At 40.3% G+C, this 115,343-nt stretch carries 83 protein-coding genes, 1 tRNA gene and 15 pseudogenes (1 of these 99 cut by a window edge); 53 read left to right on the top strand and 46 right to left on the bottom strand.

Annotation, left to right across the window (positions count from 1 at the left end):
* Positions 1-530 carry the 5' portion of a hypothetical protein gene (locus WKK05_RS15975; RefSeq protein ID WP_341530590.1) on the bottom strand. Its footprint begins 166 nt before the window's first position, so only the first 530 of its 696 coding nucleotides appear in the window; its start codon is at positions 528-530; the stop codon falls past the left edge of the window.
* Positions 531-1,415: 885 nt separating this feature from the next.
* On the opposite strand from WKK05_RS15975, the gene WKK05_RS15970 reads away from it, so the two are divergent.
* Positions 1,416-3,641 carry an FdhF/YdeP family oxidoreductase gene (locus WKK05_RS15970; RefSeq protein WP_341530589.1) on the top strand — a complete coding sequence of 742 codons (2,226 nt, stop codon included), beginning with the start codon at positions 1,416-1,418 and terminating at the stop codon, positions 3,639-3,641.
* Positions 3,642-3,692: 51 nt separating this feature from the next.
* Positions 3,693-4,361 (top strand): Uma2 family endonuclease, encoded by a 669-nt coding sequence (locus tag WKK05_RS15965; RefSeq protein WP_341530588.1) that lies wholly within the window; start codon positions 3,693-3,695, stop codon positions 4,359-4,361.
* Positions 4,362-4,423: 62 nt separating this feature from the next.
* Here WKK05_RS15965 and WKK05_RS15960 read toward each other — a convergent pair whose 3' ends face one another.
* Positions 4,424-5,524, bottom strand: a complete 1,101-nt coding sequence (locus tag WKK05_RS15960) for a serine hydrolase domain-containing protein (RefSeq protein ID WP_341530587.1) — start codon at positions 5,522-5,524, stop codon at positions 4,424-4,426.
* A gap of 184 nt (positions 5,525-5,708) precedes the next feature.
* Here WKK05_RS15960 and fdhD point away from each other — a divergent pair, with 184 nt between their 5' ends.
* From fdhD to ylqF, 3 genes are read left to right on the top strand one after another with little or no spacing between them, the layout of a single operon-like run.
* Complete coding sequence (fdhD, locus tag WKK05_RS15955) at positions 5,709-6,548, top strand: formate dehydrogenase accessory sulfurtransferase FdhD (protein ID WP_341530586.1); 840 nt, start codon at positions 5,709-5,711, stop codon at positions 6,546-6,548.
* Positions 6,549-6,550: 2 nt separating this feature from the next.
* Positions 6,551-6,934, top strand: coding sequence for a VOC family protein (locus WKK05_RS15950; RefSeq protein WP_341530585.1), 384 nt, complete (start codon positions 6,551-6,553; stop codon positions 6,932-6,934).
* 30 nt (positions 6,935-6,964) lie between these two features.
* Positions 6,965-7,846 carry a ribosome biogenesis GTPase YlqF gene (gene ylqF, locus WKK05_RS15945; protein WP_341530584.1) on the top strand — a complete coding sequence of 294 codons (882 nt, stop codon included), beginning with the start codon at positions 6,965-6,967 and terminating at the stop codon, positions 7,844-7,846.
* A gap of 27 nt (positions 7,847-7,873) precedes the next feature.
* Here the strand turns inward: ylqF and WKK05_RS15940 are convergent, their stop codons facing one another.
* Positions 7,874-9,358 carry a VanZ family protein gene (locus WKK05_RS15940; protein ID WP_341530583.1) on the bottom strand — a complete coding sequence of 495 codons (1,485 nt, stop codon included), beginning with the start codon at positions 9,356-9,358 and terminating at the stop codon, positions 7,874-7,876.
* A gap of 557 nt (positions 9,359-9,915) precedes the next feature.
* Between WKK05_RS15940 and WKK05_RS15935 the strand changes: the two genes are divergently transcribed.
* The 10 genes from WKK05_RS15935 to WKK05_RS15890 all read left to right on the top strand — a co-directional run bounded on the left by WKK05_RS15935 (position 9,916) and on the right by WKK05_RS15890 (position 26,194).
* On the top strand, positions 9,916-11,556 hold the full coding sequence (locus WKK05_RS15935; RefSeq protein ID WP_341530582.1) for an adenylate/guanylate cyclase domain-containing protein: 1,641 nt from the start codon (positions 9,916-9,918) through the stop codon (positions 11,554-11,556).
* A 552-nt stretch (positions 11,557-12,108) separates the two neighbouring features.
* A complete protein-coding gene (locus WKK05_RS15930; RefSeq protein ID WP_341530581.1) occupies positions 12,109-12,336 on the top strand; it encodes a bacteriocin in 228 nt (75 codons plus the stop codon).
* Positions 12,337-12,754: 418 nt separating this feature from the next.
* Complete coding sequence (locus WKK05_RS15925) at positions 12,755-14,053, top strand: HlyD family efflux transporter periplasmic adaptor subunit (protein ID WP_341530580.1); 1,299 nt, start codon at positions 12,755-12,757, stop codon at positions 14,051-14,053.
* The gene (locus WKK05_RS15920; protein WP_341530579.1) at positions 13,998-15,803 is read left to right on the top strand and encodes a glycosyltransferase family 2 protein; all 1,806 of its coding nucleotides are present in this window, start codon (positions 13,998-14,000) and stop codon (positions 15,801-15,803) included. The genes WKK05_RS15925 and WKK05_RS15920 overlap by 56 nt, the downstream gene beginning before the upstream one ends.
* Positions 15,804-15,850: 47 nt before the next feature.
* Entirely contained in the window at positions 15,851-16,582 is a 732-nt protein-coding gene (locus WKK05_RS15915) for a hypothetical protein (protein ID WP_341530578.1), read from the top strand.
* A gap of 253 nt (positions 16,583-16,835) precedes the next feature.
* The gene (locus tag WKK05_RS15910) at positions 16,836-18,203 is read left to right on the top strand and encodes an NAD-dependent succinate-semialdehyde dehydrogenase (protein ID WP_341530577.1); all 1,368 of its coding nucleotides are present in this window, start codon (positions 16,836-16,838) and stop codon (positions 18,201-18,203) included.
* Between the two features lie 197 nt (positions 18,204-18,400).
* Positions 18,401-20,044, top strand: a complete 1,644-nt coding sequence (locus tag WKK05_RS15905; protein ID WP_341530576.1) for an acetolactate synthase large subunit — start codon at positions 18,401-18,403, stop codon at positions 20,042-20,044.
* A gap of 458 nt (positions 20,045-20,502) precedes the next feature.
* Entirely contained in the window at positions 20,503-21,762 is a 1,260-nt protein-coding gene (locus tag WKK05_RS15900; protein ID WP_341530575.1) for an FAD-dependent hydroxylase, read from the top strand.
* Positions 21,763-22,781: 1,019 nt separating this feature from the next.
* Positions 22,782-23,669 carry a 2OG-Fe(II) oxygenase gene (locus WKK05_RS15895; protein ID WP_341530574.1) on the top strand — a complete coding sequence of 296 codons (888 nt, stop codon included), beginning with the start codon at positions 22,782-22,784 and terminating at the stop codon, positions 23,667-23,669.
* A gap of 329 nt (positions 23,670-23,998) precedes the next feature.
* On the top strand, positions 23,999-26,194 hold the full coding sequence (locus WKK05_RS15890) for a transglycosylase SLT domain-containing protein (protein WP_341530573.1): 2,196 nt from the start codon (positions 23,999-24,001) through the stop codon (positions 26,192-26,194).
* Between the two features lie 662 nt (positions 26,195-26,856).
* Here WKK05_RS15890 and WKK05_RS15885 read toward each other — a convergent pair.
* The 7 genes from WKK05_RS15885 to WKK05_RS15855 all read right to left on the bottom strand — a co-directional run bounded on the left by WKK05_RS15885 (position 26,857) and on the right by WKK05_RS15855 (position 39,132).
* The gene (locus tag WKK05_RS15885) at positions 26,857-27,129 is read right to left on the bottom strand and encodes a hypothetical protein (protein WP_341530572.1); all 273 of its coding nucleotides are present in this window, start codon (positions 27,127-27,129) and stop codon (positions 26,857-26,859) included.
* Positions 27,130-27,201: 72 nt separating this feature from the next.
* Positions 27,202-27,579, bottom strand: a complete 378-nt coding sequence (locus WKK05_RS15880) for a response regulator (protein WP_341530571.1) — start codon at positions 27,577-27,579, stop codon at positions 27,202-27,204.
* The gene (locus tag WKK05_RS15875; protein WP_341530570.1) at positions 27,576-34,874 is read right to left on the bottom strand and encodes a PAS domain S-box protein; all 7,299 of its coding nucleotides are present in this window, start codon (positions 34,872-34,874) and stop codon (positions 27,576-27,578) included. Before WKK05_RS15875 ends, WKK05_RS15880 begins: the two co-directional genes overlap by 4 nt.
* 80 nt (positions 34,875-34,954) lie before the next feature.
* Positions 34,955-36,850, bottom strand: a complete 1,896-nt coding sequence (locus WKK05_RS15870) for a response regulator (protein WP_341530569.1) — start codon at positions 36,848-36,850, stop codon at positions 34,955-34,957.
* Positions 36,851-37,814: 964 nt separating this feature from the next.
* Positions 37,815-38,117, bottom strand: coding sequence for a TMEM165/GDT1 family protein (locus WKK05_RS15865; RefSeq protein WP_341530568.1), 303 nt, complete (start codon positions 38,115-38,117; stop codon positions 37,815-37,817).
* 111 nt (positions 38,118-38,228) lie between these two features.
* Complete coding sequence (locus WKK05_RS15860) at positions 38,229-38,660, bottom strand: TMEM165/GDT1 family protein (protein WP_341530567.1); 432 nt, start codon at positions 38,658-38,660, stop codon at positions 38,229-38,231.
* A 121-nt stretch (positions 38,661-38,781) separates the two neighbouring features.
* Entirely contained in the window at positions 38,782-39,132 is a 351-nt protein-coding gene (locus WKK05_RS15855) for a YkgJ family cysteine cluster protein (RefSeq protein WP_341530566.1), read from the bottom strand.
* Here WKK05_RS15855 and WKK05_RS15850 point away from each other — a divergent pair.
* Both WKK05_RS15850 and WKK05_RS15845 read left to right on the top strand, forming a co-directional pair.
* The gene (locus tag WKK05_RS15850; protein ID WP_341530565.1) at positions 39,126-39,284 is read left to right on the top strand and encodes a hypothetical protein; all 159 of its coding nucleotides are present in this window, start codon (positions 39,126-39,128) and stop codon (positions 39,282-39,284) included. The genes WKK05_RS15855 and WKK05_RS15850 overlap by 7 nt on opposite strands.
* A gap of 152 nt (positions 39,285-39,436) precedes the next feature.
* The gene (locus WKK05_RS15845) at positions 39,437-39,571 is read left to right on the top strand and encodes a photosystem II reaction center protein Ycf12 (protein ID WP_341530564.1); all 135 of its coding nucleotides are present in this window, start codon (positions 39,437-39,439) and stop codon (positions 39,569-39,571) included.
* Between the two features lie 82 nt (positions 39,572-39,653).
* Here the strand turns inward: WKK05_RS15845 and WKK05_RS15840 are convergent, their stop codons facing one another.
* The 4 genes from WKK05_RS15840 to WKK05_RS15825 form a co-directional block, all read right to left on the bottom strand.
* Positions 39,654-41,810 (bottom strand): DHH family phosphoesterase, encoded by a 2,157-nt coding sequence (locus WKK05_RS15840; RefSeq protein ID WP_341530563.1) that lies wholly within the window; start codon positions 41,808-41,810, stop codon positions 39,654-39,656.
* An 86-nt stretch (positions 41,811-41,896) separates the two neighbouring features.
* On the bottom strand, positions 41,897-42,202 hold the full coding sequence (locus WKK05_RS15835) for an antibiotic biosynthesis monooxygenase (protein WP_341530562.1): 306 nt from the start codon (positions 42,200-42,202) through the stop codon (positions 41,897-41,899).
* A gap of 10 nt (positions 42,203-42,212) precedes the next feature.
* Positions 42,213-42,638: a hypothetical protein gene (locus WKK05_RS15830; RefSeq protein ID WP_341530561.1), complete on the bottom strand. Its 426-nt coding sequence runs from the start codon at positions 42,636-42,638 to the stop codon at positions 42,213-42,215.
* A gap of 322 nt (positions 42,639-42,960) precedes the next feature.
* Positions 42,961-43,461 (bottom strand): hypothetical protein, encoded by a 501-nt coding sequence (locus WKK05_RS15825; RefSeq protein ID WP_341530560.1) that lies wholly within the window; start codon positions 43,459-43,461, stop codon positions 42,961-42,963.
* Between the two features lie 558 nt (positions 43,462-44,019).
* Here WKK05_RS15825 and WKK05_RS15820 point away from each other — a divergent pair.
* The 4 genes from WKK05_RS15820 (at position 44,020) to WKK05_RS15805 (ending at position 46,330) form a co-directional block, all read left to right on the top strand.
* A complete protein-coding gene (locus WKK05_RS15820; protein ID WP_341530559.1) occupies positions 44,020-44,397 on the top strand; it encodes a hypothetical protein in 378 nt (125 codons plus the stop codon).
* Between the two features lie 196 nt (positions 44,398-44,593).
* Entirely contained in the window at positions 44,594-45,100 is a 507-nt protein-coding gene (locus tag WKK05_RS15815) for a hypothetical protein (RefSeq protein ID WP_341530558.1), read from the top strand.
* 255 nt (positions 45,101-45,355) lie between these two features.
* Positions 45,356-45,478, top strand: coding sequence for a hypothetical protein (locus WKK05_RS15810; protein WP_341530557.1), 123 nt, complete (start codon positions 45,356-45,358; stop codon positions 45,476-45,478).
* 72 nt (positions 45,479-45,550) lie between these two features.
* Positions 45,551-46,330, top strand: coding sequence for a photosystem II S4 domain protein (locus WKK05_RS15805; RefSeq protein ID WP_341530556.1), 780 nt, complete (start codon positions 45,551-45,553; stop codon positions 46,328-46,330).
* A gap of 122 nt (positions 46,331-46,452) precedes the next feature.
* Here WKK05_RS15805 and WKK05_RS15800 read toward each other — a convergent pair whose 3' ends face one another.
* Positions 46,453-47,229 carry an SDR family oxidoreductase gene (locus WKK05_RS15800; protein ID WP_341530555.1) on the bottom strand — a complete coding sequence of 259 codons (777 nt, stop codon included), beginning with the start codon at positions 47,227-47,229 and terminating at the stop codon, positions 46,453-46,455.
* Between the two features lie 293 nt (positions 47,230-47,522).
* Here WKK05_RS15800 and WKK05_RS15795 point away from each other — a divergent pair.
* Positions 47,523-47,596: transfer RNA gene (locus tag WKK05_RS15795), tRNA-Val, on the top strand.
* Positions 47,597-48,007: 411 nt separating this feature from the next.
* Here the strand turns inward: WKK05_RS15795 and cas12k are convergent.
* A pseudogene (gene cas12k, locus WKK05_RS15790) lies at positions 48,008-48,481 on the bottom strand (type V CRISPR-associated protein Cas12k); the annotation flags it as partial.
* 69 nt (positions 48,482-48,550) lie between these two features.
* Here cas12k and WKK05_RS15785 point away from each other — a divergent pair.
* Both WKK05_RS15785 and WKK05_RS15780 read left to right on the top strand, forming a co-directional pair.
* Positions 48,551-49,351 carry an isopentenyl phosphate kinase gene (locus tag WKK05_RS15785; protein WP_341530554.1) on the top strand — a complete coding sequence of 267 codons (801 nt, stop codon included), beginning with the start codon at positions 48,551-48,553 and terminating at the stop codon, positions 49,349-49,351.
* A gap of 257 nt (positions 49,352-49,608) precedes the next feature.
* A complete protein-coding gene (locus WKK05_RS15780; protein ID WP_341530553.1) occupies positions 49,609-50,058 on the top strand; it encodes a hypothetical protein in 450 nt (149 codons plus the stop codon).
* A 260-nt stretch (positions 50,059-50,318) separates the two neighbouring features.
* On the opposite strand, the gene WKK05_RS15775 is transcribed toward WKK05_RS15780, so the two are convergent.
* A protein-coding gene (locus WKK05_RS15775; RefSeq protein WP_341525019.1) for an IS630 family transposase occupies positions 50,319-51,373 on the bottom strand; the annotation gives its coding sequence in 2 pieces (ribosomal slippage) (positions 50,319-50,978 and positions 50,981-51,373; 1,053 coding nt in all).
* A gap of 355 nt (positions 51,374-51,728) precedes the next feature.
* Positions 51,729-52,304, bottom strand: a complete 576-nt coding sequence (locus WKK05_RS15770) for a TMEM175 family protein (protein WP_341530552.1) — start codon at positions 52,302-52,304, stop codon at positions 51,729-51,731.
* Positions 52,305-52,790: 486 nt separating this feature from the next.
* On the opposite strand from WKK05_RS15770, the gene WKK05_RS15765 reads away from it, so the two are divergent.
* The 4 genes and pseudogenes from WKK05_RS15765 to WKK05_RS15750 all read left to right on the top strand — a co-directional run bounded on the left by WKK05_RS15765 (position 52,791) and on the right by WKK05_RS15750 (position 56,479).
* On the top strand, positions 52,791-53,081 hold the full coding sequence (locus WKK05_RS15765) for a macro domain-containing protein (protein WP_341530551.1): 291 nt from the start codon (positions 52,791-52,793) through the stop codon (positions 53,079-53,081).
* Positions 53,082-53,337: 256 nt separating this feature from the next.
* A complete protein-coding gene (locus WKK05_RS15760) occupies positions 53,338-53,751 on the top strand; it encodes a hypothetical protein (RefSeq protein WP_341530550.1) in 414 nt (137 codons plus the stop codon).
* 40 nt (positions 53,752-53,791) lie between these two features.
* Positions 53,792-54,592: pseudogene (locus WKK05_RS15755) on the top strand (GAF domain-containing protein); the annotation flags it as partial.
* Positions 54,593-54,625: 33 nt separating this feature from the next.
* The gene (locus WKK05_RS15750; RefSeq protein WP_341531096.1) at positions 54,626-56,479 is read left to right on the top strand and encodes an ATP-binding protein; all 1,854 of its coding nucleotides are present in this window, start codon (positions 54,626-54,628) and stop codon (positions 56,477-56,479) included.
* Positions 56,480-56,586: 107 nt separating this feature from the next.
* Here WKK05_RS15750 and WKK05_RS15745 read toward each other — a convergent pair whose 3' ends face one another.
* The gene (locus tag WKK05_RS15745) at positions 56,587-58,815 is read right to left on the bottom strand and encodes an EAL domain-containing protein (protein WP_341530549.1); all 2,229 of its coding nucleotides are present in this window, start codon (positions 58,813-58,815) and stop codon (positions 56,587-56,589) included.
* A gap of 698 nt (positions 58,816-59,513) precedes the next feature.
* Here WKK05_RS15745 and WKK05_RS15740 point away from each other — a divergent pair.
* Entirely contained in the window at positions 59,514-60,575 is a 1,062-nt protein-coding gene (locus WKK05_RS15740; RefSeq protein ID WP_341530548.1) for an HMA2 domain-containing protein, read from the top strand.
* A 357-nt stretch (positions 60,576-60,932) separates the two neighbouring features.
* On the opposite strand, the gene WKK05_RS15735 is transcribed toward WKK05_RS15740, so the two are convergent.
* Entirely contained in the window at positions 60,933-61,226 is a 294-nt protein-coding gene (locus WKK05_RS15735; protein ID WP_341530547.1) for a hypothetical protein, read from the bottom strand.
* Between the two features lie 809 nt (positions 61,227-62,035).
* Between WKK05_RS15735 and WKK05_RS15730 the strand changes: the two are divergent.
* Together WKK05_RS15730 and WKK05_RS15725 are read left to right on the top strand one after the other, a co-directional pair.
* Positions 62,036-62,290 (top strand): annotated as a pseudogene (locus tag WKK05_RS15730) (oxidoreductase); the annotation flags it as partial.
* Complete coding sequence (locus WKK05_RS15725) at positions 62,286-62,462, top strand: hypothetical protein (RefSeq protein ID WP_341530546.1); 177 nt, start codon at positions 62,286-62,288, stop codon at positions 62,460-62,462. The pseudogene WKK05_RS15730 and the gene WKK05_RS15725, both read left to right, overlap by 5 nt.
* A gap of 75 nt (positions 62,463-62,537) precedes the next feature.
* On the opposite strand, the gene WKK05_RS15720 is transcribed toward WKK05_RS15725, so the two are convergent.
* Positions 62,538-63,506, bottom strand: coding sequence for a TauD/TfdA family dioxygenase (locus WKK05_RS15720; protein ID WP_341530545.1), 969 nt, complete (start codon positions 63,504-63,506; stop codon positions 62,538-62,540).
* A 1,093-nt stretch (positions 63,507-64,599) separates the two neighbouring features.
* Here WKK05_RS15720 and WKK05_RS15715 point away from each other — a divergent pair.
* The 3 genes and pseudogenes from WKK05_RS15715 to WKK05_RS15705 all read left to right on the top strand — a co-directional run bounded on the left by WKK05_RS15715 (position 64,600) and on the right by WKK05_RS15705 (position 67,851).
* The gene (locus WKK05_RS15715) at positions 64,600-65,307 is read left to right on the top strand and encodes a hypothetical protein (RefSeq protein ID WP_341530544.1); all 708 of its coding nucleotides are present in this window, start codon (positions 64,600-64,602) and stop codon (positions 65,305-65,307) included.
* A 257-nt stretch (positions 65,308-65,564) separates the two neighbouring features.
* Positions 65,565-66,860, top strand: a pseudogene (locus WKK05_RS15710) (IS4 family transposase); the annotation flags it as partial.
* A gap of 223 nt (positions 66,861-67,083) precedes the next feature.
* Positions 67,084-67,851: a hypothetical protein gene (locus WKK05_RS15705; protein ID WP_341530543.1), complete on the top strand. Its 768-nt coding sequence runs from the start codon at positions 67,084-67,086 to the stop codon at positions 67,849-67,851.
* A gap of 85 nt (positions 67,852-67,936) precedes the next feature.
* On the opposite strand, the gene WKK05_RS15700 is transcribed toward WKK05_RS15705, so the two are convergent.
* Positions 67,937-69,565: a peroxidase family protein gene (locus tag WKK05_RS15700; protein WP_341530542.1), complete on the bottom strand. Its 1,629-nt coding sequence runs from the start codon at positions 69,563-69,565 to the stop codon at positions 67,937-67,939.
* A 159-nt stretch (positions 69,566-69,724) separates the two neighbouring features.
* On the opposite strand from WKK05_RS15700, the gene WKK05_RS15695 reads away from it, so the two are divergent.
* The 3 genes and pseudogenes from WKK05_RS15695 (at position 69,725) to WKK05_RS15685 (ending at position 72,785) form a co-directional block, all read left to right on the top strand.
* Entirely contained in the window at positions 69,725-69,925 is a 201-nt protein-coding gene (locus WKK05_RS15695; protein WP_341530541.1) for a hypothetical protein, read from the top strand.
* A 225-nt stretch (positions 69,926-70,150) separates the two neighbouring features.
* Positions 70,151-71,301 (top strand): annotated as a pseudogene (locus WKK05_RS15690) (IS630 family transposase).
* Between the two features lie 146 nt (positions 71,302-71,447).
* A pseudogene (locus tag WKK05_RS15685) lies at positions 71,448-72,785 on the top strand (IS4 family transposase).
* A 131-nt stretch (positions 72,786-72,916) separates the two neighbouring features.
* On the opposite strand, the gene WKK05_RS15680 reads toward WKK05_RS15685, so the two are convergent.
* A complete protein-coding gene (locus WKK05_RS15680; RefSeq protein WP_341530540.1) occupies positions 72,917-74,740 on the bottom strand; it encodes an ABC transporter ATP-binding protein in 1,824 nt (607 codons plus the stop codon).
* A gap of 684 nt (positions 74,741-75,424) precedes the next feature.
* Here WKK05_RS15680 and WKK05_RS15675 point away from each other — a divergent pair.
* The 7 genes and pseudogenes from WKK05_RS15675 to WKK05_RS15645 all read left to right on the top strand — a co-directional run bounded on the left by WKK05_RS15675 (position 75,425) and on the right by WKK05_RS15645 (position 80,351).
* Positions 75,425-75,817, top strand: a complete 393-nt coding sequence (locus WKK05_RS15675) for a hypothetical protein (RefSeq protein WP_341530539.1) — start codon at positions 75,425-75,427, stop codon at positions 75,815-75,817.
* A gap of 240 nt (positions 75,818-76,057) precedes the next feature.
* Positions 76,058-77,179 (top strand): TOMM precursor leader peptide-binding protein, encoded by a 1,122-nt coding sequence (locus tag WKK05_RS15670; protein ID WP_341530538.1) that lies wholly within the window; start codon positions 76,058-76,060, stop codon positions 77,177-77,179.
* Positions 77,176-78,507: a YcaO-like family protein gene (locus WKK05_RS15665; RefSeq protein ID WP_341530537.1), complete on the top strand. Its 1,332-nt coding sequence runs from the start codon at positions 77,176-77,178 to the stop codon at positions 78,505-78,507. Before WKK05_RS15670 ends, WKK05_RS15665 begins: the two co-directional genes overlap by 4 nt.
* Before the next feature lie 84 nt (positions 78,508-78,591).
* Entirely contained in the window at positions 78,592-79,323 is a 732-nt protein-coding gene (locus WKK05_RS15660; RefSeq protein WP_341530536.1) for a SagB/ThcOx family dehydrogenase, read from the top strand.
* 37 nt (positions 79,324-79,360) lie between these two features.
* Positions 79,361-79,909 (top strand): hypothetical protein, encoded by a 549-nt coding sequence (locus tag WKK05_RS15655; RefSeq protein ID WP_341530535.1) that lies wholly within the window; start codon positions 79,361-79,363, stop codon positions 79,907-79,909.
* 97 nt (positions 79,910-80,006) lie between these two features.
* Positions 80,007-80,211, top strand: a pseudogene (locus WKK05_RS15650) (transposase); the annotation flags it as partial.
* Entirely contained in the window at positions 80,160-80,351 is a 192-nt protein-coding gene (locus tag WKK05_RS15645) for a hypothetical protein (RefSeq protein WP_341531306.1), read from the top strand. The pseudogene WKK05_RS15650 and the gene WKK05_RS15645, both read left to right, overlap by 52 nt.
* Positions 80,352-81,087: 736 nt before the next feature.
* Here WKK05_RS15645 and WKK05_RS15640 read toward each other — a convergent pair.
* The 5 genes and pseudogenes from WKK05_RS15640 to WKK05_RS15620 form a co-directional block, all read right to left on the bottom strand.
* Positions 81,088-82,137 carry an alpha/beta fold hydrolase gene (locus tag WKK05_RS15640; RefSeq protein WP_341530534.1) on the bottom strand — a complete coding sequence of 350 codons (1,050 nt, stop codon included), beginning with the start codon at positions 82,135-82,137 and terminating at the stop codon, positions 81,088-81,090.
* Between the two features lie 870 nt (positions 82,138-83,007).
* Positions 83,008-86,457 carry a GAF domain-containing protein gene (locus WKK05_RS15635; RefSeq protein ID WP_341530533.1) on the bottom strand — a complete coding sequence of 1,150 codons (3,450 nt, stop codon included), beginning with the start codon at positions 86,455-86,457 and terminating at the stop codon, positions 83,008-83,010.
* Positions 86,458-86,647: 190 nt separating this feature from the next.
* A pseudogene (locus WKK05_RS15630) lies at positions 86,648-87,173 on the bottom strand (ATP-binding protein).
* Positions 87,174-87,360: 187 nt separating this feature from the next.
* On the bottom strand, positions 87,361-88,383 hold the full coding sequence (locus WKK05_RS15625) for a PleD family two-component system response regulator (RefSeq protein WP_341530532.1): 1,023 nt from the start codon (positions 88,381-88,383) through the stop codon (positions 87,361-87,363).
* A 233-nt stretch (positions 88,384-88,616) separates the two neighbouring features.
* A complete protein-coding gene (locus WKK05_RS15620) occupies positions 88,617-88,865 on the bottom strand; it encodes a helix-turn-helix transcriptional regulator (RefSeq protein WP_341530531.1) in 249 nt (82 codons plus the stop codon).
* 254 nt (positions 88,866-89,119) lie between these two features.
* On the opposite strand from WKK05_RS15620, the gene WKK05_RS15615 reads away from it, so the two are divergent.
* Entirely contained in the window at positions 89,120-89,389 is a 270-nt protein-coding gene (locus WKK05_RS15615; RefSeq protein ID WP_341530530.1) for a hypothetical protein, read from the top strand.
* A 39-nt stretch (positions 89,390-89,428) separates the two neighbouring features.
* On the opposite strand, the gene WKK05_RS15610 is transcribed toward WKK05_RS15615, so the two are convergent.
* The 4 genes and pseudogenes from WKK05_RS15610 to WKK05_RS15595 form a co-directional block, all read right to left on the bottom strand.
* Positions 89,429-89,644, bottom strand: a complete 216-nt coding sequence (locus WKK05_RS15610; RefSeq protein ID WP_341530529.1) for a hypothetical protein — start codon at positions 89,642-89,644, stop codon at positions 89,429-89,431.
* 3 nt (positions 89,645-89,647) lie between these two features.
* A pseudogene (locus WKK05_RS15605) lies at positions 89,648-89,731 on the bottom strand (hypothetical protein); the annotation flags it as partial.
* 51 nt (positions 89,732-89,782) lie between these two features.
* Positions 89,783-89,944: a hypothetical protein gene (locus WKK05_RS15600; protein ID WP_341530528.1), complete on the bottom strand. Its 162-nt coding sequence runs from the start codon at positions 89,942-89,944 to the stop codon at positions 89,783-89,785.
* Between the two features lie 122 nt (positions 89,945-90,066).
* Positions 90,067-90,795: pseudogene (locus WKK05_RS15595) on the bottom strand (IS1 family transposase).
* Between the two features lie 71 nt (positions 90,796-90,866).
* Here WKK05_RS15595 and WKK05_RS15590 point away from each other — a divergent pair.
* A pseudogene (locus WKK05_RS15590) lies at positions 90,867-91,160 on the top strand (site-specific integrase); the annotation flags it as partial.
* Positions 91,161-91,668: 508 nt separating this feature from the next.
* Here the strand turns inward: WKK05_RS15590 and WKK05_RS15585 are convergent.
* The 4 genes from WKK05_RS15585 to WKK05_RS15570 form a co-directional block, all read right to left on the bottom strand.
* Positions 91,669-92,385, bottom strand: coding sequence for a transposase family protein (locus WKK05_RS15585; RefSeq protein ID WP_341530527.1), 717 nt, complete (start codon positions 92,383-92,385; stop codon positions 91,669-91,671).
* Positions 92,386-92,673: 288 nt separating this feature from the next.
* Positions 92,674-94,752: an ATP-binding protein gene (locus WKK05_RS15580; protein ID WP_341530526.1), complete on the bottom strand. Its 2,079-nt coding sequence runs from the start codon at positions 94,750-94,752 to the stop codon at positions 92,674-92,676.
* A 191-nt stretch (positions 94,753-94,943) separates the two neighbouring features.
* The gene (locus WKK05_RS15575) at positions 94,944-95,201 is read right to left on the bottom strand and encodes a hypothetical protein (protein ID WP_341530525.1); all 258 of its coding nucleotides are present in this window, start codon (positions 95,199-95,201) and stop codon (positions 94,944-94,946) included.
* 89 nt (positions 95,202-95,290) lie between these two features.
* The gene (locus tag WKK05_RS15570; protein WP_341530524.1) at positions 95,291-95,464 is read right to left on the bottom strand and encodes a hypothetical protein; all 174 of its coding nucleotides are present in this window, start codon (positions 95,462-95,464) and stop codon (positions 95,291-95,293) included.
* A gap of 500 nt (positions 95,465-95,964) precedes the next feature.
* On the opposite strand from WKK05_RS15570, the gene WKK05_RS15565 reads away from it, so the two are divergent.
* A complete protein-coding gene (locus WKK05_RS15565) occupies positions 95,965-96,138 on the top strand; it encodes a CopG family transcriptional regulator (RefSeq protein WP_341530523.1) in 174 nt (57 codons plus the stop codon).
* A gap of 284 nt (positions 96,139-96,422) precedes the next feature.
* Positions 96,423-96,677: a hypothetical protein gene (locus tag WKK05_RS15560; protein WP_341530522.1), complete on the top strand. Its 255-nt coding sequence runs from the start codon at positions 96,423-96,425 to the stop codon at positions 96,675-96,677.
* Between the two features lie 154 nt (positions 96,678-96,831).
* On the opposite strand, the pseudogene WKK05_RS15555 reads toward WKK05_RS15560, so the two are convergent.
* From WKK05_RS15555 to WKK05_RS15545, 3 genes and pseudogenes are all read right to left on the bottom strand, one after another.
* Positions 96,832-97,254, bottom strand: a pseudogene (locus WKK05_RS15555) (winged helix-turn-helix domain-containing protein); the annotation flags it as partial.
* Positions 97,255-97,401: 147 nt separating this feature from the next.
* The gene (locus WKK05_RS15550) at positions 97,402-98,562 is read right to left on the bottom strand and encodes a transposase (protein WP_341530521.1); all 1,161 of its coding nucleotides are present in this window, start codon (positions 98,560-98,562) and stop codon (positions 97,402-97,404) included.
* Positions 98,563-98,812: 250 nt separating this feature from the next.
* Positions 98,813-99,131 (bottom strand): annotated as a pseudogene (locus WKK05_RS15545) (response regulator); the annotation flags it as partial.
* Positions 99,132-99,310: 179 nt separating this feature from the next.
* On the opposite strand from WKK05_RS15545, the gene WKK05_RS15540 reads away from it, so the two are divergent.
* The gene (locus WKK05_RS15540; protein WP_341530520.1) at positions 99,311-99,568 is read left to right on the top strand and encodes a hypothetical protein; all 258 of its coding nucleotides are present in this window, start codon (positions 99,311-99,313) and stop codon (positions 99,566-99,568) included.
* 687 nt (positions 99,569-100,255) lie between these two features.
* Here the strand turns inward: WKK05_RS15540 and WKK05_RS15535 are convergent.
* The 3 genes from WKK05_RS15535 to WKK05_RS15525 all read right to left on the bottom strand — a co-directional run bounded on the left by WKK05_RS15535 (position 100,256) and on the right by WKK05_RS15525 (position 104,523).
* A complete protein-coding gene (locus WKK05_RS15535; protein WP_341530519.1) occupies positions 100,256-100,456 on the bottom strand; it encodes a hypothetical protein in 201 nt (66 codons plus the stop codon).
* Positions 100,457-100,532: 76 nt separating this feature from the next.
* Positions 100,533-102,827, bottom strand: a complete 2,295-nt coding sequence (locus WKK05_RS15530; RefSeq protein WP_341530518.1) for a carotenoid oxygenase family protein — start codon at positions 102,825-102,827, stop codon at positions 100,533-100,535.
* A gap of 259 nt (positions 102,828-103,086) precedes the next feature.
* On the bottom strand, positions 103,087-104,523 hold the full coding sequence (locus tag WKK05_RS15525) for a carotenoid oxygenase family protein (RefSeq protein WP_341530517.1): 1,437 nt from the start codon (positions 104,521-104,523) through the stop codon (positions 103,087-103,089).
* Positions 104,524-105,389: 866 nt separating this feature from the next.
* Here WKK05_RS15525 and WKK05_RS15520 point away from each other — a divergent pair.
* A complete protein-coding gene (locus tag WKK05_RS15520) occupies positions 105,390-109,307 on the top strand; it encodes a PAS domain S-box protein (RefSeq protein ID WP_341530516.1) in 3,918 nt (1,305 codons plus the stop codon).
* 365 nt (positions 109,308-109,672) lie between these two features.
* On the opposite strand, the gene WKK05_RS15515 is transcribed toward WKK05_RS15520, so the two are convergent.
* A complete protein-coding gene (locus tag WKK05_RS15515; protein WP_341530515.1) occupies positions 109,673-109,942 on the bottom strand; it encodes a hypothetical protein in 270 nt (89 codons plus the stop codon).
* 288 nt (positions 109,943-110,230) lie between these two features.
* Between WKK05_RS15515 and WKK05_RS15510 the strand changes: the two are divergent.
* Together WKK05_RS15510 and WKK05_RS15505 are read left to right on the top strand one after the other, a co-directional pair.
* Positions 110,231-110,344: pseudogene (locus WKK05_RS15510) on the top strand (IS5/IS1182 family transposase); the annotation flags it as partial.
* Positions 110,345-110,365: 21 nt separating this feature from the next.
* Positions 110,366-110,584: pseudogene (locus WKK05_RS15505) on the top strand (transposase); the annotation flags it as partial.
* Positions 110,585-111,198: 614 nt separating this feature from the next.
* Here WKK05_RS15505 and WKK05_RS15500 read toward each other — a convergent pair.
* Both WKK05_RS15500 and WKK05_RS15495 read right to left on the bottom strand, forming a co-directional pair.
* Positions 111,199-112,125: a tetratricopeptide repeat protein gene (locus WKK05_RS15500; protein WP_341530514.1), complete on the bottom strand. Its 927-nt coding sequence runs from the start codon at positions 112,123-112,125 to the stop codon at positions 111,199-111,201.
* A 332-nt stretch (positions 112,126-112,457) separates the two neighbouring features.
* A complete protein-coding gene (locus WKK05_RS15495) occupies positions 112,458-113,786 on the bottom strand; it encodes a hypothetical protein (RefSeq protein WP_341530513.1) in 1,329 nt (442 codons plus the stop codon).
* 597 nt (positions 113,787-114,383) lie between these two features.
* On the opposite strand from WKK05_RS15495, the gene WKK05_RS15490 reads away from it, so the two are divergent.
* On the top strand, positions 114,384-114,674 hold the full coding sequence (locus WKK05_RS15490) for a hypothetical protein (RefSeq protein ID WP_341530512.1): 291 nt from the start codon (positions 114,384-114,386) through the stop codon (positions 114,672-114,674).
* Between the two features lie 303 nt (positions 114,675-114,977).
* Here WKK05_RS15490 and WKK05_RS15485 read toward each other — a convergent pair whose 3' ends face one another.
* Positions 114,978-115,250: a hypothetical protein gene (locus WKK05_RS15485; protein ID WP_341530511.1), complete on the bottom strand. Its 273-nt coding sequence runs from the start codon at positions 115,248-115,250 to the stop codon at positions 114,978-114,980.
* Positions 115,251-115,343: the final 93 nt, after the last annotated feature.

The raw sequence follows: 115,343 nt of genomic DNA, 5'->3' as shown, positions 1-115,343 counted from the left end.
GTTTGAGGTTGTGAAGGCGCTTGTTGCTTCGTCAGCGGTACTGGCGCAGGATTAGGAATAGAAATATTAATGTCTTGTTGTGGTACAGGCGTGGATGGTTGAGGTGCAGGAACTTGCTGCTGTGGAACTGGAACAGCAACTTCTTTAGTTCTTTCAATAATAGTGGTTTGTTTTTGAGGAGCTTGCTGCGCCTCTGATTTTTGCGGAACTACTATTGCAGGTGCAACTGGAGTTGGTGTATCGTTGCGTTGGTTGAGGAAGAAGATAACACCACCAACTAAGCCTAATAAGGAGGCGAACAGCAAGCCCATTAATAACCCGCTGGCGCTATTGTTATTATCGCGAGTTACTAAATCTTCTTGAGCATCAACATAACCATTCCTGTAAGAATTAGATTTAGGCTCAACAAAGCTGTTATTAACCGTTTCTTCTGTTTGTTTCACGTTAGTTTTTATTTGTCCGTTTGGGTCTATGTAAGACTCTTCTCGAACTTCGCGGTTATAGTTTGGGTAATCGTTTTTGTTAGTCATGGGTGTTAATAAAGTAAGGTAAAAATTGAAAGCTTTTAAAATTTGTAGCTTTCATAGAACAAAAATTCTTAGCTATGTTGTAGTCTTATTTTTGCTACTTGTTGCTTGAATTTCTTTTAGAATAACTCCAACACTCTTGTGAACGGCTCTTTCTCAAGAATGGATTATTACATCTCTCAAGAGATAGAATATAGAGGAGTATCTTTACTGAAAATTTACTGTTAAATGTTAAAATTTACTGAATATTTATAAGCAAAATCATAAATAAAGTATATGAGTATCATCTAATAGATATAAATAAAAAGAAGTAGTATCTCTAAAATGTTTATTAGTTTTTGTCAGTTTATTTTAGTCTCGAAGAAATGAGATTAAAAACACAAACCGATATTAATGGGTAAATTTGGTTGAGGAAAGGGACTCAAGCAACCACTCTTTTGAACTACTAAGATGTATTTTCGTTGGTGAATTTGAGAAATTTATTTAATTCGCTATTTATTAGTCAAAAAAATACACAGTTTCTGATTGAGCGATCGCACCAAGCCATATTATGTGAGAATAAATTAGCATTGCTGAATTTGAGTATGAAAGTCAAAAATTCAATCTCTCAATCTCTCAAACTCATATTCTCTGTACCTCTGCGCGACGCTACTTGCTACAACGCGGCGGCACTTCCTTCAAGCCGGCAAAGCCGTCCAACGGAGTGTCTTGGAAACCCGCGCAACGCAGTGGCTCCTCTGCGTGATACAAATTCATACCTTTACTCAGCAATGTCAATAAATTAGTTTTCACAGTTTTATCTGCTCTGTGTGGATTTTTAACAGCCTGCTACTCAAATCCTACTCAAAACGGTAGCCTTGAAGAATTCAGTAACCCACACACTGCGCCATGTTACCTAAACCCAAAAAGCACTGGACACCTCAGCATTGGGCAAGTTGGAAGCCCTTTGGCATTGGTGAACAGTACCCCAACAACTATTGGGAAGTATTTCGCGCTATCTGGCTGTCTCGTGACAAGCTGCCCTATGCATGGAATATCCTCAACAAGGGTGTCTGTGATGGTTGCGCCCTCGGAACAACCGGGATGAAAGATTGGACACTAGATGGCATCCATCTCTGCAATGTCCGGTTGCGGCTGTTGCAGATGAATACCATGTCAGCTTTTGACCCTATGCTGCTAGCAGATGTTTCGCAGTTACAAAAGCAAAAAAGTTCCCAATTACGCGACTTGGGAAGGCTTCCCTATCCAATGCTGCGTCAACGAGGAGAAAAAGGTTTTCATCGTGTAACCTGGGATGAAGCTTTAGAGGTAATTGCTCACCGCATCCGCGCTACTACACCAGACCGTCTTAGCTTCTACGTTACCAGTCGCGGCACTGTTAACGAAACGTACTACGCAACTCAAAAAGCTGTGCGGGCGATGGGAAGTAATAATATTGATAACGCTGCGCGTATCTGCCATTCTCCCAGTACAGCAGGACTAAAGGCTGCTCTCGGCGCAGGGGCCACCACTTGTTCTTATAAAGACTGGATTGGTACGGATTTATTAGTGTTCATTGGCTCTAACGTTGCCAACAATCAGCCTGTTACCGTCAAATATCTCCATTACGCAAAGAAAGCTGGCACTAAGATTGTAGTAATTAATACTTACCGCGAACCTGGAATGGAACGCTACTGGGTTCCCTCAATTGTGGAAAGTGCCATTTTTGGAACTAAGTTTGCCGAAGATTTCTTCTTGGTCAACATGAATGGAGATATCGCATTTTTGAATGGCACAATTAAACATATAATTGCCAACAACTGGGTAGATGAGTCATTTATTGACCGTTATACTGCTGGCTTTGCAGAACTAAAAGCCTCACTAGAAAATCAGTCTTGGGAAGAGTTAGAAAGACTTTCTGGTGCTTCTCGCGAGGAAATGTACGCCTTTGCCAAAATGGTTGGGGAAGCCAACAAAGCTGTATTTGTTTGGAGTATGGGCATTACTCAGCATGAGTGTGGCGAAGATAATGTCCGGAGTATCATTAACCTAGCTCTTACAAAAGGGTTTGTTGGTCGGGAAGGCTGCGGTTTAATGCCAATTCGCGGTCACTCCGGGGTGCAAGGTGGTGCTGAGATGGGATGTTACGCCACAGTATTTCCTGGTGGTAAGCCTATTACATCAGAGCATGCTGCTCAATTAAGCCAGCATTGGGGTTTTGAAGTACCTGCAAGTAAAGGTTTAATTGCTCCCGAAATGATTGATGCGGCACATCAAGGACAATTAGATGTGTTGTTCTCCGTAGGTGGAAATTTCCTAGAAGTGCTGCCAGAACCAGATTATGTGGAAGGTGCGCTGAAGCAGATACCGTTGCGGGTACATATGGATATTGTCTTGTCTAGCCAAATGTTAGTAGAACCAGCTGACACTGTAGTGCTTTTACCTGCTACTACTCGCTATGAAATACCAGGAGGAGTCACAGAAACTAACACTGAACGCCGGGTAATTTTTAGCCCCGAAATTCCCGGCCCTCGCATTGGGGAAGCGCGTCCAGAATGGGAAGTGTTTTTGGAATTGGCAAAACGTGTACGACCAGATTTAGCAGACAAGCTAGCTTTTGCTAATACTGCTGCGATGCGTCAAGAAATTGCCCAAGTTGTCCCACAATACGCTGGTATTCAACATTTGCAGCAAGCTGGTGATCAGTTTCAGTATGGTGGGTCACATTTATGCTTTGGCTGGAACTTTGCAACAGCGGATGGTAAGGCACACTTTGGGGTATTATTGCCACCACAGATAGAGTTACCAGAAGGCTGTTTTTTACTAGCAACCCGCCGCGGTAAACAGTTTAATAGTATGGTGCAGGAACGCAAGGATGCAATTACTGGGGCAGTACGAGAAGCGGTGCTAATGAATCTTTCTGATGCAGCAAAGTTAGGATTAAAAGATGGCGATAAGGTAATTCTTAAAAATCAATTGGGTGAGTTACAAGGGCTAGTTTATATCGCACCCATTCAATCAGGTAACTTACAAGTACATTGGCCAGAAGGTAATGTGCTATTAGATAAAAGTAAGCGATCGCTTGAAGGTGTCCCAGACTATAACGCAATAGTCCGTCTGGAAAAACAAACCTAGATATTCAAACAACTGCTACCGTAAATTTATATCAATTCAAAACTTGCAGCCATGTCCGCCGCTAAAGATTTTGACTTCCCAGATGATGTAATATTTCCTCCAGGGGATTTATATAGTGACGAACCGCCTTTGGAAAGTGAATTACATCTACGCCAAATAATTCTGCTATTACAATCTTTAGAATTGTGGTGGCGAAACCGCAACGACTTTTACGCTGCGGGTAATCTGACTATTTTCTACAGTCCACACCAGCGGAGGTCAGAAGAATTCCGAGGCCCAGATTTTTTTGTCGTGCTGGGATGTGAACGCAAAGTTCGCAAAAGTTGGGTTGTTTGGGAAGAAGATGGAAAATATCCCAACATAATTGTAGAGCTGCTCTCGAATTCTACAGCATCAACTGACAAAGGCTTAAAAAAACAAATTTTTCAAGATATCTTTCGCACACCAGAATATTTCTGGTTTGATCCAAATAATTTAGAATTTGCTGGGTTTATCTTAATAGGTGGGACTTATCAACCTATAGAACCTAATCCTCAAGGATTATTGTGGAGTCAGCAACTAAGTTTGTATTTGGGTGTTCATGAAAATAAATTGCGCTATTTTACTGCCGAAGCACAGTTAATTCCTACACCTGAAGAATTCGCTGAACAAGAAACACAACGTGCTGAACGTTTAGCAGCAAAATTGCGAGAATTGAATATTGATCCAGAAAATTTATAAGAATAAGGTGGCATTATAATGTCTACTATACAAGCTGTAAGCAAGTTACTTACGCATTAATATCATTTTTGATAAGCAACTTCTAAACCTGCTATAGCTATTGATTTAATATCAGCATTCTGAGCATTTAGCAGCACTACTATGATAGTGTCTTGATTGGGTAAATATGTCAGCAATGTTGTAAAGCCATAGGCTATACCACTATGGCCAAATGATTTTGCCAAAGGCGATGCAAAACGTTCCACACCCAACCCATAGCTATAGCCTTCGCCATTATTTGTAAATTTCAGCATTTCTCTCATCATCTTCGGGGAGAGTAAAGTTCTTTTAGCAAATAAAGCTGTGGCGAACTTGGTTAAATCCTCTGCCGTTGAAACTAATCCACCATCTCCTAAACCATTGCCATCATTGACCTTGGCGTAACTATGTAGATTACCATTTTTGTGGCGATCGCCATAACCTGTAGCCACTTCTCCAATTACTGGTTCGCGCAATTCAGTAAAGGTATGGTTCAAACCTAATGGTTCTAAAATTTGACTGCGGATACCTTGTGCAAGACTTCCTCTGGTGATATTCTCTACAATCAGTTCCAAGAGAATGTAGTTGCTATCAGTATAAATAAATTTGTCACCTGGACTTGCTTGCGGTTCTTCATCATACATATACTGAATTGCCTCTCTTGCTGTCCAAGGCTGTGAACGACTTCTTTTAGCTGTAGCCTGGATGAACTCCGGTGTTGCCAAGTATTCAGCAACACCACTGGTATTATTGAGTAGTTGACGAACTGTAATTTTATCGCTGTTAATAATATGAGGACTGATATCTCTTGGTAAGTAAGTAGCGATCGCTTGATCTAATTCTATTTTCCCCTGTTCCACTAATTTCAGCACAACCACCGCCACAAAGGTTTTGCTCATACTGGCAATAGAAAAACCATCTGTAGGTTTCATAGGTGTTTTGGTCGCTAAATTATTGACACCAGATGCAGCCAGCCAATGGCCTTTAGGCGTAGAAATGTACATTACTGCACCAGGGATTTTCTGTTCTGCGACTACCTCATCTAAAAGTGACTGGAGTTGAGAACTTTTTTTTGCGATCGAGGTTAATATTACTTGCTTAGCAATAGATTTTCCTATTACTTTTTGACTAATTCTATTGCTCACCCAGTATCCTATAAAACCAAGAGACATTACAAAGATTATTACGAATAAAACTTTGCTTAAAGTCAAAAACTTTAGGTTCATTTTACTTCCCCAACGTCAACCTAACTTTATGTCTAAACTGCACAAAGTAGTTATTCTGTTTCCAGATTAGTATCAAATTTTCAACTCACCAACCCTGACAACTATGACAATACCAACTGCAAGTAAAACCAAAGCCACTGTCTGGGTGGTGGAAACAGGTAAAATACGTCCTCGTTTAGACCAAATTACTACTGAAGAACCCCTAGAAATTCGCCTCCTTCCTCACCAAAAGACGGTAGCTGTCACCATGCGGACACCAGGAGCAGATTTTCAACTAGCTGCTGGTTTCCTTTACAGTGAAGGAGTTATTAGCTGTAGGGAAGATATCCGACGTATCAGCTACTGTATGGATGAGTCAGTGGATGGTGAGCAACGCTACAACATTGTGAATGTAGAACTCAGAGAGGGATTGATTCCAGATTTACAGCCTTTGGAGCGTCACTTTTATACTAGTAGCGCCTGTGGAGTTTGTGGCAAAGCGAGCCTTGAGGATTTACATCTACGTGGTTGCACCGTAATTACCCCAGGTATATTAGTAACGCCTGAGACTATTTATAGCTTACCAGATCAGCTCCGAGCCGCTCAAGGTATTTTCACAGCTACGGGAGGTTTGCACGCTGCGGCTGTCTTCGATGTTAAAGGACAGCTGTTAAATTTGTGGGAAGATGTAGGGCGTCACAATGCTTTGGATAAATTAATTGGTTCAGCTTTGCTCAGTGACGAATTGCCTTTAAGTAATCATATTGTCATGGTCAGTGGACGTTCTAGTTTTGAAATTTTGCAAAAGTCTACAACTGCTGGAGTTCCCGTTGTCTGTTCTGTTTCTGCTCCCAGCAGTTTGGCGGTGTCTGTAGCCAAGGAATTCGGTATTACCTTAATAGGATTTCTGCGCGGACAACGGTTTAATGTCTACACTGGTGTGGAGAGAATCAGTGTTGCTTAAATATGGTTTTGCAATATACAGAGGCGATCGCTACTATAGCATCAATTAATTTTGATAATTTAGTAAATTTCTATACCAAGCTATTGGGTGAAAAACCAGCTAATTTCATTCCGAATGTCTATGCTGAGTTTCATTTAACTGGATTGCGCTTAGGTATTTTTCAACCCAAAAAAGCACACGAATTTGAATTTGAAACAAGTGCTAAAAGTAGGATAAGTTTGTGTTTAGAGGTGAGTAAATTAGAAAATGCGATCGCTCACCTAACATCTTTAGGCTACGCACCACCGGGAGAGATTTCCATCGCTTCCCACGGCAGAGAAATTTACGCCTATGATCCCGATGGCAATCGCCTGATTTTACATCAAGCTATTATACGAAGTCATTAGTAATGACAAATAACAAAGGAAAAATCACAAATGACAATAACACAAAACTATAAATTAAACCAGATTCAATGGTATCCCGGTCACATTGCCAAAGCTGAAAAAAATCTCAAAGAACAGCTCAAGCGCGTAGATGTGGTGTTAGAAGTCCGAGACGGACGGATTCCTTTGACAACACACCATCCACAAATAAAAGAGTGGGTGGGAAGTAAAGAGCGAGTCTTGGTAATTAACCGAATAGATATGATGACGCCGCAAATGCGATCGCTATGGCAAGATTGGTTTAAAAGCCAAGGAGAAGTACCCTATTTTACCAATGCTCAACATGGTAAAGGTATAGCAGCAGTAGCACAGGCAGCGCAAGCCGCTGGAGTAGCCCTAAATCAAAGAAGACGCGATCGGGGTATGTTACCTCGTCCAGTCCGTGCCGTGGTGATTGGTTTTCCGAATGTTGGTAAATCAGCTTTAATAAATCGTCTTTTAGGAAAACGAGTCGTGGAAAGTGCAGCGCGTGCGGGGGTAACTCGCCAATTGCGTTGGGTGCGAATTTCTGAACAGTTGCAATTGCTAGATGCTCCTGGTGTCATTCCTACAAGGTTAGAGGATCAAGAAGCAGCGTTAAAGTTAGCCATTTGTGATGATATTGGCGAAGCATCTTATGATAATCAACTTGTAGCAGCGGCTTTAGTAGATTTATTGAACTATCTCGAAGCTGTAGCTCCTGATTTATTACCCAAGAAACCATTAGTAAATCGCTACGAACTCGATGCCATATCTGACAGCGGAGATGCATATTTACAGGCTTTAGCAGAGCATCGTTATAAAGGTGATGTAGAACGAGCAGCAAGGCAACTTCTAACAGATTTTCGCAAAGGTTTATTAGGCGAAATTACTTTAGATTTACCACCAAATTGAGAACCCATAATAGAAAAGAAAAAATAATTAAATTGACCTTTTAAATTGAGCAGCGCGTACTCTCAAAATCAAGAGAGTTCCTGCTGTAAATCCTATTCCTATTAACAGGTTTTTCACACTGAGATGCTTGCCGCTATCACTTATTAAAATACCTTCAAGTATCAAAGAAGGTATTAAAATTCCGCCAAAAACTAATAACTTAGAAAATTGCAATCTTCTTTCTGCTAAAAGAGTTAGTATAGCCAGGGCTGTTCCTAGCGGTATAAAAGTTAGTGCATAGTAAAATAACTTCTGCTTTTTTGGTATTAATTCTAGTAAATTAAAAGAGTAATAATTTTGTAATTTGTCTACATAGATAAGAATAGTCGCTCTAGAATAAGTAATGACTATGTGATGGGGATTAGTGTCGATAAAAATATTCGGTATATTCAGTTTTAACTCTGTACCGTTTTCTCCAGTAATTGGCGTTCGTAAGCGAAAATCTAAGCCATTGCCTTGTTGACTCAACGTCCAATTACGACGCTGAGAATCGCCAGAAACTGAGAGAATACGAGCAGGGCCAATCTGATTTATATTGGCAGTTGCAATGATAGTGCTGAGCGTGAATTCAGATGTTTTACTGATTCTTTCGCTGAGAGAAGTAACAGGAGTAGCTGTTTGTAGCCAATGACTAGAATCCAAAAAAACACCTTTATCTTCTGTTCTATCTGACGGCTTTCCTTGCCACAACAGTTCTGAAAGTTTTCCAGTTTTATCTTGATAACAACATTTACCTTTAAATTGATAATTAGCTAGCAGAGAATCACCAAGCTTATTCAAGTAACTTGAGTCTGTTAATCCTTGTGCTACTTCATTTATCGATATAGCGCGATCAGCAATATAAACCTCAGACACATATCCTTCCCACGGTCTATTTCCTGTCCGCTCATTACCAATTATTAGTGGGTAATTTACGTCCCAATTGCTCAAATTTGTCGTACTTTGCCAGAATAAAGAAATCAGAACTGTTAGAAATATGTAAACCAGAAAAAATACTGTTATTTGTTTAATTGGACGTCTAGACTTACTAAAGCCTAGACAATTTATGGTATTATTCAAAGATTGAATATTCCATAGATAAAAGCAAACAAACCCGAAAAAGCCACCAACACTATTGTTCATAATATCTGCTGGAGTTGGCATTCTAGAAGGTAGGAATATTTGTAAGAATTCGACTGTCAATGATAAGCCAGCACCTACCAAGATAACCAAGAGAATTTGGAGTAATAGTTTTATCCTAAATCTTTGTAAAAGACTGGTAAAACTAAAACCTAAAGGTATAAACAGTAAAACATTATTTACTTGGTCTTGAAAATAACTGGTGTTGTTGAAACTAGCAAAAAGCTCTGGTAGGAAAAACTCATTTGGTACTGAAAAATTAAATGGATAAAGCGTAGCTAATAACACTACTAAAATGCTAAAAATGAAGCTCAGTAAATTAAATACTTGAAGAGAAATATTGTATCGATTCATGCTTGCATCCGTAAACTTTATAACAGGTAATATCTATAACTCATTGCGTAAAAAGTTATTTATATTACTTGAAAATAATTAGCTGATTTTCAATTATTAATTACCGATAATAGATGCTAAAACTCAATCTTGAACTAAACGCAATATCAATGCTTTTTTATATTATTTATTTCGAGAGAATTATGATCATTCAGTCATGAAGAATTTATAAAGTTCTTATGAAGAACAGGTAATATACTTTTTACATACTGGAAGAATTATTCTTCAGATTAGGTTAGGAAAAGCACTGCATAACCTAAGATTGAGTTTTGCTGTTTTAGCATCTATGCTAGCTGTTTACCCAAAATAGAGCGTAGATTGTCATAGTTACCTACCTTTCTTTACCCTGGTATTGCTTGTTGAATATCTATCTACAGATTGTAAGTAATATTTACTACATACAGTTGTCGGAATGCAGTTAACAGTGTCATAAAGAAAAGGTGAAGGGGTAACCTTTGGCGTACACCTTACTTTAAACTTGCTTGCGCCCCAGCTTCCAGGATGGATATATCACACTCATGACTGAACTCACGCTACAGCTACAAGAGGGAGATACGGAGAAAACGATCGCAGTGAAACAAGATATATTCACAATAGGTCGTTTGCCGGAATGTGACTTATATTTACCTTTTCCGGGAGTTTCCCGCCACCATGCCCGTCTTGTGAAAACGGCTGATGAAGTATGGATTATTGAGGATTTGGGTAGTAAAAACGGGACGCAAGTAAATCAACAGCTTATAAACTGTCCTCACAATTTAGATCATGGCGATGTAATTTGGTTAGGTAATGTTGGGCTAGTAGTGCTGCTGGCAACTCCTGCTGTACAGTTAAAGTCTACGTATGTCCCAATTACAGAAAATACTGAACAAAAAACAATTCTTCGCAACGTCGAACAATTACAACAGCAATGGATTGAAGCTGATAGTAAGAATGGCAACATCAGTAGTAAAGACAAAACTATTGCTCGTCTTAAAGACTTAGTGGATATAGCCAAAAATCTTTGTGCTGCGGCATCCATACAAGAGATTTTCTCACAAGTGCAACAAGTTGTTTTTCGTTACCTTGATAGCATTGACCGTTTAGCATTATTAATTGATGTTACTGGTTCCGGCAACCTGGAATTAGTGAATGCTGCTACGAGAAATATTTCCCAACAGAAAAACCTTTCAGCTGATGGTAGTTGGATTAGTCGCAGTATCTGTCAAAAAGTATTTGAGGAAAAAGTTGTCATTCAAACAGCAGACACTTTAAAGGATGAACGATTTTCAGGAGAACACAGTATTTTGGCCAAAGGCATTCGCAGTGCAATGGCAGTTCCTTTATGGGATGAAAATAAAGTCGTGGGCGTTCTTTATGCTGATGCTAATCTTTCTTCTTACCATTGGGCAAATGAAGGCGAAGAAGAACTTAGCTTTTTTTCGGCCTTAGCAAACCTTGTAGCTTCTAGTGTGCAACGTTGGCTACTGGTAGAGAAACTCAAAACTGAAGAGGTAATTCGTCATCGACTAGAACGCTATCATTCTCCAGCTGTTGTACAGCAGTTGATAGCAGTAGGCGGGTTACCAGATGGTCGTTTAGCTCCCATCGAGACTGAAATTAGCATTTTGTTCGCGGATTTGGTTGGCTTTACAGCAATTTCTGAACAATTAACGCCAACTGCGATCGCTCTATTATTAAATAATTTATTTGAAGAGATGCTACAAGAAGTGTTCGCCTATGGCGGCACTTTAGATAAGTATATTGGCGATTGTATTATGGCATTTTTTGGCGCTCCAGAACCCCAACCAGATCACGCTGATCGCGCCGTCAATGCTGCTAAGGGAATGTTAGCTCGTCTGCAACGTCTCAATGCCAATGGTTTTTGGCAGGAACCTCTACAATTACGTATTGCGATTAACAGTGGTAAAGCCGTAGTGGGAGATGTTGGTAGTTCCCAAAGGGTAGACTATACGGCATTAGGCGCTACGATTAATCTTGCTGCTCGAATGGAAGCGGTTTGTCCTCCTAGCGAATGCGTGATTAGCGAAGTCACTTATAAAATGCTTTCACAACCCATTGACTTCGAGGAAATGGGGGAGCATCGCTTTAAAGGTATTGACCGCTTAGTGAAGATTTATCAGACGCAATTGCAGCAAGAGACAGTATTTATTAATTATTAGGCATTTGTTATAGGTCATTTATAAAGTAAATAGGATTTATGCAAGTGTCATATTTTTTCAGCCAAAGCCGTCCAGAGCGAAACCAGAGACACTCCACCTCTGGTCAAGAGTAAAATGTCCAAAAAACCTTAACTGTTGACTCTTAAACGCCACTTGCTATAGCGTGTTAAACCCATCCACTTATTTAATCAGGTCTTAAAAAACAATAATTTTAAGGTTTATAATTTGGAAATTTTTCTAATTTCCAATACATGATAACTATTTACTTACTCTCCTATTATTCAAAGTACTAAAACCTTTGAATAAGTGGGAAACTGCGCTTACCTATATTATTGCCATTTATGTAAAAATATTGATTTCAAAGAAAAAAGTGGGAAAAGTGGGAAAAGTAGGATGTTTGGTATAAGGTATTGAATACATTGTTATTAGGTTGTAACTTGATGTATGGTTGTATAGTAAATGAGCAAACAAAGACTTTAGTTCGACAACTTAAATATTCAACTGATTTCATTCCAAACAAATCATTCTTCATTCACATCTAAACGAGGACTTATGGCAGAAAACAAAGTTGTTAATTTGCAATATCCTAATGCTGATTTCGAGGAATTATCTGATGACGAGATGGAATCCATTGTTGGAGGAACTGATATCGTACCTATTATAAATGCTGCATCTCAGGCAATCCAAGGTACATCAAATACTTTATTACCTGCTGGATTGCCAGGTACAGTAGCTACTTTATTCCCTGGTGGAGTGCCAGGTACATTAGGTACTGTATAACCTTAATAGTTAGTTACAACGCTTGAACATATTTTGAAGCAGTGTATCGTAAATATTATTTATTTGGGTAAATAATATTTACGATACACTTGCACTTCAGTCGTACACTTGATGATGCGTCCTCACCTATATTAGGTATTGACTGCTTTCGCCTTCATAGTGATAAGTTCAACACTTGGTGTTCCAAGAGTAAGGCAGTTGATTCAACTGAAGTTTAGAATCATTATTCATAACAATACCACAGGCGGTTATCTTGAACGCCTGTGTTTTAGTCTTTAAATTCCTAGATCACTACACACCAAAAACGCCGCTTCACGACAATAACAATAATTTAAAGCCCATTTGGCTAAATTTGTAGATGCACTGTGACTACTGTCTAGTAAAAATGCAGTCTAATTATGGGCAGAGGATGAGGAGAATGGAAATAAAAAATAAGTTTAAAGTAAAGTTTTTTGAAAATATTTTAGCTATTTTTTTATTTGTAGCTTTGATTAGCTTAGGTTTAGCTATGTTAGCGCCATACATCCTTTTTATCCAAAGTACGAAAGCTAATATTAATGGAAAATTAATTTATATTCGCGCTCCTATACCAGGAGAACTTATTTTAAATGATTATCAATCAGGACAATCAGTAAGCAGAAAAGAAAGAATAGGTAGTATTAATAATCCGAGAACAGATTCTTTAATACTCAAGCGTGAAGAAGTTGAGAGTCAATTATCAAAATCTCAAAGAGAATTAGAGAGTTTAAGAGAACAGCTAAAAAACTATCAAAACCTGATAGAACAAATTGATATTCAGACTGCTATTCTAAAGCGAAAACTGAGTCAGCAACAGAGGTTAGACAATAAGAAAACCGATTTTGAGATTAAACGATTAAAACGAAGAGTTAATCAAGCTGATGCTGAATTTAAAATAAAACTCGAGGGAAAGATAAGCGCCCAGAAAGAGGCTCAACGATTTGAAAAGCTAGCAGAACAAGGAGCAATAGCATTTAATAATTATGAGAAACTTCAGTCAATAGCTAACCAGAGTAAAAAAGAAGCTGATAAAGCTTATGAAGAGTATCAACAAACAGTTGTAGAACTTGATGCTAGTAAATACAGATTATCGTCAGAGCAAATCAATTATCTAGCAAGAATCGAAGATACTGAAGGGCAACAGCAACAATTGATTATCCATAAGCAACAGGTGCTAACTCAAAAAATCAACTTTGAGCAGCAGATATCTAGTATAGAGGCTGAAATTCAATCACTCAAGAATGAACTTATACAAATCAAAAAGCAAATACAAGTCAGTGCCTTTGCAAGTATACAATCTCCTATAGATGGAGCTATATGGTCTGTTATTGCCCAACCTCATGAATATATGGAAGTAAACAGTCCAATATTAGCAATTGTTGATTGTAAAAAGCGCTGGGTCGAAGCACTTTTTTCAGAAGATAATGTTGCTCAGATTCATCCTAAATCCCCTGTAAAAATCAAGCTTTTAGATTCTAATAAAAAAATATTGCAAGGACGAATTGAAGCAATTCGAGCAGGTATTGGACGGATATCTCCAGGCGAAGATGTAGCTATTAACAAAAAAGAATTACCTAAGCGTCAAGTTGCTTTACAAATCTCTGTAGAATGGCCACAAGATAGCAATTACCAAGAATATTGCTATGTCGGACGAAGTGTTGAAGTTATTATTCCTCGTTTCTCCAATGGAAAAATATAAAGATAGAGATATTTTCTGCTGTATTACAGCCTGCAATGAAAGTGAGGAAGAAGTTGCACTTTCTCTGAACACATTTAAAAGATCCAGTATGCCATCTCTAAGTTTAAGAAAGCGAATACATATATTTATCTTACTCGATAGGCAAAGAGATAACGCACCAGACACTCCCACCTTAAAAGCCTATAAAAAACTCCTAAAAATTCCAATTCAAGATCAAGGTAGTAATTTCAATTGTGTTAAAGAAGATGGTTGTCGGATTTTTCATGGATTTATAGAAGATATTCCTTACTCGCTTTACATTAAAGGAGATAATTTAATCAGTGGTAAACGGTATAGCATTCTGTTGTTTAACATGATTGTGGAAAAAGTTAGCCTATTAACTAATAAATTTCCACGTTATCTTCTTTTTATAGACTGTGATACAACAAGCCGTGGTAAATATATCCAACGCCTGATTAACACTTTAGACATCGATGGTAATTGTGCAGGCGCTACTGGATATCTACAAATTGAAAACCTCTATTTAAATAACATTATTATTCTCATTCAACAATATTATATTTATTTCTATGGACATATTGTTGAAAAACAATTCGATAACTTTTTTGCTAAATGTACTTGCCTTCCTGGAGCTTTTTCATTAATTAAATATTCTGCATTTAGAGAGTGTTTAGTTGCATTTTCTCAAATACCCAAAAATGACGATATTAAGGCAATTAACTGTCTTGAGCTTGGAGAAGATCGTTACTTAACTACACTTTTACTTAGTAGAGGATACAATATAAGATATGTTCCAGATGCGAATGCTAAAACATTTATTCCAGATAAAGTTAGTTCTTATATTATACAACAGAAACGATGGTTTCAGTCAACATTCTACAATCAAATAGAATTACTTTTTTTTCATAAACATTCTCTTGCTAAACCATTAAATTGGGGATTAATTCAGTGGATAATTACATTTTTTCAATTTGTTTATTGTTTTCTAAGTATTGGTACAATCTCTGTAATTGTATCACAAGGACAGTTTTTTAATAATTTCTTTCCGCCGATTTGCATTGCTATCGGAGTTTGGTTATATTCAGTAATTTTCAGTTTTTCAGTTATGAATAGCTCACTAAAACGAACTTATTTGTGGATAATGTTTAATTTTTTAGTTTTGACTTTTGCTTTATACTATGGGATGCTTGGCGGAATTATAAAATTTATGGAAGAAGATATTGATAAAAACTTAATTAATTATATGATATTGTTTTTAATTATTTTTAGGCTTATTTTTGAAGTGTATATTATATTCAAGTTTTCTCGCCCAAAGGATTGGTTGAAACTATTTTCAGGATTGATTCTCTATCGATTCTTTTGTGGACTTTCTCCATTAATTACTTTGTATACCTTCGCAAATATAGATAATCGTTCTTGGGGAACTCGTGGAATTAGTAATGAAAATCAAGGTATAAATCAAAAAGATCCATCTCTTTGGCAAGACTCACCTTTTTTTAAAGAAAATTCTAAATGGAAAGCGGCTCAAACATCAGTTTTAATAACTGGTTTTTCTAAAAAGTTAATATTTATGTTCGTATTATTTTTTGTTAATTTAGTTTTTATTCTTTTCCTGTTAAATCCTGAAACGCAAGAGATTGCCTTTTTTATTTGTAGTTTAATTCTTTCACTTGTTTTACTACCTCAGTGTTTTCTGTCTTCTCTTTCTCATGCTGGTCTTTGCTTTGTTCCTTTACCAAATAGGAAGTAACGACAAAATACAAATAGTTGAAAATCTCTCCAGACTAACTTCATATTATGATTTCTCCACTTAATATTTTAGTTCTATTACTAGAAATCAAATTATTCATAAAAACAACTAGTAAACATTTTGTAATTTTAGTAATACTAGGTTTGTTTTTAGATACGTTCTTTTTATCACATGAATACAGCTACGCTGCTAGCACCTTGCAAAACAGTGATTATGTTTTAAAAATAAATCAAAATCCTCAGTTACAGGGAAGTTACAAAGATTTTCTTTTAGCACTTGCTCAAAGAGAAACAGGACAACAAAATCCACCTAATAATATTGAGAACCAATTAGGTTTTATAGGTAAATACCAATTTGGAGAAGCTTTACTCAAAGACCTTGGTTATTACGATACTCCTAATCTTTATATTGGTGGAGAAAATGGTGTAGATAAGAATTATTGGCGCGGTACATGGGAAGGAAAAAATATGATTAATAGTAAGCAAGATTTTCTAAATAATAAAAACAATGTCCAAGAAAAGGCTATTCAAGAGGCTTTTCAATATAAGTGGGGACTGATTAAAAATCAACTAAATGGACGCTCTATTAAAGAATTCATAGGACAACGACGAGGAAATGTAGTCATCACGACATCTGGAATTCTTGCAGCTGCACATCTGTGTGGTGAAGGAGGAGTTGCTAAGTTGCTGCTTAATAACCAAGTTTCTCAAGATGAAAATGGCACTTCTATTCTTGCTTACTTGAAAGAATTTGGCGGATTTCAGACACCTTTCGACTAGATAAATACATCAGAAATCTACTCAAATATGGAAGTAGCGTAAACGGCATTTTAACACAAAAGGACAAAAGACTAATTTTTAAGTATAAATACTCGATTAAAATGTATATATTAATTCAACTTTAATTGCAAAAATGTAATAGTAAGCAGCTAATTTTTGGCTAAAAGACTAAAATGTAGGTGGTGGCTTCCGCAAGAGATATGTGTAACACTAAGAAGCCTACCCAAGCTATTTTTAAACGGGAGGTCAGGCAATGGCTATCGCCACCATTAATCCTGCCACTGGGGAAACGCTCAAAACTTTTGAGCCACTGAATGATGCAGAAATTTTCGCTAAACTCGACTTGGCTGCTCAGACTTTTGAGCAGTACCGTAGAACTAGTTTCTCGGAGCGATCGCACTGGCTACAAAAAGCTGCGGATATTTTAGAGCAAGACAAAGCAGAATTTGCCAAGTTAATGACTCTAGAAATGGGCAAGCCTTTGAAAGCAGCGATCGCAGAAGTAGAAAAATGTGCCGCCGTCTGTCGCTACTATGCCGAAAATGCAGCCGATTTCTTGGCTGATGCCCATGTAAAAACCGATGGTAGTGATAGTTTTGTTAGATACCAGCCATTGGGCGCAATTCTCGCAGTCATGCCGTGGAATTTTCCTTTCTGGCAAGTATTTCGATTTGCTGCACCTGCACTGATGGCGGGAAATGTCGGCTTACTCAAACACGCTTCTAATGTGCCGCAGTGTGCTTTGGTAATTGAAGAAATTATCCAAAGAGCAGGTTTTCCCAAAGGTGTGTTTCAAACTTTGTTGATTGGTGCTGCTAAAGTTGCCGATGTCATCAACGATGACCGAGTAAAAGCTGCCACCTTGACAGGAAGTGAACCAGCAGGCGCATCCCTTGCCGCTGCTGCGGGAAAACAACTTAAAAAAACCGTTTTGGAATTAGGAGGAAGTGACCCGTTTATTGTGTTACCAAGTGCTGATTTAGAGGCAGCAGTTGTCACAGCTACTACAGCACGAATGTTAAATAACGGGCAATCTTGTATTGCAGCGAAACGTTTTATTGTAGCAGAAGCGATCGCTGACAAATTTGAAAAACTGTTTTTAGAAAAATTCGAGGCACTAAAAATTGGCGATCCCATGCAACCAGACACCGATTTAGGGCCATTGGCAACCCCCGACATTCTCCAGGATTTAGACCAACAAGTGCAAACTGCTACAAAAAGTGGTGGAAAAGTCCTCACGGGTGGACATCCTTTATCAGATCGTCCTGGGAACTTTTATTCGCCAACTATTATCATAGATATTCCGCCTGACACAGCAATTGCCAAAGAAGAATTCTTCGGCCCGGTGGCATTATTATTCCGTGTTCCCGATATCGATGCTGCCATTAAACTGGCTAACGCCACACCCTTTGGTTTGGGTGCAAGTGCTTGGACAACTAATGGCCAAGAACGCGATCGCTTGGTTGAAGAAATTGAAGCAGGTGCGGTATTTATCAACGGTATGGTCAAATCCGACCCCCGCTTACCTTTTGGAGGCATCAAGCGTTCTGGGTATGGCAGAGAACTAAGTATCCAAGGAATACATGAGTTCGTCAATGTTAAAACTGTGTGGGTAAAGTGATCGGGTACTGGGTACTGGGGATTGGGTACTAGGTACTAGGAATTAAGAGTTGGGTATCGGAGGTTAGGTATTGGGTATTAAAAACGGGATATTAAAAATGGACTATTGAGAATGGGGTCTTAGGAAGAATTCAGTTCCCAGTCCCCAATCCCCAGTCCCCAATCCCCAACCTTGTTTATTACTAGCTAGGAAATCAAATGAATACGGCAGAACTGTTAGTACAGTGTTTGGAAAATGAAGGGGTGCAATACGTTTTTGGACTCCCTGGCGAAGAAAACTTGCACGTTTTGGAAGCGTTAAAACATTCTTCCATTAAATTTATTACCACTCGTCATGAACAGGGTGCAGCATTCATGGCGGATGTCTACGGACGCCTCACAGGAAAAGCGGGAGTATGTCTTTCTACATTGGGGCCTGGGGCAACAAACTTGATGACTGGGGTAGCAGATGCTAACCTTGATGGTGCGCCTTTAGTGGCGATTACCGGTCAAGTGGGAACCGATAGAATGCACATTGAATCCCATCAATATTTAGATTTGGTGGCCATGTTTGCACCTGTGACCAAGTGGAATAAACAGATTGTGCGACCAAGTATTACACCAGAAGTTGTCCGGAAAGCATTTAAGCGATCGCAAAGCGAAAAACCTGGTGCAGTTCACATCGATTTACCTGAAAATATTGCTGCCATGCCCGTAGAAGGCAAACCCTTGCATAAGCATAATATCGAAAAAACCTATGCTTCTTTTGCGAGTATTCGAGCAGCATCAGCGGCAATTTCCCAGGCAGTGAACCCATTAATCTTAGTAGGAAATGGGGCAATTCGCGCTCAAGCCAGTGATGCTGTCACGCAATTTGCCACTAACATGAATATTCCTGTTGCCAATACTTTCATGGGTAAAGGCATAATTCCCTACACTCATCAATTAGCTTTATGGGCAGTGGGATTACAGCAAAAAGATTTCATTACCTGCGGCTTTGACAACACAGATTTAGTAATTGCTATTGGCTATGATTTGATAGAATTTTCACCGAAGAAATGGAATCCTGACGGCAAAATTCCGATTGTGCATATTGGGCTAAGTCCAGCAGAAATTGATAGTAGTTATATTCCCTACGCAGAAGTAGTAGGAGATATTTCTGATTCTCTCTACGAAATATTAAAATTAGCAGACCGCCACGCTAAACCTCAACCTTATTCCATCAGCTTACGAGAAAATATTCGTGCTGATTACGAAGAACACGCTCATGATGACGGGTTTCCTATCAAACCACAAAAGTTAATTTATGACTTGCGGCAAGTGATGGGCCCAGATGATATCGTCATTTCTGATGTTGGCGCACATAAAATGTGGATTGCCCGTCATTATCATTGCCATAGTCCTAATACTTGCATTATTTCTAATGGCTTTGCAGCAATGGGTATTGCTATTCCTGGTGCTTTAGCAGCAAAACTTGTTTATCCCGACCGCAAAGTCGTTGCTGCAACTGGCGATGGCGGCTTTATGATGAATTGCCAAGAATTAGAAACCGCCTTGCGAGTAGGAACTCCTTTTGTCACCTTAATTTTTAATGATGGTGGCTACGGATTAATTGAGTGGAAGCAAGAAAATCAGTTTGGCAAAGGCAACTCATCTTTTGTACATTTTGGCAATCCTGATTTTGTCAAATTAGCCGAAAGCATGGGTTTAAAAGGCTACCGAGTCGAATCTGCCGTTGATTTGATTCCCGTACTCAAAGAAGCACTCGCTCAAGATGTGCCTGCGGTGATAGATTGTCCCGTAGATTATCGAGAGAATCACCGCTTTACACAAAAATCTGGCGACTTGAGTTGTGCGCTGTAAACAGTGCTGAGTTATGAGTCAGGAGTTATGAGTTATGTACTTGTAACTCCTTATTTATTAGTACTCCCCATAATTCGGACAAGTCTTTTGGCTCTCAAGAGTTTGTAGCAACTATGCAACAAAATTTCTACTTTATTTAGCTGTGAAGTACAGCAGATTTCAAGTTGATGAAGTACACAATATGGATCTCAAAGTTAGGTAAGTAGACATAATTAAACTGAAGATGCTTTGTAGTTTGTAGTTGCGCTTTAGCGCTAAAGCGCAACTACAAGCTTTAATTTATTTGTGTATACCTAGAAAGCCTGTTTTCCTTCTGAATTCTGATGTAAGTAAAGCTTTGAACCTCGCTGTCCTCCCAATTTCCCAGTGAGGTTTTTCAACGTTTGCTGCCACCAACTTGCTTAAAAAGGCGCGATCGCGTAAGAATAATAGTTAAGATGCCGTAATTTATCTTAACAATGACGCTAACGCAGTTTAATCAAACATTTTCCCCGCAACAGACACCGCAAGAGGTGCAGGGATATAAATATGATTTGGTAATTGTCGGCGGTGGAATTATTGGGTTAACCCTAGCCGCGGCTTTAAAAGATTCTGGCTTGAGTGTACTGCTGATTGAGGCAAAAGTGGCATCAACCGCAGTAGCAAAAGGGCAAGCTTATGCAATTCATATGCTTTCGGCGCTAATTTATCAGGGAATTGGTGTTTGGGACAAAATATTACCGCAAATCGCTAAATATTGCCGTATTCGTCTTTCTGATGCTAATTATCCCGATGTGGTGGAATTTGAAACAGCAGATTTAGGTACACCAGAGTTGGGCTATGTGGCAGAACACCAAGCGCTTTTACTACCTTTGCAGGAATTTGTCCAAGATTGTGCCAATGTGACTTATCTCTGTCCGGCTGAGGTAGTAAAGACGGAGTACCAAGAGGACATAGTAGCAATAGAGATTAAAATTGCTGACCAGATACAAACAGTTCACAGTAAATTACTTGTAGCAGCAGATGGGGCGCGATCGCCAATTCGTCAAGCTGCTGGTATCAAAACTCAAGGCTGGAAATATTGGCAATCTTGCATTGTTGCATTTGTTAAACCAGAGAAATCGCACAACAATACTGCTTACGAAAGATTTTGGCAAAGTGGGCCGTTTGCGATTTTACCTCTACCGGAGAACCGTTGCCGTATTGTCTGGACAGCACCGCATGATGAAGCAAAAGCTTTATGTGCTTTAGATGACGAGCAATTTTTACAAGAATTAACTCGTCGGTATGGTAATCAAATGGGTAAGTTGGAATTGTTAGGCGATCGCTTTATTTTCCAGGTGCAGTTGATGCAAAGCGATCGCTATGTACTCCCCAGACTAGCGTTAATTGGGGACGCAGCACACAATTGCCATCCTGTTGGTGGACAAGGTTTAAATCTGGGTATTCGGGATGCAGCTGCTTTGGCGCAAGTACTACAAGCAGCACACACAGCAGGTAAAGATATAGGCAATATTCAGATTCTTAAAGGCTATGAACGCTGGCGTAAGCTAGAAAACCTAACGATTTTAGGTTTCACCGATTTATTAGATCGGATGTTTTCTAATAATTTCTTCCCTGCGGTAGTCGTGCGTCGCTTAGGTTTATGGTTCTTGAAGAGAGTACCTGTATTAAAGGTGTTTATGCTCAAATTAATGATTGGTTTGAAGGGACGTACTCCAGAATTAGCAAAACGTTAAAAGTAATACCAATTTAAAAAAAATGAGACATACATACAGCGTTTTGTATCTAAATGGAGTACATCCTTTACCCCCTTTAATACCCCCGATGTATTGGGGGAAAATTGCCAATCTAGTTCCCTCCCCTTGGAAAGGGGAGCAAGTGGCGTGAGGGTTAGGGAGGGGTATTTTTGTACTTCACTAACTTGCAATCTGCTGTAGTAGGTGTAGGTGGAGATGTACATCTCTACATTAACTTCATTATGTTGCAAAGATTTTAAAATGACATATTATTAAAAATCAGCCATAGAAAAAAGGTTTGATTCATTTTTAGTTTAAGTGGGTTATTTAATATTTTTCAAACAAACAAGAACTCGCCTTATCTCTCTTTTGTCACTTTGGGAGAAGCCAACCGCTGAAAGCTTTTCGGAGCTTTAATTTTCAGATTTTAGCTACAAACTCTAGTTACTGTTAGAAAATAAAAGCTTAAAGCGTTATCAAATCAAAGTTTTAGAATTAAGCTTCGATTATTGTTTTCCGAGAGTGACAAAAGAGGGATTACTAGATAATAATATTACCGTTGAAATATATATAGACTAATTGCTTATTACAATCTGTTTTTATGCAGATTTTATAATTTAGAGTAACCCATTATAAAGTTTTTATAAAAATTATGGTTCTTTATTTCAAACCTATAAAGACAAATGAATATCCATAAATTATATAGGACTCATATTTTATTTTTGAAAAAATTCAGTACAGTTTTATTCCTTTTTACCTGTTCTCTGTCTCTACAAGTGTTTCAGGAATAGAATCAGATTCCTATATGTACTTATCTATATACTCCACAGCAACTAAGTATACATATAAACTTGCAAATTAGTTTTAGGAAATTAATCCTTTTGAAATATCTAATTAATTGCTTTCAAAAAAAAGGTATTAAACTCCTAAAGATATATCATATCTAATTATGAAAATAATAAATCAAAAATAATATAATCAAAATATGGATTTATATACTGAAGTCTCTTATAGAGAAAATGAATAAAATTATTACAAAGGTTCGTAATCGAATCTTAGAAAATCTCTATCGACTCCCATTATTAAGTAAGACATCTGACCTTGCTTATCAAGCAGCAATCGATCAACATATTGATCATCTACCTATTATCTCGAAAAATGACTTAAAGTTAATTGAAGCTTTACAAAATCAAGGAATTGTCATAACTTCATTAGCAGCGCTTTCAATTCCTTCTACACCACAAATGTACCAAGAAGCTAAAATTTTAATGCCAGAAATTTCCCAGATAATTTCCGTAAATAAAAATGAATTTATTATTCATGCTACATCTGAGCAAATGATGGAGCATATAGAAATTTTCCTCTGGGGACTGCAACAAAATTTACTAAATATTATAGAAAATTACATTGGTTTACCGATAGCCTATCATGGTTCTTATTATCGGCGAGATATTGTCAATCAAGTTCAACGAAAATCAAGGTTATGGCATTTAGATAAGGAAGATAGAAAAGTACTAAAAGTTATTGTTTATTTAAATAATGTAAATGAGCAGAATGGCCCCTTTCAATATATTCCTAAATATTTTTCTTCAAAGATATTTAACTCTTTAAAATATAACTATGAATATATTCAAGACAAAGCTATGCAAACAGTTATATCACCCTTAAATTGGAAGTCTTGTATAGGAGCTTCTGGTACAGTAATCATTGCTGATACTGCTAACATCTTCCATCGGGGAAAAATACCAATAGATTCAGACAGATTTACAATATTTTTTGATTACACTTCTAGGCGACCAAAACATCCCTTTTATTGCCAAACTTCTTTGAGTAATGACAATTTACTAAAAATTGCTACAAAAATTTCTGAAACTCAAAGACAATGCATTTTTTGGCAAAAAACCTAGAGATTGAGCGTAGCAAAAATATTAACCTGTGAACGTCGTCTTCGAAGTCCTGAGCGGAGACTTCCTCCACTTAGGCTTTTTATTTTTATGTGCATCTTATTACATAAAGTGTTTTAATAAATATCTGCAATAGAAAATTTTTTATTTTATACCCAGGATAGATGTAATTGAATAAAGGATGTGCTATAAGCTTTGCACTGGCAACAGTGGGATTGAAAATTAGATTTTTTCTACATAGAATTAAAAATCTAAAATTAAAAATCTACAACACTGATGGCTAGGAATGCTAGAGTTTCAGGAAATTCATCCGAAATTTTCAGCGAGTATTCATGCTGAAGAAACTACAAAAAAAACAAATTTCTTTAATTGCTGGTGCAGCACTGTTTGCCTTTTTAGCTGGGGCAATGGTTTCAGCACCTGAGATTGGAAAAACCTTGGGGCAATGGCTCACACTAGGGAAGAATCAGACTGACCAGAAATCTGAGGTAAACAAAGCTGGCTCAGCTGTGTTTCCACTGATATCACAATCCCTGCCAGAGCGGGCGGCAAAACTAGCAGCGATCGCCCAAGGATCACGTTCGCCAGATCGGGCGCGGGCCCGTTATCTTTTGGCGAGTGATTACATTGAAAGAACCCAAGCCAAAAAAGCCCTGGTTTTACTAGAAGGACTAGAGAAAGATTATCCTGTGCTTGCGCCCTACATTTTGCTCAAACAAGCGCAAGCACAAGATATCCAGGGCGAGGATGGGAAAGCGTCGGATTTAAGGCAAAAAGTGCTGAAACTTTATCCCAAAGAAGCAGCAGCAGTTAAAGCCCTTTATCTAATTGCACAACCAAAGCAACAAGACATCGCGATCGCTCAATTTCCCTCCAATCCGCTAACGTGGGAAATTATCCGCAAACGGTTGCAAGAGAATCCCAATCAGCCAAATTTACAGTTAGTTTTGGCAAAGTATGCCTATGACCAACCAGGAATCGTAGGCGTGTTAGATCAGCTAGTTAAACAGCCTAACCTCAAACCAGCAGACTGGGAACTCATTGGTACAGCTTACTGGGAAAACAATCAATTTCGCAAAGCTGCGCCTGCTTATGCCAAAGCACCTAAAACACCCCGCAACCTCTACCGCACTGCACGGGGGTTACAAGTAGGGGGTAAAGACCGGGATCTGGCGATCGGCAGCTATAAACTACTAGTGCAGCAATTTCCAACTGCTAAAGAAACTGGAACTGCCTTACTGCGGTTGGCAGAAATGGCGAAAACAAGTAAAGACGCTTTACCTTATCTCGACCAAGCGATCGCTAAATTTCCTGATCAAGCTGGTGCTGCACTGGCACAAAAAGCCAAAATTCTCCAATCTCTCAAGGATCAAAAGTCAGCTACCGACACTTGGCAATTACTTATAACCAAGTATGGCAAGTCTGATGAAGCCGCAGAGTATCGCTGGCAAATTGCCCAAGATAAAGCCAAAGCCAAAGATTACATCGGTGCATGGCAATGGGCAGAACCAATTGTTACCAGTAATCCTAACAGTATTTTGGCTCCTAGAGCAGGCTTTTGGGTAGGTAAATGGGCAACCGCACTCGGCAAACAACAAGAGGCTAAAACTGCTTATGAGTATGTGATTAGCCAATTTCCTTACTCATACTATGCATGGCGAGCCGCGTCCATATTGGGGCTAAACGTTGGTAACTTTAATGACGTTCGCCAACTCAAACCGGAAATAGTTGCACCCCAGCGTCCCGTTCCTCCTGCGGGTTCTGATACTTTCAAAGAGTTATATTTGCTAGGGCAAGATCGTGATGCTTGGTTGCAATGGCAGACAGAGTTTCAGAATAAATTACAGCCAACAGTCACAGAGCAATTTACCGAAGGCTTGATGCAACTGGCAAGGGGAGAAAATATCTCAGGAATTGATGACATTTCCAAATTGGAAGACCGGGAAACACCAGCTGAACTTGCCCAATATCAGGCTTTGAGTAAACAGATCACTTACTGGCAAGCCCGTTATCCATTTCCCTATATCCAAGAGATTGAAAAGTGGTCTACAGAACGTCAACTCAATCCTTTATTAGTCACTGCCTTGATACGTCAAGAGTCGCGGTTTGAGACCAAAATCAAATCTGTTGCCAATGCGACTGGCTTAATGCAGGTATTACCAAGTACAGCTAAATGGATTGCCCCACAAATCAAGGTGGACTTTAAAACAGTTAACCTAGAAAATCCCAACGACAACATTATGTTGGGTACTTGGTATTTGGATCATACCCATCAGCAATATAACAATAATTCCTTGTTAGCGATCGCCAGTTACAATGCAGGCCCCGGCAACGTTTCTAAATGGTTGCAAACGCTGACTAAAGAAGATCCAGATGAATTTGTTGAAGAAATTCCCTTTGATGAAACTAAAAATTACGTCCGGCAAGTATTTGGTAACTACTGGAATTATCTGAGACTTTACAACCCAGAAATTTCTGGCATAGTAGCAAAATACTCGGCTGCACACCCACAATTACCGAAGCAGTGATGTGGGTCATGGGGCATGGGGCATTGGTAGAGACGCGATTAATCGCGTCTCTACAAGATTATTATTTCCCCTCATCCCCCTCATCTCCCTCTGTCTCGTTTGCTTCCAGCAATTCCCAAATGAGGAACGCAAATTCTTTTCCAATATAAGCTTACAGGTTTAGAACAGGCAGAGGAACTTAAGCGATCGCTTTGCCGAGTAATAGTAGCAGTTGCCAAGCATATTCTTGAAAGACCTACTTATAAGTTAATCACCATCGTTTTCCCTGCTATACTTCATCTTGCTGAAGTAGCTAAGAATCTTCTTCAATACGTTAGCGATGAAGATTTAACTTGGGTATTCGTTGGTAATGCTACTTTCTATAGAGATCAGGGGCTATACGACGAAGCTTGATCTTGGTGTAAACAGTGTTTAGAAGTAACTAAAGCGCAGCGTCTCGTAGAGAAGCTTACCGCAGGTAGTATCGCATAAACTTCAAATTCCGAGTTCTGATCTCGAAGTTCCGAGTTCTAATCTCGAAGTTCTGAGTTCTAATCTCGAAGTTTCATGTTCTGAACTCAAAGTTTCGTGTTCCGATCTCGAAGTTCCATGTTCCGATCTCAAAATTCCGTGTTCCGATCTCGAAGTTCCGTGTTCCAATCTTGAAGTTTCATGTTCTGAACTCAAAGTTTCATGTTCCGATCTCGAAGTTTTGAGTTCTGAGCTTGAATAATGGTGTTGTAAAGATAAAAGATATAAGCCTTTAACCACCTTTGTACTGTCGCGCTTCCTTTTCCCAACATCACAGCCAAATCTTGTATTGTCTTTACCTGCCCTATTTTCAATAAGTACAATGCTTGAATCCATTTTTTACCTAATGCTGTTTTTTGTTTTCTTAGCAGCTCATGCAATTCCTCGGCTGACTCTTCTATTTTTACTTTGGTGACTCCAGCCATGAACGTCTGTCCATATTTCTTCCTTAACTGCTTAGCAGCAGTTAAAATTAAAAGCCCCAGTGTAGCTCAGCACTAATCACTCCAAGCAAGTATTTGGGCTATTTGTTCGCAAATCAGGGTAGGATCAAAGGGTTTTGTAATGATTCCGGCTACATTCATTTGAGCAAAGCGCTTGCGATCATCTGGTAACACTTTTGCAGTTAATAAAATGACCGGAATCATTTGAGTTGTTGAGTTGGCTTTGAGCTGGTCGTAAAATTGAAAACCATTCATGTCAGGCATTGATACATCCAGGAGAATCGCATCAAAAGAATACTCCTGAGCTTTTAGCAGTCCTTCATGACCCGATTTGGCAGCGATCGCTTCCCACCTTCCCAAATCCTCTAAACAAGTGCAGGCAAGCTCTCGTAGCGATTCTTCATCATCAATTACAAGAATGCGTTTAGTCATGATTCACCTGGGGAAATTGGCAACGAAAAATAAAACGTGCTGCCTTCACCAAGTCTACTCTCTGCCCAAATACTACCATCATGCTGTTGGATGATACGTCGACAAATCGCCAAACCAAGGCCTGTTCCTCCTTTGGCGCGAGCATCAGAGATATCAACCTGTTGAAAACGTTCAAATATTGTTTCTAGTTTGTCGGCAGGAATACCTCTACCTTGGTCTTTGACTTGAAACAGAACTGAGTCGGACTGAAGCTTAGCAGATAAAGTAATAACTGAGTGAGGAGGAGAGAACTTGATAGCATTGCTTAACAAGTTGGTCAGGGTTTGGATAATTAAGTCGCTAGAAGCCCATACGCAAGCGGTGGTGGGAGTCATGGAAAGTGTAATCGCGGCTCCAAGAGCAATTGACTGTACCCCTTCAACCGCTCGTTGCATTAAATCTTCTGCATTGCAGATTTCCCTAACAAGCTGTACTCGTCCCGAAGACAAGCGTTCTAAGTCCAAGATGTCATTAACCAGACGCACAAGGCGATCGCTATTTGTTAAAGCTTGCTGGAGCATCCGTTTGGCTTTTTCGGGTTTGTTGTCGTAGATACCTGTATTAAGCAGTCCTAAAAATCCTCGGATAGCTGTCAGCGGGGTGCGAAGTTCATGGCTGACGATGGAAACGAATTCATTTTTCAGTTGCTCAATAGCGTGCTGTTCGGTGATGTCTTGGATCTGGACGACGTAGTACAAAGGCTGATTGTGGAAATCTCGTACCAGCGATAGGCTCGTTAGTCCCCAAGCAATGCGTCCTCCGTTGCACAAGTAACGTAACTCAATTTGAGCATTACGATTTTCATTGGTGAAAACTTGCTCAATGCAGTGGTGAAATTGATTAACATCTTCTGGGTGAACTAGCTGTGATGCGCTTAGGGTTAGTAATTTAGATTCAGAGTAGGCAAGCATTTCACCTAGCACCGGATTGATTTGCAGCCAGCGATTGTCTAATCCCAGTAGCGCCATGCCAATGGGGGCATCATGAAACGCATGACGAAACCGCTCTTCACTCTCGCGTAGAGCGACCTCGGCTTGTTTGAGATCAGTAATATCTAGTAGCACTCCATACCAAGCAATCTCACCATTCTGGCGACGTTCTGGGCGGGAATTAGCGCGTACCCATTTCATCTTGCCAGAGGGAGTGATAATCCGCCATTCGTGAGCAAAGGGTTCTAGCGTTCTGAGACTTTGGGTAGTTATTTGATTGTAAAGCGCGCGGTCATCAGGATGCACTTGGTTATAAGTAAGTAGGGCATCCGTTGAGACTTTTTCCGGTTCTAATTCTTGAATCTCTCGAACTCCTGAACTGATATATTCATATTGCATTTCACCTGTATCTGGGTAATAAGCCAGGATGTAAATTTGTGCAGGTGAAGCTGCTGCGATTTTTTGGAAGCGAGCTTCGCTTTGCCGCAGAGCTTCTTCTATGTATTTGCGCTCAGTAATATCTGTTATCCGCACTAGGTCGAAGGGTTGATTCGCGATCGCAACGCGTTTAGCAGCTAAGTTGCCCCAGAAAAGATTTCCTTTTCGGGTAACATATTCAATTTCCTGACTCCAGAAGCCTTTTTGCTGTATTTGAGCAGTGATTTCGCTTAGTTCCTCCAAGCTAAACGACCGAACTTGAAGCCTCTGACCCTGGATACCAAGCAGTTCGGCTTTACTGTTCGCTTCAAATAGTTCTACTGCTCGATGGTTGCAGTCAGAGATCAGCAATGTTTCAGGATCGACTAAAAACAGGGCATCAGCAGATTCGTTGTAAATAGTCTCGCGCAAGTCTTTTTGCTCTTGCAGTTCTAATTCTGCAAGTTTGCGCTCCGTAATATCAAGTATTGTTCCGAAGAATTTAATTATCTGCCCTTGCTCGTTGACGACAGCCTCGCATCTTCGAGAAACATATCGAACTTCCCCATTCGGGCGTATAATCCGAAAATCTAATTCCTCGCTTCTGCCAGTCTTGATTGTTTGCGCGTAGCTCTCTTGCACTGATGCTCGGTCATCTGGATGAATCTGTTGGATGTGTTGTTCATAAGTTGGTTCGCTTTGAGTTGAGTCAAGACCAAAAATGCGAAATTGTTCTTCCGACCAAGTAATTTTCTGTGTAATGACATCAAATTCCCAACTGCCAACATGGGCAACTCGTTGAGCTGCTTTTAAACTAGCTTCACTCTCTTGTAAAGCAGCTGTCCTTTCGGCAACTTGCTTTTCTAAAGTACGATTGTAGTTAGTTAAAATCTGCTGGGCTTGTTTGCGTTCTGTGATGTCTTGAATTGTCGTAATCGCATAAGCAACATTACCCTTTTCGTCAAAGACGGGTGTTCCTCGACCTTCGACGGGAATAATCCTATCTCCTTGGTGGATTTCTATATCATCTGCGATCGCCTGCTCACCCCGCAACGCTCGCACGATTGGTAGTTGTTCGCTGGGGTATTTTTGAGATGTTCCCGCGACGTAAACTTGATATACTTCTCCTAATTGTTCGGCTGTAGCTGACGGCTCGACTTCTTTACCCAACAACTCCACAGCTGTTCTGTTGGCATAGTATGGTCTACCTTGAGCATCCAGCACTCCGATGCCTATGGGTATCGCCTCCAGAAATTGAGCCAATCTCCTCTCACTTTCACGCACTTCGGTATAAAGCTTGGCATTTTCAATCGAAATTGCGGCTTGTGACGATAACAGTTCCAAAACTTCTAATCTATCTGGGGTAAAAGCCCCAGTTGTAAGATTATTTTCCAGGTACAAAATACCTACCAGTTTGCCTTGATTGAGCAGAGGCGTACACAAAATTGATTTGGGTTGCTGTTTAACAATGTAAGGAGTACGAGTGAAAGTGCCTTCACCATAAGCATCATTCAATACAACTCTTTCTTGAGTACGGATAACGTAATTAGCGATCGCATCGCACAGAATAGGACTATCACTGCTACCACCAACTGTTTCAATTGGAATTGATGGTAAAATTTTAAACTCATTATTATCAACTGTTCCTGATGCCTCAATTACCCATTGCCCATTTTGATTTTCTGGCTCAAGCTGTGATTTCAAAATGAGATAACCTTTCTGTGCGCCTGCATTCTCTAAGACAATTTTCATCATCTTTTCTAACAAGGTAGTTAGCACAATTTCACCCGACAGGATTTGTGAGGCTTTGAGAACACTACTCAAATCGAGTTCATTAGATGTTTTTGAGTCGGTGATGAAAATTGCATTGGAGGTGTAAGGTTTAATGCCTTGGCTTAAAGCCGTTTTGGTAAAAAATTGGGGATAGCATTGTTCTAAATTCTTGACCTTTGCTATTGCTCCCCAGCGTATGTAAGTGTAATGAGCTTCTTGCATATAAGTTTGGGCAAACTTTAACCTGCCACGCGCTAAATAAAACTTGGCAGCCAACTCATAAGCTAAAGCTTCTTCCTGAATATATTCGTTTTCTCTGGCTCCTTGTATTGCTTGTTCGTAAAACTCCTCGGCTTCAAAAAATTTACCTAAAACTCGTGCTTTTTCTGCCTCGACTAAATAAAACTTATGCAGATAATTCATTGGGGCATGATACGCCCATTTTTGCATTTTTTCTTGATTTGCATTCACCCAATTGAGCCAAGTTTCTTTTTCTGAGTCTGAAGCCTCAAAAAACGCGCTCAAATGTGCCAAAGAATCATAGAAATGCAGTAAGCCATTAACTAGCATTGTCGCTAATCCTTCTAGATAGGGTTTAGCGAGTACTGCATTTTGAACTGCTTGCTGAGTATCACCAAATAAATAGCATAATATTAGTTTATTTAAGTAAAAAAATAATAGTTCTATTCTGTTATTGGTTTTAATAGCAAATGACAGGTTTTGCTCTTCGTTGTAAGCATCACCAAATAAACGGATAGGATTTTCAGCTTTACCCAATAAATTGAGAACTGCCTGTTGAAAGATTGCCGTCCAATTAAAAGATGCTTCTTGTTTAATGCGAGCGATCGCTTTACTATAAGATGCTATCTGTTGTTCTAGCTGCGTAAGTTCCTGACCGATAAAATACAAATGTTCACATACATAACAAGCGCAATAGCCAGCATATTCAAAATCGCCGATTTCAACTCCGCTTTGATAGCCCTCAATCAAAACTGATATTGTTTCCTTGAAATGCTCTTTCCAGTGCATTGTGTGAGCGCCAAAACCCAAGCCTATTTTAGCTTTGACTTTCTGAGCATTTAATCGTTCTCCCAAACTTAAAGATAGTTTGCCAAACTTATAAGCTGACTCAATGTCTTGGAGTATTCCACACAGAACTACTGTGTATTGACTATAAGCAAATGCAGATAATTCTGTATTACCATATTTGATAGATAAATTAATTTTTGATAATGCAATTAGCAAGAAAAGATTAGGAGTAGTTATAAACGAAGCCGATGCTATACTCGATAGAACAAGCATTGCTGCTAGCTTTTCCGGTTCAGACATCTTTGGCAGGTCAATTAAACCCTCGATTTCTTGCTCAGCTAAAAGCGAAGCCGTTTCCTCCAGCCCTTTTTTAACATCTAACTGGCTGGGTTCTTCTGGTAATATCACCCCTAACAGATTCAACACTTGCAGCCCAATCTTAACTGCTTCTTTCAAGTTGCTCTGTGACACAGAGGCTTGAATTTTAACATCATAAACTTTGACTTTGTGTAGTACTGTTTTGGCATTGTTTAACACGACTAGAGCCAATTGCTCCATCGTGATAAAATCCCCATTGAGGTATGTCGCTTCTGCTGCTTCTTCGTACAAAGCTAAGGTAAGGTCATACTCACTCTGCCAACTATCTGCACTTAAGAGTTTTAGCCCTATATTCAAATACTCAACTGCTGCGCTATAAGCCGTTGCTGCTTTGGCTTTCTTACCCGCTATTAGATTGAGTTTGGCTATTTCATTTTGTTCTTGTTGATGAGTTACTAATTCAACCCCAAGATTGAGATGATCAACAATTTCAAATACTTCATTGGACAAGACATCAAATGAGATGTTTTGTAATAGTAGACGACCGATTTCTAGATGTATGATTGGTTTTTGCTCATCATCTATTAAAGCATAAGCTGCTTGTTGTACTCGGTCATGCAGAAATTTATAATTTTGAACTAATAGATTTTCATCTAATTCAGATATAGATAAAATTAACCCAGGCTGAACTGCCATCACTAGAGAAGAAAAAACTTCATTAGGAGATTTTTTACAAATGATAGAGACAGTTTTTAAGTCAAACTCTGCACCAACACAAGCTGCTAAACGTAAAATATATTGTGTAGATTCTGGCAATTTTTTTAGTTGATGAATCATCAACTCCACCACATTATCAGTGATATTCATTGCCTGAATCTGAGCTAAGTTCCATTGCCAAGCATTGAATTCAAAATTAAAGGTAAGGAGATTGTCGGTATGCAGTGTTCTCAAAAATTGATTAACAAAGAAAGGATTGCCCTCAGTTTTACGCACCACAAGCTCTGCCAAGTGGCTAACTGAGGCCATGTCTGCGTGTAATGTAGCAGCAATTAACTGATTGATAGACTCACCTTGTAAAGGAGCTAAGGTAATAAAATTGACAGTTACTTTAAAATTAAGCAATCTATCAAGAGTCATCATTAATGGATGAGTGGAGCTGACTTCATTATCTCGATAGGCTCCAATTAGAAACAGATATTGTGTTTCTGCATCTGTCATCATTAGCTCTATCAACTTGAGGCTGGCGGAGTCTGCCCACTGCAAATCATCCAAAAAGATGACTAAAGGATGCTCTTTTAGACAAAATGTCCGGATAAAGTTTTGGAAAACGAGATGAAAGCGATTTTGCGACTCAGCAGCGCCTAACTCAGGTATAGGTGGCTGTTTGCCAACAATCAGTTCTACTTCCGGAATCACATCAATAATTAGTTGAGCATTAGAACCCAAAGCACATCGAAGTTTTTCTCGCCATTGCTCAAGTTGCGCTTCAGTTTCAGTCAATAATTGCTGTACCAATCCGCCGAAGGCGCTCACAATGGCAGAATAAGGAATATTGCGCTTAAACTGGTCAAATTTACCAGTTAGGAAATAACCGCGTTTTTCAGTCAGGGGCTTATAAATCTCTTGTACTAGGGCTGATTTTCCGACGCCAGAATAACCCCTCACCAACATCATCTCGATTTGAGATTTGGGGACTGATAATTGCAGGTTTTCCTCTCCTTTTCCCCCTGCTACTCGCTCAAAGGCTGCCAGTAAAGTTTTAACTTCTGCTTCACGTCCATAGAGTTTTTGAGGAATTTGAAACTTGTCGGAAATATCAGTAGAACCGAGGGGAAACGGTTCAATGTTCCCAGTTGTCTGTAATTGGTAAAGGCACTCTTCTAAATCAGCTTTTAATCCCCAAGCGCTTTGGTATCGTTCTTCTGCTGTTTTCTCCATCAATTTCATCACAATATCTGAAATTGCCTTGGGAATGCTTGTAACGTCTTCCGCCTCTACAAGTTGATGGGGTGAAATAGGGCGTTGGGCGATATGACAATGCACTAACTCTAGGGCATCGTTCGTTTCAAAGGGTAGTTTTCCCGTTAGCAGTTCATAGAAGGTAACACCGAGAGAGTAAAAGTCCGTGCGGTAATCAAGACTTCGGTTCATTCGTCCCGTCTGCTCCGGTGATATATAGGCTAAAGTGCCTTCTAAAACATTAGGATTTTTCAGAGTTGGATTAGAGCGGGTAATGAGAGTGGAAATGCCAAAGTCAATGATTTTTAGTTGTCCTGTTACTGGGTTCAGGACGATATTGGAGGGATTAATATCTTTATGGATGACATTTGCAGTGTGAATCGCAGCCAAAATCTCAGCTATCTTGATGGCTAGCTGGAGAAATTCTGGTAATGAAAAAATTGGGTAGATGCCAAAACTACCTCCTGCTTCACCTCGACTACGCTCGGCTACGCTCGGCGACCGCCGAGCGCAGTCGAGGTGCGACCACCTGCCTCCTCCTGTCTTCTTCAATAGATTTAACGATGTTGCACCAAAATCCTCAAGGATGATTGCTAGAGTTCTCTCTATAGGTTCTAACCCATAAGCTTTAACCACTCCATCTATATTTAGATTGCGAGTGATTTCATATTCTTGCTTATATCGAGTCAATTCAGAAGGTGTAGGATAGTCCTCTTTGAGAACTTTGAGAATAACGGGTTGATTACCTGACTCTCGGATACCTCGATACACTAAAGAATTAGCACTTTCGTAGATTGGGGTAAGAAATTGGTAGCCTGGGATGGTAATCATAATCAAGTAGCGTGGAGATGAAGGTGTTGTGCTAAGAGGAAGGCGATCGCTTCATCCATCAGCTGAATAAATATAGGAAATCAGCTGCCAATCCTCCGCCCCAGAGTTTTTAGTTCCTGCTGTAAGCGGGAGCGATCTATGCGGCTGATCACACGGGTTACTAACTCTGGCCCCACTACGGGCTTGCCGATAAAATCATCAGCTCCTGCCGCAAATACCTGCTGAATCGATTCTAAATCTGTATGAGCAGTCACTACCAGAATTGGCAAATTTCCCCATTTGGGATCTTGACGTACCACGTGGCACAAATCGATACCACTGTATGTTGGCATTTCCAAATCTATTACCAGTAGGTCAGGCTTTGTAACAACTAGCATTTCCCAAAATTTTTGAGAATCTTGCAAGGTTTTTACCCTCAGTCCCCAAGGACGCAGCAGATTGCTCAATAGCTCCAGTGCTACCGGATCATCGTCTAATACCATTACTTTGGCTTGGGGGACTTGAGATTGAGGCAGGACTTGAGTTAGAGCCTCAAATACTTCAGTAATAGCGACTGGCTTATGCAGATATCGCTGCACTCCCAAACGAGCAGCAGCAACCCGCTCTCTAAGATTGTCTTGCTCAGCTATCACTAAAATGGGAGCGTTGGGAAGCTGCTCCTTGAGTTTTTGCACCAAGGTTAAGCCGTTTTCAATCGGTTCTTGCCCATTGAAATTGAGCAAAACAGCTTGAGGAGATTGAGAAATTTTTTGTTGAGCGATCGCCCAATTGGCAGCTACTTCAATTTGTACTCCCCAACTCGCTGCTTCCGCTTTCAGTTGATTGCTAAAAGATTCATCATTGATCACCAGCACGAGAGGAATATGATTGAGCTTCTCCAGTTGTCCAGTAGTTACTGGCGTAGTAGGTTTGCTGAGTGTCTCTTTGAGTTGGGTGACGAGTTTTGAGAGTTGGGAGCCTTCCTTTGACCCTAAAGGCTTGTCGCCCATTAAGAGATGTTCAATCGCTTGTGCTAACTGCGATCCTGTTTCGTAGCCAAAAGATCCTAACGTCCCTGCTAGCTTGTGTGCTTCATCGTTAGCACGTTGCCGGAGTTCGGGCTGCAATTCCCCTAACTGCAAAGCTTGTTCTACTTGCTCAAATAAAATCACCCGCTGGGCAAAGGTATCTTTGTAGCGTTCTATTACTTTGTTGACTGAAGCAAGAGCTGTTTGACGTTTTTCTTTCTCCACTTCTGCAAGTTTGTGTCTCTCCCCGCGCTGTTCACCAGACAACACAGTTTTTGTTTCGGTAGTTTTAGGTGGAGTCTTAAGTCGATAGCCTAAGCCATAGACTGTCTCCAGTAGATCAGCGGACATTCCCGCCGCCTTTAATTTTTGCCGCAGGTCTTTAATTAAATTGGTGACAGTTCCTTCGCTAGGTGTAGTATCAATTGACCAAAGGCGATCAATGATTTCACTGCGGCTAAAGACACGCCGCGGATGACGTAGGAACAGTCCCAATAGTCCATATTCCTTGGGCGTTAAAGATATAAGTTTTCCTTCGTAAGTTACTTGAGCCGATACAGGATTGACGCAAAGATTCTCCCACATCAATACAGCAGGTGCTAACTCAGTCTGTCCTCGACGCAGTAATGCTCGAATCCGTGCTAGCAACTCAGATATATCGTAGGGTTTGGTAACATAGTCGTCTGCACCGGCATCTAATCCCTTGACTACATCAGCACTCTGATCTTTGGCAGTGAGTAAAAGAATCGGTTTTTGGACTCCCTGAGCGCGAAGTTGACGGCAAAGGTTAATCCCGTCAAGCTTGGGAATCAGCAAATCCAACAAGATTAAGTCAAAGTTGCATGATGTTGCTAATGCCAATCCATTTTGACCATCTGCTGCTAGCTCAACCGTGTAATACTGAGCCGTGAGAACTTCATAAAGCATTGCTGCCGTTGGAGTATCGTCCTCTATCAGCAGAATTTTCACAACATTTACAAACCTACATATCAGTTTTGTACATTGATAGTAACAGTTTCAGCAAATTTATCATAGTCTGCAAAGCAGAGTAAAGTTACAAGATGCTATGCAACCATCTAACACATAAGGGACTTACAAAAAATAAATTATCCAAAATTATTTGTACATTTGTAGGGACGCAAGGCCTTGCGCCCCTACGTTCGCGGAGCGTCCCGCAGGGATGGGATGTTTTCTAAACAGGAAGTCCCTAAGCAGTAAGCTAAGTTCTTCGGATACGCACTCGCGTTCGCGCAATCACTTCTCTCAAATTGATGGAAAAGCTATTGCAAATTCAATCCCGACGTGTTTGGGAGTACTTGCTAGAACAGCAGCCGGAGAACGGTAGAGGTGAAGTATAAGGTTTAGTTGTAGATATTTATGGATTTAATCGGTGATTCGTTTGTGCTAGCTGACCTATTATTTTTAAGGATGATATCAAGGATAGACGGAGGCGGAAATTATAATAATCAACGGTAAGAATCGTACTTATACCAATTTGCTATGATGAAGCACTTAATATTTTTAAACGTAGACGCGCAGCGGTGAAACAGTCCTGTAGGCGGGTTTCCCGCCGTAGGGAACTGTTGTTAGCGGAGCTTTCGCAGAAAGCGTCACCCGGAGGGCTTGCCACAGGCTACCGCATTCGCGTTAGCGTCTCCCCTTCTCCCAAAGGGAGAGGCTAGCGCCTGCCGTAGGATGCCCGTTCGCCTTGGTCTCCTTTAGGAGAAGGGCTGTAGGGAGAAGGGCGCATACTCCTACGGAGAAGCAAGCTACGCCTTGGTCTGTCTGCGACACGCTGCGCGAACGCAGAGAAGGACACAAAGGAAGAAGGAGTAATTATTTAAGTGCAAGCTTATAGAGAATTGATATTAACGCGCTGATTTAGCTGTTGGATTCCAGTTCTAGATTAGGTTAACGTCCAATTATTTGTAGTTTATAGTGTTTCTTCAGAATCTGGCGAGGTTTCATTATTAAATAACAACAGGCGTGCAGCGAGAATGGCAAATCCTACAGCAGCGATCGCTTTCAATAAGCGTGTAGGTAATAATTCTGCTACTGCACCTCCTGCTAATGCTCCCAAAAAACTTGTCAACAATAGTGCGCCTGCTGCACCAAAGAATACAGCACGAGGAGACAGAGAACGCCCTGAAAGTGCGATCGCCGCTAGCTGACTTTTGTCGCCCAATTCGGATAGAAAAACTGTAATAAAGCTCAGTCCTAAAAGATGCCAGTCCATGATTAATTAACCTGATGTGGTGAACTTGAGGGGAGAGTGGTGGAGTGGGGAACAAGGGGGACAAGGAGAAGAAATATTAATTCCTCCTGCCCACTGTCAACTGCCCACTGCCTACCCATGAAATACATCCCAAAACATCATCAGGGAAATTAACAACAACATTACGCCTGCTGATTTTTCTACTGTTTTTGGACTAAAGCGGTTGGCTATCCAACTACCTAAAAGTACACCTAATAAACTAGTGGTTATCAGTGCAGCCGCAGATCCTATAAATACTACCCACGGTGAATGAGATTCTGCACTCATTAATAAAGTGGATAACTGAGTCTTGTCTCCAATTTCTGCTAAGAATATGGTTATAAAAGTTGTACCAAAAACTACCGCCGGTGATTGCTGGTTTTTTTGACTATCGGCAACTACAGGCTGAACTGCCTCTATAAGTGTCGCAGTAGTCAAGTTAGAGTTTGTGCTGTCTTCCATTTCTAGGTCTATCTCTGTGTGAGATATGCCAGAAATGCCTAAAGGTGCAGAGTCAGTTTTCACAGGCAGTAGTTTCTTGCTAGGTTGTTCTCATATTCTTTTCATTTTCTCAGATTTTTGTAATAAATTGCAACCCCAGTGAGTAAAACTATAGAAATTAAAGAGGGAGCGATGAACAACCGGCTTACAGCCCAACAGCTTTGTCAAACCGTAACATTTCCAGACTGCGATCGCCATATACTCCCTCTATTTGCTCACGACAGCAGTCAATGGCAAACTCATTAACTTCTTCTGACTCAACTCCATACATATCTTGAAATATTTCTGGTTCTACACGGCAGAAGCGGGGGCGATTTGCGTAAATGCGGCATTCTCGCGTTGTATGGTCGAAATTCACACACCAGCCTCCTTCACCTACCATACTGAGATACAGTTCCAGTTCTGCTGCGGTGAGATACTCATCTAAATCTGGACGCTCTGCTGGATCAAGATTACAGCAGGCTCCACATTGCTTTACACATTGCCAAGTTGCCATTTAGTTTTGGGGATTGGGGACTGGGGACTGGGGGCTGGGGACTGGGGGCTGGGGACTGGGGACTGGGAAAAACTCTTTCTCAGTTCCTAATTATTGATTCAGGATTTGGTACTGAATACGGGGAAAACTTCTTCCCAGTACCTAATCCCTAATCCCCAGTCCCCAATCACTATCATTTTATGTTTTTTCTTATAGTTTTGTTAACTAAATTAAATTCGATAGTCAATCCCCGGATATGATCAATTGCGGGTTTCGCAATTGAGTTATTGGTTTTTATAAAACAATTTGGGAGGAAGAAGGGAAAATGCTTGACGCTTTGTTTAACACCTTTACCAGCATCAACTGGGAAGTTATTTTCCAACTACTGTTTGTGGGACTAATCGTGATTGCTGGCCCAGCAGTAATCTTTGTGCTAGCATTTCGCAACGGCAACCTATAAGAGCGCTGAGTGCTGAGTGCTGAGTGAAAGAAAATGGTTGAATTTAGAGCTTCATAACTCATAACAAAAGATTCAGAACTTATCACTCGGTACTCAGCACTGATAAAGCCTGAAACGCAGCTTGAATAATACAGTCATATTGTGGTTGAGAGATATCAACTTCTTTAGCGTTTTGACGGTTAGTTCCCAGCAAACCGATTATATGTCCTGGCTGCATAACTAGAACTTTGCCTTCAGAATTTTTAATTCTTAATTCCGAGCCAGCACCATTTTGATAGACACCACAAGTATACCGACGTTGCTGGTATTCAAAGGTAGTACTAGATGGGGTACGTGGATAGGCAAAAATTTGCTGAGATTCAATTGGTAATCTGACACCGAGTAACTCTAACTCGATAGTAGTGTTGCCGTTAAAATGATTTTCTCGGAGTTTGTAAGCGATATCTAGTCGCGGTGGTAGGGGGAAATAGTCGCCCCAACGCCAAGCGATCGCTTTGATTTTATACTGTTGATTATCGATAGTTTGAGCAAGGGTCATTTTAATATGACCCTTGCCAATAATTTGTTGCTCAACCACTTGGACATTAGGTGTCCAAAACATCGGATCGGGGTTGTCGATACCGCAAGGGTGGAGAGCATTCAGCTGTTGATAAAGTTGCTGATTGATTTGACTGAGGTCGACTTCAGCATCAATCTCGAGTAGAGGTTTGAGATGTTGAGGTTCAAGACATTGATTAGCGAACTCACTTAAGCGCGATCGCAACGTCTGCAAATTCTGCACTGGGAAAGAAAATCCCCCAGCTGCTTTGTGTCCACCAAATTTGCCTAGCAAGTCGTGACAATATTCCAAAGCTGCAAACACGTCAAACTCAGGAATTCCTCGCGCTGAACCGCGGATGTGTTCTCCATCCTCGTAAGTACCAATGAATACGGGGACGCCGTAGCGTTCCACCAAGCGGGAAGCGACAATACCAATAACGCCATGATGCCAATTAGGTTCCACAACAACTAATACACGGTCATCCTGTAGAGATGTTGCATACAACGTCTCTACAATTGCGATCGCCTCTTGTTCTATTTGCTCACACATTTGCTGACGACTGGTGTTTGTCTGTTCGCACTGCATTGCTCTCTCCAGCGCTATTCCCATATCATCTGTAGTCAGCAATTCAATCACAGTCAGGGGATCACCTATTCGACCAATAGCATTAATTCTCGGCCCAAGACGAAACCCAATATCCTCCGGCTTCAACGTTTTAGGATTTTGGACTTTCGATTGATAATTGGTAATTGGTAATTGATAATTGCTCTCCTGCCCCCTTGCTCCCCTGCCCCCTTGCTCCCCTGCCCCTCTGCTCCCCTGCTCCCCTGTACCCTTCGCCTGCACACCTGCGACTTGAATTAAAGCCTGTATTCCTGGCAAATCGGATTTGGGTAAATGCTGTAAGCCGCGTTTTACCCAACGACGATTTACACCAGTTAAGGGAGCTAAATCTGCGATCGTTCCCAATGTAAACAGTGCTAGCATTGGCTTAATTAAGCCCTTAGTTTCCCCTAACTGTTGTGCTAAAGAAACTGCTAGGATGTAGGCGACACCTACACCAGCAACACCTCTATAAGGTGAAGATTCTGCTATCAGTTTGGGATTGAGAATAGCATCAGCTGGCGGCAATTTCTGGGGGATGTCATGGTGGTCAGTAATAATTACTTTTAGACCTAATTCTTTAGCTCTAGCAACTGGTTCATATGCAGAGATACCATTATCTACAGTCAGAATCAGCCATACACCTTCGCTGTGAAATTCTTCTACTATGCGTTTATTGATACCGTAGCCTTCGTGCATCCGGCTAGGAATAGCATAATCGACTTGTGCGCCTAGAGTACGGAGACTACGCAATAGTAAAGCAGTGCTTGTCATTCCATCAGCATCGTAGTCACCGCAAATAGCGATTTTTTTTTGAGAGGCGATCGCTTCTTGCAATAACTCTAAACTAATTGCCAAATCAGGGAATTCTTCTAGTGGCGAAGGCAAAATTAAAGATTCTGGCTCTAAAAATGCTTGTGCTTGTTTTGGCGTTTCAATACCGCGATTAATCAACAGCTGGCTGATAACGGGTGAGAGATTTATCACACTCGCCAGCTTTTGAGCTAATTCGGTTTGCTGTGGGTAAATGTGCCAGCGCTGGTTAGGTAAGCGCTTACGGTGTTTTGGTTGTTGGAGTGTAGGTCTGTCTGACATTTAGCTATTAGCTTTAAATCAAAAGGGTGAATTTTAAAGTATCTTCACCCTTTTAATTAGTTATATTTAAAGGTCAAAACATTCTATCAATTTTTTGCTTGATTTAAGATGGGTACAAAATGCTCAACTGTCGGAAATGGCTCATAAAAATGGTGTAGAAGTTGCTTCCATTCCTGATATTCAGCAGAGCCTCTAAATCCGACTGTATGTGCTTCTAAAGTTTCCCACCTTACTAGCAATAAATATTTACCTCTGATTTGCAGACATTTATGCAGTTCATGGGATATGTAACCATTCATCGACGCAATTATATTTGAGGCTTGTTTGAAAGCGCTTTCAAAATCTTGCTCTGTGCTGGTTTTGACATTGAGCATTACTGCTTCCAGAATCATAATTTAGCTTCTAGAATATGTTTACACGACCGTCGTTGAGAATATAAAGAGAGCGATCGCCTGGGTTACGGTTTCCACGACGGAGTTCTACACGCAATGTACCAAAGTTTGGTTTAGAAACAATTGCTTGTAGTGGTAATCCTCTTTCATTCCAGAAAACAAGAGATACATTTTGTTGTGTAGCGTCTTCCTGCTCGAATTGTAATTTCTGTCCTGGTTGCAGAGAAATTAGTTCACTTGCTTTTACTTTTTCTAGTTTCACTAAGTTAGATGTGATGTTAATCACTTCCAAGCGGATGTGTTGACCTGGGATAAACTGAATTGGAGCTTGACCACACTGAGAAGCACAGGTTCCAGCCAGTGTAGCAGTAGGGTTATCAATTGAGCTAAGCGCAAGGACTGTGGCTAACATGGCTACTGATGCTAATTTAGACATTAAATTACAACTTTCTGTATGTAGATTTTAATACCTAAAATTAACACTCTATAACTTGATTTGGGTAGTAATTACGTAATTTTTATTACCCAATACCATTTCCAAAAATCTTTGCAACCCGTAAATTCTACACTTGTACGTCTCTACTGAGTATCTTAAAATCCTAACTAAATATCTAATCAAAAAGACGCAAAGTATATCTTTGCGTCTTTGCACAGCATTTACTTGAAGTTAGGTAATCCATTCACAGTGTGGATTTTCCAACACGCTGGCTGATGTTTGCGTGAAAATTAAAAATCAATATTCTCGCGGCTACAATTCGTTATCTTAACTCAGCTTGCTGCTGCCAGCACCAGTTTAAAAGTGTTGCACCAGCCACTAATTTGACAATTTCTAGTAACCAGTAACCACCATGCAGTAAATTCATTGTTGTTGGAATTGCAGTTGCTGCATCAAATAGGTTGAGCTGAATTCCAGTCGCGCACATTTGCGGAGTTAAAAAATACGTATCAAGCAGAGCTACAGTTAACAGTAGTGCCGATAAAACAATCGCCCCAATCTGCCGATGATATCGAGTTTTGCTTACAGCCAGCGCTCCAGTTAATACTACAGCAGCAGCTAATAATTCCATGCGATTAAAATTCCAAAAAATCGTGTAGCCTGCTGTTGTAAAACCAGCTTGGCTCATCATTCCAGAAAGATAAAGACTAGGCATAATTACCCAATCTAAAACTAAGCTAGCACTGAGCCAAAAGCCTAAAGTCAACATCATAGCGATTTGCCAAATTGGTCGCTTATATTCAATGTTAGAAATAGCAGTCATAAAAATAATTGCGTGTGTTGTATTCCTAGTGTCTTACCTCATGGCTTGTTTTGACAACAAATATCAATTATCCTTTACAAACCCGTTGGCATTTCATCAGGCGATCGCTATTATTTTTGACTTACTACTGAAAATTTTTAACTTTGGTTGAAGAATATTAATTTTAGGGAAACAATAATTAAAATATGTTTCGTTTATTATCAGAATGTAGATGTAAAGTTCAAAATTGTTATTCGATCACGTTGATCTATGGGTCGATATATCAAACATCGACTTATAAAGAGACACCGGGAGCTAGATTAGGGCGAAGTCCAGGCAGATCAAACATAGCACTAGATAAAAATTTTACTACTTACTATCTGCAACATCTGATTTTTGAAATTAAGTATAACTACTAAAATACGATAATTTATGTTGCATATTACACAACTTATTGGTATATAATATAACACTAACTCAAGAAATAAATGAAAGCAATTATCACATTAAAATAGTATCAATAAGCCACAATTGGAATAACATAACTAAGTGTTTCATTGCTCGCCTTGTCAAAAATTCATGACTACAGTAACATCGAAAGAGATTGCACAGTTTCGTTCTCAATTAGCAGAAGACTCCGTAGCGTTAGAAGTCTTGGATTTGATTGAAGACTGTGATGGAGATTTAGAAGATGCTGCGATGACGCTAGCAATTCGGGCAGGACAACAGCCAGAAAGAGCTAATTCAGAGTGGTTAGATGCTTTGGCAAGAAAATGGCGTGCAGTCATTTGTGAACAACAATATCGGGAAGACTTACTCAACGGCTCACTTCACGGGATGATGGAACACTTGAAAACAATGCCAACATTTCCTAAGATTTTGGCAACCCCAGTTTTGATATATGTCCTCAAGCAAGGTGTAAATAATTTTTGTGAACCACTTGATTCCCTAAAGTGATATGTTATCTGAGGCGATGACAAGATGGAGTGAAGTTAAAAGATACACAGCGATTTTCCATAAGGTGAGTCAGATTACAATCATTAAAACTTCGGAAAATATGCAAAATAAATTTTATATTTTATCTTTGCACAGTAATTCCTCTTGTCGCTGTTAATTAAAGCAAAATTTCTATTAGACAACTATTTTTAAATCAATGAATTACCTTGTTGCTGTATTGTCAGACCGTATTCAAGCCGAAGGTGCTTACTTAGCTCTAGAAGAAAAAGGCATAAAAAGTACTATCCTGGGCAGGGGATATAAAAGTGCTGATGAGTTTGGGTTTATTGATCCTAAAGACCAAGCTAAAAAGCAAGCACGGCTGATGACAACTTGGCTAATACCATTTGGCTTTTTTGCTGGTTTTACCTTCAGCCTCATCACTGGTTTGGATACTTTTGCTTGGGCAGGTGAAATTGGCAATCACATAGTTGGGGGATTGCTGGGTGCTGCGAGTGGCGCGATGGGTGGCGTGGTAGTCGGTGGCGGAGGGGGCTTACTCTTTGGTAGTGGGGATGCTTTACCCTACCGCAATCGTTTAGATGCAGGTAAATATTTAATCGTAGTTCAAGGTTCGGAAATGCTCACTCGGCAGTCAACCAAGATATTACGTCAGTTTGACCCGGAAAATATTCAAGGTTATGCTGACCCAAGTACTGTGTAGAGAATGAAGCACATTTTACATATTACAACACAGCGGCTTCATAGGGGCTGGGGGTTAGGGACTAGGAAGAAGTTTTGCCCCTACCCAGTCGTCACAAGTCCCCAATTATTTTGAATTGGCAAACCCAATGAGCAAGTAACTATAAAAATGGGTTATAAAATGCTTTCTTTGGGCATATTGCCAACAGTGGTTTGCCTTTGAAGCAGTTCAAGCACTGGCCAATTTTGCCTTTACTCATACCATTTCATTTTAATAATGAAATGGTATCAGCAAGAACTCAAAAGAATTATCGCTCATTCGCTTGATAATCATGCTGGCTCAATTCGCATTCTCGAAAAACTAGGGTGTAACAAATTGGGAGAGATGAAAGCCTCCTGAAATGGGAATTAAAGTTAGAATCAATACAGTTTTAGCAGATTAATTCTCAACTGATATCTAAAAATTTTAAGAATGTTACCAAGAGAAGAACTTTTAAAAGGTGTTGAAAATCGAGATAGTGTAGCTCGTGTAATAGATCAAGCAGAACAAGCTATAAAAACTTGGGAAGTTGTTTTGACAGATTTTCTGTCTCCCCCAGAATTGGCAGAAATTCAACGAGTGTTTAGTCGGTTAACAGAAGTGCAAATAGTAGCGTGGGGTGGATATCCGCAAGCCGAACGCCAAAGAATAGCGATCGCCCGCTCAGAAATCCCCCTAGATCAATCTCAAGTCGCCCTTGTTGCATTAGAAATTGCCGGTAATTTTTTATTTGATACTGCCACTCATCGCGACTTTTTAGGCGCAATGCTCGGAACAGGAATTGTCCGCGAAAAGACAGGGGATATTATTGTTTTAGGAGAACGGGGAGCGCAGACAATTGTAGCACCAGAATTGACAGAATTTTTAGAAATGAGTCTCAAGCAGGTGCGATCAGTTTCGGTGAAAACCCAACCAATTGATATCAACGAATTAAAGGTTAGGGAACCCAAGAAAAAAGAATTAACCACCGTTGAAGCTTCCTTGCGACTAGATGCGATCGCATCTGCTGGTTTTGGGATGTCCCGCAGCAAAATGGTTGATTTAATTGATGCGGGTGATGTGCGCGTCAATTGGAAGGAAATTACTCAAGCAAGTTCCCAAGTTAAATCAGGCGACTTAATCGCCATTCGTAGTAAAGGGCGTTTAGAAGTTGGCGAAATCGCCGTCACTAAAAAAGACCGTTACCGAGTTCAATTAACAAGGTATATGTAGAAAGTAAAGAGGGACAGATCAGGAAGAAATAACTTTTAACTCCTGCACAGACACGTAGACGCTCGAAGAGCGGCTTCTCGTAAGAGTATAATCGTGTCTGTACTTCTAACTTCTGCCTATACTTAGGTTTTAAAATGTTTTGCCAACATACTAAGTAGAATTTTCCGTGGTATGAGGCGAGATAATTTACTTCTGAGACTAGTAGTAATATCAGAAGTTATAACAGTTGGTAGTCCATTTTCTAAAGCTTGTAGTGTTTCACAAACCACTTTTTTAGCAGAATACATTTTATCTGTGCTTCTTGCCAGTGCGGTAGGAAAATTAGCTTCTGCAAAAAAGTTTGTTTCTATTGGGCCTGGACAAGTGACTAAAACTCGGACACCGTAAGGAAAATTTTCTGCCCAGAGTGCTTCACTAAAACTAAGAATAAAAGCTTTACTGGCAGCATAAACAGAAAGATATGGTATTGGTTGAAATCCGGTAATAGAAGATACGTTAATAATGCCGCCTGCACCACGTTGGCGCATTAGAGGTAGAAATTTATGTGTTAAATCGACTAATGCCAAAATGTTTAATTGTACAATTTTGACTTGCTTTTCTCCGTCACCTTCAGCAAAGTCTCCATATTCACCAAAACCAGCATTGTTAATTAATAAATCAATTGTCAATCCTTTGGTTTTGATAACATCAAAAACAGCAGCCGCCGCATTAGCTTCTGTGAGGTCTTTAACTATAACGTCTACTTTAATTTTGTATTGGTCTTGTAGTTGTTTAGCTAGTTGATTGAGTTTCTCTTCAGAACGGGCAAGCAGAACAAGATTTGTCTGGCGTGCAGCTAGTTCATCAGCAAAGGCTTTACCAATACCACTAGATGCACCAGTAATTAAAGCAGTTGGCATTCTACCTAATTAAAATCATTTTTATTCACCTTATAAATATTAACGAAACTGGTTACCAATTTTAAACTATCCAGAGTTATATACCAACAAGGGTAAAAGCATCACTCAGTAGTCTATGTGGTTTTATAGCTTTCGTTCAACAATATACAATTGTTACCCAGCTACATAAGCATGGATAATCACTATCGCCAAGCCTTAATTATTGATTCGTCAAGTTATGGAGTTCGCCTGCTTTTTGCCCTTGGTTTGGCGTTTTCGAGAAATCTATGCTATTATTGATAATCGTGTGGTAAGGACGTATAGCTCAGTTGGTTAGAGCGCTACGTTGACATCGTAGAGGTCACTGGTTCGAATCCAGTTACGTCCATATGTTGTTGTACAGTGACTAATTATTTGTCACTGTGGTTGTACATTAACTAATTATTTGTCACTGTTAACAAATTAGTGACTACTAGGCAGTCTGACTAGGCAGTCTGGATACCCTATATTCAAGATGAACTGCTATAGCCACAATACCAGTCTAACAAGGACGTAACTGGATTCGCTTTCAACCCACCCTTTTCTAAAAAACTTTTTTTATAGATTCATAAAGCGCACCTAATTCCTGTCCGCAAGGGACAGCAGCATCAAGGAGGGCAGCTACAAGGATCAGAAAGCAAGACTGTTTAACAGCAGTCAAACTAACCCAAATTTACACAGCACAGAGGCTTGTAACAAGCATGAACTGCGGTGCTGTTGAATTTTCTTATTTTATTGTCAAAGTTCGGTGTTTTGTCAATCAGTTTATTTTGTGGGAATAGTAAGCTGCGATCGCTAATTCTTTAGCTTTCTCCTGTGGGCTACCTCGAATTGGCTGTTTTGACTCCTGTATAACAATTCCAGCTTTAACAGCTGACGAATGAATATTTGCCATCAATCTGCCATAACTCCATTGATGAACGCTAACTCGGTACTGTTTGGCATACTGTTTTTGAACTTCTATTAAGTCTGATTTTTGTTCTGCTTTGGCTTGAACCTCGCTTTGAACTTGCTCTCGCATATTGTCCAACTTAGGTAGAACAATACTTCCAGCAGAGTATGTTTGAGCGATCGCAATAATCTCTTTCGCTACTAATCTGTCTATATATTCCCCTGACTCTGATTCTCCAAAATGATTTGGTGCAGCAAGCGTTTGAGCTATTTGGCGTTGGTGGGATAAAGAGTGCTTTTGCTGTCGCTGTCGATTTAGCAGTGTGTAATTATCACCCAATAGAACTGCGTTGTTTATCAATTATGCTAAACTTCCAAAAAGTTTATGTCCTGCCTTGTTCAAAATTTCATCATGGAACTAGTATTAATTAAGCTGGGAGGTTCCTTAATTACTGACAAGGGTAAACCTTATACTGCTCGACCCGAAATTATGACACATCTGGTGGAGCAAATAAGCTTGATCAGGCTTGAAAATCCCAATCTGCAATTGATTATTGGCAATGGCGCTGGTTCATTTGCTCACCAATCAGCGAAGAAATACAATACAATCGATGGCTTTTTCTGTGATGCAGACAAACTAGGATTTTGTTTAGTCCATCAAGATGCTTTAGATTTAAATATTCTACTAGCTAAGATTTTTTTACAAGCAGGTTTACCAGTGATCAGCTTGCCACCTGTAACTATGGCAATTACTCAGAATAAAAAACTATTTACAATCGATTTTTCTGTAATAGAAAATAGCCTACAAGCTGGTTTAATTCCTTTAGTTTTTGGTGATGTCGTTCTGGACAAAGCTATTGGTGGTACTATTCTTTCTACAGATACTTTGTTGGCAGAACTAGCTAAATATTTCTATTCTCAAGGTAAGTTTCAAGTTCGATTAGTAAATGCTGGAAATTATCCAGGTGTCCTCGGTGAAGATGGACAAGTACTATCTAATATTACTCCAGTGAACTATCCTCAAATCAAAGCTGCTTTAGGCGAAAGTGAATCAATAGATGTTACTGGCGGTATGGCCAAAAAAGTTGAGGAGTTTTTTGCTATCTCCAGTTTAGGAGTTGATTGTTGGATAATTGATGGTAATGTTAGTGGAAATTTAGCTAGAGCAGTTTTAAATAAGCCGACTCAAGGCACTTTAATTAAAGCATTTTGATAATTAGTCGCCTGTGGAGGCTAATCTGTAATTTGGCGTTCTTTCGCCTCCAGTCTCCGACAGGAGAAGAACACTAAAATTTATAGAGTATGCGTAAGTTCTATCTTAGTAATGGAGTGCTGGTCTTTTAGTAATCTATTGAAAGAGCGAATTTATTTAATAACTTTTGATGAGAGAACCTCTGTCTAAGGAAAGATTGGGCTGATAAGCCAAATGAAGTAAAAATAGAATGCTAAATGTCATGGACATTGTATTCTATGAAACTAAATTATTTTACAACCAAGCTTTCGACTGTAGGACGCTGGATAGCTACAGCTATGTTTTGTGTCTGTGCGATCGCTTTCGTTTGGCAAGGTGCGTTTTTCTCTAACACTGTAGCAATGGCTGATACCGCTACAAACTTGATTGCATCAGCAGACGCAGGCAATCAGGTCAAAGGAAAAGCCAGGGAAGATGCTGGACGAGCTAAGAATTTCATCCAAGATACAAAAGATAAGGTTAAGGAAGCTGCAAATAGTAATGCCAGTAAAGTTGAGCAAGCAACCGATAACGATGGTAGTTTTGTAGAACGCAAAGCCAAGAGAGATAAAGCTACTATTGAAAGAAGAGCAGAGGAAGATGCAGCAAGAACAGAGAAAGCAGTAGACAACACAAAGAATGTTATTCAAAGCACTGTTGATAATATTAAAGATGCTTTGAGTAACTAGAGAGTAGTTACTAGTTTGAACTCTCAATGTACATTGTTTCATTCATTGTATCTACTTGAACTTGAAGAATCGATGTACATTGATTGGTGATTAAAATTCTACTTTGGTGAACAAAAATCAAAACTATAATACTTATTGAGAACTCAATTCGGAATGCGATCGCACTACGTGCAGTATGAAAACTAATCACGCTTCCTGGTAAAGTCAAGCAGCAAGAATAAGTAGGTAGGCACCGAAATTTTCTACTATGTAACAAAATCTTAAGTTGATAATCTAGAGCTAAATTTTACACGATGTGTGTTGTGATTGTTTTTTTTTCCTCTAGCTTGAACACCATTGATGACGGCGTAAGCGAGATCTAGCTCATCATCAAATGCTTGCCCGGATAACTCATCTTTCTTGAGATGTTGCCATTCCAATTCAATTGGATTCATTTCTGAGCAATATTTCGGGAGAAAAAAGATGTACAAACCCTGACTTTCCCATTTTTTCCACAATTGTTGAACTTCTTGGCAGCGATGTATTGGCCCGTTATCTTGCACAATCACGCTGATACGTCCAGTTTCTTGGGCTTGTTTGGCTTCTTTCTCCATCATTTCTATATAAGATTTACGGTCAACACCACCGATAACTAAACCGTAAACAAAACTGATTAAAGGTTGGAGAAGCCCGATAATACTTAATCTGCGACCACGGCGTTTAGTCTGTTCTAACCGTTTTTGCTCACCTCTAAAGTAATATGTATAACTAGGTTCGCTCCACATACAGAACCCTGACTCGTCTAGGTATTTCAGGTCTATTTCACCAGTGGCAGCAGCTAATTCCAACATGTCTAGGTCTGCTTGCTTGTTTGCTCGTGCTACTGGGTCTTGTTTTCCTTTATGGCTTTTCCTTGTCCGTTTCCAATCGACCCCCTTTTTTTGAGTACCCGTCTTAATCTGTCGGCACTCATCTCAACGTTGCGTTCTGTTTTCAACTTCAAAGCTAACTGAGAACTATTGTATGTGCGTGGCTCGTTTCTGAGGCATTCTTCTAAAAATATCATGTCATCCTCAAGCCACTTTGGTTTCCCCCCTCGCCCAGGAGATTCCCAAAGCCCTTCTGTGCCCAGTTTTTGCCATTGATGCAAAACTTTTGTGACTGTTTTTTTGTGACAATCAAAGTGATCTGCTATCTTCTCTACATACCAACCATGTGCATTTAGCCTGATTATTTCCGCCCTGTCTTTGACTTTCTGTGGTACATCCTGTTTTCTCAGATTTAGTAAAGTTTGGTCTTGCTCAGGAGTCAGAAATACCCTTAAACGCGCACCCATACACCAACTACCTTGTAGATGCATTATCAGTCTTTACATATCTTAACATAGCTGACTTTTTTGGCACCTACCTACTTAATTGCCTAAACACCTACACTACTTTAACCATATATTTTAAAAATCTAATAAATATTTTATTTTTTATAAAAAATAGCGCCTGTTGAATAGCTGCCTGACTTTTTATATATAGAGCTAAAGAAAGGTAAAAGCGATCGCCTATTGTTTACTACAGCAGAGCGATCGCTTTGAAATCAAGAATAAAATGCTATGAGAATCTTACCAGTTTTTTATAAATACAGCAAGTTACCTCATAGTAGCTGTTTGAATGATAGGGTTTTGCTTTGTCACTGCCCTCTCACGGCGTGAGAGTCTTCTCAATACGCCTGTCAGGGATGAGCCACATAATCGCGACCAGAACGTACAATCCACAAGAAAACCACGAGTTCACAAAGGCAAGTGGAATTGACATAACATAGAAAACTACCGATATTCTTCCTTTGAAGTCTTCACCTAGTGCAGTTGCCAGAGCAGAATCTTTGCCGTGGTGATAAATGAGGCTGCGGCCAAGAATGAAGTAAGCAAGTGCAGCAAACAACAGTACCATACCATAAAATGCAACTGGCAAAGCAGCGAAGTGGTTTTCGCCCATCCAGGCCGTGACGAAGGGGATTAATGACAACCAGAACAGTAAATGCAGGTTAGCCCAAAGAATACGACCATTAACATGACGGACTGCTTGCAATAAGTGATGATGATTGTTCCAGTAAATGCCGAGAAAAATAAAACTCAGCAGATAGCTCAAAAATACTGGTATCAGCGGACGTAACGCAGCCAAATCAGAGCCATGTGGCACTTTCAACTCCAGTACCATAATGGTGATAATGATAGCGATTACTCCATCGCTGAATGCTTCTAACCTCCCTTTCCCCATCTGTATACACGCTCCTTTTGTGCTTACTTCAGGTAAATTCTCTTACTCTTGCTTCATATTGTCGTGTAACTACCATTGGTGAAGATGCTATTTTGTAATCTACTACCCATCGGCTACTAAAAATTTTACGATGGGAGCGATGTTCTTAGGAATAAATGTCCATTATCCGCATTTCTTACCTTCCTTAATTCAAGCAAATCCGCACTATGTGTTTTTGTTTGATTTCTAGCCAGTTGTGGAGCGGTAACGCTCATGTAGCAAGTACTGTATCAATTTGTAGAGATATTCTACAGAACTTGCGACAACAACTGGCATAGCCGGGACTCTTGAAGCAGGAGCGTTAGCTCCATTCCTCGTACAACTTCTTTACATCCCGTTGTGTTGATATTTCCATTAAAACTGCAACTTTAAAACATCGGTTGCCAAATTGCCAAAATCTGGAATTCATTCCGTTCTGTAGAAACAGGTCATCAAAAGCATCTTTTTTTGGCTCATACACCTACTATGCGAGTTCCCATGCCGATTGCTGGAACAGATATTCCTTATACAGCTATGTGGGCTATGCTGCTGGCAGTTCGGCATCATAATCAATATGCCAAGCACAAAATAAATACTATTGCTTGTCCTGGATTGGGTACAGGAATAGGACGAGTACCATATACTGAGGCTGCTAGACTGATGTCTTTAGCTTACGAACATTTTTTGTATCCACCCAAGTATCTCAACTGCATAGTAGCTGCCGAAAGACAACTTCAGATATGGGAAGGAGGACATTAACAGGGATTTTTTAGGTTAATAACCTTTGGCTACATAAAAGCAAAAAGCGATCGCTTATTGTTTACCACGCAGAGCGATCGCTTTTAAATCAAGAATAAAATGCTGTAAAAATCTTACCTTATAGCAAGTTACCATTTAATTGCTGTTTAAATTTTAAACACACCTCATCTCATAGGTGATCGTTTGCCTATGAAATTCCTACTCAGGCTAGGTATTCTAAGGAAAGAGTTCTCGCAATTTACTCTGGGGGTTGAAAATGGAGAGCATCAAGATTGATTTACCAGGATATCGGCTGACAAATCAGCTATATGTCAGGTCGCGCACCCCAGTTTATCAAGCGATTCGGGTATCTGACCAAAAAAAAGTTACATTATATGAAACAGTAAGCGATCGCACTGGATTAGGCTTACTCTGGATTCACAAACTAGTTGTTTCCTATCTGTTTGGAACGTTTGGACAAGCACTAGAGCAGGCAAGACAGTATTTGGATGCTGTCTTCGCTAGGATGTGTCTATCCATCTTTCGTTTCTATGATTCTTTAGCCCAACTGGTGTTGTTTGGGCAACTCTCTGACTCACAACAGCAGATGGAGGAACGCATCGCTGCTAACCAGGAAAAACTCAAATATTGGGCAATTTACGCGCCGATGAATTTCCAGCATAAATTATGATTTGGTGACAGCGGAACGCCATCGAGTTTTAGGTCAGCGAATGGAAGCAATTGAATATGCTATTACTCTTGCCAAAGAAAACAATTATATCCAGGAACAAGCTCTCGCCAAAGAACTCGCACCTAAGTTTTACCTCAATTGGGGCAAAGAAAAAGTCGCCGCCGCCTATCTGCAAGAAGCCTACTATGGCTATGCTCATTGGGGTGCTAAAACCAAAGCTGCCGATTTGGAAACTCGCTATTCCCAGTTACTCCAGCCCATCGTGAATCAACCTAAACTCAGTTGCCATCCCCTGGAAACCTTTGCAACCTCTACCCATGTTGCTAACTACAAATCGACTGAAGTCTTAAGTAGTCGCACCAGCCTCGCTGATGTCCTCAAAGCCGCTCAAGCCATTTCTAGCAACATCCAACTAGAAGAACTAATTAGCAGCCTCACTCAGACTATTTTGGAAAATACCGGAGCCGAAACCTGTGTGCTGTTGCTGCCCAGCGACAATGAATTGCAAATCCGTGCCATAACTTACCTGCAATCAGGCTGTTCTTCGCCCATTACCCATCTGGGAACTATACCACTGACAGACTCAAATATAGTGCCGATACAGCTGATTGAGTATGTCAACAGAACTCTTGAGCCAGTAATTATTGATGGTAAAAAAACAGACAGTCCAGAATTGATAGATGGGTATATGCTGCAATATCGGCCGCGAAGCGTTCTTTGCACGCCAATTCTCTATCAAGATAAATTAGTAGCATTGTTATATTTAGAACATCGCTGTATTAAAGGAGTATTTACACGCGATCGCCTTTTAGTTACAACTTTTCTCTGCGCCCAAGCAGCCATTGCTCTAGACAATGCCCGCCTTCATCAATCCTTGACAGCACTGCAAGCTAGTGAAGCCCGCTTTCAAAAACTTACCGAAAATATACCGGGTATGATCTATCGCTTCGGGTTAACTCCCGACGGTTCTAGTTCAACTCTCTATGCCAACTCTGCTAGTTACGATCTGTACGAAGTTACGCCAGAAGAACTTATGACAGGGGTTTATAGCCTTGATGCGATGATCCATCCTGACGATTACGCCAGCGTTAGCCAAGTCGGGGTCGACTCCGCCCAAAATCTAACACTGTTTAAGTCAGAATATCGCATCATCACAGCGTCAGGAACTGTGAAATGGGTGCAAGCTACCTCTCAACCAGAGCTACAAGCCGATGGTTCGATAATTTGGGATGGCGTGATGATTGACATTAGCGAACGTAAACGTGCCGAAGCTGGACTCGCCATCCAAGCTAGACTTAACGCTTTTCGTGCAGATGTAGATTCTGCCCTGGCTCGTGAAGAAAATATCCAGGAAATGCTACAACTCTGCACAGATGCTGTGGTAAAGCATTTGGGGGCAGCATTTGCCCGCATTTGGACTTTGAGCTCTGATCAAGCCATGCTTGAGCTTCAGGCAAGTTCAGGGCTGTATACCCACATTAACGGTGGACACGCCCGTGTCCCGGTGGGCAAATTCAAAATTGGCCTAATCGCTCAAGAAAAATTACCCCATTTAACCAACGATGTTTTAACTGACCCACTAGTCGGAGATAAAGACTGGGCAAGACAAGAGAATATGGTCGCGTTTGCCGGCTATCCATTGATGATCGGTGGACAACTGCTGGGTGTGATTGCGATGTTTTCTCGGCAACTGCTTTCTGAGCAAGTGCTAGAATTTTTGGAATTTGCAGCTCAGGAAATTGCTTTGGGAATCAAACGGCATCAAGCCGAAACTGCGCTTCGAGAATCAGAAATGCAGTTGCGGCAACAATCGGAAGATTTGGAAACAGCGCTACAAGAATTGCAAAATGCCCAATTGCAAATGATTCAAAGCGAAAAGATGTCTGCTTTGGGTAATCTCGTTGCTGGGATAGCACACGAGATTAACAATCCCGTTGGCTTTATTTCTGGTAACTTAAATCAAGCAAAGCAAGCCCTTGAAGACTTGATTGCACATCTTAATTTCTATCGCGATCGCGCCCCGGAAACAGAGATTGCAACTCATGCCGCAGAGATTGATTTAGACTATCTCCTCCAAGACTTGCCCCAGATAATTGGCTCGATGAAACTGGGGTGCGATCGCATCAAATGTATCAGTACCAGCCTCCGCACTTTTTCCCGTGCCGACCAAAATCATCAAGTAACTACTAATCTTCATGAAGGCATCAATAGTACAATTTTAATCCTCAAACACCGCCTCAAAGCTAACAATTTTCGGCCCGCGATTGAAGTTGTGACTAATTACGGGAATATCCCTGCGATTAAATGCTTTCCCGGACAACTCAATCAGGTGTTTATGAATATCCTAGCAAATGCTATTGATGCTTTAGAAGAATCGAATATTGGACGCAGTTTTAGAGATATTGAAGCCAAACCAAACCTGATTACTGTGAAAACAGAATTATCAGACGATCGCCAATCTGTTTTGATTCGTCTGCGCGATAACGGTATCGGCATGGCAGATGATTTAAAACAGAAGATTTTCGAGCATTTGTTTACTACCAAAAGCGTGGGAAAAGGTACTGGATTAGGGTTAGCGATCGCTCGTCAAATTGTAGTGGAAAAACATCAAGGAAAGATTGAGGTCAATTCTACTTTGGGCGAAGGCAGTGAGTTTGTGATTACGCTTCCACTGACAGGCGTTGCAATAGAAACCCAGCAAAAAGAAACAAATTCCGCAAACATTTAAATTAGGAAAAAACTATTATTATTTATAAACTGAACTATCTTGCAGTTTGGTCACTACGTAGGTTGATTTATTCGTTATCTAAAGGAGTAATCTACTTGATAGTTATGCTACAAAATAGATTTAGGATCAACATTCTCACAGTTCATCTGCATTATACAGTTTCTACCTTGGGCTTTTGCTTGGTAAAGTCCCTGGTCAGCAGCTGCAACTAAGCTCGCAGGGGATGATTGGCTATGAGGAATTATGGTTGCAATGCCAAGACTAATCGTGAGAAATTCACTGACCTGAGAATTCGTATGAGGTATTTGTAATCCACAAACATAGTTCTGGATATCTCTGGCAACTGCGATCGCCCCTTCCACATCAGTATTCGGCAAAATAACTGCAAACTCTTCTCCACCATAGCGAGCAACTAAATCAGCAGGGCGTTTAACTGCTTGAGAGATGGCCTTGGCAACCTGCCTGAGTGCATCGTCTCCCGCCAAGTGTCCATGCGTATCATTGTAAAGCTTAAAGTAATCGACATCACATAAAATCAAAGATAGGAAAGCTTGCTCACGAGCCAACCGTAACCATTCTGACTGAAGCGTGTCATCAAAGCAGCGTCGATTTGCCACTTGGGTCAGACCATCATAAGAAGCAAGACGTTGTAATTCTTGGTTTGCTTGTTGTAGTTGCTGGTAAAGTTCAGATTGCTGAATGGCGATCGCAGTTTGGCCGGCTAGTTGGTTAAACAAGTTAATCTCTGATTGCTGCCATTGTCTGGTGCTACGGCATTGGTGAGCGATTAATAGTCCCCATAAACGCTGTTGCTGCAAGATGGGTACGACAAGATTAGCTCTAATTTCCAAACTCCGCAGCAGTTCAACGTGACACGGCGATAATCCAGCATTTTCAATATCTGCGATCGCTTTAGTGTTGGCTTGTTGGTAGGAACTTGCACACGTGGATTGAAAGCAGGTATCCATAACGTGAAATCCCAGAATCGACATACACCCTTGCGCTAAGGATTCTACAGCAACTAATCCACTCCAGTCTGGCTTAAACTGATAAATCACCACTCGGTCTACCTCAAACAGTTGTCGCACCTCATTTGCCGTGGTTTGCAAAATCTCTTCTAACTGCAACGATTGTCGGATGCGCTGCGTCACATCCGCGACAATTCGCTCGTACTCGCTTTGATGTTGAACATGTTGGTCTACCTGTTTAGAATTTGCCGATGCTAAAGTTAAGGGGCTGTTATTAAAGCGAGGGGTTGTAGTGGCAGGCACAGCACTGGGTCTAGCAATCAAATAGCCTTGAGCAAGAGTTGCGCCTCGTTCTCGCAGCCAGTTTAGTTCCTCGATGCACTCAATCCCTTCAGCGACAGTCTTGATATTTAACTTGTGAGTAATCTCTAGAAGCTTCTCCGTAATCGACGCTTTATAAAGGTCTTGATGCACATTTCGAATTAATCCGATATCCAACTTGATAAAGTCAGGACGTAACTGATGCAGTAAGTTCAAGCTAGAATAACCAGAACCGAGGTCATCAAGGGCGACTAAAAAACCAGCATTCCGGTAGAATTGAAGCACGCCCTTGAGATGCTCTAAATCTTGGGGATTATCTGACTCCACAACTTCAAAAACAACCCGTTCATGGGGAATCCCTGCTTGATCAATTGCCTCTACCGTACTACCTAGACAAGAAACGGGGTCATAAAGTGCTGTTGGTGCAAAATTGATGAAGATATGTCCGCTTACTTGATGCTGGCTGACTTGAGTGATTGTGCTGAGCCGAGCAACTCTGTCGAGTTGTGGCAGAAGCCCGGCTTCGGCTGCTAACTCCAAAATTGCTTCAGGCATCACTAAATTGCCTTGTTCATCCAGTCCCCGCAAGAGTGATTCATATCCATAAATCTGCGATGTATCCTTAATTGAGACAATCGGCTGAAAGTAACTAGTGAATCTTTCCCTTGCTAGCATTTCAATCAGCCAGTCAGATTGGTTGAACTTAATGAAGCGTTGTAACGAAGCGATGTCACTAAAATCGTGGAGTTGAGGTTGGATAGCACCTCGAATGAAAAGGACTTGTGTCTCTCTCAATTCTCTAGGTGCAAGAAGTTGCGCCAAGTTACGGGCTATTTCTTGGGATTCACCGGATCTACAATCCAAGGTTAAACCTGGGCGTTCGTGCATCAATTCATATCTCAATGCAAGCTGCTCTAAGTAAGAGGTGACTTTTTTAAGGGTATGTGGAACGGGAAACCAGAGAAAGAGTCTGCCTGCTTCCTTTGTTCGGCAGCGTACAACATTGTGACAAGCACAAGTCTTAGAAATAGGACATATTTGGCTCATAGCTAACCACTTTTTTAATCTGATTTACTCTAGTATTCTTTAATTTAATATTCCCATTTGTTTTACTGTAAAAGATAAATTACACTTCAAGTAGATAAAGATTTGATGAGTTTATCTAACTGATTATTTTAAACTATTATATAGTTAGCAAACACATTCTTAATTTTATAACAATAATTTAATTAATTATCTATGGATTTCGTATTACAAAATCAATTTACGAAAAAATATGTTAATAATTTAAATAATTTAAACGTTAGATGTAAAGAGATAAATATTAGTTAGATTACAAAAAACTATGTCTGCATTAATTAAAATTTAAAACAGAATATCCAGTGAAATAACATCCTTTGCTTTTTGCCAATTTATAAATATTAATATTAAGTGATTTTGCTTTTACTTTTGCAATCCATAATTGTATGGTATCAATATTTACATAAGCTTAGTGGTTATCGATAAGTTTTTAATCTTTATAAATAAAATAATCTTCTTAGTAAAACTTTAAAAAATTACATATTAAATATATCTATTTATCTATCTTTCAGGAGAAGTACAGAAGCTTTCAAGGAAGTGAAACTCTAAATATAAAATTTAAAATTTAATGCTTTTTCTCCTGACAAAGTTTTGCTGATAGGACAGTTGCTTCCTCATCAATTTTATACAATAGTTAATTGAAATGTAGAAAAGTACTGTTAATTATGACAGACCAATTACAGAAAAATAATTATCAAATTGTTCATGCGATCGCTGGACGAATTCGTATTAAAGTTCCTCGCCTGAAAACAGATACCAACTATGCTGAGAAGTTACAGCAAGCGGTAAAGTCTCTGGGTGCAGTTACAGATGTGCGTATTAATTCTGCTAATGCTTCAATGATAGTTGAGTATAATTCCACAGAAACTGAGAAAAAACCCATACAAACAGAACTAGTAAGTTGTATACAGAAAGCCGATAACATTAGAACAGGGGTGTCATTTTCCCCTGAGTCTCCGAAATCCATCGCAGAAAAAATCGAGAAACATGATCTTGTCAAAGCGGTTTCTCCTGATGTTGAGCAACCTAAAAATGATATTTCTAGGCTAATGAGTAAATCTTTGGGAATCCAGATGCCCAAAGAATCGTTGACAGAAATTGATCAATTTCCCTTTAATGTTGATTTAGCACGGAAAGTGTTTGAGATCGGGATTCCTGCACCATACATACTACAACCCCTGAATGCTGAACTAGACAAGTTTGAAGCAGAAAACGAAAAGAACACAGATTTACAGCAGATAAAAGTTAATTTTGAAGCCTTTTTTAAGGAGGGGGGGCTTTTAATCAAAGGCAAAGCCAATGGTAAGTTTAGAGAGACTTTGATTGTGAATCCTTTGACTCATAAAAAATATTACAGCCCTTGGATTTCAATTACTGCTGTGGGGTCAGCAGCACTTGATGTCAGCGTCGCAGATGAAACAATCAGCGTTAGTCTATCTAAACTTAGCGTGTCTGGGGCATCGGGTAAGTGGTACAGAAAATTAGTTAAATATGCTTTTGAATATATTTTCAAAAACAAAATTTTAGCTAGAATTAATGATGCTTTATCTAAAATTAATGGTGCAAAAATTCAGCAACTTTTCTTTGAGTTAAAAGGAGATGAAAAATTACGTAAATCTGCTCAAGAGCTAGGTTTAACTGAAGAAAAACTAGATGAGTTATTGAAATTAGTTGAGGTAAACGCCAGAGTATCTTCTGAACATTTATGGCTATATGTTCAACTTTAAAGCGTAAGATGACAAACTTCCAGCTTTACTATATCTATCCGTTGGATTGGTTGGCAAACGCTTGAAATTCGATAGCATCATGGCTACAAAATAAGCGCACGCTGTTACTGCTATCAAAAGATAACGCGTGCAGCCGCTCTTGATTGTAAAGACGAGCCTTGCGGTCTACCTCCATCATCCATTGGTAAGCACGCAGACCGGGAGTGCAACGCCGTTTATTAGAGCCTATTTCGTGCCGGTAAAAGTAAGCGTCGCCTGCATGGAGAAGCCAACCTTCTGGTGTTTCAATAGCTATACCCGCATGACCCCGCGTATGACCGGCAAGTGGGATGAGGAGAATTTCTGGCGGTAGTCCTTCTAAATTGCGTACTGCTTCAAAGCCGAACCAAGGTTCGCCTCCAGGGGAATAGAACTTCCAGCGTTTGACCTCATCCCACTGACCTTGAAATAAATGAAAAATGGGCTGAGCCGCGATGATGGTGCTTGGATATCGCGCTGTCCAAAGCCAGTATCAATAAGAACAAGCCCCTGATTTGTCTCAACGAGCAAGCAGTGGCAGATAAGATTAGCTACTAAGCCGCGACTGAAGCCATCAAAGAGCGCTCCACCAATGGGACACATACAGCCGCAATTGAGATGATGAATGTGCATGAATAAATTTATCTAGCATTAATACTGAATGCTAACAATTCCTTTTAAAGCTGTTAGTCTTCCATTGGTTGCGAACTCATACAATCTTAATACTAAGCCACAGATTGATGACTAATGTCACTGATTATTCTCATATCAGCTCAACTTGTCATTCTGATGAGGGAATAACAGGGCTAAAGCATTTAAAATGAGAGAATGTAGTCTTAATTTTAGATAGATTCTTTCTCTGTTCGTCTGCATTCACTGTACTCTTACGAGGAAGCAAGCTCCCTTTGTGTGAGCCAAAAAATATTTATGCCAGAGGTCTAATCAAGTAGTAGGCTTGGACAACTAATCATACATATTTAGTATTAATCATGCTCAGGTTGGGGATTTATATTAAGATTGCAGTATCAAAAATATTCCTTAAGTCTAAAATTAAGCCAGATCGAAGAGTGAGGTTTTAATTTACTAGTTGATCGAGAATAGATTAAATCTATTGTATAAAGTTCCAAAATTCCAATTTTATCAATCAAATCTCACTAAAGCAATAAACTGGCTAATTCTGAAGAATTACACAAATAGATTTTAGTAATTTTAGAAGAGATTAAAGCACTTAAATTTGCTGAAGATGACTTTCAATAAAAAATGAACAAGTTGAAATAAGTAATTCAGCATTATATAGAAGAAAGCAAAACTTTTCTTACTAACCGTGACTGTATAAGTAAGAAACAGTTAACGGAATTGGGTGAGGAATTTTAGAAATCTCTTCATTTTGCCGAAGCGATCGACATTGGGTGCTAGTCCACAAAAAATGGAAAAGTAAGCGAATGATTACACAAAACCTAACAACCTTGCCATCAGCTCAAGCTCAGACAGAATTAGCAGTCAGGGATTCCCACGGCTGTCCCTCAAGCAATCTACACGACTCGGAACTACCTGAAGTGGACTTGTTTAGCCCATTGACAATTCGAGGTACTACCCTGCCGAATCGTGTAGCAATGTCACCAATGTGTCAATATTCAGCAGAGAATGGAGTCGCAAACGACTGGCATTTTGTTCACTTAGGGAGCCGAGCTGTTGGCTGACTATGCCAACCAAGTAATTACTCGTGGGTGTGCGGATTTGATTCTTATCGGTCGAGAATTACTCCGCGATCCATACTGGACAATTGGTGCGCATAGCAATTTAGATAACGAACCAGACTGGCCTACACCCTACGGCTATGCAGTTAAACAACAGAGACGGAGGAAATAATCTCAATCGTGAGCCGAAGTATTAGGTAAACAGGGCTGCGGAATATGTCCGCAGCCCTAACTACTACTTTATAGCTTATGAAAGCACTGGTTCTGCTTCCAACTTCTCGGCTTTTTTCTTCAAGACCTTTGGTACTTCAGTGCCGAATGGCTCACCTTCAACTGCTTGCGAGCGGAAACCATCGACTCCGACTGGAACATCACCCGTAATAGTGGTGCGATAGAGTACTCGTTCGACTTCTATATGATCTATATCCTGAGGGGCCAAATGTGCGGTAGCCCGGTTGTCCCAGAACGCAATATCACCATTGTTCCAGCGGAAACGGGTGGTGTAGGCAGGCTTGGTGATCTGGTTGAAGAACAACTCAAGCAGCAGATCGCTCTCTTGTGGTGACACGTCAAGAATATGCGAGGTGAAGCCAGGATTCACGTACAATGCACGTTCGCCTGTCTCAGGATGAACGCGCACCACTGGGTGAATCGAGACTAGAGGATTGGCTGCAATGCGCTGGACAAGCTTGCTATTGCTGGGCAGCCGCAAACGCGCATTAAAGCGATGTTCGGCTTTCAATCCGTCTGCTAGCGCCCGCAGAGGTGCTGACAGACCCTCGTAAGCTGCGACCAGATTAGTCCACTGTGTGTCACCACCAATGCTAGGGACATTAACCGCACGCAAAATTGACGCCGCAGGCGGGTTAACAACTGCTGTGACATCAGTGTGCCAGCGGCTCTCATAGCTGGAGCGACGCAGACCGTTGCGCCGCTCGTAGCGGCTACGGTCAATTGGCAGAATTTCTGAGAAGCCTTCAATCGGTTCATCCTCGTGCGGATGCGCGTAGGTGACTTCGCCGAAACGAGCCGTGAACGCAACTTGGGCAGCATGATCGATGTTCTGCCCGCGAAAGAACACGACTTTCCACTTCAATAATGCTTGACGAATTTCTTTGACTGCATCATCGTGCAGAGGACGTGAAAGATCCACGCCACTGATTTCAGCACCGATGAAACCGGCTACCGGTTTGACTTCAATGTGCTTGTTGCTCATGTGAATTCTCCAGAGTTTGATCCATAGGGCGGTGTTCGCAAAGCCCGCTTCACTTTGATATGTATGTTGCTTGCACTTGGCCGCAACAATACCAAAAAAAATGGTCGTGCTAAAAAGCATTCTACAGTAAATCTATCCATTTGCCGTAGTATAAAGTTACTATATTCTAGGCTGCCAAGATGGGCAATGAATGCCTACAACGTCAAATAAGGGTTTGAGCGCACAGCCAGCATTGCCCACTCTACAAGAATCGTAATAAAGCAACTGGTGCAAGATGTTTGCGTGTAGCTTAGTACGACAAGCTACTTCGGCTGCGCTCAGTACAAGTCAGTGATCATCGTAGACATCACTTTTGGTGTAGATAACCAAGAAGCAAGTTGAATTCCGATTAAAGGATGCACCCTGGTTTAGATGAAGTTTTGAACCCTATTTTGATTTACTAGGGGATATCTGCGATTGAGAGGAGTCTTTGCTAAGACTATTGCTCATTTGCTAAACCTTTTGAAATCGCTCTCCATAAAAGGTAACTCCTGCTCGACACAGTTGAATTATTCTAGTGTTTTTACTGATGTTCACGCTTTTAGTTGCTGATACTTTACAGTCACTTCTATTTTTTGTCCGTTATGCCTACGGGGATATCAAGATACAAAATGCCGTCAGCCCCAACATGAGAACATAACTTAATACTTTGCATCATGGTTTTCTCAAACTCATTGATTAATTATAAGTTTCATTAGAAAAAGTCTATGAGAACAAAAACATGATTTGAAGCGTTTATTCCTCCGAAAATTTAAACATCTGATGACATCACATTCTAGTATTTCAGCGCCAGTTGATGGGCTGAGTTTTTCTCTGCTTGAGCTTACTAACAGGGGTAATCACTGCTGCCAATTTCCAGATGAATATAGATGTTATTTTCAAAAGCCTTGCTTAGTAACTCTCATTTTCTCCATCTTTTGATGAGTTAGGAAAAATAGAAATAGACAACTATACCCAACAAAATACTCTCAAAAATTAGTATCACTGAGTAAGTTTTTTCCAACTCCCTGAAGAATGATTTGTACATTACTACGACACTATAAGGAAGTTCAAAATGTTAGTTTTGTTTGGTCTATATCCAACGCAGTGGCTCAGAGGTATAACACCCACACGGCTAGTTAGTTTGGTTACCTTGTTTACTAATGTGATGTGCTTTGAGGTTCTTCCTACCGCAGTACTCGCCAACCCACCAGCGGCGTCTGTTGAAACTAAGATTCAGGTTCCAAGTACAATGGATTCTGCACCTTTCAATATTAACCGTTACTTGAAAGTGCCGCCCAACTTCTCCATCTCGGTTTATGCTCGCATCAACAAAGCCCGCTTTATGGCAGTTGCCCCTAATGGGGATCTTCTAGTCTCACAGCCCAGTACGGGTAAAGTGCTAATTGTGCAACCGAATGGCAGTAATGACCCAATTATTTCTGACTTCGTGACGGGTCTACGCAAACCACATGATATTGTGTTTCACAAGATTAATGGGACTACATATGTTTATATCTCTGAGACTCATCAAATTAACCGCTTCACTTACAAGTCTGGAGACATAACGAATCGTGAAATTGTTGTAGCTGGGTTACCAGACAGTAGCACATCAGAACTCAAAGGTTCTTATGGTCACGAACTGAAAAATATTGCACTCGATTCCAATCACAAACTATACGTGTCGATCGCTTCAACGTGCAATGCCTGCCTCGCAGATACTAAAAGTAATCCAGTGCGGGGTGCGATTTACCAGTACAACATCGGTGAGAGGTTAGAATAAAGTAAATTTTGTCAATCAGTTAAAATACTCAAAAAAACTTTAATGAAAATGATAATCGTGCGTGGGGGAGGGGAAGGAGGCGAGCGACACTCGCCTCCTTCCTCTCTATTTGATTATCATTATCTATAAGTTTTTAACGGCTAAAATGTGAGGCAAAAAAGTATTGTAACGAGAGAATAAATTTTTCAAAAGTGAGTTTCATTATTATTGTAAATTCAGTAATCAAATGCGGTAATGAAAAGTGCTTGTTGACTACTATGCCCAAAGCTGCAAAACGAAACTCCGACCACGCGCAAAAGCATAATACTCCTACCATAGATAATGAAGCGATTGCGTCGCATTTAGAAGAGTTACTAACTCCAGCTATCTTTGCTCAACAAAAATACTATAAGCAGTTAGGTTTACGAGATAGAATTATCAACCTATCCTTCATGGTAGCAGCAGTATTAACTTTATTGTGGCGACAAGTTCCTGGAGTTCAAGAATTAACAAGGCTTTTAGCAAGAGAAGATTTATTGTGGTGTCGTTCTAGAATAATTGCTCAACAATCTCTTTCTGAAAGATTTTTAGTATTCCCATCTGAATTATTTGAGCGAGTATTTAAAGATTTACTACCTCAGTTACAACTTAATTGGCAACGACGGCTGAAGCGACCACTTCCTGATAGTGTTAAATTTGCACTTCTTAATTTTGAACGAATTTGGATAGCTGACGGGTCTACATTAGAAGCCTTATTCCGAAAGCTAAAAAGCCTAGAAGACTTGAAAACAGGTCAATTAGCAGGAAAGATTTGTACAGTTATTGATTTAGTCAATCGCTTACCTATTGAAGTTTGGTTTCACACTAATCCTGCTGCATCAGAAACTAACTTTGAAGCTCCATTGCTGAAACTACTACCTGCTAAAACTCTGATCTTACTTGATAGAGGTTTTTATCATTTCCACTTTTTACAACAACTCATTAACCAAGAAGTTCATTTTATTACTCGTTTAAAAGCCAAAGCATCTATTAAGTACTTAAAAATTTTCAGCTATGACCATTCAGTTAAAGACCGATTGATTCAACTTGGAACTGTTCGTCGTGGTGCACCAGTGCTTACTTTACGTTTAATAGAAATTAAGGTTGGTAAAACTAGCTATTCTTATATTACTTCTGTCCTCGACCCACAAATCTTACCTCCTTACGTTGTCGCAGATTTATATCGCCGAAGATGGAGAGTTGAAGAAGCTTTTTACGTGGTCAAGCGTTTATTGGGACTGTCATATTTATGGACTGGTTCTATTAATGGTGTGAAGTTACAAGTGTGGGCAACTTGGCTCTTTTATGCAGTATTGGTTGACTTGGGAGATGCGGTTGCAGACGAATTATCTTTGCCATTTGACCGCATTTCTTTAGAGATGATTTTTCGTGGTTTATATCATTTTAGTGTCGCCTATGATAAAGGTAAGGCGGATGACCCAATTAAGTACTTCGCTGCCAAAGAAAATCAAGATTTAGGAGTAGTTAAAGCCCTGCGAAAACCAGTCTCCAAGCTGGATTTATCGCCTTTTCCCGCACCCTCTTGACAAAAGTGCAATCACTCTAACCTCTCACTGATGCCAGTACAACGCTGATGGAAGCAATCAAAAACTTTTTGCTCAAGGCTTACGTAATGCCGAAGGGTTAGCATTCTTACCTAATACAAATGACCTCTGGGTAGTCGTTAATAATCGAGACAACATCGCTTATCCCTTCAACGATAGTACTGGCAACTACGGTAAGGTTATTGAGTCCTACGTGGACAACCATCCTCCAGAGGAGTTCACGCAAGTCAAAGATGGCGGCAATTATGGTTGGCCATTCTGCAACCCCAATCCTGATACGTCCAATGGCTTCAACAATATGCCGTTTGACCGCGACTATCAGTTCAATGCTGATGGACACGTTAATTGCAATCAGATGGACAGGATTAGCAAGGGCATCCAAGCACATTCGGCTCCCTTGGGGCTAACATTCTTACAAAATACAGAGTTTCCCAGCCTCTACTCAACTGGGGCAGTAGTGGCGCTGCACGGTTCATGGAATCGGAAGCAGAAAACGGGCTACAAAATAGCTTACTTTCCTTGGGATAGTACAACAAAGACTTTAGAAGACCAGATAGATTTAGTAAGCGGCTGGCTACTTACAGCAACGCAAGAAGTCTGGGGGCGACCTGTGGATATGGTAGTCGACCAGCAAGGCAATTTGTTAATTTCGGATGACTATAGTGGCACCATCTACAAGCTCTCTTACAAGCCACCACAACAGGTTAAGGTCTACAAAGACGCCAACTTTACTGGGGCTTCCCAATCTTTTCCTACAAGTCCAGGAGTATATAAAGCTAACGAAGGTGATTTAAGTATTGTTGGTAATGACACTATTAGCTCATTACGCGTGCCACCAGATACAGTGGTACGTGTATGCCAACATGAAACTGGTGGTAAATGCCGTGAGTATAGTGCTGGTGATTATAAATATGTGGGAGATGACTTGAACGACATAATATCTTTTATAGAGGTAAAGTAGCGATCGCTCTTTTACTCTGATGCTACGGCACTACACTCATGTTGTTATCAAGTCTACTGCATCGATATTAGGATATTACAATTCCTTAAAGGTCAAAAGTAACTTTGTACTTTTTGTCTGTTGCAGGAACGTTGCGATTAACTAAATCCGAGACTGTGTTGGTATGCTGAATAATTTCCCAACCCACAGGAGAAAAAGTTTCTTTATTGAAGATATTGGGTGATAGTAAAGGATTAGTTAGCGCCTGAGAAAAAGCATCAATTCCAATTAAGCGTGCTACCAGCGGAGGAATAGTTGAATTTTTTCGCCCATCCTCGGCGTAAAGCCCCACAAAAAACTCAATATTATCAACATGACCATATAATTCTTTAAGTTTCTTTTGAGCAAATTCATCACCAGTAATTTGCTCAAATCTAGTCACTCTGGGGAAACCGCAGATTTGGCGGTAATCGTTGTAGCTTGCCAATTGCAACTGCCGTCCCAGCCTAATTGAGGGTAATTCGGTTAGCTCAACTAATATATCAGGCGTGTTGAATAAACCAATTTTTGTACCTGGTTGGGAACAAGTTTCCTCCATCAATGCGCCTAAACCTTGATCAATAAACATCTTATTGTTCCAGAGAGATGCAGCAATATGGGTTGGTTTACCGTCATAGTTAAAGGTTTCTGGAATTGCACTATGCCAGCGATAAACAAAGTCAAACTCAATTGCCATCCAATTGGGACGATGCCAACTTTCCTTAGTAAAAGCTTCAGGATCAGCAAACAACTTAAAGTGATAGGGAGTTATGTGGTTGATGTACTCTTCCATAATTATTTTAAGAATAATTGCCATGAGAATATTTCTCGCGGTTTGGAAAAGGCGTTCATCATCCCAATCTGGATAATTCTTTGCTAATTCATCACAGAGACGATTATGTTCCCTAAGACATAGAGTATTGAGCATGACATAGCCTATTTGCACATTTGCTCGTTCTACTCCCATCGCAAACATATATTGTTTTTTATCTACGGACTGTCTTTTTTCATCATTAAGAGGTTCATAAAGCCCCTCAAATTCAGGGCTAACTTGATTCTGTGCTGGATCAGCATAATAAAATAAAGGATATTCTTCTTCTACACCATCTTTGCGTTTAAGTTTCTGAGTTTTTAATTTACCTCCTTGAAAACTTCTTAAAAGATATGTTTGTTTTCTGGTTAAACCATAAACATTACACAAATTAATTTCATGGTTTGAAGTATTTTTTAGTTTATTGTAGTGATTAAGACGAAGAAAGCTATCTGTAAACCACTGTACCCAATAGGGAAACAGCATAGTTGATTTGGTAGAATAAATAGTCTTACCATCTTTTTTACGGAATAGAATAGCCAGCTCTTCAATGTTGGGTAGATTACCCTCCGCATTTAACTTCGGATCAGGCGGTAGATGTCGTCCTGTATAAGTGCGATCGTTGAGTGATTCCCAGGAAGTATAAGTATCGGTTTTCTTAGGAATTTTAGTATCAGGAATATGCTCATCTAGAATCATCATACTGTAGGGATTAGGACGAGTCGGAATTTTATAGATGAGACTGTTAAGCAAAGCTTTATTAACTTTACGTGCAATATATTTGTTGCTTTGGAGAAATTTCCAAATACCTTTAAAGTTTGTTAGAAGGTATATCTGAAGTTTGTTGCCTAACCCATCTTTAGATGTGTCTCTTTTTACAGCCATAATTTTTTACCTGACTTTTTACAATTATGTATTCAATTACCCTTAATTTTCTGGTTTTATTAACTAACTTAATTCAACTTAATTCAGTTTGGAAATAATATTTTGTAAAATTTTTGCTTGATAGCCTTGGCGAGTTTTTAAACGGTTGATCGCACTTGCATGAAGGTCGTTAATAACATCCTTGACCTCACGAAACTTGATTCCTACAAATTTAAAGAAGCCAACATTGTTCTTAAAGCCACATTCATAATTGAACTGGGCGATCGCTCTTCTCATATCTTGCACCTCTACGTAGAAGCTCAGATAAAGTCAAAAGATGCGCCACAAGGCTACCTGATTTTTATCAGCTTTTATGGCTAAATCAAGGGTTTTGCTTTTTTACTGAGTAATAAAATTACATAAATTTTTATTGGTACAAGAAGTGAGCGCTCAACGGGCGCGATTGAAGAAAAGCTCATGCGTAGTTTGGAGGGGGCTGATTGGAAAAGTGCCAATACTGGTAACTCGCTGGCTACCTACCCTAACTCATAAGCTAATCGGCACGTAAGTTGCATAATAGAAAGATGAAGACGTTTCAAAGCAAAGATGCCACCACCAGCCAAGAACTTTTTAACGCCGTCACAAGTTAGTAAGCTACAACAAGCTCTGAAAGAGAGCGAGCAGCCACACGTCAGGGAAAGAATTCTCATTATTCTGCTACAGAATGATGGGAAACCACAATACGAGATTGCTAAATTTTTAGGTTGTTCGCATAGAACAGTAGCATATTGGTGTATGCACGGTGATCCTGATAATTTGGAAACTCTACATAATAAAAGAGAGGACGAATATTACCGAAAAGCTACGCCTGAATATATTGAACTGTTATTAAAAACTGTTGACCAAGAACCCTCAGATTTAGGGTATGAATTTGGAAAATGGACAGCAGAGCGACTAGCTACATATTTAACCGAAAAAACAGGAATTGATTTAAGTAGCTCTCAAGTAAGGAGGATATTAAAGCGAAAAAAGTATAGCTATATCTGGGCTAAGTATAACCTGGAAGATAAACAAAACCCAATAGAGAGAGCGAAGTTTAAAGAAAAACTTGCTCAATATTTATCAATAGCGCGAGAACAGCCAGAGCGTTTGCAGGTATGGTTTTGGACGTTAGCGTAGCGGGCGCGCGTACCCGCGCGACGAGTGGTTTTAGTTTACGCGTGATTCGTCGCAAGGGTTGGGGTAAAAAAGGAAAACGCAAGAATATTCCAGGACAACGACGTTGTGGTCGAGTAAACGTCATGGGAGCAATTCGAGAATTAGACCGGAAACGCGTATGCTTTTTTGTAAAAAAGGGAAATGCAGATATTTTTTATGAGCAATTACAACAATTAAATGAACTAATAAAACAAGAGTGGGTAAGTAAAGGAAATGTGGGTAAAGATTTCTCGAAGTATGGGCCAAAGATAATTTTAATTTTAGACAATGCTAGTTTTCATAAACGCAAAGATATTCTAGCTAAAATATCCCAAGAGTTCCCGAATTTTATTTTAGAGTTCTTGCCTGCTTATAGCCCTGACTATAACATTATCGAATTAGTTTGGCATTCATGTAAAGAATATATTGCTCATCGCTTATTTAAATCAGTAGATGAATTACAAACACTGCTAGATAAGTTGTTGAATCAAGGCGAGTTAGTGATTAAGTGGCATCGGAAAATCAAACATAAAACTAATTTCAGCTATGTTGCAGCTTAAATGCTGATTAGCTTACCATTTCACTTTAAGAATGATACAAATACTTTGGTAGGGACACGGCAATGCCCATTGGTGTCAACTTAAGCAAAAAGTGAGGATCAGATGTAATCTAAGAACATCTATAGAGATGTTCTTAGTGATACATCATGGCGAGGAAAAGACCAGCTAGAATTGGCAACCCAGACCTACGGCAACAAAAACATATCCCAGCGCCACCGATAGAGGAAATCGAGAAACAGATATTTTCATTGCTATCGCCCCTGAACTTTAAACCGCTCAAATCCTATGAACACAAACCAGGACAAGAGCCAGAACAAAAGAAAAAATGGCGAGACAGAATATTGACTCTGCCAGTGATGATGGCGATCGTTGTGAGTTTAGTCTATCGACAGATTCCGGGATTAAGAGAAGTAATGAGGGTCTTGTCACAAGAAGGATTGTTATGGGTAGAACCAATGTTGGTAAGTACCCAAGCATTGTCAAAAAGATTGCGAACATTGCCAATAGAACTGTTTGCACAAATATTTGAGCAAGTAATGGCAAGAATTAGTACACAACCAAAAAATCAGGCAGTACCAGAGAATTGGCAGCTAGTATGTGGAAAATTCACAGCAATCTGGATTGCAGATGGGTCAACACTAGAAGCACTCAGAAGAAAACTCAAAGCACTGCAAGGACAACAAAAAACACTTGCTGGGAAAATCATGATGGTGGTAGAGGCATTTCATCATCATCCCGTAACAACCTGGTATACAAACAACAGTAAAGCTAACGATAAAATCTGGTGTGAGCAATTACTAGAGCGCCTGCCAATTGGTGGATTACTAATTTTTGATTTAGGGTTTTTTAAATTCCCTTGGTTCGATGCGTTTACCGCATCTAATAAGTTTTTCTTGACACGACTTCGAGAAAAAACTGCTTATAGGGTAATCCGTTGTTTGACTGATGCTACATTCTACCGCGATGAAATTATTTCTCTAGGGGAATATCGCTCGAATCCTTGTCAACGACAAGTACGCTTAGTTTCTGTTTTGTGGGGTTCAACTTGGTACTACTACCTAACAAACGTACTTGACCCGCACATTTTATCTGCACAGTAAGTCTGTGAATTATATCGTCGGCGTTGGCGTGTTGAAGACGCATTTTTGCTCACCAAACGACTTTTGGGTTTGGCTTATATCTGGGTTGGTGATACTAACGGTGTCCAAATTCAAATCTTTGCCACTTGGATTTTTTATGCTGTTCTCAATCAATTATCTATCGATGTTGCCATCGCATTGAATCAACCATTAGACCTGATTTCTACAGAGATGGTTTTTCGTGGTTTATACCATTTTTCTCAAGCTATTCTACGTGGTGAGGCATCTGACGCTGTTCCCTATCTTGTGGAACATCAAAAGCTCTTTGGATTAGTCAAAACCAGGCGTAAGCGCCATCGACAGATTGACGCTTACACCCAACAAATTTGGGCAAAATCTTCTTAAGTTGACACCAATGGGCAATGCCGTGTCCCTACGAGAAATTTATATGTATCAAGATTTTCGTGAATTGGTATCACGTACGGTTCTGTAAGCTAGGCGGAGTGGTGACACTCCGACCTTAGCCAGCGAATGTGTCAATGTTGAGCAGAAATGCCGTACTGTTGTGCCTGCATATTCCACAGTGTAGTATATTCGCCTCCATGCTGTAAAAGTTCCTGATGAGTGCCATCCTCAATTAAATGGCCAGCTTTAAGGACTAAGATTCGGTCAGCCATTCGTACTGAAGCCAATCTGTGGGTAATCAGGATGGTAGTTTTGCCCTCAGTTAGCTCAATAAAACGAAGGTAGAGATCAGACTCGCTGCGGGGGTCAAGCGCAGCAGTAGGCTCGTCCAGAAGTAATAGTTGGGCTTCTTGGCGGACAAAAGCACGAGCCAGAGCTAACTTTTGCCATTGACCTGCAGAAAGTTCTGTACCGCCAAACTGCTTGCCCAGCGGTGTATCCTCTTTTGTGGGAAAATGATCAACTAGTTTGGCAATATCGGCTTTTTCAATTGCATATCTCAGAATATCTGGACGCTCTAGGGCTGCTAGGTTTCCTAAAGCGATATTTTCTCCCAGTGTGAGCGCATAGTGACCAAAGTCCTGAAAAACTCCAGCAATTTGCTGTCGCCACTGCTCTAAATTTAAATTTCTCAAGTCTATGCCATCAACTAAAATACTTCCTGTAGTTGGATCGTATAATCTAGTCAACAGCTTAACTAGAGTAGTTTTACCAGCTCCATTTTCTCCTACTATGGCTACTGTTTGCCTAGGGTATAGGGTAAAAGAAATATCTTTGAGGGCTAATCGACCATCTGGGTAGCAAAAGTCAACTTTTTCAAAAGTAATGCTTGAACGAATCGGAGTTGGTACTTTCTCTCCAGGTATGCTCAGCGGCATTGGGATTGGACTATCGAGAAAGTTGAAAAACTGCTGCATATAAAGAATATTTTCAAACAGATCCAGCCAATTAGCAATAAATCTTTCTAGATTATTCTGGAAGTAAGTTAATGACTGTACGAACAGAAGTACACTTCCTGGGCTAAAGTTTCCGCTGAAAGCCTTTTGTACTACCCAGTAAAAAGAAAAACCATTCCCTAAAGTACTTAGAATAGCTAAGCTAGATGACCAAAATGCTTGCTTGCCCCTCAGATGGCGCATAGATTGATGTAAAGACTGGAATGCTTGCAGGTAACGCCCGGTAAAAAACGAACCTAGCTGAAACAACCTCATTTCTTTGGCATAGGTATCAGTGAGCATCACCGAAGTGTAATACTCCATTCTCCTAGCTTGAGGACTGTTCTCAAATAAAGTTAGCCAAATAGCTTTTCCATACTGGGAAGAAACTACTATTTGGGGTATGGTAGCGATCGCAATCACCAGTGGTATCCAAAAAGCTAGGGGAATTAGTAGCCCAACTATCACAATGAGTGTCACAAAAGACCGACCTAATTCAACCAAATTCTCCAGTAAGTTCAACGGCTTATAGCTGACTTGTTCTTGGAGAAGTTGTAGTTCATCATAAAACTGAGAATCTTCAAAACGGCTCAGGTCTGGAAAAGTATCAGCTTTACCCATTAACAATAAGCTAATGTGAGCCGTTAACTTGTCATTGAGATTTCCTTGAAGTGCGAATACCCAAGGATACAAGAGCGTCTCTAGTAACAAGGCTCCTACCCATCCCGCTACCAAAGGCCACAACATTGAGTAGCTTAATTCTCTGCCCGATGTCAAGGCCGTTGTTACAGTATCTACCACTAGCTTGGTAATCCAAACACTTATAGCAGGGAGAAACCCCTGTAATAAAGTGACAGCAACGAGAAAGACCATTTCCTTCGGTGCTGCTGTCCATAACAAGGGTAGAGAACGAAATAAAGCTCTAGTGTAGTCTTCAAACCAAACTCTTAAATCGCTCATCAATTAAACCTGATTTTTTATTCTTTGTTAAGAAAAATATTTTTGATCCCTGAGTTTGAGACTTGTGTTGTAATATTCACCAATTTGAAATTTGCTATGAACACTATTCAAAAATTGCTCTTAACCGTCAAGATGCTTTGTATTCTCAATTTTTTTAGTTTCTCTGCACGAGTAACACGATGCAGCTTAATATCTTAGATGCTAGCAAAACTAAAAATAATCCTACTTAAGAAAGAGTAAGAGTACTTTTAATAATTAATAAAGTACTACTTCAGAAAGAATAAAAACCTAGAGAAAAAGATATTGTAATAGAATAAATGATCGAAAGCAAGACAATACGACGCTAACAATAGCAAAATTTTTATCAAAGACAAGGTTTTAGGAAAACAAATCTGACCTAGTATTTTCCTGCACTTACAATCAAGCGATTTCAGGTGATTTCGATCTTTTGTAGACTAGTTAAGACTCTGAATAAAAACTGTAGTGTTTGTTGTTTAACTATATCTGGATGGGGATGATAGTTAAACATTAATTAATCTTTGTCTTATTTTCTGGTCATTCTTCACATTTGCTTGTTTAAAAGTGAAAACTGGTTGATTTAAAAATATCATCCACGGAATTCACAAATTTGAATGCAGATTTACGGACAGGCTATTAAGTTGAAGTTAAAAGGAGTAAGTGACAATGCTTGCAGAAACAACACTGACCCAACAAACCATAAATATGCGTTTGGCAGATAAAGTAGACAAACTAGAACAACTTCTGTCGTCTGATGAGGAAGTAGCAGCTTTAGAAAAATTAGCAATGCCAGGAGAATCTGACTCTCCGATTACTCAAAGATGGTTTGCTAATTGTGGTGGCTGCGGCGGATGCCGTGGCTGCGGCGGATGCCGTGGCTGCGGCGGATGCCATGGATGTAGCTGCCGTGGATGTGGCTGCCGTGGTTGCGGATGCCGTGGCTGCGGTGGATGTAGAGGTTGTGGTGGATGTAGAGGTTGTGGTGGATGTAAAATTAGTGATTCTGGAATAATATCGCGTGTGATAGAAGACACTGATCAGGTTGGATTCGGATATTGAACAACCTGTAGATAGAACAGCAATTCAGTAATTCTAGAAACAGAATTTTTCTGAAATTAGATAGAGCCAAAAATTATTGCTCTAAAAAATCGTAGAAACCCTGTTTTTTACTTACATGAGTATTAAATCTGCAAAAACAGGGTTTTTTCTTTTTTGAACTGCCACTTAATCTTTCGCTCATTCCGGATACAAAAGAGTTTCCATATTTTTTCTGAAGCTTAAGATAATAAAACAAAGCTTATGAAATTAAACGATAATCAGCGTTTACGTCTATTAGAACATATTGTTATTTATGTTGCACCGCCAGATTGTAATGACGAAGAAACTATGATCTTCAATACGACGCGACGAACGCTGACAGTAAAAGGTCAAGCACTGCATGATGTAGAAAAGATTGTATTACCTTTACTAGATGGCTCCCGAACAATAGGAGAAATCCGGGCTGCTATAGGAGAAAAGTTGACAGATTCTTCACTGAATCAATGTTTAGAATTTTTGATTGACAATCGCTTAGTGATGGAATCTCCGGAGGATACAGTTGATTTAGATAGTCATGCTTATTTACTTCCTCAAATCAGCCTTTATCACGAACTAGGTTTTGAGCAAAAAGATGTTCAGAAACAATTAGCAAACGCTAGGATTGCTGTTTTCGGACTCGGAGGTTCAGGGTTGGTAGCAGCAACAAATTTGGCTACTACTGGTATTGGTTTTCTCCGTCTTTGCGATTCCCTAATGATGTCAAGCCAGGTGAATAAAATTGGTGCTTTTCAAGGTGTGGAAGCAGCTCAACAAATTGAAGCGATAACTTCGTTAAGCTCCGCTAACGCAGGAGTAACCCAAACTGAAATCGTCACAGATCCTTTAACTGACGACGCAACGGTAAATGCTTTACTGGATGACGTTGACCTCGTGATTGTGGCCACCGATGCTGTATCTGTGAATCTAGCGTATCGCTTGAATCGATTATGCCTAAAGATGCAGCGACCACTGCTACCAGGCGGATCTGTTGGTGTTGAGGGAACTATTGGGCCACTGGTGTTTTTTCAGGATGGCCCTTGCTATCTGTGCTATCGGATGCGGTCTATGGCTTGTGCCAAGCTTTCAGAGGCAGAATTGGCGATTGAGCAGTTTCTAGACCGAGAACGCCGTTCTCAACCACGGCTGCGAGAAAGTTTGCCGATAGGACAGATGTTGGTTGGAAGTTATATAGCTCTTGAGGCAGTGAAAATGTTACTCGGTCTACCGATCGCCACGAATGGTAAATTACTGCATCTAGACTTGCTCAGCACAAAGCTGACTCACAACGTTGTGCTGAAAAAACCTGGTTGTCCGCATTGTTCACGACAGGAGAAAACACAGTGAATGCAGCAGTTGCTAGTCCACGCTGGCGCGATTTAGTCAGCCCGCATACTGGAATCATCCGTGCGATCAATAGGTTCACCAAACCTTATACAGAGTTTGATTTGCCAGTCTTGTGGCAAGCTGAATTAGCAAATTTCCAGCTTCGTAAACAGCAGGATGATTTACGTTATGGCGTAGGCAGGGGTATGACTGATGAACAAGCAATTTTTGGTGCTATAGGCGAAGCTATAGAGCGCTACTGCGGTGGTATCATTGATTATAGGCAACTAATTTTCAGTAGTTACACAGAATTAGAAGATGCCTACGGTGAGCAAAGCCAACGCGCCGTTTCTCCTCCAACTTTTTTCTCCTTTTCTGACAAACAATACTCTGATCCAACTTTTCCCTATCCAGCTTTCGATCCAACAACGCAGACTTCGTGGATGGCTGCCCTGGCTCTAGCAAACAAGCAACAGGTTTTAATCCCAGCATTCTTTGTTTATTTGGATTGGGACGGGGAGCAACCAGGAGATTATATTCTACCCGTAACTTCTAACGGCATGGCTAGTGGCCCAACTCTTGAGTTTGCTGCCTATAGTGGCTTGTGCGAGTTGATTGAGCGCGATGCTTTCATCATTACATGGTTAAATCGCTTACCTGCTCCACGCATTTATTTCGACCACCGACCAGGAATTGAGACTGAAATTTTACGCCACTACGCTCGATTTGGCATTGAACTAGTTGCTTTTAACTTCACCACTGATATTAAAGTCCCAGTTGTGATGGCAATGTTAATTGACCATTCAGGTAAAAGTCCTGCTGTTGCAACTGGTCTGGGATGTCATCTTGATGGGCCAACAGCACTTCGCAAGGCGATTTTTGAAGTTTGCCAAGCCCGTTTTGGTGACATAGAACACATGGCTGCTGGTGCTGGGATTAATCTCAATAAATATGAAGATGTTAAGAATTTGGAGGATCACAGCGCTTTTTTCTACACAACGGCTCGGCTGGGTGAGTTGGATTTTTTGTTTCACCATGACCAATGTGTAAAAGTCGAAGATTTACCAACTTACACATCTTCAGCAGAAGCAGAGAAATTGCAATCAGTAATTGCTAGGTTGCATTCAGTAAGTGCTGAGCCTTATTTAATAGAGATTACAACTCCTGATATCGCATCGCTTGGTTTTCGAGTAGTGCGGACTTTGGTAAGTGAATTAGTCCCTATATATTTTGGCTATGGATTAGAGCCACTGGGGACTCGGCGCTTGTTTGAGGTACCAGAAAGGTTGGGTTATGGTGGACGACGTACTGAAAGTGACTTAAATCCCTGCCCACATCCTATGGCTTAGTACTAATTCGTAATACTCGCCTTTGGCGAGAAGCAAGCTACGTAATTCGTAATTTGTAGTTCGGAAGATGAGGAAATCAAAGCGATGTACAAAGTTAACGAACCACTGGAGTTAGCTCTTTTGTATCATTTGAACTCTCCAGTACCCCAAAGTTATGTCAAGCGTGTATCGGCTACTGAAATGCGGTATCTGCCAGAGGCTGCTTTTCTGGAACTACCGCCAGCACCACGTGATAATCCACTGACTGAGCTTTTGCAGCGACGTTGCTCTGTGCGATCGTTTGAGAATACAGTCATGCCACTGATCTCATTGGCTCAGCTACTAGATGCAGGATGCGGCATCAATGGGTTGCGTGAAATAGATGGTTACATCTATGAAGCTCGAAACTCCCCCTCTGCGGGAGGACTTTATCCAATTGAAATTTTCGTATCCACCCAGGCGGTAGAAGGTCTAGCTGCCGGATTGTATCACTATGAAGCCCGTGGTCACGGGTTGCATCGAGTCAATGATGCCGTGCCAGCAGACTTTGTAGAACCCTTATTGCAACAAGATTACGCAGTTAATGCTAATGCTCTGTTCGTATTTACATCTGTATTTATGCGATCAATGTGTAAATACGGTGCGCGCGGCTACCGCTTTGCGCTTTTGGAAGCTGGTCATCAGGCTGAAAATATGTGTCTAATGGCTGTGCAATTGGGACTCGACAGTCTTTGTATCGGTGGATTCCATGACATGAGCATGAACGCCATGTTGGGTATTGACGGGAGACATCATGCCGCGGTTTATTGTGTTGCAGTTGGTACTCGTAGCGAGTAACAATTATCATTTTAAGACGTCTAATTGAAGCCAAAACATGATTAGACAATATAAATTATTCTCAAAACAGCCTAACCAACTAGCTAAATTATTAATTCTAGCTATTTCAATAGTTGTTGTAACAGCCCAAGAGGTTTTAGCCATACCTCTGGAACCTATTCTTAATCAAAAAGCTATACTTCTTTTAGAAGAATTGTTGGGGATTGACTCTAACAATCAAGCAGCACCGTCTGTCAATCAACCTTGGACAAACACACAGCAAGAAACTAACTTTCCTTCTGCATATCCAACCTTTTCTGTACCAAACTACGCACCAACTTATTCAGAAGGCCATACGGGATGTCCACCAAACTTTCCCGTACCAACCTACATACCGATTTATCCGCAAGGGTATCCAGGATCTTCGCAAGTATCACCGGGTTTTGCTGCACCAACCTATATACCGATTTATCCGCAAGGGTATCCAGGATCTTTACCAGGTTCTCCGCAAGTATCACCGGGTTTTGCCGCACCAACCTACGTACCGATTTACCCGCAAGTATCACCAGGTTTTCCTGTGCCAACTTACATACCAATGTACCCATAATATCCACTAAGAGGATGTTTGAAAAGTTAGACAGGGTGTAAAAAAGCTCTCCCAGTATAAGCTGTGAATGGATAATAAACAGCACCGAGAGAGCAACATGAGTAAAGCATACCCCAGTAACCTCACCCGAACCCAATATGAATTTCTCAGTGACATGATTCCAGAAGCAAAACCCGGTGGTCGAAAACGAGAAGTCGATATATGGGAAGTCTTGAATGCGATTTTCGCGAGTTCTGGTTGAAGGAGTGACATGGCAGGGATTACCAGGCAACTTTCCGGACTGGCAGACGGTATACACCTACAGTTTGCTTCTCAAGGCAGTAATACTGTTGTTTTAATTGACCCAGACGGCACGGCGGGTTCTGGTCGAGCCGTGAAATTAGTTACTGTAGACAATGTGTCTATCTCTGCATTAAACAAATCAGTTAACTTTGCCTTTTAATCTCACCCTCCCCTGGTACGCTTGCATGAACGCAGGTGAAAAAATAATCTTACGTCAGTGAAAAAACTGCTCTGATACAAATAACAGAGCAGCGCTTGAAATAGGAGATTAAATAACGGGACTTTTAGGTTGTCCCTGTTTTACATATAACGGGTTCGGTATGTAATACTATTCACCGTTAGCTTTATGCTTTATGCAAAAGTAACGAAAAATCTTGAAACTGCCGTCACACAAGAGTTAAGTGCCAGCATCAACACCACCCCCGATGTAACCCAAAAAGATGCGTGTAAACCATTGGTTTACATTCGTCACTGAAGCGGCATCCCATCATCGCCCCCTCAACTCCACACAGGGACGATTGCGATAGCCGTTCGCGCTAGCCAAAGGAGAAGGCTTAAGCTTCTCTTCTCTACGAGAGGCTGCGCCAACGAGACGCTTCGCGAACACTTATCGCTGTTTAATGGATATAGTTTACACAACGTTGAAACGCTGTTGCTGATTATTCTTTAAAATTACTAAAGAATAATTAGAGCATATAACTCTACTAGCTACTCTCCTGCTCCTGCTTACTCTCTCGAAAATATGCTTCCGCCAGCTTGATTATTCTTTTCTGAGGGAGAAATATTTTATACGTTGTTAAGTACCTATGTAAATTATTTACACAACGTTGCCAAAAGCTTTGTGAGAAGAACGGTGTTGTTGTTTTTATGTATTTATTTCTTGGATCTCTCTTAAGTTACTTTTCGTTTGCTTCAATAAAGCGATCGCTCCATTGAGCAGCAACTTCATACCACCGAAATGCATTAAAATGAAGATTGATAGAGTGTCCAGCTTCTTTTTGAACATAGACTTGCAATCGCGCTTGAGATGAGAAAAATGGCGCTTCAGACACTGCCACGTTTTCTTGACTACAGATGTTGTCAGCGCAGAAAAAATTATCCTTTTGTCCAATTACTAGCAAAACTGGAACGCGGATTTGTGTTGAAGTTTTGGAGGTAACAGCTGCGAAAAATGTTTCTCCTTCGCCACTTGTCAATGTCTGTTTAGTCTCTTCATCTGTATTGATGACTTGACCATCAGCATAGGACTGGTTATAAAGCAACTGCCCTCGTGTTCCTGGTAAAGTTGTCAGATACCCATTTGGTAAGTTCTGTGAGCTAAACTGTGAGTCAGATTGTGCCGGATATAAAAATCCCACTAGGTTTTGTAGTTCTGGAGTTAGCTTGTGCAAAAATCCAGATATGATAACCCCATCTGCACCACCGTACTGGGTTGCTTCTTCAATCACAACAATAGAGCCAAAGGAATGTCCGACATTAATAATGTGCTTGAATTTCAGATTATTGATCTTACCGTTCCGTAATGCCTGATCTACCTGATTCAATACGAAGGCGTTTGATTGCACAGTCACTTTGTCAGCAGGAGGGCGAGAACTATTGCCAATTCCAATTCTGTCAATGTTAAACGTGGCATTACCAGCTTTTGTTAAGGCCTTCACATAAGAGTAACGCTCTTTTTGGGATGAAAAATCCCAGTAGTTATGATCGTACGTAATGCCTGATACTAATACATGAATAGTCTTTTTATTGAGATTTTTTTGCCCACAAAGTTCACCATAAATTCGATATTGTTTTGTTTCTCCAGGTGCAAGTGCTACAGGCAAGTAAGTTTTATAACACCTGATAGAATTAAAAGCTTCTGATTTTGCAGTTCTAGTTGAAAAAGGTTGTAAAATTAATACAGAGGCTCCAAACAAAGACAATAGAATTTGAAAAAATATTTTCATGTTCTCCTTACAGTTATTTTGATTATTAAGTGTGTAGTGTAAAAGCAAGTATTAGACTTTATTAAAAGTAATCCATAGTAATTGTTTAAAACAGCTAAAAATCTGACGCTGAGATAGTAGAAATTCAGAAAACTAATAAAAAATATTTAGTCTTTAGTAAATTTTTATTTATAGTTAATTACTAACAGTTTTTATATAGTTTGTCTAGCTTTTAAGAAAACAACCCACTATTCCCACTTAACCTACTTTAAAAAACTTAAAGTTTATAAAAATAAAGAGTATAACTACCTCAAAAGCTAGCCACTTTCTCAGAGAATTACGAATACCTTCAGGAATCCTTACTGTTTTGTCTTATATCTGGCTACCATTACCTCTACACTTGGTTTTAGGTAAAGGAGATCGAAGAAATAAAATGCAAGCGCTCCTTCTCCTACAAAGATGCCTTGGCGCGAGTCAGGAACAATTTTAAGGTGTTACAACCAGACTAGTAGTCTGCCAACCCAAAATTGTTGGGTGAGAGCTGGGGAAAGGGGAAAGGTTAAAGGGTAAGGGATTTAAACCTTTCCCCTTACCCTTTACCCCGCCAAGTTCTCTTGGCGTACTACTAAATGCATCTAAAGTATAATAATCCTTTAATAGCAAGGATTTAGATTTCCTCAAGAGCTTCCAATTCTTCCCTTTCTCCCCCTGCTTCCCCATCCTCCCCTGCTCAAGAACAGCCTATTTCACGAGGATCTCACTTTTTCGCGTTGCTCCCATTCTACTTGTGTCCGCAATCGCGAGATATGCACATTCACCACACAGATGTCTGCATGATACCCTGGTACATAACCGCATACTTTAAGCTTTGTGGATTCCTCTTGTATCGCTTCATAGGTTTGCTATTTTGACTCCAGATTGTTTAATTGGAATGTCAATCAGAAACTCAGCACCCTCGTTAGGTTGAGATAAGCACTGTAATTTGCCTCCATGCTTTTCTACAATTTGGTAACTAATCGAAAGTCCTAAACCTGTACCTTGACCCACAGGCTTTGTTGTAAAAAATGGATTGAAAAGCTTAGCTTGTACCTCTTTTGTAACGCCGACTCCATTATCCTTAATGGAGATTTGCACCCAATCCGGGGCTATCATCTGTGTTTTTATAATGATCATTGGATGGTGTTTCTTTGCGCCTAATTTAGCAGACTGACGGCATAAATCCTCCATCGCGTCAAGCGCATTTGCTAACAGGTTCATAAATACTTGATTGAGTTGTCCCGCAAAACACTCTACAAGCGGTAATTCGCCATACTGTTTAACGATCTCAACACCTGAATGCAATGAATTAGCCTTCAAGCGATGCTGCAATATTAATAAGGTACTATCGAGTCCCTCCCTGAGATCCACAGGTTTAACCTGGGCTTGGTCGAGACGAGAGAAATTTCGCAACGAAAGAACAATTTCACTAATTCGTTCAGTACCTACTTTCAGCGAAGAAAACAGCTTAGGCAAATCTTCAGCGATGAATTCTAAATCTGACAATTTTGCCTGTTGTTGAATTTGCAGATTCGGTTCCGGATATACCTGTTGATAAAGAATAAGCATCTCTATCAAATTTTGCGTATATTCATGAATATGAGTGATATTGCCATAGATAAAGCTGACTGGATTGTTTATTTCATGAGCAACCCCTGCTACTAGTAATCCTAAACTCGACATCTTTTCGCTGTGAATCAGATGAGCTTGAGTTTGCTGCAAATGCTCAAGCGCTTCGGAAAGTTGCTTGGCTTGCTGCTGTGTCTGGTTGAGCAGTACCGCGTGTTGTACAGCAACTCCTAACTGAGAAGCAATTTGGCTGACAAATTCGATTTCAGACTCTTGCCACTCGCGTGATATTTGGCATTGATGAATACACAGTAAACCCCATAGTTGCCCTTGCTTGCTCATGGGAACTACTAAGTTCGCTCTAACTTGGAAGCGAGACAGCATCGAAACATAACAATCGTCTAACTCGCTGTTATAAATATCAGTGACTGCATGAATGTAGCCTTGGCTGAATTTCTGACTATACTCCTCACCCAAGCAACGATCATACACCTTTACCGTTAAGGTCGAGGGAAAACACGACGCTACATCTTCTGCAATCACTTCCCCACCGCCATAGTTCGATTCCGAATAGAAACGAAAGACCACAACACGATCTGCATTGAGTACTTGGCGCAGTTGTTGGGTCGTAGTTTCAAAAATCGCGTTCAAGTCGAGTGATTCTCGAACTTTGGTGATTACAGTGGCTAAAGTTTGTTGTTGCTCTGCTACAAGCGCTAATTGTCTGGTTTGCGCTTGAACTTGTTCTACGTACTCCGCTTGTTGCAACGCCACTCCCAGCTGAGTTGCTATTTGCGTAAAAAACTCGACTTCTAAAGCTTGCCAATGCCGAGGGCTTGAATGTTGATATGTTCCGAATAAACCCCATAGTTGTTGCCCAACAAAAATTGGCACTATCATCAAGGCTTTGATATGAAATTGTTCAAGTATATCAAGGTGGCATTGGGTAAATCCAATGCTATAGATATCATCAATTACAAAAGTTTCATTATTGCGATAGCGTCCGCCTTGCGTTTGTTGTAAGTATGTATCGTTCCACACCATGCCTACTCCCAGTTTGACATTTCTCTGCCATCGGGGATTTGCAGATTCATAATCACTGACAAATTCTCCTCCCCAGTCGGCATTGAAACGATAAACTGTTACGCGATCGCTCTTGAGCAATTGGCAAACTTCCTCAGTCGTGGTTTGGAAAATAGTGCTAACGTCGAGTGACTGTCGGATATTAGCAATGATCCTCGCTAGCGCTTGCTGCCGTTCTACTGAGCGCTGTAGCTCAATAGTCGAGCATTGCAAATCTGTATTGGTCTGTTGCAGCTCAGCGGTGCGGTCGCGCACTTGTTGCTCTAGACTTGTATTCAGTAGCTGCACTTGTGCGTAAAGTCTATACTGCTTGATTGCTGTTGCAAAGCGTTCGCCTAATGCTTGTGCCAGCTTCACTTCCGATTCTGCCCACTGTTGTGCTTGCCCAGTTTTAAGTTCGCGCCATGCTGCAAAGGACTGACGTGGCATCAGTTGACGAGAATCGGTATCAACACAGCCTGCCCAAATAGTTTCAATATCCACCTCATCTCGGAAAATAGTTAAACAGCCAACAATCGTCGCCCCATGCTGTAGCGGTACAATCAACAAGCCCCGAATTTGTGTTGCTTGGAAGCTAGGAGCCAGCGAGCGCAATAAAGGTTCTTTATAAAGATCCGCGATCGCCCACAAATTCGACTCACAATTGAGTTCATTAAGTGGAGGAGTCAAAGCGTAAACAGCTCTCATCCAGTTGACTGACCAGGGTTTGGCATTGGATTTTTCTGTAGTCAGAGAAGGTAAGACAGCGGCAAAGAGATATTTCTGCCACAAGCGATGCTCCTCAATCGGTCTATTTTGTTCGATATCAAGTTGACTAGGCTGCATCCCACAGGTGTAAATTTCTAACCTTTGTTCGCCATCGGGCAGCAAGTAGAGCCGTCCTCCACAGCCTTGAAAAGCAGCTACTGTTTCTTCAAGGGCTACTTGCAGTTGCACAGTCGGTGTAGTATGTAGCTGTTCGGTTACTTGATTAATAACCGCTTCTTGACGGGCTTGCTCTCGCACTTGGCTGAGCAAAATCGATTGCGATATGGCAATCGCCAGCTGATCGACCACTGACTGAATTAATAGTAATTCCTGTTCTGTCACCACTCGTGATTCTGAATGGTGAGATACCAATAGTCCCCATAATTGAGATGATTGTTCTAGAGAAGGTAATGAATCTTTCCCTGTTTCCTTGCCTTTTAAAACAATTGGCACCACAACTGAAGACTTGACGCCCATTGCTGTCAAATATTCTACATGACAAGGATCTACGGGACGATAGCGAATATCTTGCTGGTCTAATAGTTCGCCTGTTTCTGGGCAATCGAGAGGACTGATACCTATTTCGTGTGTTGTCAGATCAACGATACATCGCTGGCGTGAGCGAATAAACAGTTCACGAGCATAGGGGGGAATATCATCTGCGGGGAAATTTAACCCCACAAGAGGCGGTAACCGACCTGACTGAATCGATTCAGCAATAACTAAACCATGACCATCACTTTGAAACTGGTAAATTTTGACGCGATCCGTTTCTAGAAACGAGCGTACTTCTGCAACTGTCGCCGACAAAATTTCTTTTAATTCTAAGGATTGCCGGATACGACTCGCAATGCGGTGTAATAAAATTTCTGGAGTTTGACTCTCTTGGTTTGATTGCGATCCCATATATTTGATTTTATTAAAAAGTTGAGTATTCTGATAATTTGTATACTTGATATATTGGTATTTAATTACTGCTAAGGTAATAGTAAAAATACGGACATTTGTCGCAGCCAAAAACAAAGTCCCTCTCAATGGATTCTCATAAGGCACTTGCCTTAAAATAAAATCTTTAATCCACCAAGGAGATGTACTGTCAATAGAATTTAATCCTAATCGGAATCAGGATTTGCAACTCTGTGCCTTGAAGCGGTTGTGTAATGCACTTCAACTGACCGCCCTGCTTGTCTATAATTTGATAGCAAATTGACATTCCTAAACCTGTACCTGAACCAACAGGTTTAGTTGTAAAGAAGGGGTCAAAGATTTTTTTCCTTTTCTGTCATTCCACAACCATTATCAATAACTCGAATCATTACTTGATCACTATCTAACATTTCAGTAGCAATGCGGATTTGGGGATTGTTATTTTTCGTTTGGGGAATTCCATTTGTTCTAATATTAATTTCTGGTATTAGGCAACCGACTATTGACTCTCTCAGAGTATCAATCGCATTAGTCAGAATATTCAGAAATACCTGATTAAGTTGCCCAGGGTAACAATCGATTTGAGGTATATCCCCATATTCTTTAATAACTTCAATATTTGGATATTCCCCTTCGCCTCTTAATTGATTTCCTAAAGTTAGCAGAGTACTATTAATCCCTTCATGAATATCCACTCTTTTGATCTCCGCTTCATCTAATCTGGAAAAATTCCGTAAGGGGATGATTAAAAAATTACTTGAGCAATAATTTTAAGAGCTTTATATATATACTTTATCTATTCACAAAAATTATGCAGAGCTTAAATTGTTGCTTATTTATTGACATTAATATATACAAAAAAATCTATCAGCATTGCCTATGCTAATTTGAAACCATGCAATTACGTCCTGCTGATTTGGCTTGGTAAAGTGCCTTATCTGCCATTGTAATCAAATCTAAAGCTGAGGACTCCCAAATCGGCATAATAGTTGCCACTCCCATACTCAAAGTGACATATTGATTTATGGCAGACCCGTCATGGATAATTTGTAAATCTCTAACTTGAGCTTGCAGACTTTTGCCAACATGAACTGCACCAGTGTTATCAGTATTCGGCATAATTACAGCAAACTCTTCTCCGCCATAACGCGCTGCTAAATCTTGAGGCTTTTGGGCAAGATATTTTAAGGCAGTGGCTACCTTTTGCAAGCAGCTATCTCCCAGAGGATGACCATATTTATCATTATAATTTTTAAAAAAGTCGATGTCGCATAAAATCAACGACAGAGGTGATTCCTCCTGCGCTAAATTAATCCACTGAGTGTTGAGATAATTATCGAAGCAGCGGCGATTAGCCAAACCTGTTAAACTATCCACATTAGCTAATTGGTGCAAAGTTTGGTTGGCTGCTTGTAATTGTTTGTGGACTTGTATTTGTTTGAGCAGTTGCCGCAATCGCCAACGCAATATCATTGGTTCAATTGGCTTTGTAATATAATCCGTTGCTCCTACATCAAAAGCACGATTTACTGAATCTTCGTCATCTAAGCTAGTAATCATTAATATTGGTGTATATTCCCATAGCTTGGAAATCATAGTATTACCCATAGTCAAGCCAATATCAAAATTTTTTAGTCCTGATATCAAATCATTTTTAGCAACTTTAACCAACTGCTCACAACAGGTAAAACCATCCATTACAGGCATGATAGCATCAAGCAAAACGATATCGGGTTTGACGCTTTCATAAGCAGCTAAGCACTGTTGACCATCAGAAACTTCAATTACTCCATAACCTTCATCTTCCATAATTTTACGCAGTAGCACTCGCATAGTCTTGTCGTTATCAACTACTAGAATTACAGGAGTTTGCTTAAAAACAGGAAATAGGTTTATGGCTGACATGAGTCGCGTGAAAGTTCTGCACACTTAATAATTACATTTGAAATCAAAATAACAACAAGCCTTCTTCCCGTTATACTTTTCTCTAACAAAGAATCCTCCCAAAGGTTTTCGCTTTTTAATACTTTTAAAAATAGTATATTAAAACTGCGATTGCTACATCAAGGTAGCGATCGCAGTATAAATCTTAAGTCAACATTAATTGTCTAAAGAACTTGTTTGGTTCTAGCTGATAACTAATTACGTAAATACTTTGCCAACAGCTTTTGCCCTTGATCATCTAACTTCTGCAACAGAGTTTCAATCTTTTGCATTGCCAGCGGCGACGGTCTGGCGTGTCCATTTTCCCATCGGTTTGCCGTGGGATAAGTAACACCCAATGATGCTGCAAATTTTTCCTGTGTTAATCCAGTACAAATACGGAGTTCTCGGATGAGCTTGCCAACTTCTGGTTGGTTGATTATCAAAGGTTTTTTGATGGACATTTAGCTCATTTCCTACTACTTTATGTGATAAGTGATATATATTTCATTACATCGTAATCACCTCAAACTCAATTGTAAGTTCGAGAATATACCGAATATTTAATTCATCCCCGTAATTTCTAAGTACTTTTACAAGGTTTGACCTCTTCCCCCTCAAAGCAATCTGCACCCATACAACAAACGGCAAGATGTGCGAAGATTTGGTTCTAACTTACTGTATTCTGGGATATCCTACCCTACTCTGTGTAACCCGAATGAATCCTATAGAAATGCGCCGACTCATCAAAAAGATTGAAAAACCAGTTCGTAAAAGAACAGAAGTAATCCCGCCGCCAGAAAACGAAATTGTTCAACCCCAAGCTGAGTTAGAACCAGTAGTTGAAGAACCCACACCACCCGCATACATCGAAGTACCTGAATCTGCATACATCCCCGAATATCGTCCTCTGCGCTCTGTGGGCAACTCTGGCTGGCAAGTGTCTGATGTGTGGCGCGATATTCGGGTGGATGACTTCTGCGGGTAAGCTAGCATTAAGTTATACATCTAACTAAAGTAATTAGCTCTAACGAACACCTGCTTTACCAAAGTGGTGTGTTAACTCCAACAGCGATCGCCCTTTCAAATCTGCGCCACTATGAATCCCCAGTGAGTGCATTTTAGCTGCTGTCACCTCGCCAATCCCGTGAAACTTTTCAATTGGCATCTGCTCTACAAATGCGATTGCTTGCTCCGGTAAAATCACCGTCAGTCCGTTGGGTTTATTTTGACCTGATGCCATTTTTGCTAGAAACTTGTTAATCGACACACCTGCGGTTGCCGTTAACTTCGTTTCCTGGAAAATTGCAGTTTTGATGTGTCTTGCGATAGTAGAAGCGTAGGTGATATTCTGCTTTGATTGGGCATCTTGATACTCCTATCAAAAACGTAAGTTGCAGATTTCTCCAACCTTGAGCTTTTGGAGTTGCTTCAATGTCTCAGGTAAGTCTGGGAAAAGATAAAGCTCTGTTGCCTCATCTTGGCTAATAGCGATCGCGCCCTTATGAATGCAATCATAAATCCAATATGGTGGAACTGACAAAGCTGTAGCAATTTGGGGAATTGTCAGATAAGGGACTTCCAGCGGGCGTTGCTGAATGAAATTCCAGCGGGCGTTGCTGAATGAAAGGATGAATAGATTTATGCGGGTACAGTTTTATACTTTCAATAATGTAGTAATAATTTAATTGAGTACCTCAGCATTTTTTCTGATTTAGAATAACACAAAGTCTTTCGGTGAAGACGTGCAAGATAATGACGTAATCTGGTATTTTCGTTTTCAACTCGCGTCATGTATGTTTTACTAACTATTTGGTCTCCATCAGGGATAAACTTTCCAGCCCTTCGGGTTCGCAGTCCCCTACAGAAGGAAACCTTCTTGCAGGGCTGTCTCACCATCTGTCACATAAAAATAACTTTTCCATTGTTTAACAATTTCCCACAATGGTTTAAATGTTTCAGCACTACGGTTCCCTAAAACCCAGGCTAAAATGCCTTGACTAAAGTGATTTACTGCTGTCCACAGCCAAATTTTGTTTTTTTTGAACTTATAAATGTTTCCAACTCATCCAATTCTCCAACCTCTGGAATAGCCTCTTCCTTTGGTACATCTGGAAGCTTTTCCCCTAATTGTTTAACCCAATAAATTATAGTAGTATGATGAACGCCTTTAACCCGTTCAATTGCTCTAAAACCCATACCGTTAAGGTACATTTTTAGGCATTCTTGTTTCAGTTCTTCAGAATATCCCTTTGGGGGATCATACACATCGATAAATTGGCGTTAGCGAAGCGGGGCGGAACGCACGTTGCAGTCAGTACAAATGTGATTTTGTTTACCTTTTCTTTTTCCATTCTTCTGGATTTGCGTAGACTCACAGTATGGACATTGCACAGTAGATGACCTCAATTCATCCCTCTATTATGCAATGCCTTTAATATTATCTTCATAAAAATAGTACAGCACTATTCACTGCCCAGCACGCGACGAGTAAAGTTGTAACCCCAGTCTCGTACAGAACAGTGAATGCAGGCTGGAGGAAAGTAGTAGATCAACATGAAGAACTTAAGGAAACTCGATTACATGACTTCCGCCATACATTTGCTACCGAACGGGTTGGTCTGATGGCAATTGAAGAGCTAAGAGCGCTGATGGGACATGAAAATATCCAAACTACCTTACGCTACCAAAAAATTACTAGTTCTAGAGCGGAATTAGTAGCTAAGACAGCTTTAAATAGTTTAGTCAAAAGTATATAAATTTTTTAGATTAAGCTATATGCGATCGCCTGAAAAAGCAGTAAATATATTTTTACAGCAGAGTATGTCACATACTCCGCATCAAGCAAGTAAGGGTTGAGAAGCGGAAAAATTTAAGTATAAATACTTACGGAATAATCGAAAAGTTGGATACTCAAGCCAAAACCAAGCGAACTTTTTCTCTGTTTCGAGGCAGTAGCTGTCAGTTTTGGCGTAGCTAAAGCCTTCACTTGTTAACCCGAAGCAACGACCAATTTGGGCATTATGGATGATTAGCTCTTGGACTTACCTTCAACACCCATTGCGCTATGAACTGTTAATCGCCTTGCTTCAATGTTCAACCAAAAGACTTGCCCGAAAACTCCAAAGCCAGACTGTTCAAAGCTTTGAGACCAAGCTTTGATATTTGCGTAAAAACGTATTTATTAGGGTTTGAGATAGTTACTGTTAGTTTAGAGGCATAAATATAAACTCCTAATTTTTAAAAATTTAAGATTATTGCTACTAGCTACATTGGCAGAATCAAGCTACCAATTCTTAATCTAACTAACCCACAGACTGTTAAAATAATCTGCTCACAAGTATCAAGTTTTAAGCGAAACCTTTGCGAGGATATGCGGAATATTTTGAGCAAGCGTATCAAATGCTCGATGAATATCCGATTACTAGATAAAGCAATATTATCATCTTTTTGCTGTTGCGTTAATTCTCGTTTTGGTTTTCTCTTATGAGGAGTAGTAATGTTTTCGCCACCTTGAAAACCTTTATCACCTGAAAATGGTTGAGATTTATCAAATTTATTTTGAGATTGACGAAACAATTTTATATTTGCTGTTGGCCCAGGAACACCTACTTCCACCTCCACAATATCTTTTCCTTCTGGCATCCCAATCATTTGGCTTTTCAAAGCATGTTGTCTTTTCTTAACGGAAAAATATTTTTGTTCTTCTTTATGATCAGAATGCCTATATATTGGCTGTTCCAGACTGTCTACCAATAGCCTAAAATTAGTTAGCACTTCTTGAACAAATAGTAAATCACTTTCATTTTTTGAGACTTGTTCTAATAAACTGGAGAGTAAGATATCTCGCAAGATTGGTATCCAGTCATGAAATGTATCATTAGCTTCCGTTTTGGAAACACCAAACAACATTCCTAATACTTGAAATGTTGGTATCTGTCTTAGATAAAACAAGTATAAACAGACTTGCTCGCTCGTTGACAACTTTGTAGGGCGACCTCCTCCTGATGCATTTATTCTAATTTTTTGACTCTACTGTTTCACTTTGATTTCTTGATGTCGCTTTTGTGCGCATTTTAACAGTGATTGGAGTTGTTCGTAACTAATTCCTAAAATTTGTTTTGTCCGGTGTGGATATTTATCAATATAATCAAAAACCATAACTAATTCTGAAAAATGGTATACGCTCAATTTAACGTTTTACCATTTTTCTTTTCCTAAGTTAATATTTCGGACAAGTCTAAAGCATTTTTCCTCAAACAGTGTAGAACTTTATTGCCTCGAATTGTTGGGGAGCAAGTATGGTAATTGAATAATGACTTCTGTTTCCCTATTTGGTTGCGAAACAACTTGAATATTTCCTTGATGTTTTTGGATAATCTGATAGCAAACGGTTAAACCTAAACCTATACCTTTGCCAATAGATTTCGTAGTGAAAAAAGGCTCGAATAATCGAGAAATATTTTGATTATCTATACCTATACCATTATCAACAACTTTTATCATCACATGATTTTTAAGGTTCTTAGTTTGAATAATAATCTTTTTATCTGACTGCTCTTGATTTAATTCAACGGCATCTATAGCATTGACTAAAATTTGCATGAATACTTGATTGAGTTGTCGAGGATAACACTCAATTAAAGGCAAATTGTCATATTCTTTAATTATCTGGATAACTGGATAATCATAATGAGGATTCAGACGATACTGTAGCAGCAATAAAGTACTATCAATTCCTTCATGAAGGTTAACTATTTTAATCTCGGCTTCATCATGGCGAGAAAAATTTCTCAAAGATAAAATAATCTCTTGAATTCGATTAGCGCCTGTGTCCATAGAAGCTATGAGTTGAGGTAAATCTTTGATTAAATAATCAAGCTCAATTTTTTCTGTATAGCTTTGAATCTCTGGATCACAATAGCGCTGCTGATAGCGATATATAAGACTTAATAAATCTTGAGTATAGTTGTTGATGTGTCTGAGATTAGCGTAGATAAAAGTAATCGGATTATTAATTTCGTGGGCGATGCCAGCAACCATATTACCTAGTGAAGACATTTTTTCTGTTTGAATTAACTGCGATTCCGCCATTTTTAGATTATGTAAAGCTGTATGCAATTGTTCAGTTTTAATCTCTAGTTCCTGATTTGTTTGTAAAAGCTCTACTGTCCGTTCTTGCACTCGTTCTTCCAATGTTTGACGAGCTAGTTCTAATTCTTCAGTGCGTTGCGCTACCCTTTGCTCTAGATTGTTGATTAGGATTGTCAAAGAATTAGCCATTTCCTGGTAAGCATTAGCCAACTGCCCAATTTCACCACCATTTTTAACACTAGGAATAGGGCTACTCAAATCACCTGCTGCTAAAGTTTTACTACGCTTTGCCAGTTGAATAATTGGGTTACTAATTTGTTGAGCTAGTAAATGAGCAATTAACACTGACAGTAGCACTGCTAAACTTAACCCAAGCCAAAATAAGCGGGTAAGAGTTAGCTTGGCCTCCTGAAAGTATTTGCCTACAATTTGGAGCTTGACAATAGCAATGGGCTTATTCCCAGAATATATAGGAGCATAAATTGTATTTAATCCCAAATCTGGCTGAATTCGATAAATTGAGCGTTTTTTATAAATATTTGCTAAAATCTCAGAATCAAAATAAGCTTTTTCCCAAATGTCTGGTTTCCAATCAGAACTACTAGATACAAAAAACTTTCCATCTAAAGAAATTATTTCCAGCCTCGTCGTCGGCTGCGAATAATTTAAAAATTGTCGCAGCCATACTTTATCCATTAATTGTCCTGCAATTAAGGTTCCAGATGGCTTTCCAGTTCCATCACTGCGGTAAATCGGTGACCCTCCCAGCAATACTAGTCCTTGTGTTCCTGTATCAATTAACTCCTGAGATAATTTATTACGATTCTTTAAATCTTTGATTTTCGCTTTTACTATTGGGAGATTTAATACCTGACTTCCAGCAGAGCCAATAATCTCTTCATTTGGGGACTGAATCACCTTTACTACATCAATATCAGTAGTGAATAATAGTTGAGCAGAAACTTCTTTTTTTATCCAACTCCGATTGGAATGTTGAACTGCATTATACAAATCAGTCCAATTAGCATAACTAGAAATTAAATTTGTTAGTCCCTTTTCTGTAGCAGCTGTGTATCCGCGAAAAGCTAACACTTGATCCTCAAGTCGAGTTTTTTCTAGTTCAATTAGTGGTTGCTCTACTAATCGCCAAACTGCACTGCTCGAAACGAAAACTGGTAATAAAGATGCTCCAAATGTAAAAACTAGAATTTTTGGTTGAAGTTTTTGCAAAAATTTTGGTCTTTTAAACTTTATCATCCGCAACTGCCTTTGACGAATTATTTGGGATTTTTAACACGCTTGATTTCAGCAACGCAGATGTCACCATAATTTACTTTAAAATTGAAAGCCTTAGCAATCAAGTGGCTTAATAGCAGCGATTGCTGGGGATATAGCGTTCAACCTTGTGAGCAAATTCATAATCCCAACTGCCTGCTAGACTTCAAGTGTTAATCTATAATTCCCAAAATAATAAAATGCCTAGCCATCTCCATCCCTTGGGCGTCTCCTTTCTTGAGAAGGAGACGAAGGCAGCGAACGATACTGCTGGAGCGATGGGCGCTTAATCGTTCCCCAGGGCGATCGCTCTGGTTATAAGTGAGAATCCTGTCCAGTATGTGATGGAACAGGTCAAGTTTCTCAACAATAGTAGCGATAGCCGTTGGCTTAAGCTCTCGCTTATCGCTCTTAAGGCGGGCGAAAAGCACTATCGCTTGCTGTCTACTGCTTCATAGCATTACTGTCTGCAATGCTTATCTAGATTTGTTTTTTGCTTTTCAAGCGTGCCATTCGATACTCAAGTCAAGACAAAGTGAGCAAGTTTCTGTTTCGAGACAGTAACTGTAGGTTTTGGCGCAGCTATAGCCTTCACTTGTTGACCCTTATGAGCGACCAACTTGGATATTACAGATGGTTGGTTACTGGGCTTCTCCTCAACACCCATTACGCCATGTTTAGGATTCATGCTCACAAGTAGTTCAGATCCTTTACAGCACTTGCTTAAAATTATTAAACCTTAAGCAAGCTAGAAAATTTTCTAGCTTGCTTAAGGTTTCGCTAAGTTATAGAGTTAAATATAGTGCTTGAATCAAAGTATATATCCAAGGTACTTAGCCAATTTCACCTTTGGGTAAAGAGCAGATAAATATTAGATGCAATTGTATGAAGACAAGATTTACTAAATTCAATTAGCAGTTATTGCTGATTATAAGTCTGTAGCTGTACTGAGCTCGATTGCGCTTTCATTAACAACACATAAAGAAATTATCAGTTACTTTTAAATGTTCTAAAATTCACCTAAATGATTTATTAATGAAGTTTTTTATTCCAAGTAAATCCCCTGGGAAAGATGTGCTAAAAATGATTTTGTAGTAACTATGCTGTGGTTAACATCTGGCGACAGTGTTATTTGTTAACTTTGCATTTGAGATGAGAAGTCTAATTTATTAAATTTGATTATTAGGGCAAGTCATGAACAAAAAATGGGCTGTCAAACGAATCACACTAAATCTCACATTTAGTGAAAGCGAAAAACTTAAACAATATTGCGCGAACACAGGTAGACCAGCAACTGATGTGATTCGGGAGTTAATTCGCTCTCTCTCCATAGCCGAGTTATCAGCGTCTCAACAGTCTACACGATGAAGACGAAGGTAGTTATATATAACTACTATCAAGCTGCTCCTTGTTAACTAAAATATCCTTGTTTAATTAGGTGTTTGTTATGTTATCAATGCGATAAAACAACCGAAACTAATGCATATATGCAACACATTCTCGTGTTGCTCTCCATTTTCTTAATTGGTTAGTCAAAATCAGCAGTATTTTTACTGGCATATTGCACTAAATTCTCTATTTTCTCCAATAGCTAAAGGTTTCCCTTTTGCTCATTGTGCTTTTAATAATCTAAATAATTTGAGGTAATAATAATGATTACAGTTGCGTTAATGTTTGATGATTCTATTTTAAATATTAGACCTGATCTTAACAACGAATCGGTGACAGTTGTTCAAATGAGCAGATTACCCAATATTGGCGAATCTGTAGAGATTTATGCAAATCAGAACGTCTATTCTCAAACAGAAAAGTTCACAGTAACTAAAGTTACTCACTGGGTTCTTTTGCAAGGAGACTTTAGAGACTCGGAGCCAAAAGCTGAAATTACTCTTGCTTTACAAAGCTAATTCGCACAAAATCTAGCACAGAGCCAGTTCGTGGCATAAATTTTGAGCATGACATCGAACTCAGGGGAGTATGATTGCACTCTCGTTATGTCGCTTCCAGGAGGTTATATAATCGATCTTCAAGGGTAAAACTCAGGGAGTGAATTTTACTTGACTAGAGTTCTGATTCAACAATCCGCTGGAAAAAATAACCCCTACCCCGCGCTGTTAAAATCAACTCTGGGTGGTTGGGGTCGGACTCTATCTTTGTCCGCAACCGCGAGATGTGCACGTCTACCACACAGGTGTCTACATTACCCCCTGGTACATAGCCCCACACTTGCTGCAACATTTCTAATCGGGAAAAGACTTGTCCAGTATCGTTTACTAACAACTCTAATAAACTAAACTCTACACCAGTCAGGCGAATCCGCTCATTGTTTTTGTAGACTTGTCACTTATTTATATCGATTTTAAGATTGCCCACATGGATTATCCCAAAATTAGGAATTGTATTGGCACTGCTTTTGTGGTCGCGTCGTCGTAGTACGCTGGCAATTCTCGCTTCTAACTCCTTTGGGGAAAAGGGTTTTATCAGAATGGCACTAAGAAAAGGTAAATGGTCGAGGCACTTGGGGAGCAGGGGAGGAATTGGGGTAAGGGGGGAACTGGGGCAAGGGAGGAAGTGGAAAAAATGCAACGCCAGCTCCTCTACCTCCCCCTTTCAAGGGTAGGGAATTAAAAATCAGGCAGTAGAGAGGGTGATTTGAGAAACACGGAGTTGTGGAGTCAGGGTGGGCCAAGGTTCAGGGAAAAAACCACCGATTGGTAATGGAAGATGTTTGAGAACAGCAGCCTTAATCACTAAAAACCCACGACGAAAACAACTCAAACAACGATGGAGACAACTATTTTTAAAATTGCGTCGGGCAATATGGGTCAGTGGTAACTCATCCAAACAACTGGGGGGCAAATTAGCATCAACTTCTCCACCAACACTCACTTGCCACAAAGTAGCAATGGCAATTGCTAACCAATGTCGTTGAGCACGTTTAGGGTCGGTAATTTTAGTGCGATGCCAGGCAAAGCCACCTCGTTTGCCGTCTTTAAACAGACACTCAATCCAAGAACGCATCGAATACCAACAAGCATCGGCAACATCTGGAGGCAAATCAGTGACAATTAACCAAGGGTCGGCATAACCTTGCTCATGACGAGCTAACAAGGTACACTCAATCGAGTTGGTTTTAAAACAAGTTACAAGAGCCTGGAATGATTGACCTACGAATGGCACCAGACTATTTATTGGTCGCCAACAGTCCTCACCCTGAATTTGAAACAGTCCTTGAAGGTTAATCCGCATAAATGGATGCCAACCCTGACTCTTGATTTGTTCGTACAACCAATCGGCATACAGTCCTCGGTCTGTGGTGACGATGACAAACCAATCTGCGGGAACTGTTTGACTCACATAGCCAAATAATTCTTGCCAGTGAGGCTTCCAACTTCCGGGTTTGGTGGCTTCCACTATTTTCCAGGCTATCGGGATTCCGCAACCTCGGTAAACAACACTAATCGCCAACACGGTGAATCTATCACTCAATGTGGAAGCATCTGCTGCCAATGCTAGACGCTTTTCTGATTCTGGCCACAGGCTCAGAATCCATGACAATAAAGGACTAAAACAAGATGTGACATCAAGTGTTGCCCGCCCATCTTTTGTTTTGGTTTTATCTTCTGCGTCTCTTAACCATTCCCGTAACTGCTGAGGTACTGTATTTTCCTTTTTTCCCAATAGCTCTGCTAAAAACACCGAAACTGTTGTTAGTCCGCTTGATTGGGTCATGACTATCCCAAAACTCCACATTGCTAGTACCACTGCTTGTGATTTGGATAGATGCGGCATTTTTTCTATCACTGTTCTAGTCCATTTTCTTAATTCCTCATTCTTGCCTACCTGCATTCTCCCTCCAACACCCTGAAATTTTTGACCGCATCTACCTTAGTTATTTTTGCGGTTTGACCTCAGTTCTGTATTTTACTGGCTCAACTGCCTCTTTCTTAAACCCCTACCCTTGAAAGTCTACCTCCCCTGCCTCCCCTACCCCTCTGCAATCCATACACTGCCTACTTTTAGGCTTAACGAGCGTGCCATTCGGTTTTATCATATGGTCATCAGCACCTAACTCTAGCCCAGTGATTCGGTCTGCAATATCTCCCAAGGCTGTCAGCATAATAATTGGCACATCTGAACTATGAGCGCAATTCTTGACATACACCGTAGCCATCCAGCTTCGGCATCATCATATCCAAAACCACTAAATCAGGAGCAGCTACATGAAAAGCTGACAAAGCTTCTTTACCATCACCAGCTGTAACCACATTGTAGCCAATCATGGAAAGCCGCGTCTCTAAAATCCGGCGAATGCTAGCTTCATCGTCTACTACCAGAATCCTTCCTTTATCGCTTTCCACGTTTGTGCATTGTTAATTAATGTATTTTTAACCAAAAAAACTGAATATTTTTGCCAAACTGGCATAGCTTTACCCCATATAACTGAATTAATAAATAAAAGATAAATATCTTGAAATAACCTCACCAGCGCCATCGCTTGCTTGACTCTGATGGGTTCAAATTAATTAGGGCGAAATAAATGGATGAAGCTAATCTTGAAGACAAATACAATTTTCTTTACCCTCGTAGTCGCTACTACGGTCAGATGAAGCCAGAGAATTTAGTATTCAATGCTAATTTACAAGAATTTGCTCAAAAGGTCAGTTACATTTCTGCGCTGCAAACCAGTGGTAAGCTTGACCCGTCTGAGTCTTACAACCAAATAAAGGCACTTTGGAAACAGTTAAAGCACAGTAAGAAAGAATTGGCAATTACTAAATCCCCACCATCAGCTTGAACTTACTTTAATTCTGGCATTAGCAAGAGAAACTTATGCTCCCGCTAGGAAGACTGCAACATTTTCTCTGATGTATAACGGCGTATCTGTGCGGTGCAATCCTCTCTCGAAAGATACCCTCAACACAACAGCGAAAAGCGCGATGGTCGTTCGCCTCCGGTCTCGTAGAGAAGACCCCCATAATTGCGATAGCGCTTTTCGCCCGCCGTAGGCGATAAGCGCTCGCGAAGCGTCTCGAAGAGAAGCTTAAGCCTTTGGCTATCGCTTGCAAAGCGATGTATACGATAAGCCGTAGCATCTACGCCCTTTAAACCCCTATCCCAAAGTCCTATGATCTCAGAGTTATTATCATTAGAGTTAACTTATTGAGAAATAAGTATAGTGTAAAACCCTTACTATTATGTAGGCGTAGATAATTTCACCTCTAAACACGAGCCTGATTTTTAAGCTATACGGTGCGCGTTTCTCCTCTGTCAGCACACTATATTGACCCCAACTTAGCTACATTTACCCAATGTCGGCATACTCCCAAAAAACGACACTTAGAAATGCGCTCGCTCCTAGCTTGGAATTAAATAATTATTCCTTTTCCTCATATATAGCCAGAATTACACGTTTTGGCTCAATATAAGAAATAGTTGGGTTGCTTGAGTGCAACACTGCACTTTTCCTATACTTCTTCCCTACTTATCGAAGTTGATTTTTCCCGTGCACATCATTCTTAGCGCCATTCGGCCCAGAAATATATTCTTCGCTCAACGTTGCACAAGCATTTGCCAAAGTTTTACAAAAACGAGTCAAGGTAGTGGAAACTCCGCCTGACCAGTGGATAAAGACAATGCGAAATATGGGATTTTCAAACTCAGCAGCAGCATCCTTCTCCAACATGACAAGAACTTGAAACCCGGATTATGTTTGAAGAATTTGTCAGGATTGCTCTGATTGAATTTGTTGAAAATGGTTTCTAGCTAGGAGTTGCTACAAGTGTTTGAGAAATCCACGTAGCATGAAACCCGTAAGGAACGCGCCCAGGTATAATTACTCGCGCTACAGGTTCAGATGTAAAGTTTTGAGCATCAACAACCCGTAACTCAGACTGCTTGGCTACTGCATCCCAGACTATCGTCAGCAACCAACCATCGTCTTCAATGCTAGCGCCAGGACGAGGTACAAACGCACTATCACCGCCAAAACGCCCACGTCCAAACTCATGCACTTGGGAGCTACCAGTTTCTAAGTCATACTTAATCAGACCATCAAACACGGGTTTTGGCTTCATATACGTTGCTACCCGCGAAGTATATATGTAACGATTTTTACGACCAAGAAATTGATTATTAATTTGAGGGAATTCAGAGGGAACATCATCTAAAACTTCTTGTTTGACTGTACCAGTCGTTAAATTAATTCGCCAGCAAAATAGCTTGAGAGTTTCTAAATCAAAGTTGAAAATTTCGCCACTCTCATTATAAAAAGGAATTAACAGATTGCAGAAGTCCATTCGGCAGGCTACAAGTACTATTTCATTACCAATTTCATAAGCATTGGCAGTGTGAAAAACCATGCAACTTGGAACCTCAAACCAGCGGATTGTTCTGTTATCTCCGTGGCGAGGTAAAACACCAATATGGCTTTTACGTTCTGGTTCAAATTTAATTGGAAGCTGACCCGTTATTGATTGCATTGGTTTAAATAACATCGGCATATCCAAAAAAATTGTGTAGTTTTCGGTGATAGCAAAATCATGCATCATTACCGGAACTGGCAGATCAATGGGTACAGTTCGCTTTAGCTCCCCTTCTTTTGAAACAATGCTGTATTCCAAATAAGGGGGAGCAATCGGAGCAAAACCATAAAACATCATTTCACCCGTTACCGGATCTACTTTTGGATGTGCGGTGAACGTAGAAGCGAGTTTGTTGTCAAAGGTCTGTATCCCAACTGTCTCTAAATTTGGAAGCTGGATAATGTGGGGTGCGCCTGCTTCCCACAGAGCTAGTAGTTTACCGCCATGCCATACAAAGGATGTATTCGCGGGATTTTTCATCATCAATCCGTGTGGAGCATCAAACCGGGGAAGATTCAGTAACCCTGGCCAAACAGCCTGACCTAGACTTTGTTCCAACTCAAACCCTTGTGTGCGGACATAACGATTACGATAGCTGGCACGACCATCGCTGATGCTTACTGCATGGAGCATCCCGTCCCCGTCAAACCAATGGTACAGTCCAGGGGGCTGAAATTGAGGGTTAGGGCCATTACGCAGAAATGTTCCTTCTAGTTGTTGAGGTAGTTTGCCGATAACTGTTAATTCCTGGGCAGATATTTCTTGGCTTACTGGCGCAAAATTGTCAGTTAAATATAGTTTTGACAACTCGTTATTAATTGCTTTGATATTTGCACTAACACTAAATCGGCTCAATACTTGGTAGGGAACGCGAGCATAATAGCCAGTCCCTAAAGCTGTTTGACTGACCATTGACGAACGCTCCATCTGAACTACGCCCGCCAGGAATTTGCTATCGAGTATCATACTCATGAATCGGCGCTGTAAAGTCAGTTGGCGACTGGAGTTGTTTCCTGCGTCTGTGGCTGTAAGCTCTCTTAAAAGTTCCTTTTCCTGGCTATCTAACTCACTATCACTATACATCAGTGAGTTAATAGCTTCATACAACTCCTGAAAATCTTTGTCTTCGGTATTTAAATAAGTTTGTAACCAGCCATAACATTCTTCCAGTGGTACTGGCTTATCTGACAACAATAAGCATTTAATCTCTGGATCATTAGCCAGCCCTTTCTCATTTGCCATCCCTTGCAAAAATTCTTGTTCTCCTGGTTCAAGTTCCCCATCAATCCAAGCAATACCGATGAGAAGCTGTAATAACTGCTTATTATCTTTTGCAGCTTTTTCTTTACTTCCAAGTAAGGTAGCTTTGGGAATTGCTATATCAAAATGCTCATAATTTTTTGCATTACTACGAATAGTCTTCTCACTGCTGTACAAGATTTCACTCTTGTCAGGCGTTTTGACTACGATATATAAATCGGGATTGCTTTCGAATATCGCAAATTTGTCTTTAAAATCTGATTGGGAGTATGTAATTTCAAAAGTCCCATCACTATTAGTCTTTGCTTGTCCTAACTTATCGCCCTTAACAACATCTTTGTCAAAGGCTTCGATAATTAAGTTAGAAATACCATGATCACTTTCGGCTTCGTAAACTCTTCCCTTAACCTGAAAAAACTTGAGATTATTCATGATGATTTGAAGTTTGAGAAAAAATTTTTAATTGTCAGTTATTAAAGAGGCAACAGGCAAGGGAGTGTTTTATACCAATTCGCAATTCGCTTTTAGCTTCTCTGCGAGACGCTAAAAGCGAATGCCCTGCTGCGAAGACAGCAATTAAGAAACTTAGATACAGCAAGGCAATCCTTGCTCACATCTATTGCCGGATTTTAGGACATTGGTAGTAAATGAGGATTTAGACCCCACCTAAAACCAAAACTAGAGATTTTCTTTATGCAGGATTCCAAGTGCCGTGGAAACCATGAGGAATGACGCTCGGTAATCCCAGTCTGCAAACGGGTTCTTTGTCTAAGTGATCGTTATCAAATACCCAAACTTCACTACTACAAGAATTACCATCGTATATCACACTTAAAACCCAAGTTTGCTTAGGGTTTTGGGCATCTTGCACAGGTAGCGGTTCTGAATTATAGAGATTTTCTTGCAAGTTTGCTTCCACAAGGGTTTCGGTTTGGTGATCGAAGCGGGCGATCGCGTTTAATAGTTCTTTGCCGAGTTCTGCTCCTTTGCGGAATGAGGAAAAATATGTATATCGAGAGGCTTGCCCCACATTTTGCTGTGGTACAGTTGGTAGCTCACAATGTCGGTCTACAACTCGCTCAATGGTCGTAACTTTGCCACTTTGGGGCTGAAGATGGATGCGTGATAGTGAACTTTTAGCAGGGGTGTGAGTTTTACCTTCTGGTACTTCCTTAAAATATTGGTTTACTTGAAAGTCTTCGTAGCGAGCAATATCTACAATCAGTAAACCACTAGCATCTAGATAACCGTTGACAAAATGCCAATGAAACCAAGGTTCGGCTTCACCACGACTTACTAGAGATAATGTCTGGCGGTCAAAGACTAAGATTTGAGTTCCCAACTGAGCTTTCCACTCTAGTGCATCACAGGGGCTGCTTATTCCTAGTAGTACAGGAAGGACATTCACCCGCACTGGGGGAATGCACAATACAAGATATTGCCCTGCTAAAGCAATATCATGCACTATTGGTATTCCATCAAGAGCGTATGTTGCTTTCTGGATAATTTTGCCAGTGGCATTGCTCTTATAAATATTTAGTTTGGCATTTAATCCTGGAATAATACCAAAGTTAAAAATCTCCCCTGTTTGGTCGTCGCGCTTGTAGTGTGCGGAATAGGCTAATCCATTATTAGTTAACCTTTCTAAATCATCTTCGCCCCAAGTTTCTAAAGTTTGCAAGTCCAAGGCATGGGGTCTACCAGCTTCCCACAGTGCTAAGAGTTTATCTGGAAGTGCGATGACCGATGTATTCGCAGTGTTTTTCACCCCTTTGAGCCATTGATTCCAAAAAGCTCCTGGTGCAGTCATCCCATAGTTCCCGTAGAGTAGTTTAGCTGCTGCGGCTTCTTCTTTGTAGCCATTTGTTTGCACGTAGCGATAAACTGCGGTGGCTCCTGCATCGGTAAAATGGACAGCGAGAATTGCTCCATCCCCATCAAACCAGTGTCCTACCCGCTTGCCGCCACGTTCTAGCCGTGCGGGGCCATTACGGTAGAGTGTGCCACGTAAACCATCGGGGATTTTACCAGAGATAATTGGCAGTTGGGTAAGAGGAAATTCTTTTCCTGGTTCGGCGATCGCACTTGCCCAAGCTTTTTTGGTTAATTTTTCACTGATTGTAGTCATCTCAAATCTTTGTTCCTATATCCTAATTTTCTGTGTGCTTGTTTGAGCGGGAATTTTGAATCCTATTTAAACCGCTTGATTAGTAACAGCTAAGTCGATTTATTAGGGGTGGCGATACTCCGACCCAGCTACTACGAAGAAAATAGGAAAAATAGGTATTGAGCAATTCGAGTAGTCACTGTAGGTCAACATTTTTCGTACAACTTTACTATCTCTGATTCGGGTGGGAGTACAAAGTAAGACTTTTATGATAATGAGGGAATTTAATTAAGAAAAGCTATTAAAGTTGATTTCAATAAAAAGCAGTTGAATAAAATTGCCTATAAGCTTGCGAGTATTTTCAGTTATTAATGCCATTATTTCTTTTATTATTTGTCTACGAATATTACTAACAACATAACCAAAATGCAAGGACAGTTAAGACAGTTAAGCATAATTAATTTTTAATTAATTCTTAACGCCATAACAATTCATAGTTAAATGCTTGATACAAACAGTATATGTCTGAATCATTGTGTTGATAGTATGTAATAAAGCAGATTGACTTTGTTAGAGCGCACACAGGCTTTGCTAAAAAGCCATCGCCGTAGGTGAGCGGGTACGCCGTCGCACTACCGCTCCCACTCAACCAACTCCTTATCCACAATTGCAACTTTCCACTGCGGAAACTTCACTCTTCTATTTCTTGATCATGATTACAAGTGCCGGATCATCCCAAGACCTTTCAAGAACTCGAAGGAGAGGATTTTGAAGAGAAGTGCTTGCGACTTTGAATTGATGGATCTGCTGCGGTCACAAATTTAACCTCGCTACAATCACCCCATGCGACCATTAATGAATAAAACACTCAAGCGGAGGATCAGAACGTGAGATTAAGTATTCTTAGGGAAAGACAAGGCAACAGAAAAAAGCTGAAAATTTCCCTACGCTTTGTCCTTATTATTACGTTTTTGCTCCTAACGGTTGGGACTACAGTGCTAACGAGTTATATATCTTTTTATAATTATCAGCGTTCAATAAATAGCTTGGTATATCAGATGATGACCGAGATAAGCGTTCGCGTCCATCTGTATCTTAGTAATTACTTAAAGACTCTAGACTTAATTAATCGCCTCAATGCTAGAGCTAGCGAGCTAGGACAGTTAGACATCAACAATCCTAAAAATTTAGAACGCTATTTTTTAGGTCAAATTCAAGAATTTGATTCAGTGAGAATTCATTTTATTAATCCCAAAGGGGGACTCGTTGGAGCCGGAAACGATGAGCGGGGTCTTACCGTTTCGTTGACCAAGAATTTTGTCAAAGGGACGCTTTATGTATATAGCGTAGATAGTCAGGGTCAGCGTCAAAAATTATTAGTGAATCAGCAAAACTATGATGCAACTCAAAGACCATTCTATCAAAAGGCGCTGTTTGTAAGCAAACCAACTTGGACACCGATTTATTTGTATGTACCAACTTCGAGAGGTTTAGGAATAGCAGCCAGTTACCCGGTTTATAATCAAAGACAACAACTTCAGGGTGTTTTTACTAGTGACCTAACCCTTATCGCCGTTAGCGATTTTCTCAAAAAATTGCGATTCGGTACAAAAGGACAGGTATTTATTATTGAGTATTCGGGACTGATAGTTGCTTCTTCAACTGAACAACCTTTACTTACAGTTACTGATGGGACACAAAACAAACGGCTCAAGATGACAGAAAGTAACGAACCCCTGATTCGTCTGGCAGGTCAACATCTTCTCTGGCACTTTGGTAAGTTAACTCAAATTAAGACTACACAGCAACTCACCTTTGAGATAGAAGGCAAAAAGCAACTCTTACTCGTTACCCCTTACAGCGATAAATTGGGTCTTAACTGGTTGATTGTGACACTCACACCAGAATCCGACTTTATAGCAGAAATTAATGCCAATACAAGTGTAACTATACTTTTTATTGCTAGCGTTTTAGGTGGAGCGATTACTTTAGGATTGTTGCTAACTCAGTTAATTGTCAAACCTGTGCAGCAATTGAGTCAAGCCAGTTTGACCCTGGCAAATGGAGAATGGAATCAGGCAATTGAACAAGACAGCCCGATTGTAGAACTACAAGTCCTCAGTAAATCATTCAACCGGATGTCCGAGCAACTTAAGCAGTCATTTGAGCGCGTTAGAATTGCTCTACAAGAGTCAGAAGAACGTTTTACTAAAGTATTTCGTACCTGTCCTGAAGCAATTGTGATTGTTACCCAAGATGGACGATGTGTGGACGTGAATGATGCCTTTACAGATTTATATGGTTACATTAGGGAAGAAATCGTTGGTGGCACATTTACAAAGATTAAATATTGGGTAAATTTGGAAGACCAAAGACGATGCTTGGATGATTTGCAACTAGGTAAATCAGTTCGCAACAGGGAATTTGCCGTTCGTCATCAAACAGGTAGGATAATCACCGTCCTGTTTTCAGCCGATATTATTGAGCTTCAGGGACAACCTCATATCATTGCAGTTACTCAAGATATCAGTGAGCGCAAACTTGTAGAACTAGAATTACGACAGCAAAAAGACCTGCGCGAGAGCATTTATAACGAATCTGCCGATGCCTTATTCTTGGTAGATCCTGAAACATTGCTGATCTCTGACTGCAACCATCGAGCAGTAGAACTGTTTGAAGCAGACACTAAAGCTGAACTGATTGATATTCAAGGTCACACGCTTCAAGTTCGGTCGTTTAGCTTGGAGGAACTAAGCGAAATCACTGCTCAAATACAGCAAAAAGGCTTCTGGAGTCGGGAAATAGAATACGTTACGCGAAAAGGAAATCTCTTTTGGGGCAACCTAGCTGCTAAACGCGTTGCGATTGTTAATCAACCTTTCGATTTAGTGCGGGTATCTGATATTACTGAGCGCAAGCAAGCAGAAGAAGCCTTACGCCAGAGAGAAGCTCAATTTCAACAGTTAGCAGCAGCTTCCCCAGGAGTAATTTACACTGTTATCGAACATCCAAATGGCGCTAGTCGATACGAGTATGTCAGTCCTGCCTTTGAAGATTTTCATGAAGTCTCGATAGCACAAGCCCTTGAAAATTCTGCCATTACTTTTAACCAAATTCACCCAGATGATCAAGCCCTCTATGAGCAAAGTTACAGGCAAAGTCTTGAGCATATGCAGCCATTTAAGTATGAATGGCGGATTATCACCCCGTCGGGAAAAACCAAGTGGCTTCAGGCTAGCTCTCGACCTGAACGCCGCCAAAACGGTGAAATTGCCTGGTATGGTGTCTGCTTAGATATTACTGAGCGCAAATACATAGAAGAAGCTCTGCGGCAAAGCGAAGCTCGCTTCCAAAAAATCGCAGCAGCTTCACCTGCACAAATTTACATCCTGGCTTATTACCCAGATACAGGTGAAATGCAATATGAATATATCAGTTCAGGAGTTCGAGAGATTCAAGAATTAGAACCGGAACAAGTCTCAACGGATGCCCTACTCACTTATAACCAAGTGCATCCTGATGACCGCGCTCTTTACAATCAAATAACTACCCAAAGTCTCAGAACGCTAGAACCTTTTGCTCACGAATGGCGGATTATCACTCCCTCTGGCAAGATGAAATGGGTACGCGCTAATTCCCGCCCAGAACGTCGTCAGAATGATGAGATTGCTTGGTATGGAGTGCTACTAGATATTACTGATCTCAAACAAGCCGAGGTCGCCCTACGCGAGAGTGAAGAGCGGTTTCGTCATGCGTTTCATGATGCCCCCATTGGCATGGCGCTACTGGGATTAGACAATCGCTGGCTGCAAATCAATCCGGTGCTAGGTGAAATGCTTGCCTACTCTGAATCTAAATTACTAACCCTAAGCGCATCACAGCTAGTTCACCCAGAAGATGTTAATCAACTTCACCACTGCATCGAGCAAGTTTTCACCAATGAGAATCGTAATGCTCAAATTGAGTTACGTTACTTGTGCAACGGAGGACGCATTGCTTGGGGACTAACGAGCCTATCGCTGGTACGAGATTTCCACAATCAGCCTTTGTACTACGTCGTCCAGATCCAAGACATCACCGAACAGCACGCTATTGAGCAACTGAAAAATGAATTCGTTTCCATCGTCAGCCATGAACTTCGCACCCCGCTGACAGCTATCCGAGGATTTTTAGGACTGCTTAATACAGGTATCTACGACAACAAACCCGAAAAAGCCAAACGGATGCTCCAGCAAGCTTTAACAAATAGCGATCGCCTTGTGCGTCTGGTTAATGACATCTTGGACTTAGAACGCTTGTCTTCGGGACGAGTACAGCTTGTTAGGGAAATCTGCAATGCAGAAGATTTAATGCAACGAGCGGTTGAAGGGGTACAGTCAATCGCTCTTGGAGCCGCGATTACACTCTCGATGACTCCCACTAACGCTTGCGTATGGGCTTCTAGCGACTTAATCATCCAAACCCTGACCAACTTGTTAAGCAATGCTATCAAGTTCTCTCCTCCTCACTCAGTTATTACTTTATCTGCTAAGCTTCAGTCCGACTCAGTTCTGTTTCAAGTCAAAGACCAAGGTAGAGGTATTCCCGCCGACAAACTAGAAACAATATTTGAACGTTTTCAACAGGTTGACATCTCTGATGCTCGCGCTAAAGGAGGAACAGGCCTTGGCTTGGCGATTTGTCGACGTATCATCCAACAGCATGATGGTAGTATTTGGGCAGAGAGTAGACTTGGTGAAGGCAGCACGTTTTATTTTTCGTTGCAAATCCCACCAGGTGAATCTTCAGAAAATCCAACTTTTTGAAAGCTTGTTATCAACAAGCTGTCAATTACTTTATGGGCAGTTAAGCAGCATTTAATAGATGCTTGAAAATTGGTTTTTAGACTCTTGATTCTTTTAAGCTTTCCTAGACGCACCTTTTACTTAAGAAAAAAAGCATGAAACAGCAAATAAAAGTGCAATCGCTTGATAGGCATTGCCATGTTGGGCAATCGCGTTACTCATTCCAATTTACCAACTCGCTATCCACGCAAACAATCCCCCACTGCGGAAACTTTAACAGCACGCTTGCAATCGCTCTAGCCAAAAACCTCATTTACTCAGGTATGTGGTTGCCAGAATCGCAACTCTTCCCTGGAATAGCTTTCAGTCTTTTTCAACTCATTGCGCTAATGCTGCCAGGCTACAACTACTTTGTCCCCTATCTCCTCCACAACTTCGCCCCTCTCCAAATACAGAGTACGGTACGGGTCAGCGTGGGCGACACTCCAAAACTCTTGCCATGTACACTCAGGCTTTGACAACACTCGCCTAATATCACTAACCGCCTGGGCGTAGATTTCTAATTGCTCCGCTCGATAAAGGATTCCTGAATAAACGCAATCACCGCTTACCAATCCTTCCAGCTTCACAAGGTCGATGAGCAAGCGATCGCCCAAGCTGAACTAGAGACATACCTCGAAGCACAAGCGCAAGCTGTAGCGTCAGAAGAATTTACAGTTGTTGAAATCAGCTTTTACGATCACGAAATCTACGCCGCTTCAAAGCTGATTGCAACTATCACTTACGACGACAATCACTTAACTCAACGTTGCGTGGTGATGGTCAATGGCAAAGAAGTATTCCGCCGTGGCTGGTGGCAAAAGTGTTACAGCGATATCTGCTGGCACTACAAGCGGGGAACTTTACTAACTCTGTTGTCTGACACCGCTCAATCACCAGTTACTGTTGAAGAACTTCGCATCTTTTCGGGATGTTACCGCAACTGTAGAAAGCGATTTGGTTTGCGTTTGAATCTCATCGCTGCCTTGCTTAACTATGAACTGGCACATCCCTCTTGATTCATGCAAGATGTCTACTATTGGGTCATTGATGCCTATCGATGGATTTTAAGTGTTGTTACCCGCCACGAAGAACAGAAGGGTTTTGTCGTATTACCTAAACGCTGGCTTGTTGAGAGGACTGTTGGTTGGTTTAACTGGTGTCGGCGATTAAGTAAGGATTATGAAATCTTACCAGAAACAACAGAAACTTTTGTTGACATTGCGATGATTCGTCTGATGCTCAAACAACTTGCGTGATTAAAATCACCCATTAAAAACTTTTCAGACATCCTCTCAGAAGTAAATCGGCTTTATATCTCAGGGCAAACGCATCTAAAGTATAAGAATCCTTTAATAGCAAGGGTTTCGGCGTTTTTTAATTTAGCCTATTTTTTCATCAAGATCCATGCCCAGCAAAGGTTTCAGAAATACCGTGCGTTCGCCCTGCTTTATATCTAGCTTTTTAACTCAGATACTGTACTTCATTTACTTGCTAACTGCTTCAGATTTTGAAGCAGGAGCGGGGAGTGGGATTCCCGCTCAGAGACGCGACTTAAACAAAACTCAGCCCAAATGTAATACCAATTCAATTAATGATTGCAACAGATCCTTGGATGAAGACGCGATGAATCGCGTTTCTACAGATGGTCTATTTGTCACATTCTTTTTTCACATTGGTATAATCTAAACTAGCGATGTTCGCAGTAAATACGTCACTATGAACAGTTACTAATCTAAATTCGACTATTATTCCTAGTACTTAAAACATTTGGGTATCGCATTCCTGTATAAACCCTTCTGCACAACCACTCCAGGATTAACTTTATAGTCAACGCTGCTCGTCAAAATAGATAATTACTAAAACCAGCGTTTTATAACTGCCAAAAACGACTTAATAATTGCCTATACCAGGAGCAAGATGGTTCCAGTGCAATATTTTGAGAAAGAAGCTCAATTGCATCGTTACAATCTTGCACACTTGTATCAAGTTCTTTTACCTGATACAGTTGGCGGGCATTGCAATAGGCATCCATCGCCTCCGATTTACGATTCATTCTTTCTAACGTCAGTCCCAAATTAAAATAGGCATTTGCTTGTCCTTCACAATCACCGATTTTGCTTCTAATCAGCAATGAATGCTGATGAAACTCAACCGCTTGTTGATACTGTCCCAGGGCGCTGTAAGCATTGCCCAACCCACTCAAAGCTAAACCTTCACCATTTTGGTCATCAATTAATCTTGTAATGTCTAACCACTGCTGGTAGAACTCAATTGCCAATTGATACTGCCCTAATAATTCGTAAGTACTAGCCAAACTTCCTAAGCAAATACTTTCTCCAGTGCGATCGCTTATCTTCCTCGTTATACTTAACCACTGCTGGTAGAACTCAATTGCTAATTGGTACTGTCCCAATAATTCGTAAGTACTACCCAAACTTCCCAAGGCAATACCTTCCCCAGTCGTGTCACCTATCTTTCTGGTTGTACTTAACCACTGCTCATAGAACCATAAAGCTCGTTGGTACTTGCCTAAAGACTGATAAGCATTCCCTAGCCCTGATAAGGATTTAGCTTCTCCTAAGCGATCGCCTATTTCTCTGGACTTATCTAACCACTGCTGATAAAATTCAATTGCTAACTCTGGCTCTCCTAAAAACAGATAAGCATTACCCAAACTAATTAAAGAAATGACTTCTTCATTGCGGTCACCTATCTCTCTAGCTTTCTCCAAGCACCGTTTATAGAACTCAATGCACTCAGGGTTATTTAGGCTACCGGCACTAACTACTTGTGTCATTCTTTATAGAAAACGAAATTTTTGGTTGATAAGCTGTTGATTATACAATTTTACGAACATAAATCTTTGCTGTCAGGACTTCAGCACGCGCAAAATGCAACTTCTAAATGCAATAGCTTAATACAGATCAATATAGTCCACACCCAACCTTTGTAACAAGGCATCACACGATACATACAACAGTTTGTAAGTAAATTGAAGTACAGTATCTGAGTTAAAAAGCTAGATATAAAGCCGGATTTCCTCTGACGCCAAGCTGCGAGTGTCTCCGGCTCCGCTCCTGTATTCTGCTGTATTTGCCCATAAACAAACAATTGCGCCGGAATTTATATTCAATTAGGTTTAAATAATAATGGTAGCTCTGAACGATGATTATCACAATAAGCGACCACTGTTTTACCAACCAGATAACCCATACTTAGTAATAAAGCTAACAGAACAAAAGTCAGGAATGTTATTTGACGCTCACTAAATAACTTCCATTTAGACTCTGTTTTTAGCAGTGCTTGCACGTGTGTGATAGCCAAAGTTAGAGACTTGCGATCAATTTGTTTCCAAATTATCAAAGCTCCACTTTCTTGAGAATTTAAAAATGCATACAAGTAACCAGGCGTGGACTGATCTGGCCCAACAATGAAAGAATATCCATTAATCAGTTTAATTAATAAATTCTTTTGGCTCCCTAGTTGACGTACGCTAGGTTTCATATTGTTTGACTCAAGTATGTCAATAGCTTCTGACTCAGACAGCACTTTACACCCTTGCACTACTTGGATAAACACCTTTAAAATGTCATATTGATAGTTGTTAGTCTCAACTAGATTTGAGGTTGGAGTTACATTCCAAATAGTTTGAATAATCTGCTCATCACTTTTGCCATCTTTGGAGAGTAATTTGACTAACTTCCAATCTTCATCAACTGCTTTTTTGACAATCTCACTATTGAGTAACTCTTTCAGCCAACTCCAATTATTGCTACCAGAAAATAATCGTTCTACTCTTGGAGCAATCAGTGCAAAGGCTTCAAGAGAATAGACATTAGCATTAAATTTATTCTTCTGTGGTTGTTTTCCAGGATTGATACTAAAAGTACTAAGCATTAAAGATTTAACTTTAAATATAACAAGAGTCATTATCCAAGGAACAGTCAACCCATAACCTTTATTTAACCACTCACCGATTGTGAGTTTTTCTTTTTTACCAAATAATTTTGCTACCCTTTGAGGATACTCCTCCCAAAATGGTAACAACCCAGCTGTATTGCCTAAGTGAGCTAAGTGATTGAGTACAAAAGGGCAAATTGAAAAACTCAACCAATCACCAAAGGTTTGATAGGCTTCAAGGTTTGAAAGGTCGTGGCAAAAAGAATAAAAATCATGAAGTTGTACTATATCAGCAAGATGTAAATCTCCATGTATCTCTGCATTAATATTAGCGCTCTCGATTTTTTCTTCGGTTACAGCTAAAACATTGTCAGCATCTTGAGGCTTTAGCTGATTGTTAGACTCTTTTACGAGTGTGATACTGGTGAGCAAGACTGATACAATATCTTCTAAAACGACTCTGCCGTTCGCTCCTTGTTGTTTGGAATAAACACGCACTTCCTGTCTGAGGCGGGTAAATACATTATCGTAATAATATTTAGTCAAAAGCAAACTCACAAAGGCATCTCCGTTAATTGTCTCAAAGCAAGCCAATCGGATTGAACATTGAAGTATGTGGTTATTTTGGATTATTGAATAAGAATAAATACATTCTGACGAATGTATTCAGCATGTGATTTAAACCATTTATTCATAGGCTTTTCGCTCAGAATTCATAATTAATTCTGAGGTTTGACGCAAACATTACTGTTTTATAAAACTTGAACAAAAAACATTTAATTTCAGTATAAAATTATATTGGTATTTTTTTGTCTAAGACTGTGACAGTTTTATGAATGCACATTAAAAATCATCAAACTCACTAGTGAGCGTGACTAAAATACAATCCATAATTAATGTTGAGAATGCCCTAAACGTGAGATGTATTGCCTTTGGAGAATTCCACTAAAACCTAAATCACCGCCTCATTTCCGGTGACCTAAACCTTCGTCATCAGAGCTATCAACAAACTTTTCAGTCCTAATCGATGACGCATTAGCCACGTGGTAGAATGATTACTTTAGTCAAAGCAGAGTGTTAACGCGACAGCGTAACGCACCTATTATCTCTTAGGTGGTGCGTTAGGCTTAACACCCTTCTGCTATCGGAGACACTATGCGAACGCGTAAGGCTCTCTGCAAAATGCTACGCGAACGTAAGCTCGCTAACACCAATCGCCTCAAGTCGGGAAACCCTTCCACGGCGATGCTTCACCATAAACCACCCTACTGGCGTGACCGGGCTAATTTAGTGCATAAACATCAAGACAATTTTCTTTTCTCTGTCTGTGTCGCGCCAGTTGCTATAACGGGGAGCCACTGCGTTGGACGGGTAACCCGGCTTGAAGCAAGTGGCGTGGGAACCCCCGCAACGCACTGGCTTCTCTGCGCCTCTGCGGTTTATTAATCTACTATTTTAATTCGGTCACGCCACTATACTCATTGGTGGTATATTTTTTTAATTGGCAGTCCCTAAGAAAAAAGATAGCTGGGTTTTTTAAAATTAATATAATAAGGTTAAAATTAGGAAACATTTTTGATGTATTAAATACTAATAAAATTCCAAAGGCTCCTATTCCCCTTGCACTCCTAGCTCATCTATTTAAGGAAGTGATAGCAGCTAGTTATGTAGTTTAAAAAGTAAACTGCTCCGCTTTGTCTTTCTAACTGCGGTACAGACATCACAATCGTGGACTTATAACTGTTATGATTACTGGATTTGGAATACTATAATAGCAACCAAGACAGCAAGACCTAGCGCTCTGCGAAAATAGTTAACACCTTGAAATAATTCCAGCCACGCCCAAGTAAACAAGGAGCCATTCGCGACTACATCTAACACTGTATTAATTTTGCCACTTGTAAAGATTAGAGCAAGTATACTCACTACTATCCAAACAATAAGCGGTAGGTTTGGCATCTGAGCTAAAACAATTTTGCCATCGCTGTCACGGAAGGTTTTATCAACTAATGTATTTTCCATTATTTTCAGTTCCCACTTAGGTAAAAATTATTAACTTACAAAAACTACCGATTGAGTCTACTCAGAATATGACGACATTTAATCGCAAATTCA

Source organism: Nostoc sp. UHCC 0302 (assembly GCF_038096175.1).
Lineage (GTDB): Bacteria > Cyanobacteriota > Cyanobacteriia > Cyanobacteriales > Nostocaceae > UHCC-0302.
This window is presented reverse-complemented; position numbering and strand designations above follow the sequence as displayed.

What these genes read in the sequence shown, in the direction of transcription:
- WKK05_RS15970 (WP_341530589.1), top strand. Translation starts at nt 1,416, where the DNA reads ATGTTACCTAAACCCAAAAAGCACTGGACACCTCAGCATTGGGCAAGT.
- WKK05_RS15965 (WP_341530588.1), top strand. Translation starts at nt 3,693, where the DNA reads ATGTCCGCCGCTAAAGATTTTGACTTCCCAGATGATGTAATATTTCCT.
- fdhD (WP_341530586.1), top strand. Translation starts at nt 5,709, where the DNA reads ATGACAATACCAACTGCAAGTAAAACCAAAGCCACTGTCTGGGTGGTG.
- WKK05_RS15950 (WP_341530585.1), top strand. Translation starts at nt 6,551, where the DNA reads ATGGTTTTGCAATATACAGAGGCGATCGCTACTATAGCATCAATTAAT.
- ylqF (WP_341530584.1), top strand. Translation starts at nt 6,965, where the DNA reads ATGACAATAACACAAAACTATAAATTAAACCAGATTCAATGGTATCCC.
- WKK05_RS15940 (WP_341530583.1), bottom strand. Translation starts at nt 9,358, where the DNA reads ATGAATCGATACAATATTTCTCTTCAAGTATTTAATTTACTGAGCTTC.
- WKK05_RS15935 (WP_341530582.1), top strand. Translation starts at nt 9,916, where the DNA reads ATGACTGAACTCACGCTACAGCTACAAGAGGGAGATACGGAGAAAACG.
- WKK05_RS15930 (WP_341530581.1), top strand. Translation starts at nt 12,109, where the DNA reads ATGGCAGAAAACAAAGTTGTTAATTTGCAATATCCTAATGCTGATTTC.
- WKK05_RS15925 (WP_341530580.1), top strand. Translation starts at nt 12,755, where the DNA reads ATGGAAATAAAAAATAAGTTTAAAGTAAAGTTTTTTGAAAATATTTTA.
- WKK05_RS15920 (WP_341530579.1), top strand. Translation starts at nt 13,998, where the DNA reads ATGTCGGACGAAGTGTTGAAGTTATTATTCCTCGTTTCTCCAATGGAA.
- WKK05_RS15915 (WP_341530578.1), top strand. Translation starts at nt 15,851, where the DNA reads ATGATTTCTCCACTTAATATTTTAGTTCTATTACTAGAAATCAAATTA.
- WKK05_RS15910 (WP_341530577.1), top strand. Translation starts at nt 16,836, where the DNA reads ATGGCTATCGCCACCATTAATCCTGCCACTGGGGAAACGCTCAAAACT.
- WKK05_RS15905 (WP_341530576.1), top strand. Translation starts at nt 18,401, where the DNA reads ATGAATACGGCAGAACTGTTAGTACAGTGTTTGGAAAATGAAGGGGTG.
- WKK05_RS15900 (WP_341530575.1), top strand. Translation starts at nt 20,503, where the DNA reads ATGACGCTAACGCAGTTTAATCAAACATTTTCCCCGCAACAGACACCG.
- WKK05_RS15895 (WP_341530574.1), top strand. Translation starts at nt 22,782, where the DNA reads ATGAATAAAATTATTACAAAGGTTCGTAATCGAATCTTAGAAAATCTC.
- WKK05_RS15890 (WP_341530573.1), top strand. Translation starts at nt 23,999, where the DNA reads ATGCTGAAGAAACTACAAAAAAAACAAATTTCTTTAATTGCTGGTGCA.
- WKK05_RS15885 (WP_341530572.1), bottom strand. Translation starts at nt 27,129, where the DNA reads ATGGCTGGAGTCACCAAAGTAAAAATAGAAGAGTCAGCCGAGGAATTG.
- WKK05_RS15880 (WP_341530571.1), bottom strand. Translation starts at nt 27,579, where the DNA reads ATGACTAAACGCATTCTTGTAATTGATGATGAAGAATCGCTACGAGAG.
- WKK05_RS15875 (WP_341530570.1), bottom strand. Translation starts at nt 34,874, where the DNA reads ATGATTACCATCCCAGGCTACCAATTTCTTACCCCAATCTACGAAAGT.
- WKK05_RS15865 (WP_341530568.1), bottom strand. Translation starts at nt 38,117, where the DNA reads ATGGACTGGCATCTTTTAGGACTGAGCTTTATTACAGTTTTTCTATCC.
- WKK05_RS15855 (WP_341530566.1), bottom strand. Translation starts at nt 39,132, where the DNA reads ATGGCAACTTGGCAATGTGTAAAGCAATGTGGAGCCTGCTGTAATCTT.
- WKK05_RS15845 (WP_341530564.1), top strand. Translation starts at nt 39,437, where the DNA reads ATGCTTGACGCTTTGTTTAACACCTTTACCAGCATCAACTGGGAAGTT.
- WKK05_RS15840 (WP_341530563.1), bottom strand. Translation starts at nt 41,810, where the DNA reads ATGTCAGACAGACCTACACTCCAACAACCAAAACACCGTAAGCGCTTA.
- WKK05_RS15835 (WP_341530562.1), bottom strand. Translation starts at nt 42,202, where the DNA reads ATGATTCTGGAAGCAGTAATGCTCAATGTCAAAACCAGCACAGAGCAA.
- WKK05_RS15830 (WP_341530561.1), bottom strand. Translation starts at nt 42,638, where the DNA reads ATGTCTAAATTAGCATCAGTAGCCATGTTAGCCACAGTCCTTGCGCTT.
- WKK05_RS15825 (WP_341530560.1), bottom strand. Translation starts at nt 43,461, where the DNA reads ATGACTGCTATTTCTAACATTGAATATAAGCGACCAATTTGGCAAATC.
- WKK05_RS15820 (WP_341530559.1), top strand. Translation starts at nt 44,020, where the DNA reads ATGACTACAGTAACATCGAAAGAGATTGCACAGTTTCGTTCTCAATTA.
- WKK05_RS15815 (WP_341530558.1), top strand. Translation starts at nt 44,594, where the DNA reads ATGAATTACCTTGTTGCTGTATTGTCAGACCGTATTCAAGCCGAAGGT.
- WKK05_RS15810 (WP_341530557.1), top strand. Translation starts at nt 45,356, where the DNA reads ATGAAATGGTATCAGCAAGAACTCAAAAGAATTATCGCTCATTCGCTT.
- WKK05_RS15805 (WP_341530556.1), top strand. Translation starts at nt 45,551, where the DNA reads ATGTTACCAAGAGAAGAACTTTTAAAAGGTGTTGAAAATCGAGATAGT.
- WKK05_RS15800 (WP_341530555.1), bottom strand. Translation starts at nt 47,229, where the DNA reads ATGCCAACTGCTTTAATTACTGGTGCATCTAGTGGTATTGGTAAAGCC.
- WKK05_RS15785 (WP_341530554.1), top strand. Translation starts at nt 48,551, where the DNA reads ATGGAACTAGTATTAATTAAGCTGGGAGGTTCCTTAATTACTGACAAG.
- WKK05_RS15780 (WP_341530553.1), top strand. Translation starts at nt 49,609, where the DNA reads ATGAAACTAAATTATTTTACAACCAAGCTTTCGACTGTAGGACGCTGG.
- WKK05_RS15770 (WP_341530552.1), bottom strand. Translation starts at nt 52,304, where the DNA reads ATGGGGAAAGGGAGGTTAGAAGCATTCAGCGATGGAGTAATCGCTATC.
- WKK05_RS15760 (WP_341530550.1), top strand. Translation starts at nt 53,338, where the DNA reads ATGGAGAGCATCAAGATTGATTTACCAGGATATCGGCTGACAAATCAG.
- WKK05_RS15745 (WP_341530549.1), bottom strand. Translation starts at nt 58,815, where the DNA reads ATGAGCCAAATATGTCCTATTTCTAAGACTTGTGCTTGTCACAATGTT.
- WKK05_RS15740 (WP_341530548.1), top strand. Translation starts at nt 59,514, where the DNA reads ATGACAGACCAATTACAGAAAAATAATTATCAAATTGTTCATGCGATC.
- WKK05_RS15735 (WP_341530547.1), bottom strand. Translation starts at nt 61,226, where the DNA reads ATGCACATTCATCATCTCAATTGCGGCTGTATGTGTCCCATTGGTGGA.
- WKK05_RS15720 (WP_341530545.1), bottom strand. Translation starts at nt 63,506, where the DNA reads ATGAGCAACAAGCACATTGAAGTCAAACCGGTAGCCGGTTTCATCGGT.
- WKK05_RS15715 (WP_341530544.1), top strand. Translation starts at nt 64,600, where the DNA reads ATGTTAGTTTTGTTTGGTCTATATCCAACGCAGTGGCTCAGAGGTATA.
- WKK05_RS15700 (WP_341530542.1), bottom strand. Translation starts at nt 69,565, where the DNA reads ATGGCTGTAAAAAGAGACACATCTAAAGATGGGTTAGGCAACAAACTT.
- WKK05_RS15695 (WP_341530541.1), top strand. Translation starts at nt 69,725, where the DNA reads ATGAAGGTCGTTAATAACATCCTTGACCTCACGAAACTTGATTCCTAC.
- WKK05_RS15680 (WP_341530540.1), bottom strand. Translation starts at nt 74,740, where the DNA reads ATGAGCGATTTAAGAGTTTGGTTTGAAGACTACACTAGAGCTTTATTT.
- WKK05_RS15675 (WP_341530539.1), top strand. Translation starts at nt 75,425, where the DNA reads ATGCTTGCAGAAACAACACTGACCCAACAAACCATAAATATGCGTTTG.
- WKK05_RS15670 (WP_341530538.1), top strand. Translation starts at nt 76,058, where the DNA reads ATGAAATTAAACGATAATCAGCGTTTACGTCTATTAGAACATATTGTT.
- WKK05_RS15660 (WP_341530536.1), top strand. Translation starts at nt 78,592, where the DNA reads ATGTACAAAGTTAACGAACCACTGGAGTTAGCTCTTTTGTATCATTTG.
- WKK05_RS15655 (WP_341530535.1), top strand. Translation starts at nt 79,361, where the DNA reads ATGATTAGACAATATAAATTATTCTCAAAACAGCCTAACCAACTAGCT.
- WKK05_RS15645 (WP_341531306.1), top strand. Translation starts at nt 80,160, where the DNA reads ATGGCAGGGATTACCAGGCAACTTTCCGGACTGGCAGACGGTATACAC.
- WKK05_RS15640 (WP_341530534.1), bottom strand. Translation starts at nt 82,137, where the DNA reads ATGAAAATATTTTTTCAAATTCTATTGTCTTTGTTTGGAGCCTCTGTA.
- WKK05_RS15635 (WP_341530533.1), bottom strand. Translation starts at nt 86,457, where the DNA reads ATGGGATCGCAATCAAACCAAGAGAGTCAAACTCCAGAAATTTTATTA.
- WKK05_RS15625 (WP_341530532.1), bottom strand. Translation starts at nt 88,383, where the DNA reads ATGTCAGCCATAAACCTATTTCCTGTTTTTAAGCAAACTCCTGTAATT.
- WKK05_RS15620 (WP_341530531.1), bottom strand. Translation starts at nt 88,865, where the DNA reads ATGTCCATCAAAAAACCTTTGATAATCAACCAACCAGAAGTTGGCAAG.
- WKK05_RS15615 (WP_341530530.1), top strand. Translation starts at nt 89,120, where the DNA reads ATGAATCCTATAGAAATGCGCCGACTCATCAAAAAGATTGAAAAACCA.
- WKK05_RS15610 (WP_341530529.1), bottom strand. Translation starts at nt 89,644, where the DNA reads ATGGCATCAGGTCAAAATAAACCCAACGGACTGACGGTGATTTTACCG.
- WKK05_RS15580 (WP_341530526.1), bottom strand. Translation starts at nt 94,752, where the DNA reads ATGATAAAGTTTAAAAGACCAAAATTTTTGCAAAAACTTCAACCAAAA.
- WKK05_RS15565 (WP_341530523.1), top strand. Translation starts at nt 95,965, where the DNA reads ATGAACAAAAAATGGGCTGTCAAACGAATCACACTAAATCTCACATTT.
- WKK05_RS15560 (WP_341530522.1), top strand. Translation starts at nt 96,423, where the DNA reads ATGATTACAGTTGCGTTAATGTTTGATGATTCTATTTTAAATATTAGA.
- WKK05_RS15550 (WP_341530521.1), bottom strand. Translation starts at nt 98,562, where the DNA reads ATGCCGCATCTATCCAAATCACAAGCAGTGGTACTAGCAATGTGGAGT.
- WKK05_RS15540 (WP_341530520.1), top strand. Translation starts at nt 99,311, where the DNA reads ATGGATGAAGCTAATCTTGAAGACAAATACAATTTTCTTTACCCTCGT.
- WKK05_RS15535 (WP_341530519.1), bottom strand. Translation starts at nt 100,456, where the DNA reads ATGTTGGAGAAGGATGCTGCTGCTGAGTTTGAAAATCCCATATTTCGC.
- WKK05_RS15530 (WP_341530518.1), bottom strand. Translation starts at nt 102,827, where the DNA reads ATGAATAATCTCAAGTTTTTTCAGGTTAAGGGAAGAGTTTACGAAGCC.
- WKK05_RS15525 (WP_341530517.1), bottom strand. Translation starts at nt 104,523, where the DNA reads ATGACTACAATCAGTGAAAAATTAACCAAAAAAGCTTGGGCAAGTGCG.
- WKK05_RS15500 (WP_341530514.1), bottom strand. Translation starts at nt 112,125, where the DNA reads ATGACACAAGTAGTTAGTGCCGGTAGCCTAAATAACCCTGAGTGCATT.
- WKK05_RS15490 (WP_341530512.1), top strand. Translation starts at nt 114,384, where the DNA reads ATGCGAACGCGTAAGGCTCTCTGCAAAATGCTACGCGAACGTAAGCTC.
- WKK05_RS15485 (WP_341530511.1), bottom strand. Translation starts at nt 115,250, where the DNA reads ATGGAAAATACATTAGTTGATAAAACCTTCCGTGACAGCGATGGCAAA.